The sequence below is a fragment of the Cellulomonas sp. Leaf334 genome (genome assembly GCF_001424195.1).
Taxonomy (GTDB): Bacteria; Actinomycetota; Actinomycetes; order Actinomycetales; family Cellulomonadaceae; genus Cellulomonas.
Map to the genome: position 1 here is coordinate 1,478,788 of NZ_LMOO01000001.1, position 112,229 is coordinate 1,591,016.

The window sequence follows — 112,229 nt, forward strand, 5'->3', positions numbered from 1 at the left end:
CGACGGCCTGGGCGACGTTCGCGTGGGTGTTCGTGCTGGGTACGGCCACGGGCACGCTCTGCGGGGTCGCCTTCTCCTCGGTCCCCCGCTCCGGCAGGTCCGCGAGCGCGGTCGTGACGCCGATCGTCCTGGTGCTGCAGTTCATCTCCGGGGTGTTCTTCGTGTTCAACGACCTGCCCACGTGGATGCAGCAGGTGGCGTCGGTGTTCCCGCTGAAGTGGATGGCGCAGGGCATGCGGTCGGTCTTCCTGCCGCCGAGCGCGGAGTCGTGGGAGGTCAGCGGGTCGTGGCAGCACGGGGCGACCGCCGTCGTCCTGCTCGTGTGGGCGGTCGCCGCCCTCGTCGTCGGGGTCCGCACGTTCCGCTGGCAGCGTCGCGACGACGGTTGAGCCGAGCCCTTGATCCTGACGCCGCGTGAGGTCCTAGCGTCGGTCGCATGACAGGACATCGGGTGGGCGAGCTGGCGACCGCGACCGGGCTGACGGTGCGGACGCTGCACTACTACGAGCAGATCGGGTTGCTGACCCCGTCGGGCCGCAGTCCCGCAGGGCACCGGATCTACGACGCGGCCGACGAGGCACGGTTGTACCGCGTCAGCCTCCTGCGCCGGCTGGGCATGGACCTCGCCGAGGTCCGGCGCGTGCTCGACGACCCCGCGTGGGACCTCACGTCGGCCCTGGAGGCCCACCTGGTCGCGCTCGACGCGCGCCTCGACGCGACGGCCCGGCTGCGGTCGAGGGTCGCCGGTGCGCTGGCTGCGGGCGGCGCGGACCTGCTCGCGGTCGTCGAGGAGCTGACGCTGCTCGACCCGCCCGCGCAGCGACGGATCGTCCTGCTCGTCTACGCCGACATCGGCGCGGCGCACGCGTGGCTGGTCGAGCGGTTCGGGCTGCTGCCGGGCGAGCTCGTGCGGGACGGCGACGGTCGCGCGGTGCACGGCGAGGTGCACGCCGGCGACGGCGTGATCTGGTTGCACCCGGAGCAGGAGTCGTACCGGCTGGCCTCGCCCCGCACGGTCGGCGCGACCACCTCCTCGATCGCGGTGCTGGTGGACGACGTCGACGCGCACCACGAGCGGTCGGTCGCGGCCGGCGTCGACGTCCGCCAGCAGCCGGTGGACCAGGACTACGGGTACCGGGTGTACAGCGCGTACGACCTGGAGGGGCACCTGTGGTCGTTCCTGCGGTCGCTGGACTGAGAGCACCTGCGCATCGTCGTGCGCGACGGACATACTTGCGTCCATGTCCCGCAGCGCCAGCGCCGGTCGCCGCGCCGACCTCACCGGCGCGACGACGGGTGCCATCCCCGCCTACCAGCGCACGCTGGCGCACCTGACGGTCCGCGCCCGGTTGCTGACCGCCGTGGTGGTGCTCTCGGCCCTGACGGTGATGATCGCCGGCGGGACGGCGTTCGCGCTGCAGGCGGCGGAGACCGACGAGCGCATCGACAACTCCCTGTCCCGGACCGTCGCCGCGCTGCGCGTCGTCGAGGCCAATGCGAACCCGGAGACCGGCCAGCCGTTCACCAGCGTGGCCGAGGTGCTCATCGAAGGCATCCGCTCCCGCGTGCCCGGCAAGAACGAGGGCGTCGTGACCCTGCTCGACGGCAAGCTCCACAAGCAGCCCGCTCCCGAGACGAGGTCGGTGCGGCTGGCGGAGGATCCCGAGCTCGTCGCCGTCCTCGCTGCTCTCCCCCCCGACGGCCCGGCGGTGCCGCGGACGGTCACCACGTCCCTGACGCAGTACCGCCTGATCGCCGTCCCGGTCCTGATGAACGGCGACCCCAGCGCCGGGTTGTTCGTCGGCGCGTTCGACCGGTCGGCCGAGATGTCGGGGCTGCGCAGCACGTTCCTGACCTACACCGCGGTCGGGCTCGCCGCCCTGGCGGCCATCTCCGTCGTGGCGTGGTTCGTCGTCGGCCGCCTCCTGCGACCGATCCGGCTCCTGCGGGACACCACGCGCCGCATCACGGAGTCCGACCTCTCGGAGCGCATCACCGTGACGGGCAAGGACGACCTGTCCAACCTGGCCCGCACGGTGAACGCGATGCTCGACCGCCTGGAGCGCGCGTTCGGGTCGCAGCGTGAGCTCCTCGACGACGTCGGGCACGAGCTGCGCACTCCCCTGACGATCGTGCGCGGGCACCTCGAGCTGGTCGACGCGGACGACCCCGACGACGTCCGCGCGACGCAGGCGCTCGCGCTGGACGAGCTGGACCGCATGCAGCGGCTCGTGGACGACCTCATGACGCTCGCGACGGCGGACCGGCCGGACTTCGTGCGGCTCGGCCCCACCGACGTCGGCCGTCTGACGGACGACGTGCACGACAAGGCACGAGGCCTCGGTGACCGCCGGTGGGTGGTCGCCTCACGGGCGGACGTGGTCGTGCTGCTCGATGCCCAGCGGATCACCCAGGCGTGGCTCCAGCTCCTCGCGAACGCGCACCGCTACTCGGCGCCGGGCTCCACGGTGCGGCTCGGCAGCGAGCTTTCGGGCGACCGGCTGCTGCTCTGGGTGCGCGACGAGGGACCCGGCGTGCCACCCGAGGAGACCGACCGGATCTTCGAGCGGTTCCACCGCGGGCAGGCCGACCGGATCTCGCACGGTGCCGGGCTGGGGCTGCCGATCGTCGCCGCCATCGCACACGCCCACCACGGACGTGTGTTCGTGGAGCATCCACCGGCTAACGTCGGCTCCGGCGTGGTCTTCGTGCTTGACCTGCCGGCCGTCGACCTCGTGGACGGACGACCCCAACCTGTCACGGAGCTGGTGGAGTACATATGACGCACATCCTCATCGCGGAGGACGAGGAACGCATCGCCGCGTTCGTCGCCAAGGGCCTGCGTGCCTCCGGCTTCGAGACGAGCGCGGTGACCTCCGGCGAAGAGGCGCTGACCCGCGTGCAGTCCGGCGACGTCGACCTGCTCATCCTGGACCTCGGGCTCGTCGACATCGACGGCTTCGAGGTCCTGCGCCGGCTGCGCGCCGCCGGCGAGACCGTCCCCGTGATCGTGCTGACGGCCCGGTCGTCGGTCACGGACACCGTCACGGGCCTGGAGTCCGGGGCCGACGACTACATGGCCAAGCCGTTCCGCTTCGAGGAGCTGCTGGCCCGGGTCCGGCTGCGGCTGCGGGCGCAGGGCGTGTCACCGGGCGAGGCGACGGTGCTCAAGCACGGCGCCCTCCAGCTGGACCTGCGGACGCGCCGGATGAAGGTCGGCAACCAGGAGGTCGACCTGTCGGCCCGGGAGTTCGCGCTGGCGGAGACCTTCCTGCGTCACCCCGGCGACGTCCTGACGCGCGAGCGTCTGCTGTCGGAGGTGTGGGGCTTCGACTTCGACCCGGGCTCGAACGTCGTCGACGTGTACGTCCGGTACCTGCGCCGGAAGGTGGGCGCCGAGCACTTCGACACCGTCCGGGGCGTCGGCTACCGGTTGATCGACGCGACCACCACCACGAGCACGGCTGGGGTGTGACCCGAGATCTGAGCCTCCTGCCGAAGGCTCACCTCCACCTGCACTTCACGGGCTCGATGCGGGTCTCGACGCTGGCCGACCTGGCGGCGACGCACGGCATCCGGCTCCCGGCCGCCCTGCTCGACGCCGACCCGCTGCACGTGCCGGCCGACGAGCGCGGCTGGTTCCGGTTCCAGCGCCTCTATGACGCGGCGCGGGCGTGCGTGCGCAGCGAGGCGGACATGCGGCGGATCGTCGCGGAGGCGGCGCAGGACGACGCCGCGGAGGGGTCGGGCCGCCTCGAGATCCAGGTGGACCCGACGTCCTACGCCCCGTTCGTCGGCGGCATCACGCCCGCCCTGGAGATCGTGCTGGACGCGGCCCGGCAGGCGTCGGTGGACACGGGGGTGGACGTCGGCGTGATCGTCGCGGCGTCCCGGATGCGGCACCCGCTGGAGGCGCGCACGCTCGCCCGGCTGGCCGCGCACCACGCGGGCGACGGTCCGGGGCAGGTCGTCGGCTTCGGGCTGTCCAACGACGAGCGGCGGGGCGAGACGTCGGAGTTCGCGCCGGCGTTCGCGATCGCCCGGGCGGCGGGGCTGGCGTCCGTGCCGCACGGTGGCGAGCTGCTGGGACCCGCGCACGTCGAGGACGTGGTCGGGAACCTGCGCCCGGACCGGCTGGGGCACGGGGTGCGCTCGGCGGAGGATCCCCGGGTGCTCGAGCGGGTGGTCGACGAGGGTGTGGCGCTGGAGGTGTGCCCCGCGTCGAACGTGTCCCTCGGGGTGTACGCGTCGACGGACGACGTCCCGCTGCGCGCGCTCGTGGCAGCCGGGGCGACCGTGGCGCTCGGGGCCGACGACCCGTTGCTGTTCCACTCGCGCCTGGTGGACCAGTACGTGATCGCCCGTGACGTGCACGGGTTCGCCGACGAGGAGCTCGCGGAGCTCGCACGCGCGTCGGTCCGGGCCAGCCGCGCGGCGGACGACGTGCGGGCGCGGCTGCTCGCGGGGATCGACGCCTGGCTGGCCGCTTGACCGGCGGCCGATCCTGAGTCATTGTGTCAATACATTGACTGATTGATACAAAGGAGCGTCGATGTCCGGCTTGGTCCTCCTCGTGCTCGTGGCGATCGCCGCCACGATCGGCATGGCCCTGCGGCCGACCCGCACGGTCGGCCCCGTCAGTCCGTCCGTCGCGTGGCTGACGGCCGCGCGGCACGCCGGTCGCGTCACCGCGAGCGCCTGGACGGCTCTCGTGGCGGCTCCCACGCTGGTCCTCGTCGCCGTCGTCCCGGAGCTGTCCGGCCTGGCGGTCGGCCTCTCCATGGGACTGCTCCCGGCGACCGGCGGCGCGGCGTTCCTGGCTGTGCACGCCGTCGGGGAGCTCACCTGGCCGCGGCCGACCGGCGTCGTCCGCCGAGCCGCGCTGGCCCGGCGCGGGCTCCGGGAGATCACACCGACCGGCCTGGGCGTCCTCGTCCTCGGCTGGTCGGTGGCACTCCTCACGCTCCTGGCCCTGTGCGCGGCGGTGGCGACCGATGACGGGCGCGCCCTGCCGTGGCGCCACGGTCCGGACGTGACGAGCGCGGCGGGCCCCTTCCCCGGCTCGTTCTACGGGCGCTGGCTCGTCCTCGCCGTCGCGGTCCTGCTGGTCGGCTGCGTCGCCGTCCTGCTCCTGGTGGCGCGTCGCCCCGCGGTGAGCGACACGTCCGCCGGCGACGACACCGCCCTGCGCCGCCTCTCGGCACGACGGGTCCTCGGTGGCGCGCAGCTGGTCCTCGGCTGGACGCTCGCGGGCTGCCTCGGTGTCGCGAGCCGGGCGCTGCGCGGCACCCAGGGGGGCGCGGTCGACGGTGTGGCGCTCGGCGACCCGACCGTCGTGGCCGTCGCCGACGCGGGGGTGGTCATCGCGATCGTGGTGGCCCTGACGGCGGCGGTCGTCGCCGGTCGGTCCGCCGCCCGTCCACAGGGCGAGGGCTCACCCGGGCAGCCGGTCGTCGAGGCTGCGGCGCAGGAGCACGCGTCATGACCGCGGCGCTGGAGGTCGACCTCACGTCCGGGGTCCCTGCGTTCGAGCAGATCCGCGCGCAGGTCGTCGCGCACGTCGCGGCCGGTCGTCTGGTCGCCGGGGACCGGCTGCCGACCATCCGCGCCCTCGCCACGGACCTGGGGCTGGCCGCGGGCACGGTCGCGCGGGCGTTCCGGGAGCTGGAGGCCGACGGTGTCGTCGAGACCCGCCGCCGCGCGGGCACGGTCATCGCCGAAGGTGCGTCGGTGCCGACGGACCTCGCGCGCCGTGCCGCCGAGACGTACGTGTCGGCGGTGCGGGCCGCCGGGCTGACCGACGACGAGGCGCTCGTGCTGGTGCACGGCGCCCTGCTCGGGCGTCAGAGCGTGACGCCCACCAGCACGGGCTCGGGCTTGAGCTCCACGCCGAAGGTCGACCGGACGCCGTCGCGGACCTGACGTGCGAGGGCGAGCAGGTCCTCGGACTTCGCTCCCCCGCGGTTCGTCAGCGCGAGGGTGTGCTTCGTCGACAGGCTCGCCGGACCGGGGGCACCGAAGCCGCGGGAGAACCCGGACCGCTCGATGAGCCAGGCGGCGCTGGTCTTGACGCGTCCGTCGTCGGCCGGGAACCGCGGCGCGTCGTCCGGCAGCGCAGCAGCGGCGTCGGCGCCGAGGAACGGGTTGGTGAAGAACGATCCCGCGCTCCACGTGTCGTGGTCGGCCGCGTCGAGCACCATGCCCTTGCGGCCGCGCAGGGCCAGCACGGTGTCGCGGACGTCGGCCAGCGGGGCCCGCTCGCCGACCTCGACCCCGAGCGTGCGGGCGAGCTCCGCGTAGGCGATCGGTCGGGACAGCGTGCCGGGGCGCAGCTGGAACGTCACGTCGAGGACCACGTAGCGGGGGGTCGGCGACCAGGGGGCCTGCGGGTCGGCCGGGTCGGCGCCGCGCATCGAGCGCTTGAGCAGGGAGGTGCGGTACCCGAACGCCAGGGTGACCAGCGGGAGCGTGCGGACCTTGCCGCGGCCGCGGTCCCAGACCCGGACGGTCGCGATGCTCTGCGACACCTCCTGCCCGTACGCACCCACGTTCTGCACCGGTGTCGCGCCCGTGGAACCCGGGATGCCGGACAGCGCCTCGATCCCGGTCAGCTCCTGCTCGACCGCGTACCGGACCACGTCGTCCCAGGGCGTCCCGGCGGGGACGGTCAGCGTGGCACCGGCGCACGCGGATGCGTCGGGCACCTCGATGCCGCTGCGCACGTCGCGCACGACGACCCCGTCGAAGCCCGCGTCGGCGACCAGGAGGTTCGACCCGCCGCCGAGCACCAGCAGCGGCTCGCCATCGGCATCGGCTGCGCGGACCGCGTCGACCAGCCCGGCCTCGGTCGTCGTCTCCACGTACCGTCGCGGCGCCCCGCCGACCCGCAGCGTCGTGAGCTCCGCGAGGGTGGACGAGGGGGTGGTCCGGGCCGGCCAGGTGATCGTCGGGGGGACGGTCGCCGGCGAGCAGTCGGCCGCGCTCAGCTCTGTCTGCACGCGCCCAGGCTAACCCTGGGCCGTCTTCTTCAGCGGCGCGGCGGCGTTGACGACGAGCAGACCGAGCACGATCGGGACGATGATCACGAGCAGGGCGTGCCGGTAGCCGACGTGCTGGGCGAGCAGGCCGAGCAGCGGCGGGCCGGCGAGGAACGCGCTGTAGCCGATGGTGGAGACCACGCTCACGCGGGCTGCGGCGCGCAGCGGGTCGTCGGCGGCGGCGCTCATGCCGACGGGGAACCCGAGGGCGGCACCGGCACCCCAGGCCACGATGCCGACCACGGCGAGCCACAGCGGGCCCGCGAGGCCGAAGACCAGCAGGCCCACGAGCGACAGTGCCGCGCACAGGCGCAGGACCGTCACGCGGCCGTACCGGTCGAGCAGGGTGGTGCCGAACCAGCGCATGGCGGTCATCGCCGTGACGAAGACGGCGAACGCGACCGCACCCACGGCGTCCTGCACGTCGAAGCCGTCGACGACCGCGAGGCTGACCCAGTCGTTCGCGGAGCCCTCGGTCAGCGCGGCGGCGAGGACGACCAGGCCGATGAGCAGCGTGCGCGGCTCCAGCCAGGCGGCGAGCGCGCCCCTGGCGCCCTTCCTGCTGTGCTGTGTGGTGCCTTCGTCCCCTTGCTGCACCTCGGGCTCGTCGACGATCGGGAGGAAGGCGCGCACCGCGAACGCGACCCCGACGACCGACAGGACCACGGCGACGGGGACGTGCACGACGACCGGCACGTGCAGGGCGGCGGCGATCGCGGCGATCCCGGCGGCGGCCACCGTGCCGAACGAGAACCCGGCGTGGTAGCGCGGCATCACGGTGCGGCCGACGTGCTGCTCCACGACGGCACCCTCGACGTTCATCGACGCGTCCCAGACGCCCGTGCCCACACCGAACATGACGAGACCGAACCCGACGACGAGGACCTCGCCGAGCGCGACGCCGACCGAGGCCACGATCAGGCCGCTCGCGTTCAGGCACGCGAACGCCAGGACCGTGCGCCGGGCACCGAGCCGCTCGACCACCATCCCGGACAGCGGCAGCGCGACGAGCGACCCGACGGAGCCGACCAGCAGGAGCAGCCCCATCTGCGCGGGCGAGAAGTCCAGACCGTCGCGGATGGCGGGCAGCCGGGCGGCCCAGGTGGCGAAGTTGAACCCGTTGAGGAAGAAGACCGCGAACACGGCGATCGACGCCCGTTCGACGGACCGCGAGACGCGTCCGGGCGCGCTCGTGGTCAGCTCGTCGTCGTGTCCCGCTGGCGTCGTCATCGGCCCTCCGGTGCTCATGATGTCGTCCGTCTCGTGGTCAGGGCACGCGCACGGGATCGGCGGCGCCGGAGGGAACGGGTGCGGGCAGTGACGTGGTCGGCGTGCCGGGCCTCGATCGCGGCGTACGGGTCGGGGTCGGCGTCGGCGAGGTGGGTGAGCGGCTCGTCGTCGTCATGACGCTCGGGCGCATCCTCGATCGACGCCCGCTCGGGCGCGACCCGGCCCGCCAGCAGGACGCTCGCGACCATGGCCACCACGATGAGCACCAGGGCGTGCCGGGCGCCCGTCGACGCGGCGGCGATCCCGAGCAGCGGCGGTGCCGCGACGGAGGCCACCGACGCGAAGGACGACACGACCGCCACGCGGCCGGCGGCGCGCATCGGGTCGTCCGACGCCGCCGCGATGCCCACCGGCACCGCGAGGGCTGCGCCGAACCCCCACAGCACGATGCCGACACCGGCGAGCGCGAACGTCGGCGCGAACCCGAACAGCAGCAGCCCCACGATCGACACCGTCCCCGAGACGCGGAGCACGTCCACGCGGCCGAACCGGTCGATCAGGCGCGTACCGAGAAGCCGGACGAGGGTCATCGCGCCGACGAACACCCCGAGCATGGCGCCGCCGACCGCTTCGGTCTGGTCGAACCCGTCGACGACCGCGAGCGACAGCCAGTCGTTGGCGGACCCCTCGGACAGGGCGGCGGCCATGACGACGACGCCGATCAGGAGCGTGCGTGGCTCGCGCCAGGAGTCCAGGGCGGTGGCGATGCGGCGACGACGTCCGACCGTGACGGCGCCGGGAAGTGCGCGGCTCGGCGTCCGCGGGCGGTCGCCCACCGAGTCCGGCAGGACGAGGCCTCGCAGCGATGCGAGGCGCCAGACGACGGCGAGCAGCGCGACGACGGTGAACTGCACCGCGACCGAGATGCCGAGGTGCGACGCCGTCGCGCCGAGCGCCGAGCCGGCCACGGCCCCGATGGAGAACGCCGCGTGGAACTGCGGGATGACGGTGCGGCCCATCGCGCGCTCGACGCGGGCGGACTCGACGTTGAGCGGCACGTTGCCGAGCGCGACCGCGACGCCGTTGAGGAAGATGCCGACGCCGAGCAGGGCGACCGAGCCGACGGTCGGGCCGACGCCCATGAGGACGAGCGCCGCGGCGAGCACGCCGGTCGACGCGACGATCCCGACCCGGCTGCCGAAGCGCTGCACGAGGACACCGGACACCGTGACGGTGAGCAGGGCGCCCACCGAGCCGACGAGGAGCAGCAGGCCGAGCTCGGACGTGGACAGGTCCAGCAGGTCGCGGACCGTGGGGATCCGCGCCAGCCAGCTGGAGAACGTGATCCCCGTGAGGGCGAAGAGGCCCATGAGGAGCCAGCGGGCTCGACTCACGGCAGGGGCGGGGTGGCGCACGGGCTCGCTCCATCGTTCTGGCTTCCGTATCGAATCGATTCGATCGTGCGCCGTCGGGTCATGTCGAATCGATTTGAGGGACGGCTTCATTCTGCGGGTACGCTGGCCGCTGCGTCAAACCTGTGCGCGCTGCCCGCGCGTCGCGTCCCCCGCGGTCCCGCGACGCCGAACCGGAGGTCCGACCCTGTCTCCGCAACGCCCCACCCTGGCCGACGTCGCCGCCGCCGCGCACGTCTCGGTGTCGACCGCCTCGCTCGCCTTCTCCGGCGCCGGGCCGATCGCGGCCGCGACCCGTCAGCGGGTGCTGGACGCCGCAGCCGCGCTCGACTACTCCGGTCCCAACCCCCTCGGGCGCCAGCTGCGCCGCGGGCGGTCCGGGATCGTCGGCGTCGTCGTCGGGGACTCGCTGCGCCGGTCGTTCCGCGACCCTGTCGCGATCCAGGTGCTCGACGGCCTCGTCAGCACCCTCGGTCCGCTCGACCTGGGCGTCCTGCTGATCCCCGGCTCGAGCGACCCGAGCGGTCCTGCGGTCGACCCGCTCCTCGAGACCGCCGCCATGGACGTCGCCGTCATCATGTGGGGCGGCACCACCGACGACCCGATGCTCGGTGCGCTGCGTCGGCGCGGGACACCGACCGTGCTCGTCGAGGGGCAGCACGCCCCGGACGTGGCCTCCGTCGGCATCGACGACCGCGGCGGGATGCGTCAGGCCACCGAGCACCTGCTGGAGCTCGGGCACACCCGGATCGCCACGGTGACGCTCCCGTTCGACCGCTGCCGCGGCGAGGGCCTCGTCTCGCCGGACGAGATGGACCACCTCTCCTGGGAGATCACCCGCCGACGCCTGGCCGGCGTGACAGACGCCGGCGTGACGCCCGTGGCGATCTGGGCCACCCCGGCGTCGCTGGTCGAGCACGGCCGCAGCGCGGGGGTGGCGCTGCTGACCGGCGCCGACCGCCCCACCGCCATCGCCTGCCAGTCCGACCTGCTCGCCTCCGGCGTCGTGCTCGCGGCGCGCGAGCTCGGCCTCCGGGTGCCCGAGGACGTCTCCGTCAGCGGGTTCGACGGCCTGGACCTGCCATGGCTCGCCCCCGACGTGCTCACCACGGTGGTGCAGCCCCTCGCCGAGAAGGGCGCCGCCGTCGGGCACGCCGTCGAGGACTTCCTGTCCGGGGCAGGGCCGTCGACACGCGAGCTGCCCGTGACCCTGCGGATCGGGACGACGACCGGGCCGGCGCCCGACGTCAGCTGAGGCGGACCAGCGCCTGGGCCTTGCCGAGCACGCGGACACCGTCCACGGCGACCGTGAGGTCGATGCGCGCGGTCCCGGCGTCCGGGTCGAGAGCGCCGACGACGGCGGTCACCTCGATCGTCGCCGCACCGGGGTCCGGCACGGGGACGGGGCGCGTGAAGCGCACCTGGTAGTCGAGCACCGCACCGGGGTCCCCGATCCAGTCGGCGACGACGCTCGACGCCGCACCCATCGTCCACATGCCGTGCGCGATGACGCCCGGCAGGCCGACCGAGGTGGCGACGCGGTCGTTCCAGTGGATGGGGTTGAAGTCCCCGCTCGCACCGGCGTACCGGACGAGGCGGGCGCGGTCGACGGTGATCTCGCGGCGGGCGACCTCGTCGCCGACGGTCAGGGCGTCGGTCATGACTCCTCCGGGCGCACGGCGAGCGTGGAGACGACGGTGCACACCGGCTCGCCGTCCTCGGCCGAGATCTCGGCGCGGGTCGTGATCATGGCGAGCCCGGCGCGGACGGTGATCGAGTCCACGTGCAGCACGGTCACCAGGCGGTCGCCCGCGTGGATGGGACGGTGGTGCGTGAAGCGCTCGTCGGCGTGCACGACGCGGCTGAAGTCGATCCCCGCGGCGGGGTCCTCGAACAGCTGGGCCTCTGCCCGCTGGGCCACGACGACGGCGAACGTCGGCGGCGCGATGACGTCGGGATACCCGAGCGTGCGCGCCACCGACGGCTCCGTGTGGGCCTGGTGGGAGGCGCCGACCGCGTCGGCGAACTCCTGCAGCTTCTGGCGGCCTACCTCGTAGGCAGCGGTCGGCGGGTACTGACGACCCGCGTAACCGACGTCGACCGGCATCGGTCCGAGGTCAGCGGGTCTCGCGGTGCAGGGTGTGACGGTTGTCGCGAGGGCAGAACTTCTTCATCTCGAGACGGTCGGGGTCGTTCCGACGGTTCTTCTTGGTGATGTAGTTCCGCTCCTTGCACTCCGTGCACGCGAGCGTGATCTTCGGACGGACGTCCGAGCTCTTGCTGGCCATGGTCTTGCCACCTCTCGCACCCGGTACGGGATGCATGCGATCTTGTCATTGCGCGCCGGCCGACGCGCAGGTATGTCACTGGGATGTAGCGGGAGCGGGGCTCGAACCCGCGACCTCACGATTATGAGTCGTGCGCTCTGACCAGCTGAGCTACCCCGCCTCGGGTGATGCCGGGGTGCGACCTGAGCCGCACCCCGAACACACCACAGAGCCCCGAAAGGGAATCGAACCCTTGACCTTCTCCTTACCATGGAGACGCTCTGCCGACTGAGCTATCGGGGCAGCGCGAGCAAGGTTACACGGGCTGTGGGGTGCTCGCGAAATCGGCTGCGACGAGCGATCGGGCGGCGCGTTGCCTAAACGATTCATCTCATGGTCCGCTCCGCTCCGCACGTGCCACGATCCGGCCCATGCGCCAGACCCGACGCAGCATCGTTGCTGCCCTCACGCTCTCCGCCGCCCTGCTCAGCACCGCCGCCTGCACCGGCGGCGGGGGCGAGGACGACGCCCCGGATGCCACCGCCGAGGTGACCACGCCCGCATGGCCCACCGCGATCGACCCGACCACGACGACCGAGCCGTTCTTCGTCGTCTGGACCGAGATCGTGGAGACCGGCGAAGGCGACGTCACCGCGCTCCAGCCGGCGATCGACTCGCTGTCCGCGCTGGGCTACCAGACCCTCCCCTGGGACCCGGCCTGCCAGAGCGGGACCGAGGAGAAGCTGGCCGGCCTCACGGGCTTCGCGGACCCGCTCGGCGTCGGCGTCGTCTTCGCGACCGCCCAGGACGCAGGCATGTTCGACACCCTGTACGAGGGCAGCACCGTCTCCGTGACCGAGGGCACCTACACCTGCGGCGCCTGAACCGCGCATGATGGTCGGATGGGCACCCGGGCACTGATCGTCGTCGACGTCCAGGACGACTTCTGCGAGGGCGGCGCGCTCGCCGTCAGCGGTGGGAACGCCGTCGCCCGCGCCGTGACCGGCTACCTCGCCCAGCACGCCGACCGGTACGCCGTGGTCGTCGCGACGCGGGACTGGCACGCGCCGCTCCCGGACACCAACGACGGCCACTTCGCGGTCGGCGCCGAGCCCGACTACGTCTCCACCTGGCCGGTGCACTGCGTCGCCGGCACGCCCGGCGCCCGGTACCACCCGGACCTGCGGCTTCCTGAGCGCACCGTGCACGTCCGCAAGGGGCAGGGCCGCCAGGACTACTCCGGGTTCGAGGGCGAGGTCGTCGGGGCCGGCGGCACCCCGCTCGCGGGCGTCCTGGCCGAGGCGGGGGTGACCGACGTCGACGTCGTCGGCCTGGCCACCGACCACTGCGTCGCGGCGACCGCGTCGGACGCCCGGGCGGCGGGCCTCGCGGCAACCGTCCTGCTCGACCTCACGGCCGCCGTGGCCCTGCCCACGACCCTGCACGCCGTCGCCCGGCTGTCGCAGCGGGGCGTCGCCCTGACGACGAGCGACGCGCCCGCCTGAGCACCCGTCAGCCGCGCAGCGCGAGCGCGAACGGCAGCACCGCCGACGCCCCCGCCAGCCGCACCTCACGCGCCGCGACGGTCATCGTCCAGCGGCTGTCCACCAGGTCGTCGACGAGCAGCACCGGTCCGCCCGGGAGCGCCAGGCCGGACGCGTCCAGACGTCCCCAGACGCCCGCGAGACGGAACGCGCTGTTCCCGCCCGGCCCGCCGGCGGGGCCGCCGTCGCGAGGCGTGAGGGCACCCGCGTAGGGCAGCCGGCCAATCTCCGCGAGCCCGCGGGCCAGGGAGTCGACCAGCAGCGGGTGACGCCGCGACGGCAGCGCGACGACGGCGGTCGGCCGCTCGTCCCACCCCCACTCCGCCAGCACCCGCACGCAGCCCTGGAGCATCGCGGGGCTGATCGGGGCGTCGGCCGCACCGGCTGCGAAGACGTCGCGCAGGGCGGTCCCCCAGCCCAGGTCGGTCAGCCGCGCGAGAGCCCGGCCCTCGACGGCCCGCTCCCCCTCGCCGATCTTGCCGCGCACCGGCAGGCCGAGCCGGTCGGCACCGACGGGCCACTGTGCTCGCGGTTCGATCGGCACCCCGACCCGGTCCAGCGACCGCTCCGCCGACGCTGCCGCGCCCTCGGCGATGCCCTCCGGGTACCAGGCGCCCGTGCACGAGTCGCAGCGCCCGCACGGGGCGGCCGTCTCGTCGTCGAGGCTGCGCTGCAGGAACTCCATCCGGCAGCCGTCCGTCCGCTCGTACTCGAGCATGTGCTCCTGCTCGGCCTGACGGGCCGCCGCGATGCGCGCGTACCGCTCGGCGTCGTAGGTCCACGGCTGCCCGGTGGACACCCACCCGCCCTGGACGCGACGGACGGCGCCGTCGACGTCGAGCACCTTGAGGAGCAGCTCCAGGGGCGTGCGCCGGACGTCGACGCGGGCCTCCAGCGCCGGGGTCGACAGCGGTCGTTCGGAGAGCTCGGCGATCACGCGCTGTGCCCGGTCCTCGTCGGGCATGGAGGCCGTCGCGAAGTACTGCCAGATGTCCCGGTCCTCGGGGCCGGGCAGGAGCAGCACGTCGGCGCTCGCCGTCGCGCGGCCGGCACGTCCGACCTGCTGGTAGTACGACACGGGCGACGAGGGCGCCCCGAGGTGCAGCACGAAGCCGAGGTCGGGCTTGTCGAAGCCCATGCCGAGCGCGCTCGTGGCGACCAGCGCCTTGACGGTGTTGGCCTTCAGCGCCGCCTCCGCGGCCTCGCGGTCGGCCGGGTCGGTCTGGCCCGTGTACGCGCGCACGTCGTGCCCCGCCTCGCGCAGCAGGCGCGCGGTGTCCTGCGCGGCGGCCACCGTGAGCGTGTAGATGATGCCGGAACCCGGCAGGTCCCCCAGGTGGCTGAGCAGCCACCCCAGCCGGGCGCGGGCGCTGGGCAGCCGCAGGACGCCGAGACGCAGCGACGCGCGCGCGAGCGGCCCGCGGATGGTCAGGACGCCGTCCGTGCCGCCGGTGCCCAGCTGCTCCGCGACGTCGGCCACCACCCGGCTGTTCGCCGTGGCCGTCGTCGCCAGCACCGGGACTCCCGCGGGCATCGTCGCGATGAGGTCGCGCAGGCGGCGGTAGTCCGGGCGGAAGTCGTGACCCCAGTCGCTGATGCAGTGCGCCTCGTCGACCACCAGCAGGCCGAGGCGCTGGACCAGGGCGGGTAGCTGCTCCTCCCGGAACCTGGGGTTGTTCAGCCGCTCGGGCGAGACGAGCAGCACGTCGACCTCGTCCGCGGCGAGCCGCGCCAGCAGCTCGTCCCACTCGTGGGCGTTGGTCGAGTTGATCGCCACCGCACGCACCCCGGCACGCTCCGCGGCGGCGACCTGGTCCCGCATCAGGGCGAGCAGCGGGGACACCAGCACCGTCGGACCGGCTCCCCGCTCCCGGAGCAGCATCGTCGCGACGAAGTACACCGCCGACTTCCCCCACCCGGTGCGCTGCACGACGAGCGCGCGTCGGTGGTCGTCGACGAGCGTCTCGATCGCCTCGAACTGACCGTCGTGGAAGTCGGCGTCGGGGTTGCCGACGAGGCGTCGCAGGACGGCAAGAGCCGACGCACGGGTGGTACTGCGGGTGGTCTGCTGCACGCGCCCACCCTGCCAGCCCTCGCCCACACCAACGACACGACCCCGGACCGCAGGGTCCGGGGTCGTGGTCACAACGTGGCGGGTGAGGGATTCGAACCCCCGTAGGCGTTGCCAGCTGATTTACAGTCAGCCCCCTTTGGCCACTCGGGTAACCCGCCGGGGATGCCCGCCGAACGAGCCGACGCCTCAGGGGCGAACGCGCGTGCAGCGTGCGGGTGGAAGGATAGCAACACCCGGGCGGTGCTAGCGAAACGCCCCAGCGACCAGTCCCACGGAACCGTGGGCAGCAGGAGGAGAGCCATGGCGAGCGAAGCCTCGTTCGACGTCGTCAGCAAGGTCGACCGCCAGGAGGTGGACAACGCGCTCAACCAGGCCGGCAAGGAGATCGCCCAGCGGTACGACTTCAAGGGCGTGGGCGCGTCGATCGCGTGGAGCGGCGAGAAGATCCTGATGATCGCCAACTCGTCCGAGCGCGTGCTCGCGGTCCTCGACGTGTTCCAGACCAAGCTGATCCGCCGCGGCATCTCGCTGAAGTCGCTGGACACCGGCGGTGACGACGGCCCCGAGCCGAAGCCGTCCGGCAAGGAGTACCGCCTCGAGGCCCTCATCAAGGAGGGCCTGAGCAGCGAGACCGCCAAGAAGGTGGCCAAGATCATCCGCGACGAGGGGCCCAAGGGCATCAAGACGCAGATCCAGGGCGACGAGCTGCGCGTGACCGGCAAGAGCCGCGACGACCTGCAGACGGTCATCGCGCTGCTCAAGGGCGCCGACGTCGACGCCGACCTGCAGTTCACCAACTACCGCTGAGCCGTCCGGCGACTCAGTAGCGCGAGATGCCGTCCTGCGGGCCCGCCTGGGCCTGCAGGCGGGCGATGCGGTCGGCCATGGGCGGGTGCGTCGAGAAGAGGCGGGCCAGGCCGGCGCCGCGGAACGGGTTCGCGATCATCAGGTGCGACACGTCCACCAGCTCGCGGTCCTGCGGGAGCGGACGCGCCCTGGTGCCCTGCTCGAGCTTGCGCAGCGCGGACGCCAGCGCGAGCGGGTCGCCGGTCAGCCGGGCGCCGTCCTCGTCGGCGTCGAACTCGCGCGTGCGGGTGATCGCGAGCTGGATCATCATCGCGGCCAGCGGCGCGAGGATGGCCAGCAGCAGGCCGGCGATGGGGTTGCCGCCGCGGTCACGGTCGCTGCCGCCCCCGAAGAAGAGCGCGAACTGCGCGAGCGACGTGATCACGCCGGCGACCGCAGCGGCCACCGAGGACGTGAGGATGTCCCGGTTGTAGACGTGCATGAGCTCGTGGCCGAGGACACCGCGCAGCTCGCGCTCGTCGAGGATCTGCAGGATGCCCTCGGTGCAGCAGACCGCGGCGTTCTTCGGGTTGCGGCCCGTCGCGAAGGCGTTGGGTGCGACCGTCGGCGAGACGTAGAGCCGCGGCATGGGCTGGCGCGCGGCGGTGGAGAGCTCGCGCACGATGCGGTACATCGCCGGCTGCTCGATCTCGCTGACCGGGCGGGCCTTCATCGCGCGGATCGCGATCTTGTCGGAGTTCCAGTAGCTGTACGCCGTCGCGACGAGGCCGATCGCCGTGAACAGCAGCAGGAACCTCGGGCTACCGCGGCCGAGCAACCAGCCGATGCCGAGCAGGACGGCCCACATCACGCCGAACAGCGCTGCCGTCTTCAAGCCGTTGTAGTGCCGGTGACCCATGGGTGCTCTCTCTCGTGACTCCTGTGCACCGGTGGAACGCTCGCGGTCGCGCACCGGTTCCCTCGTATCCTGACCCCCACGCCACCCCGAGACCCCGGAGCACGCCGTGCGCAGAGCCCGCTGGACCACCCTCGCCGCCCTTGCCGCCCTCGCCCTCGCCGCCTGCGCACCGACCGACGACGCCGGCACGTCCGACGACGCGACGGACGGCTCGCTGCCCACCGTCACGGACGGCGTCCTGACGATCGCCACCTCCGACCCCGCCTACGAGCCCTGGGTGGTCGACAGCGACCCGACGAACGGGGAGGGCTTCGAGTCCGCCGTGGCGTACGCGGTGGCCGACCAGCTGGGCTTCGACAAGGACCACGTCGAGTGGACCGTCGCCAGCTTCGACCAGATCATCGCGCCGGGCGCCAAGGACTTCGACTTCGCGATCAACCAGGTGTCGATCAGCGACGAGCGCAAGGCCAACCTGGACTTCTCGTCGCCCTACTACACGACCTCGCAGGCAGTCGTCACGCTCGAGGGGTCGGCCGGTGCGGCAGCGACGACGCTCGCCGACCTGAAGGCCCTGAAGATCGGCGCGATGGTGGGCACGACGAGCCTCACCGCCGCCCAGGAGACCATCGACCCGACCACCCCGGTGTCGCCGTTCAACGACAACGACCAGGTCAAGCAGGCCCTGACCGCCGGGCTGGTCGACGCGATCGTCGTCGACCTGCCTACCGCGCTGTACATCACCGCGGCGGAGCTCGACGGCGGGATCCTGCTGGGCCAGCTGCCGGACAGCGCCGGCGGCGACCAGTTCGGGCTCGTGCTGGACAAGGGCAGCGCCCTGACCGCCGCAGTCAGCGACGCGGTCGACGCCCTGAGCGAGGACGGCACCCTCGGCGACCTCGAGGCGGAGTGGCTCACCGACGCCGCGGGTGCACCGGTCCTCCAGTGAGCTGGGTGCCCTCCGAGCGCCAGCAGGAGCGGGACGCCTACCGCCGCAGCCGCGCCCAGCGGTCGACCGCGGTGGCCGTCGTCTCGACGGTCGCGCTCGTCGCCGTCGCCGTCCTCGCGCTCACGTCCTCCCCCGGGTGGCCGCGGGTCAAGGCGTCGTTCTTCGACTGGGAGGTCGCCCAGGAGTCGTTCCCCGCGATCCTCCAGGGCCTCTGGCTGAACATCCGGGTCATGGCCGTCAGTGCGGTCCTCATCGTGATCGTCGCGATGGGCCTCGCGCTCGCCCGCACCCTGCGCGGGCCGGTGTTCTTCCCCGTCCGGGCGCTGGCCACCGGGTACGTCGACGTGTTCCGCGGCCTGCCCCTGATCCTCGTCCTCCTGCTCGTCGGGTTCGGGCTGCCGGGCCTGCGCCTGCAGGGCGTCCCGACGTCGGCCGTCGCGCTCGGCACGCTCGCGCTCGTGCTCACCTACTCCGCGTACGTCGCGGAGGTGTTCCGCGCCGGCATCGAGTCCGTGCACCCGTCCCAGGTCGCCGCCGCCCGCTCGCTCGGGCTGACCCGCGCGCAGGCGATGCGGCACGTGGTGCTCCCCCAGGCGGTCCGGCGCGTCGTCCCGCCGCTCCTGAACGACCTGGTCGCCCTGTCGAAGGACTCCGGGCTCATCTCGATCCTCGGGGCCATCGACGCCGTCCGTGCCGCCCAGATCGAGACCGCGCGCTACGCCAACTTCACGCCCTACGTCGTCGCCGGGGTGCTGTTCGTCGCGCTGACCATCCCCCTGACGCGGTTCACCGACGTGCTCGCACGACGTTCCGGCTGGGTCGGGGCCCAGAGCACGCTCGCCGGCGGCGGGGCGCTGCGATGAGCCCGGGACGCCTGAAGGACCCGAGCCTGCGGCACCCCCCGAGCCTCGGACGCCCGTTGCTGTCCGTGCGCGGGGTCCGCAAGGCGTTCGGTGACCACGTCGTGCTCGACGACCTCTCCCTCGACGTCCACGCGCACCAGGTCGTCGTGCTCATCGGTGCCTCCGGCTCGGGCAAGTCCACCCTGCTGCGGTGCATCGACCTGCTCGAGGACGTCGACGACGGCGTGATCGAGCTGGAGGGGCAGGACATCACCGACCCGCGCCTGGACGCCAACGCCGTGCGCGCCCGGATCGGCATGGTGTTCCAGGCCTACAACCTGTTCCCGCACCTGCGCGTGATCGACAACGTGACCCTCGCGCCGCGGCTGGTGCACAAGACGTCGCCCGAGCAGGCGCGGGCCGACGCGCTGGCCGTGCTGGAACGCGTCGGCCTGGCCGCCAAGGCGCAGGCCTTCCCCGACGAGCTGTCCGGCGGTCAGCAGCAACGCGTCGCGATCGCCCGCGCCCTCGTCGCCAAGCCCGCCGTCATGCTGCTCGACGAGGTGACCAGCGCGCTCGACCCCGAGCTCGTCGGCGAGGTGCTCTCGCTCCTGACCGAGCTCAAGCAGACCGGGCTGACCATGGTCGTCGCGACCCACGAGATGGGCTTCGCCCGTGAGGTCGCCGACGAGGTCTGCTTCCTGCACGAAGGTCGGGTCCACGAGCGCGGCACGCCCGCACAGGTGCTGGAGAACCCCCGCCAGGAGCGCACGCGCGAGTTCCTGCGCCGCATCACGGGCCCGTAAGCACCGACGTCCGAGGAAGTGAGCGCTGGAGCAACCACTTCCTCGGACGCACCAGTTCCGGGAACAGCAACGTCCGAGGAAGTGAGCGCCAGAGCGGCCGCTTCCTCGGACGTTGCGGGTGGTGCTAGGAGCGGCCGAGCGAGATCGACACCATCTCGTCGCGCGGGACCAGCTTCACGCGCTCGCGGCCGTGCGGCTCGCCCAGCGAGCGCTCGTAGGCGTCGAGGAGCTCCCAGCCCTGCCAGGTGATGACGTCGACGCCGCGGCCGTGCAGGAACTCGGTGACGGCCTCGGGGTCACGGTCGGTGGCGGTGTAGAACGCCTCGCCGCCCGCGGCCACGTCCTCGCCGAGGTGCCGGATGGTCTCCGACGCGTCCGACTTGGTGTGGCCGATGAGGCCGACGGGACCGCGCTTGATCCAGCCGGTCGCGTAGACGCCCGGCAGCTGGTCGCCGTCGACGTCGACCACGCGGCCCTCGCGGTTCGGGATCACGCCCGCCACGTCGTCGAACGGGATGTCCACCAGCGGCGAGCCGAAGTAGCCGACCGCGCGGTAGACGGCCTGCACGGGCCAGTCGTGCGTCTGGCCGGTGCCCGTGACGTTGCCGTCGCCGTTCAGCGCGGTGCGCTCCGTGCGGACGCCGACGACGCGCCCGTCCTCGCCGAGGATCTCGACCGGCTTGTGCAGGAAGTGCAGGTGGATGCGTCGGCTCGCGGTGTTCTCCTCCGGCTCCTTCAGCGTCCAGTCCGTGAGGGTCTTGACGACCTGCTTGGTCTGGTTGGACGAGTGGATGGCCGCCATCGACCCCTCGTCGAAGTCGAAGTCCTCCGGGTAGACGATGACGTCGACGTCCGGGACGTGACCCAGCTCGCGCAGCTCCAGCGGGGAGAACTTGACCTGGGCGGGGCCGCGGCGCGCGAACAGGTGCACGTCGGTGACCGGCGACGCCTTGAGGAGGTCGTACACGTTGGCGGGGACCTCGGTGGGCAGCAGGTCGTCGGCGTGCTTGGCCAGGATGCGGGCCACGTCGAGCGCGACGTTGCCGGCGCCGAGGACGGCGACGTGCTGGGCGTCCAGCGGCCACGTGCGCGGGACGTCCGGGTGCCCGTCGTACCAGGACACGAAGTCGGCGGCGCCGTACGAGCCCTCGAGGTCGATGCCCGGCACCGGCAGGGCGGCGTCGCGGATGGAGCCCGTCGAGAAGATGACGGCGTCGTAGAACTGGCGCAGGTCGTCCAGCTTGAGGTCCGTGCCGTAGTCGACGTTGGCCAGCAGGCGGATGTCGCCGCGCTCGAGGACCTTCTGCAGGGCCACGATGATCTGCTTGATGCGCGGGTGGTCCGGCGCGACGCCGTAACGCACGAGGCCGAACGGCGCGGGCAGGCGCTCGAAGAGGTCGATGCTGACGTCGAGGTCGGTCTTCGACAGGATGTCGGCGGCGTAGATGCCGGCCGGGCCTGCGCCGACGACGGCCACTCGCAGAGTCGGGGTGCTCACGGGACGCGGGTGCCTTCCGATCAGGGGAGCCCTGCGGGGAGGTGCGTCAGGCCGGGTGCGTGCACGACCGACGGCACCGTGCAGGACTGTGCTCAGGGCCAGTGTAGGACCGGTGGTGAGGCGACCCTTGCTTGCGCGCCAGCATCTGGACACCCGTGAGACGGCGGGAGGGGTGGCGCCGCACACCTCCACGCGCTCGACGCCACCCCCGTTCGCGGGGTCCCGGTGCCGCCCGCCCCGGTTCGGACGGCACCGTGCTCATGCAAGAACCTCCTAGCCGCGCCAGGTGTCGGTCAGGGTGAGGACCCCGCTGGCCGGCACCGTCGCGGTGCGGTTGGACCCGGTCTCCCAGGTCACCGCACCGTTCGACTCCTTGCGCACGTACTTGTACTGGACGACCGTCCCGGCGGGCAGCGTCACGCTCGTCCGCCAGACCGGGTACGTGGCCGACGAGAGCGCGATCGCGCTCGCCGGGTTCCAGCTGCCCAGCTCCGCCCGGTCACCCACGACGAAGACGTTCTGGCCCCACGACGTCGTCGCGGTGACGCCGAACGAGATCTGCGAGGCGCCCGTCGGCGTCGGTGTCGGTGTCGGTGTGGGAGTGCCCGTCCCACCCGCGAGCTGGCCGACGTGCACGGCCACCGACCCGTTGGCGGGGACCGTGAACGTCGCGGAGCCGCCCGACGCCACGGTGACCGTGGTGCCGGAGCAACCGCCGCTGGTGGTAGCCCCGCTGATCACGTCGCAGTAGCGACCGGCCGGCAGCGACGTCTGGAAGGTGCGCTGCAGGGCGGAGCCGTTGCGGTTGATCGCCACGTACCCGAGCGACCCGCGCCCGTACGCCAGCCGCCCGCCGTCGCTCCAGACGTTGGTCAGGGCCGCGGTGCCGACGGCGTTGCGGAAGCCGACCATGTGCGCGGTCTCGTTCCAGCGGTGCGCGCACGTCCAGGTGCCCTGCCCGCAGACGGCGTCGTTCACCTTGCCGTTGCCCTGCTGCGGCGCCCCGGCGTCGTGGTTGCTGAACGCGTAGCCGGAGTACACCGTCGGCCAGCCGTACGGGTAGCTGAGCGCGAACACGTTGGCCAGGCGGTAGTCGGAGCCGTTCTTGTAGCTCAGGGTCTCGCCGTTGCGCTCGGTGTCGTGGTTGTCGACGAACACCGCCGCCCTGCCCGTCGGCAGCAGCCAGGACTGGTCCTTGAGGCCGCCGAGCGAGGAGAGGTTCCCGCTCTGGAACACCGACTTGAGGTTCCGGGAGTAGTTGAACTCGTTGGAGTCGCCGGAGCCGAAGTACTCGGCGGGCTGGATCGGCTCGCCGCCGCCCGCGATCACCTCGTGCTCGATGTAGACGCTCTGGTCGGTCAGCTTGCCCCGGATGGCCTCCAGGTCACCCGCGGCGATGTGCTTGGACGCGTCGACGCGGAACCCGCGGACGCCCAGCGAGATGAGGTCGTTGAGGTAGGCCGCGATCTCCGAGCGCACGTAGTCGCTGCCCGTGTCGAGGTCCTGCAGCCCGACCAGGCGGCAGTTCTGCACCTGGTACCGGTCGTTGTAGTTGCTGATGTTGGTCTTGCAGCTGTGGAAGTCCTGCGGGCCGTAGCCGCCCTCGGGTCCGGGGTAGCGCTCCTCGGAGTACGCCGTTCCCGCCCAGCCGGTGCCCGCGCTGGTCTGACCCGACATGTGGTTGACGACGACATCGGTGATGACCGAGACACCTGCGGCGCGGCAGGTGTCGATCATCGCCTTGTACTCGGCGCGGGTGCCCAGCTTGGACGCGATCTTGTAGCTGACGGGCTGGTACGAGGTCCACCACTGGCCGGCGAGCACGACGTGCTCGTTGGGCGGGGAGGTCTGGACGTAGCCGTACCCGGCGGGTCCGAGCTGGGTGGTGCACTCCTGCGCGATCGAGTTCCACGTCCACTGGAAGAGGTTGGCGGCGGGGCGCATCGTGGCGGGCGCGGCGGTGGCGGTCTGCGCGGTCGTGAGTCCGGCGGCGGTCAGGCCCGCCAGGGACAGGACCGCGGCGAGCAGGGCGCCGAGCGCGGCTCGGCGGGGGTGGGTGGCTGGGGTCGTCACGTGGTGCACTCCTCGAGGTGGGGCCGACGACGTCGTCGGGCCGCTCGCGGTCGTCGCATCGTCGCGACGACCGGCCTGCATCCGCACGACGCGCACCGGGAGGGTGCCGGCACGCGGCAACGCGGTGGGGCCGGCGGGCCGACCCCGGGAGGAGGTGTGCCGACCGCCGGGATCCCCGGCGGAGGGCGCGCTGCACGAGCGCTCCAGGAGGGTGTAACAGACCCTGAAACGCCGGTGAAAGTTGCTGCAACCGGACACTAGGGGAGGTGTCACGCGTCGTCAACCGGGAACCTTAGGCTCGTCGGGTGCCCGACTCCCCCACCGCCGCCCGCCCGGTCTCCGCACCCCTGGACCCGCTCGGCCTCGCGACGGGCGTCGGCGCCTACGTCCTGTGGGGCGTGCTCCCGCTGTACTTCCCGCTGCTGCAGCCGGCCGGTGCGGTCGAGATCATCGCGCACCGCGTCGTCTGGTCGCTGCTGTTCTGCCTCGTCCTGCTCGCCGCCACACGGACCTGGGGCGCGTTCGTCACCGCACTGCGCAACCGCCGCACGCTCGGGGTCCTGGCGGTCGCCGCGGTGCTCCTGGCGGTCAACTGGCTCGTCTTCGTGTTCGGCATCCTCACCGACCGCGTCGTCGACGCCGCCCTCGGTTACTACATCAACCCGCTCGTCACCGTCACGCTCGCCGTGGTCGTGCTGCGCGAGCGGCTGCGCCCCGTGCAGTGGGTGGCCCTCGGCTTCGGTGCCGCCGCCGTCGTCGTCATCACCGCCGGCTACGGGCAGCTGCCCTGGATCGCGCTGGTGCTCGCGCTCACCTTCGGGTTCTACGGGCTCATCAAGAACCGTGTCGGTCGCACCGTCGGGGCCGTGCCCGGGCTCGCCGTCGAGACCCTCGTCCTCGCCCCCGTCGCACTCGGGTACCTGGTCTGGATGAGCCTCGTCGGTCAGGGGACGTTCGAGACGGAGGGCGCCGCGCACGCGCTGATCCTCGCGTCGTCGGGCGTGGTGACCGCCATCCCGCTGCTGCTCTTCAACTCCGCCGCGCGGCGGCTGCCCCTGTCCATGCTCGGGCTGCTCCAGTACATCGCCCCCACGCTCCAGCTGCTCATCGGCGTCCTGGTGCTGCACGAGCAGATGCCCGCCGCGCGCTGGTGGGGCTTCGCGCTGGTGTGGACCGCGCTGGGCATCCTCACCGTCGACGGCATCCGCACCAGCAGGGCGCAGCGGCTCAGCCGGCGCGCGTCCGCGGTCAGCGAGCGCTGAGCGTCGCGTCCAGGACGATCGCCGTCACGTTGTCGTGCCCGCCCGCGGCGAGCGCGGCCGCGACCAGGCGGTCCGCCGCCGCCTGCGCCTCGTCCTCGGCGCGCAGCTCGGCCTGGATGCGCGCGTCCGACAGCTCGTCCGTCAGCCCGTCCGAGCACACCAGCATGCGGTCCCCCGGGCTCACCGGGAGGAGCCACACATCCGGCTCCACGTCCGACGCACCACCGCCGAGCACCCGCGTCACCACGTTCCGGCGCGGGTGGTGCTGCGCGTCCGCGGCCCGGACCAGGCCACGCTCGACCAGCTCCGCGACCTCCGAGTGGTCCCGCGTCACCTGCTCCAGCACACCGCCCGCCATCCGGTAGGTCCGCGAGTCGCCCACGTTCAGCACCAGCCAGCACGGCGTCTCGCCGTGCGTCGTCACGACGACGCCCGTCACCGTGGTGCCCGGCCGGCGACCGGTGAGCGACGGGAGGTCCCGGACCGCGGCGTGCGCCGCCCGGACGTACGACCGGACGTCCGTCGGCGTCGGGGTCCCCGCACCCAGCCCTCGCAGGGAGTCGATGGCCGTCCGGCTGGCCACCTCGCCCGCCTCGTGGCCGCCCATGCCGTCCGCGACGAGGTAGACGCCGTCGGAGACGGAGACGCTGTCCTCGTTGCGCGTGCGCTGGGCACGCTCCGTCGCGACGCCGACACGGAGGCTCACGCGGGAGTCGGTCATCGCGTGGGGCTCCGGTGCGTCATCGGCGTCCTTCGGGTGCATCAGGCGTGGGCCGCCCGACGTGAGTCGACGGTCAGCATAGCCACTCCGGACGGCCGCACGTCGTGGTGCGAGTACCGCGTGACCTGCGGTACGACCAGGTGTGCCGACGGTCAGGCGGCGCGGTCCACGAGGGCGTCGGCGAACGAGACGAGCGCGTCCTTGACCGGCCCCGCGGGGAGCGGGTCGAGCTCGCGAACCGCCGCCTGGGCGAGCGCCACAGCCCGTGCGCGCGTGTCCGCCACCACGGGGTGCACCCGCAGCGCGGCGACCGCGGCGGCCAGGTCGTCGTCGCCCGACAGGTCCCCGTCGAGCAGGGCGACCAGCCGGCGGTCCTCGTCGGACGCACCTTCCTGCGCGGCACGGGCCCGCAGCAGGAGGGCCGGCATCGTCGGCACGCGCTCCCGCAGGTCGGTGCCGGGGGTCTTGCCCGTCACGTCGCCGTCCGAGGTGAGGTCGATGACGTCGTCGGCCAGCTGGAACGCGACGCCGATCTTCTCCCCGAACCCCGTCACGGTGGCGACGACGTCGGGCCGGCAGCCCGCGAACATCGCGCCGAACCGGGCCGACGTCGCGATGAGCGACGCCGTCTTGTCGGCGAGCACCTGCAGGTAGTGGGCCACCCGGTCGTCCTCGGGGCGGGGGCCGACCGTCTCGTGCAGCTGGCCCAGGCACAGCCGCTCGAAGGTGGCCGCCTGGATCCGGACCGCGTCCGGCCCGAGGCCCGCGACCGTCGCCGACGCCCGCGCGAACAGCAGGTCACCGGTGAGGATCGCGACGGAGTTGCCCCAGACCTCGTGCGCCGCGGGCGCCCCACGGCGCAGCGGCGCGGAGTCCATGACGTCGTCGTGGTACAGCGTGGCCAGGTGGGTCAGCTCGACGACGACCGCGGCGTCGACGACCTCGCGACGAGACCCGTCGCCCAGCTCGGCGGCGAGCAGGGTCAGCAGCGGGCGCAGCCGCTTGCCGCCCGCGTTGACCAGGTGCCGCGACGCGTCGTCGGCCAGCGGGTCCACGTTGGTCACGGCGTCGCGCAGACGCTCCTCGACCAGCGCGAGCCGCGCGGCCAGCCGGTCGGCCAGGTCTGGGTCGGCCAGCGGGAAGGCCGTCGACGAAGTCACGGCTAGAACCTATCCCGGCGCAGCGATCCCGCCGGACAGGACGACGTCACGGCGTCACAGCGTCATGCCAGGAACGTCGCCACCGAGGCGATGAGGTCGAGCACCGGGGACGGGAACACCCCGAGCACGATCGTCACGAGCGCGCACACGGCGATCGCGACGACGGCGAACCCCTCGGTCCCGACCACCGTCGTCGACACGGTCGAGCGCGCCTGCACGACCGGTTCCGCCTCCACGGCGACCGTCGAGTCCCCGCCGAGGGCGAAACCCTCCGCGGACGGGGCCAGGGACGACGGTGCCGCGCCCTCGTCCTGGGCGCCGGCGGGCTCCGTGAAGAACATCAGCACGATGATCCGCACGTAGAAGAACACCGCCACGGACGAGGCCAGGACACCGATGAGCGCCAGCGGCCACGCGCCACCCTCGACCGCGGCCGAGAACACGGAGAACTTCCCAGCGAAGCCCGCGGTCAGCGGGATGCCCGCGAACGAGAGCAGGAACAGCCCGAAGGTCAGGGCGAGCAGCGGGTTCGTCCGGCCGAGACCGGCCCACTGCGACAGGTGCGTCGCCTCTCCCAGGATGGGGCTGTCCGCACCTCCCGCGCGCTCCCGCACCAGCCACACGATGCCGAACGCGCCCACCGTCGCTGCCCCGTAGACGAGCAGGTAGAACAGCACCGCGACGATGCCGGCCTCGTTCAGCGCGATGATGCCGGTCAGGATGAATCCGGCGTGCGCGATCGAGGAGTACCCCAGGACACGCTTCATGTCCGTCTGGACCAGCGCCGCGACCGTGCCGACGACCATCGTCAGGATGGCGACGGTCCACAGCAGGACACCGAGGTCCCACGCGAGCCCGGGCAGCATCGTGTAGACGATCCGGAGCAGCGCCCCGAACGCCGCCGCCTTCGTGCACGCCGCCATGAACCCGGTGATCGGGGTCGGGGCGCCCTGGTAGACGTCGGGGGTCCACGTGTGGAAGGGCACCGCGCCGACCTTGAACAGCAGGCCGGACAGGATCAGCACCGAGCCGACCAGCAGCAGGCTGTCCAGGCCGCCCGGGACCTGCGTGGCCTCCGAGATCTCCGAGAACCGCAGCGACCCCGAGTAGCCGTAGACCAGGGCGATCCCGAAGAGCAGCAGTGCCGAGGAGAACGCGCCGAGCAGGAAGTACTTCATCGACGCCTCCTGCGAGAGCAGGCGACGGCGGCGGGCCATGCCCGTGAGCAGGTAGAGCGGCAGGGAGAGCACCTCGAGCGCGACGAAGAGCGTCAGCAGGTCACCCGTGGCGGGGAAGATCAGCATGCCGCCCGTGGCGAAGAGCACCAGCGGGTAGATCTCCGTCTGCTGCACCCCCTTGCGGCGTGCGAGCTCCTCGTAGTCGGAGCCCGGCACGGCGGCGGCGTTGGGCGCGAACGCGTCCTCCCCCGTCTCCGTGCGGTCCGCGATGATCAGCAGCGAGACCAGCGCGAGCAGCGCGATGGTGGCCTGCAGGACGAGCGTGGGCCCGTCGACCAGCAGGGAACCGCCGAGCACGACGGTGCCGCCGGTCTCCTCGACCCCGCTCCACAGCGCGGCGACCGCGATGACGGCGCCGGCGAGCGCGGCGACGGCGAGGGTCAGCTGCACGGTCCGGCGGGCCCGGGCGGGCACGAACGCCTCGACGAGCACCCCGACGACGGCGGCGAGCAGCACGATGACGACCGGGCTCAGCGCGGCCCAGTCGACCGTCGGTGCGACGAACTCGGTCATCAGTCGCTCCCTTCCTCAGTGGCTGCGGTGGCGGGCACGTCCTGGACTCCGACCTGCTCGAGCGTGACGCTCGCGGGCGGGCGGACCAGGTCGAGCGCGGGACCGGGGACGAACCCGAAGACGACCATCAGGGCGAGCAGCGGCGCGACGACCCACCGCTCCCGCGTCCCCGCGTCGACCATGCCGGCCAGCTCGGGGCGCTCGGGACCGGTGAACATGCGCTGGTACGTCCAGAGCACGTAGATCGCCGCGAGGACCACGCCCAGGCTCGAGACGACCGCGGCGGCCGGATGACGGGCGAACGTTCCGACGATCACAAGGAACTCGCTGATGAACGTGGACAGGCCGGGCAGGGACAGCGCCGACAGGCCCGCGACCAGGAACGTCCCCGCGAGCACGGGCACGATCTTCTGCAGCCCGCCGAAGTCGGCGATCTGCTGCGACCCGCGCCGGGCGATCAGGAACCCGGCGATCAGGAACAGCGCGGCCGTGGAGAGCCCGTGGTTGACCATGTAGAACGACGAGCCCGCGACCGACGTCGACGTGAACGCGAAGATGCCCAGCACGATGAACCCGAAGTGCGACACCGACGTGTAGGCGATGAGCCGCATCAGGTCCTTCTGGCCGATCGCGAGCAGCGCCCCGTAGAGGATCGAGATCACGGCGAGCACGATGACCACCGGCGCCGCCCAGCGGGACGCGTTAGGGAACAGCGGCAGGCAGAGCGTGAGCATCCCGAACGTGCCGACCTTGTCCAGCACGCCGACCAGCAGCGTCGACGTCCCCGCGGGCGCCTGCTGTGCCGCGTCCGGGAGCCACGTGTGCACCGGGAACATCGGCGCCTTGATCGCGAAGGCCAGGAAGAACGCGCAGAACATGAGCTTCTCGGCGGTCGGGTCCAGCGTCAGGCCCGTGAGGTTCTCCGTGAGGAAGCCCTGCGGTCCGCCCGGCCCCTGCAGGTACAGGGCGATCACGGCGACCAGCATGATCAGGCCGCCGGTCAGCGAGTAGAGCAGGAACTTCACGGCCGCGTAGCGACGCTGGGCGCCGCCGAACAGGCCGATCATGAAGTACACCGGGATGAGCATCGCCTCGAACAGGACGTAGAAGAAGAACACGTCCCGGGCCGCGAACACGGCCACGATGAACGCCTCGAGGAGCAGCACGAGCGCGAGGTACCGGCGCAGCTGGTCGGTGGCCACGGTGAGGCTGCCCTGCTCACGCCAGGCGGCCAGCACCACCAGCGGCACGATCAGCACGGACATGAGCACGAGGATCAGGCCGACACCGTCGACACCGACTGCGTAGGACACCCCGAACGCGGGGATCCAGCCGTGCACCTCGAGGAGCTGGACGGAACCGGCCTCGGCGACGTCGAACGCCGCGAGCGCGGCGATGCCGAGCAGCAGCTCGAGCAGCGAGACGCCGAGCGCGACGGCTCGGGCGCGTCCGGCAGGGACCACCCACAGCACCGCCGCGCCCAGCAGGGGCAGGACGATGAGGGCGGTCAGCCAGGGGAAGGAGGACGACATCGCTCAGGTGCTCCTTCAGCTCTGCACGAGCAGGACGACGACGATGAGGACGACCAGCCCGAGCAGCATCGAGGCGGCGTAGGACCGGACGAACCCGGTCTGCAGACGCCGTACCCAGCCGCCCAGCAGGACCGTGGACAACCCGACTCCGGTGACGGTGCCGTCGATCACGGTCCGGTCGGCGTACACGAGCGAGCGCGTGAGCGCCTGACCGGGCTCCACCAGGGCGATGTCGTTGACCGAGTCCTGGTAGAGGTCCACGCGGGCGGCCCGGGTGAGCGCGGTGCCCACCGGCGGCACGACGGGGACCTGCGAGACCGCGTACCGGCGCCAGGCGATGACCACACCGAGCAGCACGAGCGCGAGCGTGAGGACCGTCAGCACCCAGATGGGCAGCACCGGCTCATGATGCTCGGAGTGCCCGAGCACCGGCTCCAGCCACTCCACGAACCGGCCTCCCGAGTTGAGGAAGAAGCCGAGCCCGACCGAGCCGACGGCCAGGACGATCATCGGCCACGTCATGAGCTTCGGGGACTCGTGGGGGTGCTGCGCCGAGCCGTCGCGCTTGGTGGACCAGCGGCGCTCCCCCTCGAAGGTCATGAAGAACAGGCGCGACATGTAGAACGCCGTGATCCCGGCGGCCAGCATCGTGATGCTGCCGAACACCCAGGCCCGCCACGGCGCCCCGTCGACCGGGACGAACGCGGCCTCGATGATCTTGTCCTTGCTGAAGAACCCGGAGAACGGCGGGATGCCGATGATGGCCAGCCAGCCGGCCATGAACGTCAGCCACGTGATCGTCATGTACCGCGCGAGCCCGCCGAACCGGCGCATGTTCACCTGGTCGTCCATGCCGTGCATGACCGACCCTGCACCGAGGAACATGCCGGCCTTGAAGAAGCCGTGCGTGATCAGGTGGAAGATCGCGAACGCGTACCCGACCGGTCCCAGGCCTGCGGCCAGGATCATGTAGCCGATCTGCGACATCGTCGAGGCGGCCAGCGCCTTCTTGATGTCGTCCTTGGCGCAACCGACGATCGCCCCGAACAGCAGGGTGATCGCACCGACGATGACGACGACGAGCTGGGCCGTCGGTGCCGCGTCGAACAGCGGCGCGGACCGCACGATCAGGTAGACGCCGGCGGTGACCATGGTGGCGGCGTGGATGAGCGCGGAGACCGGGGTCGGACCCGCCATCGCGTCGCCGAGCCAGGACTGCAGCGGGAACTGCGCCGACTTGCCGCACGCGGCCAGCAGGAGCATGAGCCCGATCGCGGTGAGCGTCCCCTCGCTGGCGCTGCCGTCCGCACCGCTGAGCACGGTGCCGAAGTCCACGGCACCGAAGGTCGCGAACATGATCCCGAGGGCGATGATCAGGCCGAGGTCACCGATGCGGTTGGCGACGAACGCCTTCTTCGCGGCGACCGCGTACTCGGTGTTGTAGTTCCAGAACCCGATGAGCAGGTACGACGCCAGACCGACACCCTCCCAGCCGACGAACAGCAGCAGGTAGCTGTCGGCCAGCACGAGGATGAGCATCGCCGCGACGAACAGGTTCAGGTACGCGAAGAACCGCCGCCGGTCGACGTCGTGGTCCATGTACGCCACGGCGTAGACGTGGATGAGCGTGCCGACGAACGTCACCAGCAGGACGAACGTCATCGACAGCGGGTCGAGCCGCATGCCGGCGTCCAGCTGGAACGCGCCTGCGTCGATCCAGGTGCCGAGCGACACGTCGATGACACGCGACTCCGCAGACCGCTGGAGCATCGCGACGAACACGATCGCGGCCACCACGAACGAGGCGGCCGACGCGAGCACGCCGAGCCAGTGTCCCCACTTGTCCGAGCGCCGGCCGGCCAGCAGCAGCACCGCGGCGCTGAGCAGGGGCAGTCCGACCAGCAGCGGCGCGACGAGCAGGACACCGGCGCGCACGGTCTCAGAGGCAGGGGAAAAGCTGTCTGTGTACATGCCGGACGGCAGGCTCGCAGCCAGAGTTGTCAGGGTGTGCACGTCGCCGCCCTCAGCTCTTCAACAGGTTGATGTCGTCGACCGAGGCCGAGCGCCGGGTGCGGAAGATCGCCACGATGATCGCGAGCCCGACGACGACCTCGGCGGCGGCGACGACCATCACGAAGAACGCGAGCACCTGACCCGTCAGGTCGCCGTGGATCCGGGCGAACGTCACGAGCATGAGGTTCGTGGCGTTGAGCATGAGCTCGACGCCCATGAACACGATGATCGCGTTCCTGCGCAGCAGGACGGTCGTCGCGCCGATCGAGAAGAGGATCGTCGAGAGGACCAGGTAGTGGGTGAGGCTCACGTGGCGTCCTCCTGTCCGACGACGCCGGTGGCGCCGGTCGACGGGCCGTCCTGGCCGGTGTCGCTCACCGCGGCACCCAGCTCGGGGGCGTTCACCGCGGCACCCTCGGGCGCGGCCTGGGGCGGCGGGTTGCCGCGCACCTGGGACACGCCGGCGAGGACCCGCTCGGTCCGCGCCGCGAACTCCTCCGCGTCGGCCTCCTGCCCGCGCACGCGCAGCACGCGCGGGACGGACGCCTCGAGCGGCTGCCCGTCCGGCCCGAGGGCGGGGACGTCCATGGCGTTGTGCCGCGCGTACACACCCGGTGCCGGCAGCGGCGTCAGGGTCGCACCGGCGGCGACGCGGGCGTCGGCCCGCTCCTTCTGGCCGACCCGCGGCGTGAGCCGCTGCCGGTGCGTCAGGACCAGCGCCCCGAGCGCCGCGGTGACGAGCAGGGCGCCGACGACCTCGAACGCGAACACGTACTGGCCGAAGATGATGTGCGCGACCCCGGTCGGGTTGTTGTCCACCGCCTCGCCGCTCAGCCCGTACGGCTTGCCGTAGGTCGCGCGGCCGACGACGCCGACGAGCACCGCCCCGAGACCGATCCCCGCCAGCAGGCCGATCCAGCGCTGCCCGCGGATGGTCTCCACCAGGGAGTCCGAGCTGTCGACGCCGACGAGCATGAGGACGAACAGGAAGAGCATCATCACCGCGCCGGTGTAGACGACCACCTGGACGACCCCGAGGAACACCGCGTCCTGCGCGACGTAGAGGAACGCCAGCGAGATCATCACCACGATCACGGCGAGCGCGGCGTGCACGGCCTTCTTGACGAACAGCAGCCCCAGCGCGGAGAGCACCATGATCGGCCCGAGCGTCCAGAACAGCACCGCCTCGGCGGTGGTCGTCTCCCCCGTCTCGAGCAGGGTGGTGGCGAGCCCGCTCATCGGGTGCCCTGCTTCGTCGCCCCAGCAACCGTCGCCGCCATCACGGCCGCCGTCGGACCGGGCACGTTGGCCGCGTCCAGACCGGCGCCGCCGGGCAGCGTCGGGTCGTCGGGCCGGTGCTCCGTGACCCACGCGACCTGCGCGGGGGTGGAGCCCGTGACCTCGCCCCGGTAGTAGTCGGTGTCCGTCGTGCCCTCGACCATCGGGTGCGGTGCCTGGAGCATCCCGCTGCGCAGCGGGGCGAGCAGGTCCTCCTTCTCCCAGATCATCCCGGCGCGCGTCGGACCGGCCAGCTCGTACTCGTTGGTCATCGTCAGCGCGCGGGTCGGGCACGCCTCGATGCACAGGCCGCAGAAGATGCAGCGCAGGTAGTTGATCTGGTAGACGCTGCCGTACCGCTCCCCCGGCGAGCGCTGGTTGTCGGGGGTGTTGTCGGCGCCCTCGACGTAGATCGCGTCCGCGGGGCACGCCCAGGCGCACAGCTCGCAGCCGATGCACTTCTCCAGGCCGTCCGCGTACCGGTTGAGCTGGTGGCGCCCGTGGTACCGGGGCTTGGCCGGCACCTTCTCCGACGGGTACTGCTCGGTCACGGTCGGTCGGAACATGTTCGACAGCGTGACGCCGAACCCGCCGACGGGAGCGAGGAAGTCGGAGACGGCGCCGCGCGGCTCGATGAGCGACGTGTAGCCCTCGGGCTCGGCCGCGGCGACCTCGCCGGCGGGCTTGCGCGGTGCGACCGCCTTGCCCTTCGCCGGCGGGGCAGCCTTGCGCGCGGGCGCGGGCTTGCGCGCGGGCGCGGGCTTGCGTGCGGGCACGCCCTTGCCGGACGGGTCGGGCTTGCGCTGGTCAGCCACCGTGCACCTCCTGGGTGACCTGGGGGGTCGTCGTGGTCTGAGTGTCGGTAGCAGCGTCCGCGGCCTCTCTCGCGCGCTGCTTGCGTGGTGACGGCGGGAGCACCTGCCCGGGCAGCGGAGGCACGGGGTAGCCACCGGCGTACGGGTCGTACACCTGCGGACCGGGCGGTCGCTTCGGCGCGGGCGGCTGCTTCTTCTCCGGGATCAGGAACGAGATCACGAGCCCGACGACCACGATGCCGGCGAGGACGAACAGCACCGTGCGCAGCTCCAGACCGGAGAACTGCCGCACGCCCTGGACCACGCCGACCGCGACCACCCAGATGAGCGCGGCCGGGATGAGCACCTTCCAGCCGATCTTCATGAACTGGTCGTACCGGAACCTCAGGACGGACCCGCGGATCCACACGAAGACGAACATGAGCGCCCAGAGCTTGGCCAGGAACCACAGGACCGGCCACCAGCCCTCGTTGAACATGCCGTCGTTGATCGCGGAGATCGGCCACGGGGCACGCCACCCGCCGAGGAACAGCGTGGTGGCGACGGCCGAGACGTTGAGCATGTTGATGTACTCGGCGAGGAAGAACCACGCGAACTTCATCGAGGAGTACTCGGTCATGTACCCCGACACCAGCTCGCCCTCGGCCTCAGGGAGGTCGAACGGCAGGCGGTTGGTCTCCCCGACCATCGAGATGATGTAGATGACGAACGCCGGCAGCAGCGGCAGGAACCACCACACCGCGGTCTGCGACGTGACGATCTGCGACGTCGACATCGAGCCGGCCAGGATGAAGACGCTCACCAGGGACAGGCCCATCGCCAGCTCGTAGGAGATGACCTGGGCGGTCGAGCGCACGGCCCCGAGCAGCGGGTACGTGGACCCGGAGGACCAGCCGCCGAGCACGATCCCGTACACGCCCACGGATGCGCAGGCGAGGATGTAGAGGACCGCGACCGGGAAGTCGGTGAGCTGGATCGGGGTGTTCACCCCGAACATGCTGACGTTCGGACCGAACGGGATGACCGCGAACGTGAGCAGCGAGCAGAACACCGCGATCATCGGCGCGACGATGTAGACCAGCTTGTCCGCGGCCTTGACCGTCATGTCCTCCTTGACCAGGAGCTTCATGGCGTCGGCGAGCGACTGGAGCAGGCCGAAGGGGCCGTGCACGTTCGGGCCGGGCCGCACCTGCATGCGGGCGACGACCTTGCGCTCGAACCAGATGGCGATGAGCACGCTCGTCAGCAGGAACACGACGATGGCGACGGCCTTGATCAGCCAGATCCACCACGTGTCGTTGCTGAAGTCGGCCGTCACCGGCGCGACCGCCTCGCTGAGGATCCTCATGCGCGGGCCTCCAGGTCTCGCGGACCGGCCGCGAGGCGCACGACGGCGCCTGCGTCGGCGTGCAGCGCGTCGCGGACACCCGCACCCGCGGCGTTCGTCGGCAGCCAGACCACGTGGTCCGGCATCTCGGTGAGCACGGCGGGCAGCGTGAGCGTTCCCGCGTCGGTCGACACGGTCAGGGAGCCGCCGTCCTGCACCCCGACCGCCGCGGCCGTGCCGGCGGAGATGCGCGCGACGGGTCGCTTGGCCGTCCCGGCGAGGAACTGTTCCCCGGACTGCAGCCGGCCTGCGTCGAGCAGCTGGTGCCAGGTAGCCAGCACGGCCGACCCCGGGGGCACCGCGGGCGGCTCGGCCGCCGTCACGTCGGGCGCACCGACGCGGGCGCCGTCCCAGCCGCCCAGCTGGTCGAGCTCGGCGTGCACGGCGGCGAGCGACTGCAGCCCCAGCTCCACCCCGAGGGCGTCGGCCAGGCGGTCGAGCACGCGGTGGTCGGCCATCGCGTGCGAGGTCAGTGCCTGCGGGAAGGGGCGAGGACGACCCTCCCAGGTCACGAAGGTGCCGGACTTCTCGGTGGGCGGCGCGACCGGGAGGACGACGTCCGCGCGGTCGGTCACCTCCGAGTGCCGGACCTCGAGCGAGACGACGAACGGGACCCGGTCGAGCGCCTCGCGGGCGATGGCCGGGTCGGGCAGGTCCGCGAGCTCGAGGCCGCCGACGACGAGCGCGCCGAGCTGACCCGCACGCGCGGCGGCGAGGATCTGCGCGGTGGCGCGCCCCGGCTCCGCCGGCAGGTGCTCCACCCCCCAGGTGACCGCCAGGTCGACCCGGGCCGCGGAGTCCGCCACCGGACGACCGCCCGGGAGCAGCGAGGGCAGCAGGCCGGCCTCGACCGCGGAACGCTCGCCCACCCGGCGCGGGACCCAGGCGAGCCGGGCCCCGGTGCGCTGCGCGAGCCGGACAGCGGCGGAGAAGCCGCCGGGCACACCTGCCAGGCGCTCACCGACCAGTACGATCGCGCCCGCGGAACCGAGCAGCTCGGCCGTCTCCCGCAGGGACGGGTCGGTGCCGATGCCGTCGAGGATCTCCGCCTCGGTCCCGGGCGCCGCCGGCAGCAGCGTGCCCGACAGCCGCTCGAGGCCACGGCTGGCCAGCGGGGCGACGGACAGCACCCGCAGCTTGCGGGAGATGACCGAGTCGCGCAGGCGCAGGAACGCGATCCCCGCCTCCTCCTCCGCCTCGAGGCCGACGAGCAGCACCGCAGGTGCACGGTCGAGGTCCGCGAACGTGACCTCCAGCGTGCGGCCGGCGACGTGGTGGCCGAGGAACGTCTCCTCCTCCTCCGAGTGGGGGCGGGCCCGGCCGTCGACGTCGTTGGTGCCGAGTGCGACCCGGGCGAACTTCCCGTACGCGTAGGCGTCCTCCAGCGTGAGGCGACCACCGGGCAGCATGGCGACACCCGACGCGGTCTCGCGGGGGTCGGTCGGCTGCTGCGCGGCCTGCAGACCGGCCGCGGCGACGTCGAGCGCCTCGACCCAGCTGGCCGGCTCGAGCTCGCCGTCGGCGTTGCGGACCAGCGGCGTCGTGATGCGGTCCGGCGCGGACTGCCACGTGAACGCGAAGCGGTCCTTGTCGGTGATCCACTCCTGGTTGACCGTCGGGTCCTCGCCCGCCAGCCGGCGCAGGACGACGCCGCGGCGGTGGTCGATGCGGATGGCCGACCCCTGCGAGTCGTGCTCGGCGATGCCGGGTGTGGAGACCAGGTCGAAGGGCCGCGACCGGAACCGGTATGCGGCGCTGGTCAGCGCTCCGACCGGGCAGATCTGCACGGTGTTGCCGGAGAAGTACGACGCGAACGGACGACCGGAGGTGTCCTCGGCGGCGGCACCCAGCGGCGCCTCGCCGACGAAGCCGAGCACGGACGTGTCGAACGTGCCGATCTGCTGGTTCGCTCCGCGCTTCTGCAGGTCGATGAACACGTCGCCCGCGATCTCCTCGGAGAACCGCGTGCAGCGCTGGCACAGGATGCAGCGCTCCCGGTCGAGCAGGATCTGCGTCGAGATCGCGATCGGCTTGGGGAACGTGCGCTTGACGTCGACGAACCGCGTGCTGGCGCGGCCGTTGCTCATCGCCTGGTTCTGCAGGGGGCACTCGCCGCCCTTGTCGCAGACCGGGCAGTCGAGCGGGTGGTTGATGAGCAGCAGCTCCATGACGCCGTGCTGGGCCTTGTCGGCCTCCGCCGACGTGTGCTGCGTCTTGACCTGCATGCCCGGCGTGGCCTCGAGGGTGCAGCTGGCCTGGGGCTTGGGCATCTTGGCCAGGGCGCCGTCGCGACCCGGTGCCCAGACCTCGACCAGGCACTGGCGGCAGGCACCCGCCGGGGCGAGCAGGGGGTGGTCGCAGAAGCGCGGGATCTGGATGCCGAGCTGCTCCGCGGCGCGGATGACCAGGGTGCCCTTGGGCACCGCGGTCTCGATGCCGTCGACGGTGAACGTGACCGTCTCGCCCGCAGGCTCGACGGCGGCGACCGGGGCGGCGGGGACCAGGGAGGTCGTCGGCCCGGAGGACAGGATCGTCATGCGTGCACCCCAGCGAGCTCGTGCTTCGGCGTGTAGGAGAACAGCGAGCTCTGCTCCGGCGGGAACAGCACGTCCGCCGGGGTGTGCGTCCCCGCCACGAACTCGTCGCGGAAATACTGCACGGCCGAGGTGATCGGGCTGGTGGCGCCGTCACCGAGTGCGCAGAACGCCTTCCCGAGGATGTTGTCGCACAGGTCGAGCAGCAGGTCGATGTCCGCGAGCGTGCCCTGCCCGGCCTCGATCCGCTGCAGCACCTGCGTCAGCCAGTACGTGCCCTCGCGGCACGGGGTGCACTTGCCGCAGGACTCGTGCTTGTAGAACTCGGTCCACCGCGTCACCGCGCGCACCACCGAGGTGGTCTCGTCGAAGATCTGCAGCGCACGCGTCCCGAGCATCGACCCCGCCTCGCCGACCGACTCGTAGTCGAGCGGGACGTCGAGGTGCTCGGCCGTGAAGATCGGTGTCGACGAGCCGCCGGGCGTCCAGAACTTCAGCTCGTGGCCCTCCCGGATGCCGCCGGCCATCTCCAGCAGCTCGCGCAGCGTGATGCCCAGGGGCGCCTCGTACTGTCCCGGCCGCGTCACGTGACCGGACAGGGAGAACAGCCCGTGCCCCGTCGACTTCTCGGTGCCCATCGACCGGAACCAGTCGGAGCCGCCGAGCACGATGCCCGGCACAGACGCGATGGACTCGACGTTGTTCACCACGGTCGGCCGCGCGTACAGCCCGGCGACGGCGGGGAACGGCGGCTTGAGCCGCGGCTGGCCGCGCAGGCCCTCCAGCGAGTCCAGCAGCGCCGTCTCCTCGCCGCAGATGTAGGCGCCCGCACCGGCGTGCAGCGTGATCTCCAGGTCGAAGCCGGAGCCCAGGATGTCGGTCCCGAGGTAGCCCGCCGCGCGCGCCTCCTCGATCGACTTCAGCAGGCGGCGGTAGACGTGCAGGACCTCGCCGCGCACGTAGAGGAACGCGTGGTGGCAGCCGATCGCGTAGCTCGTGATGATCATGCCCTCGATCAGGTGCTGCGGGCTGGCCATCATGAGCGGGATGTCCTTGCAGGTCCCCGGCTCGGACTCGTCGGCGTTGACGACGAGGTAGCGCGGTCCGCCGTCGGGCGCGGGCAGGAAGCCCCACTTCATGCCCGTCGGGAAGCCCGCTCCCCCGCGGCCGCGCAGGCCCGAGTCCTTGACCATGGTGACGACGTCGGCGGCCTGCATGCCCAGGGCACGACGCAGGCCGCGGTAGCCGCCCGCCTGCTCGTACGTCGCCAGCGACCAGGAGCGTTCGGCATCCCACGTGTCCGTGAGGACGGGGGTGAGGGTCGTCGCCATCACGACTCCTTCGCGTCGTCGGTGGACTGCTTCTTCTTCTCCGCCGCGGGCGAGACGTCGGCCGGCGTGGTGGCCGGCCGCTCGGCGCTCGACTGCTCGCCACCGACCTTCGGCGCCGTGGCGCCCGCACCGGCCGAGACCGTCGCGTCGGGGAAGTCCGGTGCGGTCCAGCCCTCGGCCCGGGCCAGCTCGACGCCACGCAGCGTCGGCACCCCGGCACCGGCACCCTCGTCGGCCCGCCCGTCGTCGAAGCCTGCGAGCACGCGGGACATCTCCTTGAACGAGCAGACGCTGTCCGCGCCGCGCGTCGGGACGACAGGCTTCCCCGCGGTCAGGTCGTCGGCGAGCTGCCGGGCGCTGTCGGGCGTCTGGTTGTCGAAGAACTCCCAGTTGACCATCACGACCGGTGCGTAGTCGCAGGCCGCGTTGCACTCGACGCGCTCCAGGGTGATGACCCCGTCGTCGGTGGTCTCGTCGTGCCCCACGCCCAGGTGGTCCGAGAGGTCCTCCCAGATGGCGTCGCCGCCCATGATCGCGCAGAGCGTGTTGGTGCAGACGCCGACGGTGTACGTGCCGTTCGGGTGGCGCTTGTACTGCGTGTAGAACGTCGCGACCGCGGACACCTCAGCGGTGGACAGGCCCAGGTGGGCCGCGCAGAACGCGATCCCGCGCGGGCTGACGTAGCCGTCCTCGGACTGCACCAGGTGCAGCATCGGCAGGAGGGCCGAGCGCGCCTGCGGGTAGCGGGCGACGATCACGTCGGAGTCCGCGGTCAGGCGCGCGTGCGTCTCGGCGTCGTACGACGTGCTGTGTCTTTGGCCGGCGATCCGGCCAGTCTCGACGCTCATCGGTCCACCCCTCCCAGCACCGGGTCGAGGGACGCGACGGCGACGACGACGTCGGCCACCTGCCCGCCCTCGCACATGATCGACGTGGCCTGCAGGTTGTTGAACGACGGGTCCCGGAAGTGCGCGCGGTACGGCCGCGTCCCGCCGTCGGACACGAGATGCACGCCCAGCTCGCCGCGGGGGTGCTCGACCGTCTGGAACACCTGACCGGCCGGCACGCGGAAGCCCTCGGTGACCAGCTTGAAGTGGTGGATCAGGGCCTCCATCGAGGTGCCCATGATCTCCCGGATGTGGTCGAGGGAGTTGCCCATGCCGTCCGAGCCGATGGCCATCTGCGCAGGCCAGGCCACCTTCTTGTCCTCGACCATGACCGGGCCGGGGCCCATCTTCTGGAGGCGGTCCAGGGTCTGCTCGACGATCCGCATCGACTGGTAGCACTCCTCGACGCGGAGCACGAGGCGCCCCCACGAGTCCGCGGTCTGCGCGACGGGGACCTCGAAGTCGTACGTCTCGTAGCCGCAGTACGGGTTGGCCTTGCGCACGTCGTACGGCAGGCCGGCCGACCGGAGCACCGGTCCCGTGACGCCCAGCGCCATGCAGCCGGACAGACCCAGGTAGCCGACGTCCTTGAGGCGCAGGTGCAGGATCGGGTTGGCCATCATGAGGTCTTCGAGCTGCTTGAAGTAGTGCCGGACGAGCACCAGCGACTCGCGGATGGTGTCGATCGCACCCGGTGGGATGTCCTGCGCCACACCGCCCGGCCGGATGTAGGCGTGGTTCATGCGCAGGCCGGAGATCAGCTCGAAGATCTTGAGGATCTCCTCGCGGGCGGTGAAGCCCACGGTCATGATCGTCGTCGCGCCCAGCTCGTTGCCGCCGGTGGCCAGGCAGACGAGGTGCGAGGTGATCCGGTTGAGCTCCATCATCAGCACCCGGATGACGGTCGCACGCTCGGGGACGTCGTCCGTGATGCCCAGCAGCTTCTCGACCGCGAGGCAGTACGCGGCCTCCTGGAACAGCGGCGCCACGTAGTCCATGCGCGTGCAGAACGTCACGCCCTGGGTCCAGGTGCGGAACTCCATGTTCTTCTCGATGCCGGTGTGCAGGTAGCCGATGCCCGCGCGGGCCTCGGTCACCGTCTCGCCGTCGATCTCGAGCATGAGGCGGAGCACACCGTGGGTCGACGGGTGCTGCGGGCCCATGTTGACGACGATCCGCTCCTCGCCGAGGCGGGCGGCCTCCTCGGCGATGTCGGACCAGTCGCCGCCGGACGCCTCGAAGGACGGGACACCCTCGGTGTCCGCGTCCACGACGCGCGGCGTGGCGCGGGGGGTCTGGGTGGTCATCGGTACGACCTCCGCTGGTCCGGGGGCGGGATGGTGGCGCCCTTGTACTCGACCGGGATGCCGCCGAGCGGGTAGTCCTTGCGCTGCGGGTGGCCCGGCCAGTCGTCGGGCATCTCGATACGCGCCAGTGCGGGGTGACCGTCGAAGATCATCCCGAAGAAGTCGTACGTCTCGCGCTCGTGCCAGTCGTTGGTCGGGTAGACCGAGACCGTCGACGGCAGATGGGGGTCGGCGTCGGGGACCGCGACCTCGAGCCGCAGGCGGCGCGAGTGGGTCACCGAGACCAGGTGGTACACGGCGTGCAGCTCACGGCCGGCGTCGTGCGGGTAGTGCACGCCCGAGACGCCGAGGCTGAGCTCGAACCGCAGGTCCTGGTCGTCCCGGAGCACCTGCGCGACCTCGACGAGGTGCTCGCGCGCGACGTGCAGCGTGAGCTCCTCGCGGTCGACGACGACGGACTCGACGGCCGCCGCGTAGGTGGTCCCGGACTCGTCGAGGACCTCCGTGAGGATGTCCACGGCCTCGTCGAACCAGCCGCCGTACGGTCGCTCGCTCGGACCCGGCAGCGCGATCGCGGTGACCAGCCCGCCGTACCCGGAGGTGTCCCCCGAGCCGCTGGCGCCGAACATGCCGCGCCGGACGTCGACGACCTCGATCTGCGCGCGCCCCTCGGCCGGGACGTTCTGCGATCCCGCCTCGAGCGCGGCCTGGGTGGTGGGCTGCGCGGCCGTCGTGGCGTCGCCCGGCTTCGCTGCCGCGGCGGCGTCGGCCTTCTCGTCCGTCACTTCAGCAGCCCCGTCATCTGCGACGTCGGCGTCGCGGCCAGTGCGGCAGCCTCCGCCGCCGCGGCCGCGGCCGCGCGGTTGGCGCCCAGCGGCTCGTTCTGGATCTGCTCGTGCAGCGCGAGGATCGCGTTGATCAGCATCTCGGGACGCGGCGGGCAGCCGGGCAGGTAGATGTCGACCGGCACGATGTGGTCGACGCCCTGCACGATCGCGTAGTTGTTGAACATGCCGCCGGAGCTGGCGCAGACGCCCATGGACAGGACCCACTTGGGCTCGGACATCTGGTCGTAGACCTGACGCACGACCGGCGCCATCTTCTGGCTCACGCGGCCCGCGACGATCATGAGGTCCGCCTGGCGCGGCGACGCGCGGAACACCTCCATGCCGAACCGGGAGAGGTCGTACCGGGGGGCGCCCGCGGCCATCATCTCGATGGCGCAGCAGGCCAGGCCGAACGTCACGGGCCACAGCGACCCCTTGCGGAAGTAGCCGACGATGTCCTCGACCGTCGTCAGCAGGAACCCCGAGGGTGCCTCTTCGATGCCCATCTCAAACCTCCTGCGGAAGGGCCGGCGTCAGTCCCACTCGAACCCGCCGCGCTTCCACTCGTAGACGAACGGGACGGTGATGAGCACCAGGAACGCGATCATCGCCACGAGACCGAACAGGGCCAGCTCCGTGAAGCTGACGGCCCACGGGTAGAGGAACACCACCTCGATGTCGAAGATGATGAAGGTCATCGCGACCAGGTAGTACTTGATCGGGAACCGGCCGCCGCCGATGGCGTGCGGCGTGGGCTCGATGCCGCACTCGTACGCCTCGAGCTTGGCGCGGTTGTACCGCTTGGGTCCCAGGATCACGCTCGAGCCGACACCGCCGAGGGCGAGGACGGCGGCGATGCCCATGAGGAAGAGCAGCGGGACGTACGGGTTGTCCATCGCGCGTCACTCCACTTCGTTGTGGTCGGGGGTCATGCTGCGGGGGCGATCCGGGCCAGGCCGGCGATGACCCGGTCGACCAGGTCACCGCCCTTCGGCTCGTAGCAGTCGGACAGGAGCTTGAGGACGAACTTCATCACGAGCGGCCGGGGCAGCCCGTAGCGCGTGCACACCCGCATGACCTCGGGGTGCTCGATGAGCCGCACGAACACCCGGCCGAGCGTGTAGTACCCGCCCAGGTCGTCCTTCATGCGGCGCTCGTAGGTGCCGAACGCCCGCTCGCGGCCGGCCGCGGTCCCGCGCGCGAGCCCCTGGGCGATCGCGTCGGCGGCGACGCGTCCCGCCTGCAGCCCGTACGCGATGCCCTCACCGTTGAACGGGCTGATCATGCCGGCGGAGTCGCCCGCGAGCAGGAGGCCGTTGCCGTAGAGCGGGCCGCGGTTGAAGCCCATCGGCAGCGCGGCACCCTTGACGGGCCCCACCTGGTTGTCGGGGGTGAACTCCCACTCGGCGGGCACGTGGCGCATCCAGGTGGCGAACAGCTTCTTGTAGTCGACCTTCGTCGGCGCCGCCGTCGAGGCCACCGAGCCGAGCCCGACGTTCGCGGTCCCGTCGCCCAGGGAGAAGATCCAGCCGTACCCGGGCATCAGGTTGCCGTCGTCGTCGCGGAGCTCGAGGTGGCTCTCCATCCACGGGTCGTCGTGCCGCGGGGTCTGGAAGTAGGTGCGGACCGCGACGCCCATGGGGCGGTCCATCCGCTTCTCCAGACCCATCCCCGTGGCGAGCCGGGCGGAGACCCCGTCGGCCGCGATGACGACGGGTGCGCGGTACGTGGCGACGTCCCCGTCGACCTTGGCCTGGACACCCACCACGCGGCCCGAGCGCTCGTCGCGCACCGGTCCCGTCACGGTGGTGCGTTCCTGCAGCTTGGCGCCCGCGGCCCGTGCGTGGTCCGCGAGCGTGTGGTCCAGCGACATCCGCGACCTCGCCAGCCCGTACGACGGGTAGCTGGACAGCTCGGGCCAGGCGAGCTCAAGGCGGTGACCGCCCCCGATCACCCGCAGACCGACGTTGCGGATCCAGCCGTCCTGCTCCCGGATGGGGAGCCCCATGCGCACCAGCTCGGCGACCGCGCGTGGCGTCAGGCCGTCCCCGCAGACCTTGTCCCGGGGGAACTCCGACTTCTCCAGGAGCAGCACGTCCAGGCCCGCGGAGGCGCAGTGGAACGCGGCGGCAGACCCAGCCGGGCCTGCGCCGACGACGATGACATCCGCGTCATCGTGCGTAGCTCCCACCACCACTGACCCCACTTGTGACGTTGTTCACGTACTGCTCCCGGCGAGTGTAACCAGCGCCACATGGGCTGTCTGCGAAGGCATTCCTAACCTCGGGGCAGCGTGTCCGGGACGTGGCGTGATCACCCGGACGACGGCACGACGGAACCGCCACGAGGAGACGGTCGCCACCCATTGTTCACCCGCACGGCGCAGCCGGACAGTTGTCCGGACGACACGTGTCGGAGCGTCAGTCCTCGCCGCGACGAACGCGGCGGCGTGACACGAGGAGCAGCACGCCGACTCCGGCCGTGACCAGGCTCACGACGAGGGTTCCAGCGACATCCTGACCGGTGCGCGCCAGCCCCCCGTGCGGGCTCGCGCCGGAGGCGGTCGGGCTGGACGTGGTCACGGGCGCGGGGCCGGCACTCGGGCTGGCGGAGGTTCCCGCCGTAGGCCCGGGGGCGGCCCCGGTCTGCACGAGCAGCACCCCGTCGAGCACCGCGGCCGCACTCAGCTGGCTGGTGCTCTGCGACGCGGCGGAGAACGAGACGACGAGAGGGATCCGGACGGCGGCCCCGGGGACGAGCACCGGCCCGTCCCATCGCGCGCCACCGCTCACCGGGTCGCCGTCGATCGACAACGCCAGGTCACCGGCGAACGTCCCCGGCGTCACCCCGAGGTCGTCGGCCACGTCGATCCGTACCTGCGCCGCGTCGGTGCTCGCGTTGCGCACCCAGAGCGCCGACGCGACGACGTCACCCGGGACGACGAGCTCGGGCGTCGGGAAGAGCGGACCGGTGAGCGTGCTCGACCAGGTCGTGCCGTCGTCAGAGAGCTCGAGCTCCCCCGCAGCCGCCGCCTGTCCGGCGGGCACGACGATCGCCAGCGCGACGAGGAGCGCGAGCGGCACTCCTCGCAGCCATCGACGCGAGGTGGTCACGACGACGCCTGTGCCGTCTCGGCGAGCTCGGTCGAGGACTCGGTCGGCTCGGCCTCGGCGTCCGGCTCGTCGGCTCCGGTCGCGGCTCGTCGTCGGAGCCGCTCGCGCGCACCACCCACGACGAGGACCAGGCCATAGGTCATCAACGCTCCCGCGACGACCTTCAGGAGCCAGCCCGGCCGGTTGATACCGACCCAGGTGTTCACGTAGCCGAGGTAGGGCACCGCGTAGGCGACCGTGCCGCGCACCTGGACGGCCCGCACCGGCTCGTCGTCCATGGTGTTCGCGTCGCCCCGGGTGATCAGGGACCGCTCGCCGGTGGAGTCCCACCCCAGGCCGATCACGCGGTGCGTCACCACGTCCGGCTCGTTGCTGCGCAGCTGGTAGGTGACGACGTCGCCGATCGCGATGTCGTCGACGGGCGTGGGTCTGCTGACGACGAGGGTCCCCGGCGGCATCGACGGCTGCATGCTTCCGGTCAGCACCGTGAACGGCGTGGCCTTCATGGCCAGGGGCACCACGATCATGACGAGCGCCACCCCGGCGATGCACACGAGCGCGAGGCTGGACAGGGTGCCGCTGACCCACCGCCGCAGCCGGCCGGCTCCCGGGCCGGTCATGCGCACTCCAGGTAGTAGAGGAACAGCCAGTTGCGGTCCACGCCGACGGTGTTCGAGACTGCCGACGTCCAGGTGGTCCCGGGGAGCACCACCCGTGTCTGGACGGCCAGCGTCGTCGTCCCGTCCTGCGTGATCGCGCCGGGCGCGATGGTCCGCACCGTCGTCGTGTCCGCGGCGCTGACCTCGGTGGTGGCCCCGCCGGCGCCCACCGCGACGACCACGTACTGCCGGGTCGCCCCCGCCGGCAACGTCTGGACCGGTGCCGTCCAGGACAGCCGGATGTTGAGCAGCCCGCTCTCCGTGCAGCCGAGACCCGTCGGAGGCAGCAGCTGGACCGCCGACGCGCTCCCGTTCAGGGAGCCACTGATCGCCCACCACGCCCACGCGGCGCCGCCGCCGCCCAGGACGAGGAGTGCGGCGGCCGCCACGGCGACCGTGGTGCGGGTCCAGAACGCGGCCGCGCGCGTGGCCCGGTCGCGTGGGAGCGGCGACGGAGGCGTGCGCCGTGTGCGATGCATCGCTCTCCCTCCTCGACCGACGTTCTCGTGGACTCGCATTGATCGACTCAGCTCGTCGACTGGTTCCTGCCGCTGATCACGACCGTGAACCCGGACGACGTGCCCTGAGCGGCGCTCGGGGCACCTGCTCCGAGGGTCGCGTGGACGCAGATGTCGACCGTGGTGCCGTTGGGCTGGACCGCGCTCCAGGCGCCGGCGGGGATCGCCGTCGCCGTGCAGGCGCCGCCGGAGAAGGTCGTGTAGGTCACCGTGAGCCCCGAGAGCGAGGCAGTCCCGGTCGCCGACGCCACGAGGTACTGCCAGCGGCCGTGCCCCGTGTGGGCAACCCGAGCGACCCCGGTACGGGTCTCACCCGGCCACATGGCGGTGGTCGGCACCGGCGTGACCCAGCTGACCGCGACCGCGAAGTTCCCCGACCTGACGTTCGGCGTCGCCGCCATCGCCGCGGACCTCGACCATGCGGCGTAGGCCGTCGCGCTCCCGCTGAGCAGGAGCGCGACGACCACGACGGCGACGAGCCGGGTACGCATCGACATGACAGGCCTTCAGGAGAGAAGGGGGATCAGGGGAAGGCGATCTGCTTGACGACGATGTTCGCGCCCGACAGGTTGAAGGACTGCCCGATGGTCGTGTTGTCGACGGCGGTCCCGAACGGGAACGTCACGACGGACTTGACGGTGACGTCGAACGTGACCGCGGTGGAGACGTTCGGCGTGATCGCGAGGACCGTGCCGGTCGGGCCCGCGGCCGACGTGAGCGTCGTCGGGGTCGTGACGGTCGCGCCGGTGATGGTGGTGACGGGCGTCCCGAGAGCGGCCAGCATCGCGGCGTTGCCGCCGACGGCGGGGGCGAGGTCGAGGGCGATCTCCGCCTTGAGGTGGTCGCCGCGAGCGGTGACCGTGAAGACCTGCGTGCGGGTCACGACGTCACCGGGGACGATGCGCGAGTTCGCGACGTCGAAGGCCGTCGTGGTGGTGCCCCAGGTCCAGGCCGCGGTCGTCGCGCCCACCTTGGGGACGATCGAGAGCGTGCCGGACTGGATGCCCGTCGTGCTGTCGACGGTCGTACCGACCTGCCAGTACGCCAGCGTGCCGGCGCCGCCCAGCAGCAGTGCCACTCCCGCGCCGATCGCGATGGCGCCCTTCGTCGTCTTGCGCATGATGATGCCTCCCGTAGCCGTGTACCGGCTGCACCACCGGCTCTGGGTCACTCGGGAGGTGGACACACGTCCATGAGCGGTACAGAACTGTCTTCATCCGCTTTCACGCGGTCATACGGGGGTTACCACCCCCCGCAGAACCGAAACGCCACAGCATCCGCGACATCACGGACACGTGTCACCCCTGGGGGCGGGCGCCTCGGTGCAGGGCGACGATCCCGCCGGACAGGTTCCGGTACGCCACGTGCTCCCAGCCGGCGTGCTTGATGCGCAGACCCAGCGCGTGCTGGTCCGGCCACTCGCGGATCGACTCCGCCAGGTACACGTACGCCTCCGGCTCCTTGGACACCGCACGGGCCACCGGAGGCAGGGCACGCATCAGGTAGTTCTGGTAGACGGTCCGGAAGGGCGCGAACGTGGGCCGGGAGAACTCGCAGACCACCAGCCGGCCGCCGGGCTTCGTCACCCGCAGCAGCTCGTCGAGGGCGGCGTCGACGTCGTTCACGTTGCGCAGGCCGAACGACATCGTCACCGCGTCGAACGACGCGTCGGCGAACGGCAGGTGCAGGGCGTCGCCCGCGACGAACGCGAGGTCCGGCCGACGGCGCTTGCCGACGTCGAGCATGCCGACCGACAGGTCGCACGCGACCACCCGCACGCCCGCGTCCGCCATGGGCTCGGCCGAGGTCCCCGTGCCGGCCGCCAGGTCCAGCACCGTCTCACCGGGCTGCGCGTCGAGCGCCTTGAGCGTCGCCCGGCGCCACGCACGGTCCTGACCGAGCGAGATGACGTCGTTCGTCCGGTCGTACCGGTGGGCCACCGCGTCGAACATGGCGGCGACGTCCTGAGGGTCCTTGTCGAGGGAGGCGCGGGACATGTGTCCATCGTCGCAGGTCCAGAGCGCCTCTTCGACAGGGCGGACCCCGCGGCGAGGCCTACGCTGGAAGCGATGAGCACGCAGCCCTCGTCCTCCGCGGACGTCGTCCCCCAGCCGCTCCTCGTCCGGACGGTCGCCCTCGACGACCTGGGCGACGCCGGCGCAGCGGATCCGCACGACCTCCTCGACCTCCTGCCGACGGAGCGTCCGCTCGCCTGGGTGCGGCGCGGCGACGGCCTCGTGGCGTGGGGCGAGACCCTGCGCGTCGAGGTCGGCGGTGCCGACCGGTTCGCCGACGCCGAGCGGGCCTGGCAGGACGTCCTCGCCCGCGCGATCGTCCGCGACGAGGTCCAGGTGCCCGGCACCGGCCCGGTGGCGTTCGGCTCGTTCGCGTTCGACGACCGGTCGGCCGCCGGCGGCGTGATCGTCGTCCCGAAGGTCGTCGTGGGCCGCCGTGGCGGTCGCACGTGGCTGACGACGATCACCACGGGCGCCCGGCTGCACCCCGCACCCGCGCTGTCGGACGTCGTCGGCCCCCGCGTGCCGCCCCTCGACCCCGGCGCGGTCGTCTACGCCGACGGCGCCGTCAGCGCCGACGGCTGGCGCGACGTCGTCGCCCGCGGCATCGCCGCCATCAAGGCGGGCGACGTCGAGAAGGTGGTCCTCGCCCGCGACGTGCACGCGCGCGCCGAGCACCCCGTCGACGTGCGGTGGGCCCTGGAGCGGCTCGCGGCGGAGTACCCGTCGTGCTGGACGTTCAGCGTCGACGGCATGGTGGGCGCGACGCCCGAGCTGCTCGTCCGGTCCGAGAAGGGTCTGGTCACGTCACGCGTGCTCGCGGGGACCATCCGGCGCACCGGCGACGACGCGGCGGACCTGGCCCGCGCGGCGATCCTCGCGCACTCGTCGAAAGACCTCGAGGAGCACGAGTACGCCGTGACGTCCGTGGCGCACGCCCTGGAGCCGTTCTGCTCGTCGACCAACGTGCCCGACGTCCCGTTCGTGCTGCACCTGCCCAACGTGCTGCACCTCGCGTCCGACGTCACCGGGGTGCTCGCCGCGCCCGGCGGCGACGCCCGGCACCCGTCGTCGCTCGCGCTCGCGGCGGCCCTCCACCCGACTGCAGCCGTCTGCGGCACCCCGACGGTCGCGGCGCGCGAGCTCATCCGCAGCATCGAGGGCATGGACCGGGCCCGGTACGCGGGGCCCGTCGGCTGGTTCGGGGCCGACGGCGACGGCGAGTGGGGCATCGCCCTGCGGTCCGCGGCGATCGACCCCGACGACCCGCGACGGGTCCGGCTGTTCGCCGGCTGCGGCGTCGTCGCCGCGTCCGACCCGCCCGCCGAGCTCGCGGAGTCCGAGGCCAAGCTGGTCCCCATGCGGTACGCACTCGGCCGGGACACCAGCCGCGGCTGACGTCCCGGCCGAGGGCCGTGTCCCGGGCCGGAGGGGTGGCAACCGGGACGGCGTGCGGTCCGGGTAGGACCACAGGTGCCGACGGCCGCGGGCCCGTGGGGGGACTCGCCCGGCGGCCGCCGGCTGTCAGGGAGGGTCAGCCCTGGCCACCCTGCTGCTGGAACCACTCCCACAGCTGCTCGGGGCTGAGCCCGTCGGGGATGCCGGAGCCGCCCTGCTGCTCGTCCGGAGCCTGCTGGCCCGGCTCCTGCTGCGGCTGCTCCTGCTGGACGTTCTCGGGGCGCACCGCGAGCGTGACGTCGACCTCGATGGTCTTGCCGTCGCGGACCACCGTCAGGGTGCTGTCCGCGCCGGACGCGAGCGCCCGCACGTACGCGGTGAGGGACTCGGCACCGCCGACGGCCTTGCCGTCGATCGCGACGATCGTGTCCTCGACCTGCAGCTCGGCCTTCGCGGCCGGCGACCCCTCGGAGACGGACTCCACGACCGCGCCGCGGCGCGTGACGCCGTCGGCGGTCGCCGTGCCGTCGGACAGGCCCACCCCGAGGAACGCGTGCTCCGCGGTGCCGTCCTCGACCAGCTGGGCGGCGATGTTCTTCACCAGGTCGACGGGGATGGCGAAGCCGAGACCGATCGAGCCGGACTCGCTGGACAGCGTGGCGATCGACGAGTTGATGCCGATGACCTTGCCGCTCGCGTCGAACAGCGGACCGCCGGAGTTGCCGGGGTTGACGGCCGCGTCGATCTGGATCGCGTTCGTGACGGTGCCCTCGCCGCCGCCGTCGCCCGCCGTCGAGACGGGGCGGTCGATCGCGGAGACGATGCCCGTCGTGACCGTGTTGGCCAGGCCGAGCGGGTTGCCGACGGCCATGACCGGCTGGCCGACGATCACCTTGGACGAGTCGCCCAGGGCCGACGCCTTGAGGTCGTCCGGGACGTCCTTGAGCTTGATGACGGCGAGGTCGGTCGTCGGGTCGAGACCGACGATGGAGGCCTCGAACAGGCGCCCGTCCGTCAGGGTGACCTGCACGTCGCCGTCCGCGCCGGCGACGACGTGGTTGTTGGTGACGATGTGGCCCTCGTCGTCGATGATGACGCCGGAGCCCTGCGCACCACCGCCGTTGCCGTCGCTGACCTGGATGGCCACGACCGACTGCTGGACCGCCTTCGCGACGGCCTCCCAGTCCGGGTCGTCCGACGTCGAGCCGGCGACCGGCACGGCGTCGTTGCTCGACTGGCCGATCGAGGCGAGCGACGCGGGCCGGTCGCCGGAGGCGGCGTCGTCGGACAGCGCGTGCGTGAGACCGGCGGTGGCGACGGCGGCGACGATCGCCGCAGCGGCTGCGGCGCCTGTCACGGGGAGCCAGAGGTTGCGCTTGCGCTGCGTCGGGACGTTCCCCGGGGGCACCGGGCCAGGCACGGCTGCGGACTGGCCCGCGTACGCGGCGACCGGCTGCTGCACGGGGACCGGCTGGTGGGCGGCGGCACGCTGGGCGGCCTCCCACTGGGCGCGGCGCACGGCCTCGAACTGGTCCACGTGCACGGGCTGCTGCGCGGCGGCAGCGCGCTGGGCGGCCTCGTACGCGGCGCGCTGGTCCGCCGGGGCGGCCGGGTGCGGCGGCGTGAAGGGGTTGGTCGGGTGCGGCTGCGCCGGGGCGGCCGGCAGCGGCTGGGTCGCGTGGACCGGCAGCGGCTGCGTCGCGCCCACGGGCGGCAGCGGCTGGGTGGTGAACGTCTGGGGGTTCTGGTCGGCAGCGTTGCTCGCGCCGTTCTCAGGGGTGGTCGTCATCGGTGTGCCCTCCTTGGTCGAGGTACATCACACCGGGCAGGGCTGGAGAGAGCCTTCGCAGAACCTGGGAATTCGCTGCGAGTTTCGAGTGGACGTCAGGTGGCCAGCGCGGCCTCGACCGCGGAGGCGACCTCGGCCGTGAGCCGCTCGCCCAGGGCTCGGCGCCCGAGGCGGTCGACCCGGACCTCCACGACGCTGAGGCCCGGGCCCGGTGCGGCGAGCGCGGGGAGCAGACCGTCGACGTCGCTGACGCGCGTGTGCCGGACGCCGTAGCCCGCGCAGAGCGCAGCGAGGTCCGCACCGTGCGGGGTACCGAAGACCCGCTCGAACACGTCGGCCCGGTCCGGCTCCCCCGGCTCGAGGGTCGCGAAGATCGACCCGCCGTCGTCGTTCGCCACGATCAGCTGCAGGTGCACCGGAGCCTCGAGCGGACCCCGGAGCAGACCGCCGACGTCGTGCAGGAACGTCAGGTCCCCGAGCAGGGCCCGGACGCGACGCTCCGGCATCCCGAGCGCGGCGCCCACGGCCGTGGAGACCGTGCCGTCGATGCCCGCGAGACCGCGGTTGGCCAGGACGACCGGCGGGGTGTCCCACCGTGCGACCAGGTCCAGGTCCCGCACCGGGTTCGAGGAGCCGACCACCAGCGCGTCGCCCGCACCGGTCACCTGGGCGACCACGCGCGCGAGCGCCGGACCGGTAACCCGGGTCCCGCTGCGTGACCGTCGGCCTGCGTCGAGCCCGTCGAGCACCTCGTCGATCGCGGCTCCCGCGGCCGCGTCGGCCGTCCGCCACGCGTCCAGCCACCCGGCCGGTGCGGGCATCCTGCCCTGCCGCATGCGGGCGGGCGGGTCGAGCAGGACGTCGGTCGCGTTCCGCGCGGCGTCGGGCCAGTCCCGGCCGCGCGGGGCGATCACGACGACCTCGACGTCCTGCCGGGCGAGGAGGTGCTGCACCGGTCGGGACAGGGTGGGGCGGCCGAGCACGACGACCCGGCGGACCGCTCCCCCGAGCCGCGGGTGCTCCAGCAGGAGCCGGTAGGCCGCGATCGCGTGCGTGCCACCGCGGGCGCCGGACGACGGTTCCGCGAGCAACGGCCACCCGTTGACCTCGGCCAGCCGGCGCGCGGCCGGGCCGGCCCCGTCCCCGGCGATCAGCACGGTCGCCACTCCCCCGCGCCGCGCCGGTGCCGAGGGGTCGACGGTCGGCAGGGCGCCCGTGGTGGCCGTCGGTGCGACGTGCCGGGTCTGCACGAGAGTGAGACCGGCGGTCGACGGTTCCGGCCACGGTGCGCCCCCCGGGACGAGCGGCTCCCGGAACGCGAGGTCGAGGTGCACCGGCCCGGGGTCGCCGGTCCGTGCGCCCGTCGCGGCCGCGACCGCGCGCGAGACGGTGCGACGCATGCCGCGGGCCTCGTCGGGCAGCCCGACGGGGGCGGGGAGGTCGACCGTCAGCCGCACCGCGCCGGCGAAGATGCCGACCTGGTCGGTGGTCTGGTTGGCGCCCGTGCCGCGCAGCTCGTGGGGCCGGTCCGCGGTGAGCAGGATCAGTGGCAGCCCGCTGTGGTGCGCCTCCAGGACGGCGGGGTGCAGGTTGGCGACGGCGGTGCCCGACGTGGTGACCACCGCGACCGGTCGCGGTGGGTGCCGCTCGTCCCCCGCGCCGTGGGCGGAGGCACGTGTGAGGCCGACCGCGAGGAACGCGGCCGACCGCTCGTCCACCCGCACGTGCAGGCGCAGACGCGGCGCCCCGGCCGGGCGCTCCTGGTCGGGACGGGCCGCGTCCGCGAGCGCGTAGGCCAGCGGTGCGCTGCGGGAGCCGGGGGCGAGCACGACGTCCTCGACCCCCAGGGCGGCGAGCGCCTGCACCAGCACCCGGGCCGCCGTCGTCGCCGGGTCGGGATCGAGGGGCGACGGCATCACGCCCGCCATCATGCCCGAGCCTCGACCGCGGCGAGCCGGGCGACCCACCGGGCGGTGAGCTCGTCGGACGCGCGGGTGGCGGCCAGCAGGTCGGGGTCGGGTTCGGGTCGGCGGACGTCGAGCGCCCCGTCGACGGGCCGGAACGGGTCGGTGACCAGGTCGCCCTCGAACAGCTGCGCGGTGGCCAGACCGCACGCGTAGTGCAGCTCGGGGAGCGCGGCAGCGAGCGCGATCCCGGCTGCGAGCCCCACGGACGACTCGAGGGCCGACGAGACGACCACCGGCAGCCCGATGCGCTCCGCGAGCTCCAGGCACGCGCGCACCCCACCGAGGGGCTGGACCTTGAGCACGACGACGTCCGCGGCGTGCGCGCGCGCGACGGCGAGCGGGTCGTCGGCGCGGCGGATCGACTCGTCGGCCGCGATCGGCACGTGCGTGCGTCGCCGCAGGGCCGCGAGGTCGTCGACGCCGGGGACCGGCTGCTCCGCGTACTCGAGGCCTCCGGCGGCACGGTCGAGCGCGGCCAGCCGGGCCACGGCGACCTCGACGTCCCACGCGGCGTTGGCGTCGACCCTGATCGCGCCGGCGGGTCCGAGCGCGTCACGGACGGCCTCCAGGCGGGCGATCTCGTCGGCGAGCGTCTGGCCCGGCTCCGCCACCTTGACCTTGGCCGTCCGGCAGCCACCGGACTCGCGCACGATCCGGTGGGCGGTCTCGGCACCGACGGCGGGGACGGTGACGTTGACCGGGATCCGCGTCCGCACCGGTGCCGGCCAGCCCGTGTCGGCGGCTTCTCGCGCGGCGTGCCACCACGCCACCGACTCGACGGCGCCGTAGTCCCAGAACGGGCTGAACTCCCCCCACCCGGCGGCGCCGCGCACGAGCAGCCCGTCACGGACGGTGAGCCCGCGGAACCTCGTCCGGAGCGGCAGCGACCAGACGTGCAGGTCAGCGGGGTTGTGCGGCACGTCGTCAGCGTACGGCGGACTCAGGGACCCCACGCGTCGACGAGCAGGGAGCACGCGGTCGCACGCACCGGCCGCTGCTCGGTCAGGGCCGTCACGACCGCACCGTCGACGACCGCGGTGGTGACCGCCGCCGAGGTGGGCGACCCGACGCGCCCGACCAGCTCGCCCAGCACGGCGTCGACGACCTCGCGTCCGGCGGCGAACGCGGCGGCGAGCGCCGCGTGCCGACCGGCTCCGAGCAGGTGCTCGTAGTGGCTGCGCACCTGTGCGTCGTCCCCGGCGGGCAGCACGGCGTCGACCAGCACCTGCGCCGCCGTGGCGGGGTCCTGCTGCACGGTCACCGCGGGCGCCGCCGCGAGGGCCGAGCGCGCATGGGCGGCCCACTCGTCGGCGAGTGTGCGCCCCGCGGCCGCGGCGAGGTCGTCGAGCGACGCGAAGTAGTACGTCGTCGCCGAGAGCGACGCCCCGGCCTCGGCGGCGACCCGGCGGTGCGTGAGGGCACCGGGCCCGTCGCGCAGGGTGATCGCGGCGGCGGCGCGGGCCAGGTCGTCGCGCCGCTGCGCACCCTTGGTGCGGACGCCGCGCTCTCCGCTCAATGAGCGCTCGACGACAGGTTCAGCCCGACGACGCCGGCGATGATCAGGAGGAGCGACACGATCTTCAGCACGGAGACGGGCTCGTGGAACACGAAGATCGCGAGCACGGCCGTGACGGCCGCCCCGATGCCGACCCACACGCCGTACGCGACGCCGACCGGCAGCGTCTTCAGCGCCCAGGCCAGCCCGCCCATGGACGCGACGAGCAGGACGACGAACAGGACGCTGGGCCAGAGCTTGGTGAAGCCGTCGGACGCCTTGAGGCTGAGGGCCCAGCCGGCCTCGAGCACGCCGGACAGGACGAGGACGATCCAGGCCATCGTGGTGCACCACTCTTCCGTCCGTGCGCGCCGGGTGGCAGTCCCCGCCGTCCCGCGCACGTTCTAGTACGACCGTACCATAGTCGTCGACCGCTTAGGCTGCGGCCGTGACCTCAGAGCTGCCGGCCTCCGTCTCCGACACGTTCGACCCCACGCGCTGGCGTACGGTCGACGGCTTCGAGGACCTCACGGACCTGACGTACCACCGGGGGTTCGCCCGTCCCGACCAGGAGCAGGAGGCCGGCGGGGCCGTCGCCCGCGACCTGCCCGTCGTCCGGGTCGCGTTCGACCGTCCCGAGGTGCGCAACGCGTTCCGCCCGCACACCGTCGACGAGCTGTACCGGGTGCTCGACCACGCGCGCACCACCTCCGACGTCGGCACGGTCCTGCTCACCGGCAACGGTCCCAGCCCCAAGGACGGCGTCTGGGCGTTCTGCTCCGGGGGCGACCAGCGCATCCGCGGCCGGTCCGGCTACCAGTACGCCTCGGGGGACACGGCGCAGGACGTCGACCCCGCGCGCGCGGGCCGCCTGCACATCCTGGAGGTGCAGCGGCTCATCCGGACGATGCCCAAGGTCGTCGTCGCGCTGGTGAACGGCTGGGCGGCAGGCGGCGGCCACTCGCTGCACGTCGTCGCCGACCTCAGCATCGCCAGCCGCGAGCACGCCCGCTTCATGCAGACCGACGCCAACGTGGGCTCGTTCGACGGCGGGTACGGCTCCGCGCTCCTGGCGCGGCAGGTAGGTCAGAAGCGGGCCCGCGAGATCTTCTTCCTCGCCCGCGAGTACTCCGCGGAGCAGGCGCTCGCGTGGGGCGCCGTCAACGACGTGGTGGACCACGCGCAGATCGAGGACGCGGGCCTCGAGTACGCACGGATCATCGCGACCAAGTCACCGCAGGCCGTCCGGATGCTCAAGTTCGCGTTCAACCTGGCGGACGACGGCCTGGCCGGGCAGCAGGTGTTCGCCGGGGAGGCGACGCGGCTGGCGTACATGACCGACGAGGCCGTCGAAGGCCGGGACGCGTTCCTGCAGCGCCGGGAGCCCGACTGGTCCGGCTTCCCGTACGCGTACTAGCTGCCGGACAGGGCCCAGCCGGCGAGGTCGACGACCGAGCCGAGGACGCCGGCCGCGCCGACGAGCAGCGCGACGAGCACGACGGCGGAGGCCACGACGGCACCGAGGGACCGGACGTCGTGCTCGGCAGGGGTGGGGCGGTGGTGGGTGAGAGCTGTCATGCGTCCAGCGTGACGCGCGCACCGCCGCACGGCATCGACCCGGGGGCCCGTCCACGTCCCCACCGGGGGTGGCCAACCGGCCCGCGGAGATCATCCCGTGGGCGGACAACCGATCGGGTCACCCGATCGTGAGGGACCCCGTCCCGGCCGGCACCAGCTCGACCCACGTGTTCCCCGGCGCCAGGTCCGCAGGCTTCCCGTCCGCCGTGAAGAGGCGCAACGGTGCCGCGTCGGAGTCCTTCTGCCAGCGCACCGGCACCGTCCTGCCGCCCGTCGCGACGACCCCGTCCCCCGACCCGACGAGCGTGTACGTGGGCACGGGCGCCCCGCCCTGGGCGCCGAAGGCCGTGTTCGGGTGGTCGGCGGTGATCGAGACGACGTTGACCGCGGACAGTCGCGCGCCGCTGCGGGCCGTCGCGGGCGCGGCCCCCTCGGACCGCAGCCACGTGCCGCTGGCGGCGTCCCACGACCAGGTCGGGCTGGACGCCGGGGAGAGCCGGAACGCGAGCGTGCCCGCCGGTGTCCCGCCGAGCGCGGCGGCGGACCGGTCGGCGCTGCGGGCGAACGTGAACTGCTCTCCCGGAGACGCCTGGTGGTCGGCGTCGGCCAGTCCCCAGAACGTCGCCGGGGTGCCGTACACGTTGTGCGGCGCGGCGCGGTCCCTGGTCCGGTACATCCCCGGCGCGCCCGCGTCGTGGCTGATCATCTGGACCCCGCTGGCGGCGACGAGGGCGAGGATGCCCGGCTGCCCGCCCGAGAACGCGAGGAGCCCGTGCATGGGCGCCAGGATCACCGGGTCCATCGGCCGCACCGAGCGGATGGGCCCGACCTCCGCCGGCACCTGCGAGTGGAACACCGCGATGAATCGGGACACGTCGAACTCGACGATGGTCTCCCAGACGACGTCCGCCTGGTCCAGGCCGGTCTGCGGGCGAGCCACGGCGGTGTTCTCGATCTTCACCGCGAGCGACGGTCGCACGGCCGGCTCACCCGCGACGCCCGTCAGCGGCCAGGTCGGCGGGATGACGGGCACGGGTGCGGGGGCCTTGTCCGGAGCGATCGTCGGTCCCTGCGTCACCGGGGCCGGCGGTTCCTGCTGCTCGGTCGGCGGCGCGCTGCAGCCCCCGACGGCCAGGGCCACGGTCGCGAGCAGCGCGGTGACCGCACCTCGCACCGGTCGTCGTGTCGTCGTCATCGCGTTCCCCCGTCGTTCCCCTGCACCGGACCAGGCTGCCACGCCACCGTCTCAGCTGATCGCAACCGAGCCCGAGTCGGTCGGCACCAGCTCCACCCAGGTGGTCCCGGGGGCGAGCGTGAGCACCGAGCCGTCGGCCGCCGTGAGCGTCAGCACCGCGTCGGCCGCCGCCTTCGACCACGTGCCCGTCACCGTCTTGCCGCCGCTCGACACGGTCGCGTCCCCCGAGCCCTCCAGCACCGTCTCGGGGACCGGGTTGCCGGCGGGGTCCTTGGTGCCGGAGTCGACCAGACGCACCTTCAGCGTCACCACGTTGGTCGCGGCGATCCGGGCGCCGGACCGCAGCATCGCGGGTGCGGTCCCCTCCGCGCGGAGCCACGTCCCCGTGCCGGCGTCCCAGGTCCACGTCGGCCGGGAGTAGCCGGAGAGGCGGACGGCCACGGTCGACGACGGACCGCCCGCGACGACCGCACTGGCCTTCTCCGGGGTCTTCGCGACGACGAACTGCGTGGGCGGCACGGCGGAGTGGTTGGCGTCGGCCTGGTCCCAGAACGTCTGGGGAGTGCCGTACACGTTGTGCGGGGCGGGCCCGACACCCTTCTTGCGGTAGAAGCCGTCGGCACCGGCGTCCATGCTGATGATCTGCAGGCCCGCGTTCTTCAGCGCCTGCACGAACGGCTGCTGTCCACCCGAGAACGCGATCAGGCCGTGCAGGGGCGCCGCGATCGCGGGGTCCATCGGGCGGACCGACCGGATCGGACCGACCTCGGCGGGGACCTGCGACTGGTACACCGCGACGAACCGGCTGATGCCGCCCTCGACGACCTGCTCCCACACGACGTCCGCCTGGTCCAGGCCGGTCTGCGGGCGAGCCTCGCTCGAGTTCTCGACCTTGATCGCGAGCGCGGGACGCGCGGCGACCTCCGTCGCGACGACGCCGGTGAGCGGCCAGCGGGGAGGCACCACCGGTGCGGGCGGGGCGACCTTCGCGGCCTCGATCACGGGCGCCTCGGTCACCGGCGGTACGGGAGCCTGGTCGGTCGGTGAGCCGCTGCACGCACCGAGGACGAGGGCGGCACCGGTCGCCAGGGCGACGACCGCGAGGGCTCGCCGACGGGCGGACGGGACGGTCAGGACTGGCGACACGGTGCTCCTTCGGGTATGGACCGCGCGACACTCTACGGCGTGCAGGTGTGCGGCCCGGGCGGCCACGCGCCGGGACGGACCTACGCTGAGCGGGTGATCCGACCCCTGCGCGACGTCCCCGCGCGGCCGGACCTGCTCCTCCCGGCGCTCGCGGCGGCCCTCTCGGGCACCGGCCCCGCGGTCGCACCCGGCTCGGCCGAGGGGACCGTGGGCGACGACGTCGCCGTGGTGGTCCGGACCTCGGGGTCCACGGGCGAGCCTCGCGACGTCCTGCTGTCGGCCACAGCCCTGCGCGCGTCCGCCTCGGCGACGCACGACCGGCTCGCCGGCCCCGGCCACTGGTTGCTCGCGCTGCCCACGGACCACGTCGCGGGCGTCCAGGTGCTCGTGCGGTCGGTGCTGGCGGGCACCACGCCCACCACGACGAGCTCCCCCTTCCGGGCGGCGGCGTTCGTCGCGGCGGTCGACGCGATGCCCACCGACGGGCCGCGGTACACCTCCCTGGTCCCAACGCAGCTCGTCCGGCTCCTCGACGACGCCGCGGCGACGACCGGGCTGCGGTCCTTCGACGCCGTCCTGCTGGGCGGCGCCGCGGCCGCTCCGGACCTGCTGGCCCGCGCCCGGGCGGCCGGCGTCGCGGTCGTCACGACCTACGGCATGACCGAGACCTGCGGCGGGTGCGTCTACGACGGGCGTCCTCTGGCCGGGGTGTCCGTCCGCCTCGACGACGACGGTCGGATCCTGCTGTCCGGCCCGGTCCTGGCCGACGGCTACCTCGGCCGTCCGGACCTCGACGCCGAGGCGTTCGTGCAGGTGGACGGGGTTCGGCACCTGCGCACCTCGGACCTCGGGGCGTGGTCCGACGGGTCGCTCGTGGTGCTCGGACGCGCCGACGACGTCCTGGTGACCGGGGGCGTGAAGGTGGCGCCCGCCCGGGTCGAGGCGGTCGTCGCGAGCCTGCCGGGGGTGGCCGAGGCGTGCGTGGTCGGTGTCCCCGACGACGAGTGGGGTCAGGCCGTCGTCGCGGTCGTCGTCGCCCGCACCGGCGCCCGACCGCCCACGCTGCAGGAGGTCCGCGCCGCGGTCTCCGAGCACCTCGGTGCCACGCACGCCCCGCGCCACCTCGTGGTCACGGACTCGCTCCCGGTGCGCGGCCCGGGCAAGATCGACCGTCGGGCCGCCACGCTGCTCGCCACCCGCCAGCTCGAGAGGAACGCCACGTGACGACTGCCAGCGACTGGGTGCAGGGTGCACGACCGCGGACGCTGCCGGCGGCCGCAGCCCCCGTGCTCGTCGGCACCGGGGCAGCCGCCCACCTCGGCGAGGCCCACCTCGGGCGTGCCGCGCTCGCGCTCGGTGTCGCGCTCGCTCTCCAGGTGGGTGTCAACTACGCGAACGACTACTCCGACGGCATCCGCGGCACCGACGTGGACCGCGTCGGCCCGCTGCGCCTGACCGCGTCGGGCACCGCCAGCCCGGGCACCGTGAAGGCGGCGGCGTTCGCGGCGTTCGGCGTCGCGGCCCTGCTCGGCCTGGCCCTGGTCGCCGCGACCGGCCAGTGGTGGCTGCTCGCCGTCGGTGCCGTCGCGATCGTCGCCGCATGGGGGTACACCGGAGGCAAGCGGCCGTACGGCTACCGCGGCCTCGGCGAGGTCGGCGTGTTCGTGTTCTTCGGGCTGGTCGCCGTGCTCGGCACCACCTACACGCAGGCCGACGAGCTCTCCTGGCCCGCCTGGGTCGGCGCCGTCTGCGTCGGCATGCTCGCGTGCGCGCTGCTCATGGCCAACAACCTGCGGGACGTGCCCACCGACGCCCTCGTCGGCAAGCGGACCCTCGCCGTGCGGCTGGGCGAACGGTGGTCGCGTCGCGCCTACGCGGTGCTCGTCGTCGGTCCCGTGCTGCTCGGCGGGATCGGCTGCGCCTTCGCGTCGCCGTGGACGTTGATCGTCCTGCTGCTCCTGGCGCCGGCTGTCGTCCTGGCCGGCACGGTGCTGCTCGGCGCGCGCGGGAGGGCCCTGGTCCCGGTCCTCGCGGGGACCGGGCTGCTGGAGCTCGCGTTCGGCGTGCTGCTCGGCCTCGGGCTGGCCCTCTAGGAGTCGCGCGCCGCCTCGTCGGCCGCATCCTCGACGTCGGCGTCCTCCTGCGCGCGCTTGCCCAGCACCGTCCGGTCACCGGCAGCACGACGGCGCTCCGCCCGTTCGGCCAGCTGCCGCGCGGCGGCGTCCCGCGGACCGGCGAGCAGGACGTAGGACAGCCCCCACGCGAGGAAGGCCGCGGCGATGACGACGAGCCACGAGCGCAGGCCCGCCCACCAGAGCAGGCCGAGGCAGGCCCCGAAGAGCGCGAGGCGCAGGACCGAGTAGACGACGAAAGGCACGGTCCCAGGGTAGGCGCTGGGACCTCACCGCCCGTCCCGGGCGTCTAGTCTGACGAGGTGAGGAACCTGGCCGTCCTGCTGATCATCGGACTGATCGTCTACTGCGTGATCGACGTGATCCGCAGCAGCACCGACGAGCGCCTCGGGGTGCACCCGATCTTCTGGGTCGCGCTGATCCTCCTCGTGCCGCTCCTCGGGTCGCTCGTCTGGCTGGCCGTGCGCTGGTCCCGCAGGACGGCCGCCGGACCGGACCCGTCGACACGGAACCGCCGCGCCACAGGCCCCGACGACGACCCCGACTTCCTGTCGAGGCTCGACGACGACCGCCGACGGGCCGACCCGGGCGCGTCGGACGACGCCCCACCGGCAGCCTGAGCGGTCCGTCCGGCGACGAGCACGCCCTGAGTGGCGCATCCGCCTCCGCCCGCGTGCACCATGGCGTGGTCGGCCGACGCCTGCAGGCCGGCCGCCGGGTGCGTCAGACGCCTCCGTAGGAGTGCTTCCCCGGGACGACGATGTTGACGACCGTGAAGTTCGCGAGGACGACGCCGTAGCCGACGAACACGAAGTACGACGCCCGACGGCCGTTCCAGCCGCGCGTGGTGCGCGCGTGCAGGTAGGCCGCGTAGACCACCCACGCGACGAACGTGCCGACCTCCTTGGGGTCCCAGCCCCAGTACCGCCCCCACGCGTGCTCGGCCCAGATGGCGCCCCCGATGAGGGTCAGCGTCCACAGCACGAACGCGACCGCGTTCAGCCGGAAGGACAGCGCCTCGAGCTCGCGGGAACCGGGCACCTGCTCGAGCCACCCGAACCGCGGGCCGCCGACCCAGCGACGGAACCGGTCGGACCGGGGGGGTGCGGCTGAACCGACCGTGACCGCGGGTGCGTCGACCGACGCGAGGGCCTCCTCGCGGAAGCTGCGCAGGACCTGGAGCACGGAGGTGGCGAACGCGACCGTGAAGATGCCGGTCGCGGTGATGGCGACGCCCACGTGGAGGATCAGCCAGTAGCTCTGCAGGGCGGGCTGCACCTGGTCGGCCTGGATGTAGAACGCGTTGAGCGCGAGGACGAGGGCGAGCACGGAGATGCCCATGACGACGACGCCCACGAACGCGATGACGCGCCGGCGCTGCACGATCGTCAGGACGAGGACGGCCACGAACACCCCGACGAGCGTGAACTCGTACATGTTCGCGGTCGGCCACCGACCGGCGGCGATGCCGCGCAGCACGATCCCGGCGAAGAGGAGCACCAGACCGAGCAGGGTGGTCGACCGGGCGATCCCCTCGGCGCGGACCGACCGTCCGGGTGCGCTCTGCGCCTCGGAGCCGGCGACGGCGGTCGCGGGGCGCCCTCCGACGAGTGCTGCCTGCGGGACGCGCTTCTGGGACCGGTCGGCGATGCGCGCGAGGTCCACGCTGTAGGCGATCAGCGCGATGGTGAACGCGGTCGCGGCGCCCCAGACGAGCAGTGTGCTCAGGTCACCGGTGGTCATGGTGTGGCCTCTCCTGAGGTCGGGTCGCGGGGGGCGACCGGGGGTCTGTCGGTCGTGCGGGCGAGCGTCTGGGCGAGCACCCGGTCGAGCTCGGGCTGGAGGCCGACGTCGTCGCCGCGCGCCAGTCCGGCGGCGGTGACCACTGTACGACCGTCCTCCGGTGCGAGACGGAGCCAGAGGCGGCGCCGGGGTGCGAAGAGCGAGGTGGAGAGCCCGGCGAACGCGAGCAGCGCGAACACGAGCACGAAGGGCAGCGCGGGGTCGTGCCGCAGGTCGAGCGCGACGTAGCGGGGCAGGTCGTTGAAGGTCAGCGTGCCCCTCCCGTCGGGCAGGTCGACGGTCTCGCCGGGCTTCACGACGAGCGTGACGGGCTTGTCGTCGTCCTCCATGAGCTGCGTCATCCGCGCCTCGTCGAGCTCGTACACGTTCTGCGGGACGCCGGTGTCGAGGCCGAGGTTGCCCTCCCAGACCGCGAGGACGAGCGCCGGGTCGTCGGGCTGCGGGTTGACGGAGGCGTACGCGGGCCCGAAGGCCGTCTCGCGGACGTCGACGGTGGGCAGCAGGTAGCCGACGAGGCCGATCTGCTCCTGGTCGCCGGACACGTCGGGGACCTTGACGACGCCGCGCGAGGTGTAGACCTCGTCCTGCGGCAGGAACGGCGTGGGACCGGAGAACGCGACCTCGCCGGAGGCGTCGCGCACGGTGATGTCGGGGGCGTACCCGTTGCCCTGGAGGTAGACCTTGGCGCCGCCCGCGTCGAGGGGGTGGTTGACCTTGATGGTCTCCTCGACGGGTTCCTCGCCGGGGTTGGTCAGGGTGACGTGCGCGGTGAAGTCGCGGGACTGGAGCGTCACCGGGTCGAAGCGGGACTCGAACTCGTCGAGCCGCAGCGTGAACGGCACCAGGCTCGACGGCGTGAACGCCGTGCCCTGCTCGAAGGTGTCGTAGTCGACCTGCGCGTTCGCGAACCCGCGGCCCTGCACGACGATCGCCTGCCCCCGGTAGTGCAGCACCTGGCCGGTGGCCACGGAGACGAGCAGGCCGACGAGGGCGAGGTGGAACACGAGGTTGCCGGTCTCGCGCAGGTAGCCGCGCTCCGCGGACACCGCGACCGTGCCGTCGCCCTCGTCGCGGGTGTCGACACGGTAGGTCGGGACGAACGGGAGCCAGCGCCAGCCGCCGCGCAGCACGGCCACCGCGTCGTCGGCGACCTGCGCCGGCGGAGCGTCCGCGCGACCTGAGCCCTGCGCGGGGAACCGCGCGAACCGGCGGGGTGCACGCGGCGGTCGGCCGCGGACGCCCGCGAGGTGCACCTTGGTGCGCGGCAGGATGCAGCCGACCAGCGAGACGAACAGCAGGAGGTAGATCGCCGAGAACCAGACCGACGAGTACACGTCGAAGAACCCGAGCCGGTCCAGCCAGGGGCCGGTCGTGGGGTGGTCGGTGAGGTACTCCGCGACCGCGGTGGTGTCCTGGGCGCGCTGCGGCCAGACCGTCCCGGGCACGGCGGCGGCGGCCAGCAGCATGAGCAGCAGCAGGGCGACGCGCATGCTGGTGAGCTGTCGCCAGGCCCAGCGGAGCCAGCCGACGAGGCCGAGCGTGGGCAGCGTCGGAGGTGCGGCAGGAGCCTCGGTGGGCTCCATGAAGACGTCGGAGAGGCCCTCGGGCCGGTGCACGCTCATACGACCGGCACGAACAGGTCGCCGCCGACGAGGACACCCTGCAGCCAGGAGGACCAGGTCCCCCACACGCCCGTGACCAGGGCGATCCCGAGGATCACGAGCATCGCGCCGCCGAACCGCATGATCGCGAGCCGGTGCCGGCGCAGGAAGCCGAGCGCACCCGCGCTGCGGTCCACGAAGAGCGCGACCAGCAGGAACGGCAGCCCGAGCCCGAGGCAGAACGCGACGGCGAGCAGCGCGCCGCGGCCGGCCGAGCCGCCGTCGAGGGAGAGCGTGAGGATCGCCGCGAGCGTCGGGCCGATGCACGGCACCCAGCCGAGCCCGAAGGTCACGCCGAGCAGCGGGGCGCCCCACAGCCCGGCGCGCGGGGCGAGGTGGACGCGCTTCTCGTTCTGCAGGAACGGGATCAGGCCCAGGAATCCGAGGCCGAGCACGATGACGACGACCCCGAGGATCCGCGTGATCGGGTCCTGGTACTCGACCAGCAGCCCGCCCAGGGAGCCGGCGAGGACGGCCAGCGCGACGAACACAGCCGTGAACCCGGCGACGAAGAGCGCGACGCCGAGCAGCACGCGGCTGCGTGCCGGTGCGGTGCGGACGAGCGTGTCGCCCTCCGAGAACACGGTCTGTGCTGACCCGGTCATCCCGCCGAGGTACCCGACGTACGCGGGGACCAGCGGCAGCACGCACGGCGACGCGAACGACACGAGCCCCGCGATCAGCGCCACCGGGATCGCCAGGAGCAGCGACCCGGAGATGACGGTCTGGCCGAAGGCGTCACCCGCGTCGAGCAGCATCACGATGCCGGCTGCTCGGCCAACAGGTCGTCGACGATCGACCGCAGGGTCGACGGGTCGGCGATGCCGAGGATGCGTCCGGCGACCATCCCGGAGCGGTCGAGCACGACCGTCGTCGGCACCGCGTTCACGGGCACGGTGCCCTGGAGCGCCGCGATCGCGGCGCCGTCGGTGTCCGCGATGCTCGGGTACGGGACCTCGAACTGTCGCTCGAACGCCTGCGCGGTGCCGGCGTCGTCCTGCCGGTTGATGCCCAGCACCTTGACCCCGTCGGGGGCGTAGTCGGTGGACAGGGCCACGAGGTCGGCAGCCTCGGCGCGGCACGGCGGGCACTCGGCGTACCAGGTGTTGAGCACGACGACGTCGCCACGCCAGTCGGCGACGTCCTGTGCGGCGCCCGCGAAGTCGGTGCCGGCCAGGTCGAGAGGTCCGGTGCGGTCGGCCACCTTCCAGAGCGTCGTGCTGCCGTCGCCGGACTGGTAGTTCTGCCCGGCCACGTCGTCCGGTGTCGTCGACGCGCTGTCGGGCGTGCAGCCGGTCAGCAGCAGGGCGGCGAGCGCGGCCACCGCGAGAAGACGTCCGCGCACGTCAGGCCCCCGCGACGGTCGACGCGCCGGGCAGGAGGACCGCGGCGGGCTCGCTGTACCCGACCCCGACGAGGGTGTCGCCCTCGTAGCGCAGGCTGGTCAGCGACGCGACCGAGCACTGCCGCTTGCGGGGGTCGTGCCACAGGTGCCGGTTCTCGAGCGCGAGTCGCGTGACCCAGACGGGCAGCTGGTGGCTGACCAGCACGGCCTCGTGCCCGCGGGCGACCTCGCGCGCGGACTCGACGGCCGCCAGCATGCGGTCGACCTGCTCCTTGTACGGCTCGCCCCAGGACGGCCGGAACGGGTTGCGCAGGTACGGCCAGTGCTCGGGGTGGCGCAGCGAGCCGTCACCGACGCCGAACGTCTTGCCCTCGAAGTGGTTGCCGGCCTCGATGATCCGCTCGTCGGTGCGGATGTCGAGGTCGAACGCCGCCGCGATGGGTCCGGCCGTCTCCTGCGCGCGCTGCAGCGGGGACGCGATGACCGCGACGACGTCGCGACGGGCACTGGCTCCCGACCCGGCCAGATGGTCCGCGACCATGTGCGCCATGGCCAGGCCACGCTCCGAGAGCCGGTAGCCGGGCAGTCGTCCGTAGAGCACGCCGTCGGGGTTGTGCACCTCGCCGTGCCGCATCAGGTGGATCGTGGTCGCGACCATGGGCTCAGTCTCGCAAACACTCCTGTGCGTCACGGACACGGGACGGTGTCACTCGACGTGACACGCGCCACCCGTCAGGTGCAGCCGGACGGTCTCCATCGCGTCGCCGAGCGCGGCGAACTGCTCGGGCGTGAGCACGTCGACCAGGTGGTCCCGCACGGACTGCACGTGGCTCGGGGCGGCGGCCACGAGGACCTGCCAGCCCTTCTCGGTCATGGTGCAGTTCACGCCGCGGGCGTCCTCGACGCAGGGCAGGCGCGAGACGAGGCCCTGCTCCTCCATGCGCCGGATGGTGTGCGTGAGCCGGCTGCGGGAGTGCGCGAGGTTGTCGGCGAGCTGCGCCATCCGCAGCGTGCGGTCGGGCGTCTCGGAGAGCCGGACGAGCACCTCGTACTCGTGCGTGGACAGGCCGGTCTGCTGCTCCAGCTCGTGCTCGAGCGCGGCGAACAGCCGGGCGGCGCCGCCGCGGAACGAGCGCCAGTGGGTCTGCTGCTCGGCGGTCAGCCACTGCACCTCGGTGGATGTGTCACTGGTCACAAGCGGGCCTCCGTCCGGCGTCGCGGGGTTGCGGGTCTGGTGCGAGTGTAGTACAACTTTGAACTAACAGTTTGGTTGACAGTTCAACAACCACGGAGGACCCCATGAGCACCGCCACCGCCACCCTTCCCACCGGCCTCACCACGGGCACCTGGGCCGTCGACGCCTCGCACACCGAGGCCGCGTTCACCGTCCGCCACGCCGGCATCTCCAAGGTCCGCGGCGCCGTCGCGGTCACCGAGGGCACGGTCACGGTCGGCGACGACCTGGCGAGCACGTCGGTCTCCGTCACGCTCGACCCGGCCACCGTCAGCACCGGCGACGCCAACCGCGACGGCCACCTCAAGAGCGGCGACTTCTTCGACGTCGAGAAGTTCGGCCAGTGGACGTTCGTCTCCACCGAGGTCCGCGAGGCGGGCACGAGCTACGTCATCGCCGGCGACCTGACCATCCACGGCGTCACGCAGCCCGTCGAGCTCGAGACCGAGTTCAACGGCACCGCGGTCGACCCGTTCGGCAACACCCGCGCCGGGTTCGAGGCCACCGTCACGATCTCCCGCAAGGACTTCGGCCTCACCTGGAACGCGGCCCTCGAGGCCGGCGGCGTCCTGGTGTCCGACAAGGTCGTCATCGCGCTCGACGTGTCGACCATCAAGGCCTGACACCGCGCTCTGCACTCCGAAGGCCGGGTCCGTCACGGACCCGGCCTTCGTCATGCTCACGCGCCGGTGCCGGTACGCCGGCGGTCGTGGAACGCGAGGATCTGCAGCTCGGAGGCCACGTCGACCGCCCGCAGGTCCACGTGCGGCGGCACCCGCAGCGCACGCGGCGCGAACGTGAGGATGCCGACGACGCCCGCCGCGACCAGCTCGTCGCACACGTCCTGCGCGACGGCCGCGGGCGTGGCGATGATGCCGATGGTGGCGTCGGACCCGCTGACCACGTCGTGGACCGCGGACGGCGGCTGCACCACCATGCCCGCCACGGTCGTCCCCACCACCGCGGGGTCGGCGTCGACCAGGCCGACGACCGCGAACCCCCGCTCGGCGAACACCGAGTAGCTGGCCAGTGCGTGCCCGAGGTTGCCGATGCCGACGATGACGACCCGCCGCTGCGTCGTCAGCCCCAGCACGACCGAGATCTGCTCCGAGAGGTGCAGGACGTCGTACCCCACCCCGCGCCGTCCGTAGGAGCCCAGGAACGACAGGTCCTTGCGCAGCTGGGCGGGCGTGACGCCCGCGCCGGCCGCCAGCTCCTCCGACGACGTGGTGACGACCCCGTCGGCGGTCAGGCCGTGCAGGACGCGCAGGTAGCCCGGCAGCCGGGCGACGGTGGCGGTGGGCACGTCGCGCGCGCCGGACCGCCCGGTCGCACCCGGCTCCGTCGCCCTGGTGTGCGCCCGGGGACCCCTCCGCTGCGTGTCCACATCGACCCCCGCGACGCCCCAAGACACCCGGTCGCCCGGGCCCTGCCCGTCAGGCTAGGGGGCGAGGACGTGCCGAGGTAAGGGTTCGACGCAGACGCGCCGCGTCGATCCGCCAGTAGCCCTGCTGCACACCGTCGACCTCGACCACCGGCACCAGCTCGCCGAGCTCGGCGACGAGGTCCCGGCCGTCGGCGGTGCCCGCGTCGATGTCGACCTCGTGCCACGCGTCCCCGGTCTCGGCGCACACCGTCCGCACCACCTCCCGCGCCTCGTCGCACAGATGGCAGCCGGCCCGGCCGTAGAGCACCACACGCGTCATGGGCTCAACTTTCGCACGTGAGCCTCATGTGGCCCCGTCCCACGAGGGGCGCTGCCCGTCGTTACAGTGACCGGGTGCGTCAGGTGCCCGGGAACCCCAGCGCCCCCGCTCCCGTGCTGCGGGACCCGGGGTCCGGCCCGGACGGTCCCGGGGTCGGTGCGTTCTTCGACGTCGACAACACGATCATCCGTGGCGCCAGCTCGTTCCACCTGGCCGTGGGCCTGTACCGGCGCGGGTTCTTCCGCAAGCGCGACCTGGTCCAGTTCGGGCTCCACCAGCTCCGGTACCTGACGTTCGGCGAGAACAAGAACCAGATCGACGAGGTCCGCAGCCGGGCGCTGTCGATCATGAAGGGTCACTCGGTGGCCGAGGTGACCGCGATCGCGGAGGACGTCTACGACGAGGTCCTCTGCCTGCGGATCTACCCCGGCACACAGCGGCTCCTCGACCAGCACATCGCCGCGGGGCACTCCGTCTGGCTGGTCACCGCGACGCCCGTGGAGATCGGGTCGCTGATCGCCCGGCGCCTCGGCGCGACCGGCTCGCTGGGCACGATCGCGGAGCACGAGGACGGCTTCTACACCGGCCGGCTGGTGGGCGACATGCTGCACGGCCAGGCCAAGGCCGACGCCGTGCGCGCGATTGCCGAGCAGGAGGGCATCGACCTGACGACGTCGTACGCGTACGGGGACTCCACCAACGACGTCGCGATCCTGTCCGAGGTCGGCTTCCCCTGCGCGATCAACCCCGACCGCCGCCTGCGCCGCTACGCCGCCACGGTCGGCTGGCCCGTGCGCGAGTTCCGCAACCGTCGGCGCAACGCCCGCCGCGGCACCACCGTGGCCAGCCTGGCGGGCCTCGCGTGGGCCGGCGGGCTCGTCGCGCGCGCCCTCCTGCGCTCCTGGCGAGGTCCCGGCGGCGGCGAGGACGTCCTGTGACGGTCCGCGCCGCCGAGCACGGGGAGCTCCACGCGCTCGCCCGCCTCGCGGCCCTGACGTTCCCGCTGGCCTGCCCGCCCGGCTCGACCGCGCAGGACCAGCAGTCCTTCATCGAGGCGGTGCTGTCGCCGCAGCGGTTCGCGGAGTACCTCGACGACCCCTCTCGCGACGTCCTCGTCGCCGGGGACGGCGAGCTCGTCGGCTACACGATGCTCGTCGCCGGGGAGCCCGCCGACGAGGACGTGCAGGCGGCACTCCACCTGCGCCCCACCATCGAGCTGTCCAAGTGCTACGTGCACCCCGACCACCACGGCGCCGGGATCGCGAACGCGCTCATGACCGCGTCGCTGGACGTCGCCCGCGGGCGCGGCGCACACGGGATGTGGCTCGGCGTGAACCAGCAGAACGCGCGCGCGCAGGCGTTCTACGTGCGGTCCGGCTTCGCCATCGTGGGCACCAAGCACTTCACCGTCGGCACCCGCGTCGAGGACGACTACGTGCTCGAACGGCCCCTCTAGCCCTGCTCCTGCTCGGCACGCGTCGTCGCCACCGGCCAGCCCTCGTCGTCCCACGCCAGCTCACGGATCTCGAGGCGGAAGTCGCCGCCGGCGGCCGCGTCGTAGTAGTGGAACGCGAGATGCCCCTGCGAGACGGACTGCCCGCCGGGTCCGACCATGTCCCCGGTCGTGGCCAGCAGCTGCTCGCCACCGTCCAGCGTCATCTCCTTGCCGGAGCGGTCGACGTACGGACCGGTGACGTCCTGGGAGCGCCCGACGGCCATGTTGTACGTCGAGTCGCTGCCCTTGCAGCAGGAGTCGCGCGAGACGAACAGGTAGTACCACCCGTCGCGCAGCACCAGGTAGGGCGCCTCGATCGCGTTCGGTGATCCCGTGCGGCTGGCGATGGTCGTCGGCTCGGCCCCGTCGACCGGCATGCCGGACGGCCAGGCCAGCTCGACCAGCTGGATGCCGCCCCAGAACGAGCCGAACGCCATCCACGGCGTGCCGTCCGCGTCGGTGATCACGCCGGGGTCGATCGCGTTGTAGTTCGTCTCCCCCGGCTCGGACCGGAGCACCTCGCCCTGGTCCACCCACGCGTAGTCGGGGTCGTCCGGGTCGAGCGTGGTGTTCGTCGTCAGGCCGATGGCCGACCGGTTGGAGCCGAACGTGGACGCCGAGTAGTACAGGTAGAACGTGCCGTCGTGCTCGATCACCTCGGGCGCCCAGAAGTTCGACACACCGGGGACTGCCTCGTACGCCCACTCCGGGCGGGTCTTCGCGTCCCAGACGGTGCCGACGAGCTCCCACGTGAGGCCCTCGTCGGTGGACCGCCGGATCTGCGGGGAGCCGAGGCCCTTGCGGACGTCACCCGTGGAGAACACGTACCAGGGCTCCCCCTCGGCACCCACGACGAGGGCGGGGTCGTGGGTGTGGATGTCCCCGGTGAGGGACAGCGCCGTCGCGGCGGGTGGTTCCGGCGCACAGGCCGCGGTGCCGACCACCAGGGCGAGGGCGACCGCACCCGCCGCGACGACGCGGCGCACGGCGGTCAGACCCCCAGCCGGACGACGTTCCAGGACACCGGCGGCACCTGGACGGACACGCGGCCGTCGCGGACCGTCGCGGTCGCGTTGGGCCGCGGGACGACAGAGGTGTCGTCGTCGGCCGTCGCGGACCAGGTGTGGTCCGGGTTGGCCAGCGTGGTCGCCTCGACGACGCGCAGGCCCGGCAGCGAGCGGGCGTCGACCTCGAGCGTGACCGTCTCGGTCAGGGACCGGTTGACCGCGAACAGGGCGACGTCGCCCGTCTCGGCGTCGCGGGTGGCGACGGCGTCGACGAGCGCGGCGTCGCCGTACTTCGCCGTCTCGTAGGTCGGCGCCTCGACGGCGACCTGGAGGACGTCACCCTTCGCGTACCGGGACGCCTGCGCGAACGGGTGGAAGATCGTCTGCTTCCAGGACCGACCACCGGGCTCGGTCATGATCGGCGCGATCACGTTGACCAGCTGCGCCAGCGACGCGGAGTGCACGCGGTCGGTGTGCCGCAGCAGCGAGATGAGCAGGTTCCCGACGACGACGGCGTCGGCGACGTTGTACCTGTCCTCCAGCAGCACGGGCGCGACGGGCCAGTCGTGCCCGGTGGGCGGCTTGGACTCGGCGCGGTGCTGGTACCAGACGTTCCACTCGTCGAACGAGATGTGGATCCGCTTGTCGAGCTTCTTGTGCGCGCGCACGGCGTCCGCGGTCGCGCTCACGGACTCGACGAAGTGGTCCATGTCCACGGCGGAGGCCAGGAACGAGCCGAGGTCGCCGTCCTCCTCCCAGTAGTACGCGTGGGCGGAGATGAGGTCGACCTGCTCGTACGCCTCCGTGAGCACGATCCGCTCCCACTCGCCGAACGTCGGGATGGCGACGCCCGACGAGCCGCACGCGACGAGCTCGAGATCCGGGTCGACCATCCGCATCGCGCGCCCGGTCTCGGCGGCGAGCCGGCCGTACTCGTAGGCGGTCTTGTGGCCGATCTGCCACGGACCGTCCATCTCGTTGCCCAGGCACCACATGCGGATGTCGTACGGGTCCTCGGCGCCGTTGGCGCGGCGCTGGTCCGAGAGGCGCGTGCCGCCGCGGACGTTGCAGTACTCGAGCAGGTCGACGGCCTCCTGCACGCCGCGCGTGCCCAGGTTCACGGCCATCATCGGCTCGACCTCGGCCAGCCTCGCCCAGCGCATGAACTCCTCGACGCCGACCGTGTTGGGGTCGGTGGAGTGCCACGCGAGGTCCAGCCGGGCGGGACGCTGGTCGCGCGGGCCGACGCCGTCCTCCCACCGGTAGCCGGAGACGAAGTTGCCGCCGGGGTAGCGCACCGTGCTGACGCCCAGCTCGCGGGTCAGCTCGAGCACGTCCTTGCGGAACCCGTCGGCGTCGGCAGTGGGGTGCTCGGGGTCGTGGATGCCGGTGTAGACGCAGCGGCCGAGGTGCTCGACGAACGAGCCGAACGTGCGCCGGCGGACCGGACCGACCCGGAAGGCCGGGTCGAGGGTGAGTCGGACGGGGATCATGAGGTCTCCTGGTTCGGTCGGGTGTCGAGTGCGGTCCAGCGCACCCCGTGGGACGGGACGTCGAGGACGAGCGCCCCCTCCGGCTCCCACGCGGTCGGGTGCAGGTCGGGCGTGGTCCCGGGGTCCCACAGGTCGCGGGCGGTCCAGGTGTCCGCGGCGGCGACGTGGCCGACGAGGGACGCGAGCGGTACCGACACCGTCCGCGACGAGGGTCCGGTCCAGAAGGCGGCGACGTAGGTCGTCGCCCCCTCGACCGCTGTCCAGACGATGAGCTCGCCGTCGTCGAGGGGCTCGCGGACGAGCTCGCGCCCGTCCGTCGCGTGCTTCAGCACGTGCCCGACGGCCGGGTTGGCCAGCAGGTCGAGCGTCGCGGGGTCGCTGGTCGGCAGGTCTCCCCCGACCATCAGCGGCGAGCGGGCCATCACCCAGAGCGTGAGGATCGTGCGCTGCTCGTCGGGGGTGAGCCGGCTGTGCCGGTCGTCGCCGCGCTCGGCGCGCAGACCGATCCGGCCGAGCGGCAGCATGTCGGCGTCGGCCCAGCCGCCGGGGCGCTGGAACGGCGCCCACCGCGCGAGCCGCGCGAACTGGGCGTGCACGTCGTCCCAGCGGTCCCACAGGTCGTCGGAGATGCGCCACATCTGGGCGTGCTCGCGCAGGTGGTCGACGTGTGCCGTGGACAGGTGGGTGCCGGGCGAGAGGGACAGGACGATGTCCCGGCCCGAGCGCTCGATCGCCCGCGCCCACGCCTCGACCGCGTCCGGGTGGTAGGGCGCGAGCATGTCGTCGACCTTGAGGAAGTCGACGCCCCAGCCCGCGAGCTGCGCGACCAGGCCGTCGAGGTAGGCCTGCGCGGCGGGGTGGTCGTGGTCGAGCCCGTAGTTGTCCTCGTTCCACGGGCAGACCGAGGTGGTGTCGGCGGCGTCGCGCGCGGTCCAGGCGGTGCCCTCGACGGGGAGGTCCGCGTCGAGGGCGATCCGCGGGATGCCGCGCATCAGGTGGACGCCGAACCGCAGGCCGAGGGCGTGCACGGCGTCGGCGAGCGGTCCGAAGCCGCGCCCGCCGGCGGCCGACGGGAACCGGTTCTCGGTGGGGAGCTGGCGTCCGAACGCGTCGAGGACGAGCGTCGAGCCGTCGTTGTAGCCGTGCGCGCGGGCCGCGGGGTCGTACCAGTCGATGTCGACGACGACGGTGTCCCAGCCGTGCGGCAGGAGGCGCTCGGCCAGCACCGCCGCGTTGGCGAGGACCTCGTCCTGCGTCACCGTGGTCCCGAAGCTGTCCCAGCTGTTCCACCCCATGGGCGGTGTCTGCGCGTGGCGCGACATCCGAAGGCCCCCTTGCCCGTCGTCTTCTACATCGTTGTAGACGCATCATGCATGGCCGTTCCCATGCCGTCAACCGACCGTTACACGTTCGTGGCTTGACCCGGCGCCGGTTCTCGTGCCATGTTCTACATCGTTGTAGATCAACGTTGTAGATGCAGCGTTCGATCAAGCGAATGAGGTCAACGACGACCCTGACGGACCAGCCCCACACCGGGTCCCGACGCGACCGTGACCTCGCACATCCTTGGGATCTGGGAGGCAGGACGATGAAGAGGAACAGGCTCATCGCAGGCGCCGTGTGCGCCGCGGTCGCCGGTGCGCTCACGCTGACGGCGTGCAGCGACGGCGGCGACGGCGGAAGCGACAGCGGCGAGAAGGAGATCACGTTCATGTTCCGGGGCGGCCCGGACGAGAAGGCCGCCTACGAGGCCGCCATCAAGAAGTACACCGAGGACACCGGCGTCAAGGTGAAGGTCATCGTGACCGACGCCGACCAGTACGCCACCAAGCTCCAGGCGGCCGTGGCCGGCAACAACGTGCCCGACGTGTTCTACATCGAGCAGGCAACCCTCCAGTCGTACGTGAGCTCGGGCGTCCTGCTGGACATCACCGAGCAGGTCGACGCCAGCGGAATCGACCTGGACAACATCTGGCAGTACGGCGTCGACTCCTACCGCTTCGACGGCGAGCTCCAGGGCACCCCGGACGGCAAGCTCTACGGCCTGCCCAAGGACGTCGGCCCGTTCTCGTTCGGCTACAACAAGACCATGCTCGAGGCCGCGGGCATCCCGCTGCCCGACAAGGACACCCCGCTCACGTGGGACGAGTTCGTCGACATCAGCAAGCAGCTCACCGTGGACAACAACGGCGACGGCGCCGCCGACCAGTGGGGCACCGGGCTCAACGTCCAGTGGAACCTGCAGTCGCTGGTCTGGAGCAACGGCGGCGACTGGACCAACGAGGACCGCACCGAGGTCACCGTGGACACCCCCGAGTTCGCCGATGCCCTGCAGAAGTTCGCGGACCTGACGAACGTCGACAAGGTCACGCCGTCCGCCTCGGACGCCGCGACGCTCGACACCTACCAGCGGTGGATGGCCGGCGAGATCGGCTTCTTCCCCGTCGGCCCGTGGGACGTCTCGGTCTACAACGAGCTCGACTTCGAGTACGACCTGATCCCCTGGCCCACCGTCGGTGACGGCGGCACGGCCACCTGGCTCGGCTCGCTCGGCATCGGCGTCTCCGCGACGTCGAAGCACCCGGACGACGCGGTCAAGCTCGTCACGTACCTGAGCGGCGACGCCGACGCCCAGCAGACGCTCGTCGACGCCAACATCCAGATCCCGAACCTCATCGACATGGCTGAGGCCTGGGCCGCGGAGGAGGGCGCCGAGCCCGCGAACCGCCAGGAGTTCCTGGACATCGCGCAGGACTACGGACGGGCGATGCCCGCGGCCTTCACCTACGGCGCCGAGTGGTACGACGAGCTCTGGACCAACATCCAGCCCGTGATCGACGGTGAGCAGACCGCCGCCGACTACCTCGCGGAGGTCCAGCCGAAGATGCAGAACCTCCTCGACGAGTCGAACGCCAACGCCGAGCAGGCCGCGGCCGGCAACTAGTCGGCAAGTAGTCGGCAAGTAGTCGGCACGTAGCACCACCTCCTCCCTGTCCCCGCCGCCCGGGCACGCCCCCGGGCGGCGGGGCCCCTGGAAAGGTTTCCGAGATGACCGCGACCGTCGAGTCGACCACCACTGGGCTCACGTCCGAGCAACGCGCGAAGCACGCCAACCGGCGCCTGCACCGCACGGAGCACCGCTGGGCCCTCGCGTTCGTCGCCGCCCCGATCATCGGCTTCCTGCTGTTCACGCTGTACCCGATCGGCTTCGCGGTGTACGCGTCGCTGACCAGCTGGAACGGCCTGGGTCCCATGACCTTCGTCGGGCTCGACAACTACGTGACGCTGTTCGGCGACGAGTACTTCCGCATCTCGCTGTACAACACGTTCTTCTACATGATCGGCATCCCGATCGGCCTGGCGCTCTCGCTGCTGCTGGCCCTCGCGCTGAACCGCAAGATCCCCGGCCGCACGGCGTTCCGCACCATCTACTACGTGCCGGTGATCTCGTCGCTGGCCGCCATCGCGATCGTGTGGCAGTTCGCCTACAACGGTGACTTCGGCCTGATCAACCAGGTGCTCGCCTGGTTCGGGATCGAGGGCCCCGACTGGCTGCAGGACACCGCCACGGTCAAGCCCGCGATCATCATCATGGCCATCTGGAAGGGCCTCGGGTACTCGATGCTGCTGTACCTGGCGGCGATCCAGGGCGTCCCGGCGTCGCTGCACGAGGCGGCCGCGCTGGACGGCGCGAACGCCTTCCAGCGGCTGCGGAACATCACCCTGCCCATGGTCCGGCCGGTGACCTTCTTCCTGGTCGTCACCAACATCATCGCCGGGTCCCAGATCTTCACCGAGATCAACATCATGACCCCGGCCGGCGGCCCCGAGTTCAGCTCCGCCTCGATCGTCTGGTACATCGTCCGCAAGGCGTTCAAGTACCAGCAGATGGGGTACGCGACGGCGATGTCGATCGTCCTCGGGATCCTCGTCTTCGTCATCACCTTCATCCAGTTCCGCCTCAACCGGCGCAACAGCTTCAGCATCGACTGAGGAAGAAACCGGAGACGCAGCCACCATGGCCACGACCTTGATGAAGCCCCCCACCCCGGCGCTGAAGGACAAGCCCCGCACGGGCGCCCAGCGCGAGAACCGCCTCGGCAACGCCGCCCTGTTCCTCCTGCTCGCGGTCGGCTCGGTCGCGATGCTGGCGCCGCTGCTCTGGATGCTCACGACCGCCCTGAAGACCAAGGTGCAGGTCTTCGCCCTGCCCCCGGTCTGGATCCCGGACCCGCCGCAGTGGGACACGTTCGTGCGGATGTGGACCGAGGCCCCGATCCTGTCCGGCTTCAAGAACAGCCTCATCGTCGCCCTCAGCGTGACGATCATCGGGACGTTCACGTCCGCGCTCGCCGCGTTCGCGCTGGCCAAGCTGCGGCTGCCCTACAAGAACGCGATCTTCCTCGTCCTGCTGTCGGGCCTGATGGTGCCGTACCCGACGATCATGATCCCGCAGTTCGTGATGTTCTCCCGGCTGCACTGGGTGGACACCCTGCTGCCGCTGATCGTCCCCCTGCTGTTCGGGAACATCATCATGATCTTCTTCCTGCGGCAGTACCTGTCGACCGTCCCCGACTCCATGATCGAGGCCGCGAAGATCGACGGCGCGTCCTACCTGCAGATCTTCCGCGTGATGATCCTGCCGATGATCCGCCCGGCCATCGCCGCCCAGTTCATCCTCTGGTTCATGTACATCTGGAACGACTACCTGGCGCCGATCCTGTACCTGAACACCCCCGAGAAGCAGACGCTCCAGGTGGTCATCGCCAACCTCAACGTGGAGTTCGCGACGCAGCGCGACTACCCGCTGATCATGGCCGCGTCGTTCGTCGCGCTGCTGCCGATCCTGGTCGTGTTCCTCATCTTCCAGCGGCAGATCATCGAGTCCGTCGCGCTCACGGGCTCGAAGGGCTGAGCGCAGATGCTCCCCGACACCGCCCTGTGGGGCGGCCGGCACGCGCACGACCCCACCGCGGTCCGCGACGACGACGGCACGTACTGGCTGTTCTCCACCGACGCGTGGTCGGACGGCCCCGTGCGCGCCGGCGTGCAGATCCGGCGCTCGAAGGACCTGGTCACCTGGGAGTTCCACGGATGGGCGCTCGACGGCGTACCGGCCGACGGTGCGGCGTGGTCCGGTGCCGCCGGTCTGTGGGCGCCCGACGTGGTGCGGGTCGGCGACGAGTGGCGCATGTACTGGTCGGCGTCGACGTTCGGCTCCCGCACCTCCGCGATCGGCCTGGCCGTGGCACCGCACCCGACCGGGCCGTGGGAGGACCGCGGGCTCGTCGTGACCAGCCTGCACGAGGTCGACGGACCCAACGCGATCGACGCGAACGCCGTGGTCGACGCCGACGGCCGCCACTGGATGGTCTACGGGTCGTTCTTCGGCGGCATCCACGCGATCGAGCTCGACCCGACGACCGGGCTGGCCGTCGGCGAGGCGCCGGGGATCCTGCTGGCGCGACGGCCGCGGAGCGTCGAGGGGGCGGTCGAGGGCGCGTTCGTCCTGCCCCGTCCCGACGGCGGCTACGCGCTGGTCCTGTCCTACGACTCGCTCTTCTCGACGTACCACCTGCGCGTCGGGGTCTCGGCACAGCTGACCGGCCCGTACGCCGACCGGGCGGGCCGCGACCTCACCGACCTCACCGGCGACCCGACCCGCGTCGGCACCCTCATGCTGGCGGGGCACACGCTCGACGGCGGCCGTGCGTGGCTGGCCCCGGGGCACGCCTCCGTGCTCACCGACGGCGACCGCCAGCTGCTGGTCCACCACGTCCGCGACGCCGCCGACCCCACGCAGCACGAGGTCCAGGTACGTCGGCTGGTCTGGACGGCCGACGGCTGGCCCGTCGTGTCGCCGCAGCCGTGGGCGGGCGACGCCGAGCCCGATGACGCCCCGCCCACCGACCCCGCCGCGCTGGCAGGGACGTGGGAGGTCGTCACGTTCGAGCAGGCCACCGCCGGCTACGTGACCGCGTCGCGGACTGTCGAGATCGGCGAGGACGTCCTGGCCGTGACGCAGCCGCACGGCGACGGCCGGTTCTCGTGGCCCGGCCTCGACCTCGTGGTCTTCGGGTCCGTCGACGCCGTCCGTGGCCGGCGCACGCTCTCGTTCGCGGGGCTCGACGCCGACGGGAACGCGACGCTGGGCACCCGGGTGGTCGGGCCGTGACCGCGTCCACGACCGACGACCTGGCCGCCGGCGGCTGGGCCGGGCGGGTCATGGTCTTCCTGCGCGTCGGGACCCAGCTCGTCGCCGTCAACGCGCTCGTGGCGCTCGGCACGCTCGCCGGCGCCGTCGTGCTGGGCGCCTACCCCGCGCTGTCGGCGGGCGGCGGGCTCCTGGCCCGCCTCGCGGCCGGCACCCCGTCCGAGCACCTCTGGCGCGAGTTCTGGTCCGCGTACCGGGCGGGGTTCCGTCGGCTCAACCTGCTCGGCGCACCCCTCACCGTCGGCTTCCTGCTCCTGACCCTCGACGCGTCCGTGCTCGCGGCCGCGTCCCCGGGTCCGGTGAAGGCCGCACTGACGGTCGGCGTCGTGGCCCTGGCCACCTACCTGGTCCTCACGCTCGCCACCCTGCTGCCCGTCGCGCGACGCTACGACGACGTCCCCGCGGCACGCACGTGGCGGTTCGTGGCCGTGGCGCCGCTGCTCTCCCCCGTCACGAGCCTCGCCGTCCTGGCGGTACTCGTGGTCCTGGCGGTGACGTTCACCTACGTCGCCGTGCTGGTGCCCCTCGTCGGGCTGAGTCTGCCTCTGCTGGCCAGCGGCTGGCTGGTCGACCAGCGGCTGACCACGGTCGACGCCCGCGCGGCGTAGACCTCGGCGGCACGCTTCAGCCCGCGGTCCCCTGCTCCCCCAGCGTCGACTCCCGGCCGACGATCTCGAAGTCGGTGATGACCTGGACGAAGGGCCTGCCGGGCTCGACCTCCTCGATGCGCGCGAGCAGCAGGTCCACCGCGGTCGTCGCGATCTGCTCCCGGCCGGGGGCCACGGTCGTCAAGGTCGGTGAGGAGTAGGCGGTCTCCTCGATGTCGTCGAAGCCGATCACGGCGATCTGCCCGGGGACGTCGATCCGCCGCGCGTGCAGCACGTGCAGGGCGCCCAGCGCGAGGGCGTCGTTCAGGCCGAACACGGCGTCGATCTCGACGCCCGAGTCCAGCAGCCGCTCCATCGTCTCGGCGCCGGTCGCGCGGTGCCACAGGCCCGCCTCACCGATGAGCGCGGGGTCCACGGTCAGGCCGGCCTCCTCGAGAGCCTGCCGGTAGCCCTGCACGCGCAGCGCGGCGGAGCCCACCGTCTCCCCCTCGTGCGCGCCGATCACCGCGATGCGACGGCGGCCCAGGTCGAGCAGGTGCTGCGTCGCGGCGCGAGCGGCCTCCACGTTGTTCATCGTGACGTGGTCGGCGGGACCGCCGAAGATGCGCTCACCGAGCAGCACCATCGGGAAGTCGACGTGCAGCGCCTCGGCGTCCTGCGGCCCGAGCTCGAGCGGCGAGAAGATCAGCCCGTCCGTGAGGTGCCGACGCTGGCCGGAGAGCACGTCGAGCTCACGCTCGCGCACCGAGCCGGTCTGCTCGATGAGGACGGTCAGACCACGGGCCTCGGCCGCGCGGATGACCGAGTCGGCGAGCTCCGCGAAGTACGGGAGCGACAGCTCCGGCACTGCGAGCCCGATGATCCCGGTCCGGCCGCGGCGCAGGTTCCGCGCCGAGATGTTCACCTGGTACCCGAGGTCGGCGATGGCCGCCTCGACCCGTTCCTTGGTGGCGGGCCGGATGTACTGGTACCCGTTGACCACGTTGGAGACGGTCTTGATCGAGACCCCCGCCCGCGCGGCGACCTCGTGCATCGTCACCGCGGAACCCCGCTTGGCCGTGCTCATCTCTGTCTCCCTGGTACGCGCCCCTGCCGAGGGACAGAGTCCCAGACCACGGCAACTCTACATCGTTGTAGAAGGCGCGCGCCGGAAACACGACGGGCCCGGCAGCTGCCGGGCCCGTTCGTCGGAGCAGGCGACCTGACGGCCGCCGTGGCTCACTTCTTGTTGCGACGCTGGTGACGCGTCTTGCGCAGCAGCTTGCGGTGCTTCTTCTTGGCCATCCGCTTGCGGCGCTTCTTGATGACGGAGCCCATGGGGTCCTCACTTCGCTTCCGATGGAGGCCCGGCGACGGGCCGTTCTGGTGGTCGATCGACGCGTAGAAGAGATCGAGTGCTACCGAGTCGACCACGCACGAACAAAGTCCGAGGCTCTACCTTACGCGATCACGAGGGCATCCAGCGACGGCGGCCGGTCTCAGGACGTTCTGCGCTCGTGGCCGTGGGCCTGCTCCCGCGCCTCCACCGCCGGCGACGTCGCCAGGTAGTGGTCCAGCGCGTCCTGCGGGACGCGGAACGAGCGGCCGACGCGGACCCCGGGCAGCTCGCCCGAGTGCAGCAGGCGGTACACGGTCATCTTGGAGACGCGCATGACCTCGGCAACCTCGAGCACCGTCAGGAATCGCGTGCGCCCCGGCTGGTCGCGCTGCTCGCTCATGTCGTCGTCCGTTCCGCCCGACGCGCGGCGGGCCCGCGCACCCACCCTGCGGGTGCCGGACCAGCGTAGTGGCGCGTGGGACTGGTGGGATAGAGGTGACCGGTGGGACGTCCCTCGTCCGGCCCAGCGCGTCCGGGACGCCGAACCCGACATCGGTGCCGTTCCTGCCGGCCGTCTCGACACCCGAGTCGGGTTCGGCCGGCGCGCGGCGTACCGAGAGGGTCAGTCGTGGTCCGGGTCCAGGCCGAGGGACGGGAACACCGCGGCACGGGTCGCGCGGATCGACCGGTCCACGTCGTCGCCCGGGTCGTAGCCGCCCGACCACGGGCTGAACCGCGCGTCGCGACCGTCGGTCATCACGTCCGGGCCCAGCCGCCCGTACCGCTCACGCACCAGGTCACGCCACGCGTCGGGCACCGGCGTCGCCGGGTCCACCGGGTGGTGCGTCGCGATGCCGAGCAGGTGCGTCCACGACCGCGGCACCACGTCGACGACGGCGTAGCCGCCCCCGCCGAGCGCCACCCACCGACCGTCGGCGACCTCGTGCGCCAGCTCGTGCAGCAGGTGCGCGGCACGGACCTGACCGTCGATGCTCACCCGCAGGTGCGTCAGGGGGTCCAGCAGGTGCGTGTCGCAGCCGTGCTGCGTGACCAGCACGTCCGGGGCGAACGCGCGCACCACGGCGGGCACGACGGCGTCCAGCGCCCGCAGCCAGCCGGCGTCGCCCGTGCCCGACGGGAGAGCGACGTTGACCGCGGTCCCCTCGGCGCCCGGCCCCCCGGTCTCCCGGGCGTGACCGGTTCCCGGGAACAGCGCCTGACCGGTCTCGTGCACCGAGACCGTGAGCACCCGTGGGTCGTCCCAGAAGACCGCCTGCACCCCGTCGCCGTGGTGGGCGTCGACGTCGACGTAGGCCACCCGCTCGGCGCCCGCGGCCAGGAGCGCGCGGATGGCGACCGCCGCGTCGTTGTAGACGCAGAACCCCGAGGCCGACCCCGGCATCGCGTGGTGCAGCCCGCCGGTCACGTTGACGGCGTGCAGCGCGCGCCCCTCCCACACCGCGAGCGCCGAGTCCACGGACCCCTGCACCACCCGGGCCGACGCCTCGTGCATGTCCGGGAACACCGGGTCGTCGGAGGTGCCCAGGCCGCGCGCCGCGTCCGGGGTGCCGTCCGTGGAGGCGGCGTGCACGGCGGCCACGTACGCGGGCTCGTGGACGGTGTGCAGGAGGGCGTCCGAGGCCATCTGCGCGCCCACGAGCTCGACGTCGTCGCCCGCCAGCAGCCCGAGCTCCTCGGCCAGCCGGATGGTCAGGTCCAGCCGCTCCGACGTCATGGGGTGCCCGTGGCCGAAGTCGTACGCGAGCATCTCGCGCGACCAGACCACGCGCACAGGTGCCGGCGACGTCATGGGCTCACCGTCGCACCCGGGGCGTGCCGCTGTCGATCCGAGAGCCCTGCGCCTGTCGGGTCGAACGACACGCCCGAGGCGTGCCAGAGTTGCCCCGACCGGCGAGCGCCGGCCGGCGGCGGGAGGTGTGATGGCGCGCGGTGGACCGGGCGTGGCGTGGCGAGCACGCGAGCTCGTCGACCGCTCCGCACGGCAGTCCCCCGCCCGCCTGGCCCTCGGGGTGTTCGGGCTGGTCATCGCCCTGGTCACCCTCGGCCTGTCGGCCCCGTGGGCCACCGCGAGCGGGCAGCGCGCGCCGTTCGTCGACGCCCTGTTCACCGCCGCCTCCGCCAGCACCGTCACAGGGCTGGTCGTCGTCCCCACCGGCGAGTACTGGTCCGCCTGGGGCCTGGTCGTCATCCTCATCGCCATCCAGATCGGCGGACTCGGCGTCATGACGCTGGCGTCGCTGCTCGGCATGGCGGTGTCCCGACGGATCGGCCTGACGCAGCGGCTGCTCGTGTCGTCGGAGACGAAGGAGACGCGGCTGGGTGAGGTCGGGTCGCTGATCCGGACCGTCGTCGTCACGTCGGTCGCGCTCGAGCTCATCATCGCGATCGTGCTGTTCCCGCGGTTCCTCATGTACGACGAGAACCTGGGCTCGGCGGCCTGGCACGCGGGCTTCTACGCCATCTCCGCGTTCAACAACGCGGGCTTCGTACCGACGCCCTACGGGCTCGAGCCGTTCGTGTCCGACTGGTGGGTGCTGATGCCCATCATCATCGGCGTCTTCATCGGCTCGCTCGGGTTCCCCGTGATCCTCAACGTGGCCCGGCACCTGCGCGAGCCGCGACGCTGGAGCCTGCACTCCAAGCTCACCGTGACCACCAGCCTCGCGCTCGTCGTGGCGGGGTCGGTCCTCGTGGCGGCGTTCGAGTGGACCAACCCGGGCACGTTCAAGCCGCTCGGGGCCAGCGCCACCGCGCTCGCCTCCCTGTTCGCCGGGGTCATGCCCCGCTCCGGTGGCTTCTCGACCGTCGACGTCGGCGCGATGCACGAGGGCACCTGGCTGCTCATGGACGCCCTGATGTTCGTCGGTGGCGGCTCGGCGTCGACCGCGGGCGGCATCAAGGTGACGACGCTCGCCGTCATGCTGCTCGCGATCATCGCGGAGGGCCGAGGCGACAAGGACGTCGAGGCGTACGGTCGACGGATCCCGCGCGAGGCGCTCCAGGTCGCGATCGCCGTCTCGCTCGTCTCCGCGACGCTCGTGCTCGTCTCGTCGCTGCTGCTCCTGGCCATGACCGGGCTCACCCTGGACCGGGTGCTGTTCGAGGTCATCTCGGCGTTCGCCACCTGCGGCCTGTCCACGGGGATCACCCCCGGGCTGCCCGACGGCGCCAAGTACGTGCTCACCGTGCTCATGTTCATCGGCCGGACCGGCACGATGACGCTTGCGGCCGCGCTCGCGCTGCGCAACCGTCGTCGGGTGATCCGGCTACCGGAAGAGAGGCCGATCATTGGCTGACAGGTTTGGCGACTCCCTCAAAGGGACGCAGAACGCACCGCGCACGCCCAAGAAGGACTCCGGCGTGCTCGTCATCGGGCTCGGCCGGTTCGGGTCCGCCATCGCCGCGACCCTGGACCGCCTCGGGCAGGACGTGCTCGCCGTCGAGCGCAACCCCGAGCTGGTCGCCCAGTGGGCCGGCCGCATCGCGCTCGTCGAGGCCGACGCCGCCAACCCGGAGGCCCTCGAGCAGCTCGGTGCGCGCGAGTTCCCCGTCGCCGTCGTCGGCGTGGGGTCCTACCTCGAGGCGTCCGTGCTGATCACCGGCAACCTGGTGGACATCGGCATCCCGCAGATCTGGTCCAAGGCCATCAGCAACGAGCACGCGCGCATCCTGCAGCGCATCGGGGCGCACCACGTGGTGCTCCCCGAGGCCGACGCCGGCGCGCGCGTCGCCCACCTGGTGTCCGGCAAGCTCCTCGACTACATCGAGGTCGAGGACGGGTTCACCATCGTCAAGATGCGCCCGCCGAAGGAGACGCAGGGCTTCACGCTCGCGCAGTCCAAGGTGCGCGAGCGCTACGGCGTGACGGTGATCGGTGTGAAGAGCCCCGGCATCGACTTCGTCTACGCGACGCCGGAGACGCGCCTGTCGACCAACGACCTGATCATCGTCTCGGGCCACGCGGACCTGCTGGAACGCTTCGCGGCCCGCCCCTGACCCCCCGCCGGTAACGCGGCGCTCCTCCGTCCGAACTCGTCGGTCCCGGCCGAGCTCGTCTGGTGCAACGGACGAGTTCGGCGCGGACGGACGAGTTCGGACGGAGGAGCGCGGACGGACGCGACCGGGTCAGCGGCGGCGGATGACCAGGAGGCGCTGCAGGACCACGAAGATCAGCAGCAGGGCGCCGATGAAGATCTTGGTCCACCACGAGCTCAGGGTGCCCTCGAAGGTGATGATCGTCTGGATCAGTCCCAGCACCAGCACGCCGAGCACCGAGCCCAGGACGAAACCGCTGCCGCCGGTCAGCAGGGTGCCGCCGATGACGACCGCGGCGATCGCGTCGAGCTCCATGCCGACACCCGTCAGCGCGTAGCCGGACCGCGAGAAGATCGCGAACAGCAGGCCACCGAGCCCCGCACAGGTGCCGCTGATCACGTAGACCAGCACCTTGGTCCGGGCGACGGGCAGACCCATGAGCTTCGCCGACTGCTCGCTGCCGCCGATCGCGTAGACGGTCCGGCCGAACCGCGTGTAGTGCAGGGTCACGAACGCGATCGCCACGACGGCCAGCGCGATGACGCCGCTCGGGGTGATGACCAGACCGTCGTCGGTGCCCCAGCGGGTGCGGGCGAGCGCGACGATCGTCGGGTCGGTGATCGGGATGGACTCGGGCGCCACGATGTAGCAGAGGCCCCGCGCGAGGAACATCGCGGCGAGGGTCGCGATGAAGGGTTGTATCTCGAACACGTGCACCATCACCCCGACCACGAGGCCGATGACCGTGCCGACGAGGATGACCAGCGGGATCGCGACCGCGGCGCCGTAGCCGTGCGTGAACATCCACGCCGCGACGCAGCCGGACAACGCGACGACCGCGCCGACGGACAGGTCGATGCCCCCGGTGAGGATCACGAACGTCATGCCGACGGCGATCACCACGAGGAACGAGTTGTTGATGAGCACGTTCGCGATGACGCGGCCGGTGAGGAAGTTCTCGTACCGGGAGCCGCCGATGGCCAGCATGGCGATCAGGACGACCACCGTGCCGAGGACGGGCAGGTAGCGCTCGTCGATGCGGAACTTGCGGACGCGTGAGCCCAGGGAGGGCGGCGCGTCGGCGGGGCGGGTCAGCTGGTCCGTTGCCATCAGGCCGGCACCTCCACGGGAGCAGGGGCGGTGGCACGGCGTCTCGCACGCAGCTTGTGCCGGACGACCGGCGACTGGAGCAGGCAGACCAGGATGACGACGAGCGCCTTGAACAGCGACACCGCGTTGGCGGGGATGCCGAGGATGGTCACCGAGAACGTCAGCGTGGTGATCACGAGGACCCCCACCAGCGTCCCGACGAGCGAGAACTTGCCGCCGGCCAGCGACGTGCCGCCGATGACCACGGCGAGGATGGCGTCGAGCTCGATGAACAGCCCGGCGTTGTTGGCGTCGGCCGCCATGATGTCCGAGCTGCGGATGAACCCGGCGACGCACGCGAAGAACGCGCACAGGATGTAGACGGTCCAGATGATCGTCCGGGCGCGCACCCCCGCCAGCCGCGAGGCGACGGGGTTGATGCCGACCGACTCGATGAGCACCCCGAGCGCCGTGCGACGCGTGATGAGCGCCATGGCGACGAAGAAGAACCCGGCGATCAGCGCCGCGACGGGCAACCCGAGCCAGTAGCCGGTCGCGATCGTCTTGTAGGGGGCGCTGTTGACCGTGGTGATCTGGCCGCCGGTGATGAGCATGGCGATGCCCCGCCCGGCGGTCATGATCACGAGCGTCGCGATGATCGGTTGGATCCCGACCACCGCCACGAGGAACCCGTTGAACACCCCGATCAGCAGGCAGACCAGCACGGCGCTGCCGATCGCGGAGAGCACGACCGCGAGCGACTCGGGGTTGTCGGACGCTGCGATCTGGGACAGCGCGACCGCCCCGGCGATCGCCATCACGGCACCGACGGACAGGTCGATGCCGCGCGTCGCGATGACGAGCGTCATGCCGAGGGCCACCAGCAGCAGCACGCTGGAGCGCCGCACGATGTCGATGGGCCCGCCGTAGAGGTGCCCGTCCCGCACGGTGATGTCCAGGAAGGTGTTCGACTTCAGCACGCAGGCCAGCAGCAGCACGGCCAGCGCGACCACGGGCCAGAACAGCCGGTGCCGGACGACGGCGCCGGCGGAGGTGGTGACCGAGCTCATGACTGCCCTCCGCTCGCGATGAGGTGGACGACGTCGTCGGTGGTGACGTCGTCGGAGTTGACGATCTCGGCGACCTTGCGGCGGTCGCGCAGCACCGCGATGCGGTGGGAGAGGCGCAGGACCTCCTCCAGCTCGGCGGAGATGAACACGACCGCCATGCCCTGCTCGGCCAGGTCGGCGACGAGCTTCTGGATCTCGGCCTTGGCGCCGACGTCGATCCCGCGGGTGGGCTCGTCGAGCAGCAGGAGCTTGGGCGCGGTGGCGAGCCAGCGCGCGAGCAGCACCTTCTGCTGGTTGCCGCCCGACAGGTTGCCGGCGATGGCCTCGGGGTTGGCCGGGCGGATGCCGAGCGCCTCGATGTAGCGGTTCACGACCTCGTCGGACTTCCGGCGCGAGATCCGGCGCAGCCAGCCGCGGTCGGCCTGCAGCCCGAGCACGATGTTCTCGCGCACCGTCAGGTCCCCGACGATGCCCTCGGTCTTGCGGCTCTCCGAGGAGTAGACGATGCCGCGCGCGAGGGCGCTGCGCGGGGTGCGCATCTTCGTCGCGACGCCGTCAACCCGGATCTCGCCGGAGTCCGCGTGGTCCGCGCCGTACAGCAGGCGCGCGAGCTCCGTGCGGCCGGAGCCCAGCAGACCCGCGAGCCCGACGACCTCGCCGGCGTACACGTCGAGGTCGAACGGCTCGATGGTGCCCTTGCGCCCGAGGCCGATGGCCTGCACGTACGGCTGGGTGTCGCCGCGCTCGGCGACGGACCGCTTCGGGGCCTCCTCGAGCTCCTCGAGCACGGCGAGCGCGCGGCCGATCATCTTCTGCACGAGCTCGACCCGGTCCAGCTCGGCCGTCCGGTACTCCCCGACGAGCGTGCCGTTGCGCAGGACCGTCATGCGGTCGCTGATCTCGTACACCTGGTCGAGGAAGTGGGAGACGAACAGGATGGCGACGCCGCGGTCGCGCAGGGCACGCACGACGTCGAACAGGCGGGCGACCTCGTCGGCGTCGAGGCTGGACGTCGGCTCGTCGAGGATGAGCACGCGGGCGTCCACGACCATGGCGCGCGAGATCGCGACGAGCTGCTGCACGGCCAGCGAGTGCGACGACAACGACGACTTCGGGTCGATGTCGAGGTTCATGGTCCGCAGGTGCTCGCTGGCCGCGCTGCGGGTGCGCCGCCAGTCGACCACGCCGGCCCGGCGCACCTCGTGGCCGAGCATGATGTTCTCCGCCACCGACAGGTTGTCGCAGAGGTTGACCTCTTGGTAGACGGTGCTGATCCCGGCGGCCTGGGCCTGCGCGGGACCGGCGAACGTGCGCTCCTCGCCGTCGACGACGATCGACCCGGAGTCGATCGTGTACACGCCGGTGAGGGCCTTGATGAGGGTGGACTTCCCCGCGCCGTTCTCGCCCATGAGGGCGTGCACCTCGCCGGGGAACAGCCGGAAGTCGACGCCGTCCAGCGCCTTGACCCCGGGGAACGTGATGGAGATCCCCGTCATCGAGACGATCGGGGTGGTGGTGTCGGTCATCGTCGACCTTTCGTCCGAGCCGGTCTCACGGTACCGGCAGGGCGGTGCCGCCCGGGGGGATGCGGAGGTCCCCCCGGGCGGCTTGTGACGGGTCAGCGGGTCGGGTCAGTACTGGCGGTCGGCCAGGACTGCCTTGGCGCCTTCCTGGTCGAACGCCTCGTCCTTGGTGACGATGCGCGGGTCGACCGTGCCGCCGTCCTCGAGGGTCTTGATGATGTCGGCGAGGTCCGGGCCCAGCAGCGGGTTGCACTCGACGATGTAGCTGATCTTGCCCTCGGCGAGAGCGGTCATGCCGTCCTTGACGCCGTCGATCGTGACGACCTTGATGTCCTGGCCGGGCACCTTGCCGGCCGCCTCGATCGCCTCGATGGCGCCCAGGCCCATGTCGTCGTTGTGCGCGTACACGACGTCGATGTCGGGGTACGCCTGGAGGAAGCCCTCCATGACCGTCTTGCCCTCGGCGCGCGTGAAGTTGCCGGTCTCCGACGCGATCACCGAGATGTTGTCGTTGCCGGCGATGGCGTCCTCGAACCCGGTCTTGCGGTCGATCGCGGGTGCAGAGCCCGTGGTGCCCTGCAGCTCGACGACGTTGATGGGCTCGGTGCCGAGGTTCTCGGAGACCCAGTCACCGATGCGCTTGCCCTCCTCGACGAAGTCCGAACCGATGAACGTCACGTAGAGCGACGTGTCCTCGCTGTCGACCGCGCGGTCGGTGAGGATGACCGGGATGCCGGCGTCCTTCGCCTCCTCGAGCACGCTGTCCCAGCCGGACTCGACCACCGGCGAGAACGCGATGTAGTCGACGCCCTGCGCGATGTACGACCGGATCGCCTGGATCTGGTTCTCCTGCTTCTGCTGCGCGTCCGAGAAGCTCAGGTCGAACCCGGCCTCCTCCGTGAGCGCGTCCTGGATCGACTTGGTGTTGGCGGCACGCCAGCCGCTCTCGGCGCCGACCTGGCTGAAGCCGACCGAGATCGCTCCCCCGTCGCCGCCGTCGCCGCCTGCGGTCTCCCCGTCACCGGAGTCGCCGCTGCTGCACGCCGCGAGCCCGAGTGCGAGCACCGCGATGCCTGCCGCGATCGACCGAGTCCTGAACATCTTGCTGACCATCTGCTTCTCCTCCTCGAGAAACGCACTGGCACGCGGTCCGACCCACGCCGGTCGGTCCGCGGTCGCGCAGCCCGGGGCACCGGGAGCACGAGCCCCGCTGGACCGAGGTCCAGCGGGTGGTTCGCCTGCATGTTAGCGCTCACATTCTCGTCGGCGGCGGCGTTCGAAGGTTGCATTCCGGTCACGCTTCGGGCGCCTCGGCCGCGGCTCCGGCCGCACGCACGACCCCGGAGCACACCTGCGGCTCAGCAGACCCGCTGGTCACAGGCGTCACACGGGCGGCTGGATCCTTTCACCGGCACCCGTCGGAGCCCGCAGCACCTTCGCCGTCTCACGGGGTGCGGCGGCGGAGCGTCGCGGCGCCGACCACCAGGGCACCGACGATGAAGCCGCCGATGACCGCGACGTCGCCGCGCACGTCGACCCACGAACCGCCCGCCGCCAGGAGCTGCATCGCGTCCAGGGCGTAGGTGAGCGGCAGGACGCGGGAGATCCATTCCAGGACGGTCGGCATCTCGTCGCGGGGCATGAGCAGGCCGCACGTGATCAGCTGCGGGAACAGGACCAGCGGCATGAGCTGCACCGCCTGGAACTCCGTCCGTGCGAGGGCCGACGCACCCAGGCCCAGCGCACACCCGAGCACGGCGTCGAGCACCGCGACGAGGACCACGAGCCCGATCGGCCCGGCGACGTCCATCCCGCACACCCACACGGCGAACCCGACGATCACGAGCGCCTGGACGGTCGCCAGGACGGCGAACGCCAACGCGTAGCCGACGACGACGTCGCCGCGGCCGATCGGCAGCGTCATCAGCCGCTCCAGCGTGCCGGACGTGCGCTCCCGCAGGGTCGCGACGCTGGTGACCAGGAACATCACCATCATCGGGAACAGCCCGACCAGGAGGGGACCGAACTGGTCCAGCACCGGCGTCCCGTCGAACATCCACGCGATCAGGCCGATCAGCACGCACGGCAGCAGGACGACGAGCGCGATGGTGCGCTTGTCGTGCCGCAGCTGCGTGAGGACGCGGTGCGCGGTCGCCGCGGTGAGGCCGGCCGAGATCGTGCGCGACGGGACGTCCCGCACGGCTGTCGCTGTCGTGGCGCTCATGCCACCGCTCCTCTCCCGGTGACGCCGTCGCCCGAGCCCCCGCCGGCGGTCGCTGCGTGCCGTCCCGCGGTGGCGTCGCCGGCGGCGGCCTCGTCGACGAGGGCCAGGAACGCCGCCTCGGCGTCGGTCGTGCCGGTGCGGGCGAGCAGGTCGGCCAGGGTGCCGTCCGCCAGCACCCCTCCCCCGCGCAGCAGCACGAGACGGTCGCAGCGCGCGGCCTCGTCCATGACGTGGCTGGAGACCAGGAGGCTGACCCCGGACCGGCTCAGGCGGTGGAACAGCTCCCACAGGTCGCGGCGCAGCACGGGGTCGAGGCCGACGGTCGGCTCGTCGAGCACCAGCAGGTCGGGGCGCCCCAGCAGCGCGATCGCCAGCGACACCCGCGAGCGCTCCCCGCCGGACAGCGTCCCGATGGACTGGCCCGCGTGCCCGAGCAGGTCGACGTCGACGAGCGCCCGGTGGATCGCCGCCGCGTCGACGCCGAGGATCGCCGCCGCGTACCGCAGGTTCTCCGTGACCGTCAGGTCGGAGTACACGCTGGGCGCCTGGGTGACGTAGCCGATCCGGCGCCGCAGCGCCGCGGCCCCCGCGGGCAGGCCGAGGACGGTGACCGTGCCGCCGTCGACGACCTGTGCCCCGACGATGGCGCGCAGCAGCGTCGTCTTGCCGCTGCCGCTCGGGCCGAGCAGCCCCACCACCTGCCCGACCGGCACGGCCAGGTCCAGCGACGGGAGGACGGGGACGCCGCCCCGGACGACCCGGAGCCCGGCGATCTCGATCGCATTATTCCCCATACGGGGAATTCTGCTCCTCCCGAGGGCCACGACGCAAGCACCCGCCTACTGCGTGGACTCCACGATCACCGCACGCAACCGGTCGACGGCCCCCCGGTCCCCGGCGACCGTGAGGCCGTCCTCGCCACCGCGGCCCCAGAGCCACAGCTCCAGGTCCCACGCCGGCCCTGCGACGGTGGCGGTGACGTCCTGGTCCTCGCCCTCCCAGGGCGCCTCGCCGACGAGCTCCGCGCACTCCTCGTCGTACTCCTTGCCGGTCGTCGGGGACGTGCCGTGGAACCGGCCCAACGCCATCACCCACTCGCGGTCGGCGTCGGTGGCGCGCAACCGGACCCGCTGACCGTCGGGCGTGAACGACGCCCACGGCGGGAGCCCGCTCACCATCACGCCGAGCATCTCGTCGACCCCGTCGGCCGCGAGCGCCGTCCCGGGATCGGTGACCGGCTGCCCCGCGGTCTGCTCGGCGTCGACCCGGTGCACGAGCGCCTCGTGCGCCTGGCGGCGCAGCACCCAGCCGACGGTCCCGCCCGTGGCCGACCAGGACCAGCACGGCTCGTCCGGGTCGTGCGCGGCGAGCGCACCCAGCAACGCCTGCGTGCGCGTGCGCAGGAACGGGACCAGCTCGTCGTCGGGTCGGCGCACCGTGTCCTGCGCGTCGTCGGGGCCGGCCGGGGCGTTCCCGACGATCTGCGACCAGAAGTCCTGCACCTCACCGAGGTGGTACGCCAGGTCGGCGGCGTCCCAGTCCGCGCACGACGGCACCTGCGCCGTCAGCGACGCCTCCGCGAGGGCGTCGGCCGTCCGCGCCGACTCCTGGGCGATCACACCTGCGTAGTCCATGCGCCGCACGCTACCGAGCAGGACCGACGCGGACCTCCCGACGTGCCGGGCACCGACCGCCGCGGCTACGGTGACGGGTGCTCACCGAGACCCTCCGCCGGCACGGCCCGGCCCTCGCGCTCGCCGCCCTGCTCGGCACGTCCGGCGTGCTGCACCTGCGGCGGCCCGGCATCTTCCGGCCGCTCGTCCCGCGCGTCCTCGGCGACCCCGACCCGTGGGTGCTGGGCAGCGGGGTCGCGGAGCTCGCGTGCGCGGCGGCGCTGGTCCTGCCACCGACGCGACCGCTCGGCGGCTGGGCATCGGCCGCCCTCCTCGTGGGGGTGTTCCCGGGGAACGTGACGATGGCCGTCCGGTCCCGCCCGGACGCGCGCGGCTGGGCGGGGAAGCCGGCGGTGGCGTGGGCGCGCCTGCCGCTGCAGGTCCCGCTGGTCGCCTGGGCCGTCGCGGTCGCCCGCCGCGCCGGCTGACGACCGCCGGCTACGGCGTCCCGAGCGGCCCGGTCAGGTAGCGGTCGAGCGTGGGCCCGACGAGGGCGACGACGTCCTCGACGGGCATCGACGCGAGCGGTTCCAGCCGCAGGACGTGCCGGGCCAGCAGGACCCCCGCGACCTGCGACGCGACGAGCGACACCCGCAGCTGCTGGTCCGGCGGCGGAAGCAGCTGGGCGACCCGGGCGAAGACCTGCCGGCCCACGTACCCCGACAGCGCCTCGGCCTGCACCTCCCCCGACGTCATGCCGGCGAACGCCACCCGCAGCGCGACGCCCCCGTCCTGCCCCCAGATCCCGAGCACCGTGGTGAGCAGCCGCTCCCCGAGCCCGTCGACCCCCCCGGCGGCCAGCCGTGCGACGAGGACCGCCGGGTCGACCCCGTTCGGCACGATCCCGGCGGCGAACAGGTCGGACTTGTTCCGGAAGTAGTGCCGGACCAGGCCGGGATCCACGTCGGCACGACGCGCCACCGACCGGATGCTCGCACCGTCGAAGCCCCGCTCCGCGAACTCGTCGCGGGCGGCCGCCAGGATGGCGCCTCGGGTGTCCTCACCGGCAGGGCGACGACCTCGCCTGCGGGCGCCGCCGGCAGCAGGCCCGACGGCGTCGTCGTCGGTGCCGGCGTCGGTGGACATGCGCACAGCGTACGGAGCGGGCTCAGGACTCCGGGGGTGCTGTGCGCTGCGTCGGGACCTCCGTGAGCGTGGACGGCCCACGGTCGGTCGGCCAGTGGAACGTCCGGGCAGCGACGGGTGACGCGGCGACGGCGACGACCGCTATCGCGACGGCAGCGGCCGCCCCGGCGAGCTCGAGGGCGATGGCAGCCATGCCGCCACTGATGATGACGGTCTGGACGGATCGACGAAGGAACGGGTGCACGGCGGACTCCCTGGAACGGGTGTGGGGGCGCCCTGGTCGGGCGCGAGGCGTGTCGCGCAGGCGCGCGAGGCGCCCGGTCACGCTGGGGAGTCGAGGATCTCGATCTGGGGTGCGGTGGCAGGTCCCGCGCACGGTCCGGCGCGCGAGCTGAGCACGCGCAGCTGCGGTGGCCCGACCTCGGCAGGCACGGCACCGACCGTGCCGCGCCCGCCCGACGGGGTCCCGGCGCTCGGCACCGACAGACCCGCCGTCGGGCCGCTCACCGGGCGCGGGTGGTCCGAGGCTCCGCCACGGAGGTGCTCCGCGGTGGGTGGGAGGACGACGGGAAGCCGGTCGTCCGGACGAGGTGCGCCGTCGTGCGGCGTCCGTGGCTGCCACGGCGAGGACGGTCGGACGGTCGGGACGACCGGTGCGGCGACGGTCGGGCAGGGCAGTGCCGTCGGGACCGCGACCCCGACCGCGACGACGGGAGTGTCGGTGGCGTCGACCGACGCGCCACGACCCCCGGGCTCCCGAGGAGAGAGGGCGGGGCGCCGCTCGTCCAGCACCTTCGCGAGCGCGTGCGTCAGGGAGGCCGGGACGCCCGAGCCCGTCTCGACCACCGGCACGAGCGCCTCGGTCACCGGCACGACGGCGACGGTCACGGTGACGGTCACGGTGACGACCGCCTCGGGTGCGGCCGTCTCCACCTCCGGCACGACGGCGTCGGTCACGGTGACGACCGCCTCGGTCTCCGGCACGACCGTCTCGGTCACCGGCACGTCCGTCTCGGTCCCGGGTGCGGTCTCGGGTGCGACGGTCTCGGGTGCGACGGTCTCGGGTGCGACGGTCTCCGGCACCCGGGCGAGGGACGGCGCGACCGGCGCGATCACCGGCGCGATCACCGGGGCGATCACCGGGGCGACCGTCTCCGCGAACGGCGCGGGCGTCTCCGCAGCGAGCTCGCCGTCGGCCACCGGACCGAGCGCGGCCGCCGTCTCCTCGTCGGGGTCACCCGTGGACGGCACCGCGTGCGCGGAAGGCGCCGACCACAGCGACGTGAGCACCGCGACCAGCAGCCCGAGGCCGACGACGAGCACAAGGCGCAGCAGCCATCTCGGCCCCGCCACCCCCTGCACGGTCATCGCTGCACTCCCCCGAGTCGTCCGTGTCATGACGGTATGCACACAAGTCGAGGACGGCAATCACCGCGCCCGGCTCCACCCGTTCGGAGGAACCGTCCGACCGGTCAGAAGCCCTGTGCGAGCCGGAAGTACACCTGGTTCCAGCGGACCTGGTCGCGGAAGCCGCGGCGCGTGGTCGCCTCGTCGATCACGAGCAGCTCGGTGCGGGCGATCTCGGCGAAGTCCTCGAACGCCTCGACGCCCACGGCCGTCGTGAGCACCGTGTGGTGCGCTCCCCCGGCGGTCAGCCACGCCTCGGCGGACGTGCGGAAGTCCGGGCGGGGCTCCCACACGGCGCGCGCGACGGGCAGGTGCGGCAGGTCGGCGGTGGGCGGGACGACGTCGACGACGTTCGCGGTGAGCCGGAACCGGTCGCGCATGTCGGCCAGCGAGACGACCACACCGACACCGGGGTCGGCGCTGAACACCAGGCGGACCGGGTCCTCCTTGCCGCCGATGCCCAGCGGGTGGATCTCCAGGGCCGGCTTCGACGTCGTCAGGGTGGGGCAGATCTCCAGCATGTGGGCGCCGAGGATCCGCTCCGAGCCGGGCGTCAGGTCATAGGTGTAGTCCTCCATGAGCGAGGCACCACCCGGCAGCCCGAGCCCCATGACCTTGGCGGCGCGGACGAGGATCGCGGTCTTCCAGTCGCCCTCGGCACCGAACCCGTACCCGTCGGCCATGAGGCGCTGCACGGCGAGCCCGGGCAGCTGGCGCAGGTCACCGAGATCCTCGAAGTTCGTCGTGAACGCCTTGGCCCCCAGTGACTCGAGCAGGGTGCGGAGCGCGATCTCCTGGCGTGCTCCGTAGCGCAGGGAGTCGTGCCGGTCGCCGTCCTTGCGCAGCTCGGGGACGACGTCGTACAGCTCCTCGTACTCGGCGACCAGTGCGTCGACGTCGGCGTCGGCCACCGACTCGACGGCTGCCACCAGGTCGTTGACGCCCCACGTGTTCACCGAGACGCCGAACCGCAGCTCGGCCTCCGTCTTGTCACCCTCGGTCACCGCGACGTTGCGCATGTTGTCGCCGAAGCGCGCGAGCTTCAGCTCGTGCGTCGCGGCCCAGCCGGCGCACGCCCGCACCCAGACGTCGATCGACGCCGTGACGGCCGGGTTGGACACGTGGCCCGCGACCGTCTTGCGCGCGGCGCCGAGGCGCGTGGCGATGTACCCGAACTCGCGGTCGCCGTGCGCGGCCTGGTTGAGGTTCATGAAGTCGAAGTCGATGGAGTCCCACGGCAGCTCGACGTTCGCCTGCGTGTGCAGGTGCAGCAGCGGCGTGCGCAGCGCGTCGAGGCCGGCGATCCACATCTTGGCCGGGGAGAACGTGTGCATCCACGCGATCACGCCGATGACGGAGTCGTCCGCGTTGGCCTCCAGCGCGGCGCGGCGGATCGCGTCGGAGTCGGTGAGCACCGGCTTCCAGACGACGTTCGCGGGCAGGACGTCCTGCAGCACGGCGGCGATCTCCTGCGACTGCGTCGCGACCTGGCGCAGGGTCTCCTCGCCGTACAGGCCCTGGCTCCCGGTGAGGAACCAGATCTCGCGGTCGGCGTACGGCTTCATCGGGTCTCCTGGTCGTTGGACGACTGTCCGTAGACGGTCTGGTAGCGGGCGTAGAGGGAGTCGATGTCGGACTGCGCGATGGGCACGGTGTCGCCCAGCTGCCGGGCGATGTGCACCGTGCGGGCGACCTCCTCGACCATCACGGCGGCCTTCACGGCGGCCTTGGCGTCCTTGCCGATGGTGAACGGGCCGTGGTTGCGCATGAGGACCGCCGGGCTGCGGGAGTCCTTCAGGGTCTCGACGATGCCGCGGCCGATGGAGTCGTCGCCGATGAGCGCGAACGGGCCGATCGGCACGTCGCCGCCGAACTCGTCGGCCATCATCGTCAGCACGCACGGCACGGGCTCGCCGCGGGCGGCCCAGGCCGTCGCGTAGGTCGAGTGGGTGTGCACGACGCCGCCGACGTGCGGCAGGTGCTGGTACACGTACGCGTGCGCCGCCGTGTCGCTCGACGGTGCGCGGGTGCCGTCGACGAGGTTCCCGTCGAGGTCGCAGACGACCATGGCCTCGGGCGTGAGCTCGTCGTAGGTGACCCCGGACGGCTTGATGACGAGGAGGTCGTCGGGGCCGGGCTCCGCTCCCACCACCACACGCTGCGACACGTTGCCGGCGGTCCACACGACGAGGCCCCAGCGCGGCAGCTCGGCGTGCAGGGCCGCGACGACGGTGCGCGTGCGCTCGATCTCGTCGAGCACGGTCTGCGGGTAGGTGGTCACAGTGCCTCCACCGCGGCCTGCTCGATGGCCAGCCCAGCGCTGTAACGCTCCAGGTAGGTGTCGAAGCCACGGACGTCGTCGGGGTCCGGCTCGACCGTCGTCGCGACAGCACCACCGAACACGCGATCCTCCAGGTAACCGGCCAGGTCCTGCTCGGGGGCCGCACCCAGGTACGCCGCGAGCACCGCGATCCCCCAGGCTCCACCCTCGCCCGCCGTGCTGCCGACGGTCACCGGCGCGCCGACCGCCGCCGCGAGCAGCCGCTGCGCGACACCCTCGGTCCGGAACAGGCCGCCGTGCGCGAACATCGCGTCGAGCTCCACACCCTCGCCGCGCAGGACCCGCATGCCGAGGCTGAGCGTGCCGAACGCGCTGTACACCTGGGTGCGCATGAAGTTGGCCAGGGTGAGGCGGCTGTCGGGGGTCCGCACGACGAGCGGTCGACCTTCGTCGAGTCCCGTGATCGGCTCCCCCGACAGGTAGTTGTAGGCCAGCAGCCCGCCGCCGTCGGCGTCTCCCCGCAGCGCCTCCCGCAGCAGCACGCCGAAGACGTCGTCGGCGCTCGCGGTGGCCCCGAGCGCCGCGGCGAACTGGCCGAACACCTCGGCCCACGCCCCGAGCTCGCTGGCGCCGTTGTTGCAGTGCACCATCGCGACCAGGTCTCCCGACGGCGTGGTCACGAGGTCGAGCTCGTGGTGCACGCTGGTCAGCGCCTTCTCCAGGACGACCATCGCGAAGATGCTGGTGCCGACGCTGACGTTGCCCGTGCGCGGTGCGACGGCGTTCGTCGCGACCATCCCCGTCCCGGCGTCGCCCTCGGGCGGGCACAGGGGGATGCCGGCCTGGAGCGTGCCCGTGGGGTCGAGCAGCGCGGCGCCGGCCTCGGTCAGGCTGCCGGCGTCCTGTCCGGCGAGGAGGATCTCGGGCAGCAGCGGCGCGACGTCGAGACCGGGGTACGCGGCGAGCACGCGCTCGTCGTACGCGTGCACCGCGGTGTCGATCGGGAACAGGCCCGACGCGTCGCCGATGCCCAGCACCTTGCGCCCGGTCAGCTTCCAGTGCACGTAGCCCGCGAGCGTGGTGACGAACGTGATGTCGGGGACGTGCGGCTCCGCGTCGAGCTCCGCCTGGCGCAGGTGGGCGATCGACCAGCGCAGCGGGATGTTGTGGCCGAACAGGTCGGTCAGCTCGGCCGCGGCCGCGCCCGTGGTGGTGTTGCGCCAGGTGCGGAACGGGACGAGCAGCTCGTCGGCCGCGTCGAACGCGAGGTAGCCGTGCATCATCGCGGAGACGCCGATGGCGCCGACCGTCGTCGGCCGCACCCCGTGCTGCGCCTCGGCGTCGGCGAGCAGCGCGGCGACGGCGGCCTGCAGGCCGGACCAGACGGCGTCCAGCGAGTACGTCCAGACGCGGTCGACGAACTGGTTCTCCCAGTCGTGGCTGCCGCTCGCCAGCGGAGCGTGCCCCGGGCCGATCAGGACGGCCTTGATCCGGGTGGAGCCGAGCTCGATGCCGATCGTCGTCCGACCGGCGGCGATAGCCTCCCGGGGGTCGGCGCCGTGGGGGTCGACCGTCATCACGCGGGCTCCGCTCCGTCCGTCACGGACCGCGGCGGACGCCGGCGGCCGAGACACATGTTAGCGCTAACATCTGCCGTTCGGTCCACCCTCGCCGGGCTCGTCTCACTGCTCACCCGTGCGACGGCCGGCCCAGTCCGGTGACCGTGGTGAGCAGGAAGGTCGAGTCCTCCACCGCGTGCACCGAGTGCCGCTCGTGCGTCAGCACCCAGAGATGCCCGGCGCTCGCCTCGACCTCGCCGTCGGCCGAGTCGACGCGCACACGACCCTGGATGACCTGCAGCGTCGCCGCGTTCGGCGAGTTGTGCTCCCCCAGGCTCGACCCGGCCGTCAGGGCGATCACCGACTGACGCAGCTCGCCGTCGTGCGCCACCACCCCGGCCGACCGGCCGTGAGGGTCCGCCCGCGCGGCGTCGAGGTGCCGGTCGGCGAGCTCGGCGATGTCGATCATCGGACCTCCAGGTGCGTCGGTGTGACCCGAGCCTAGGACCCTCGTGTCCGGCTCAGCACCGCCTCGACCAGCGCGGGGTCCACCGTCGCCGTCAGCCGGGCGAGCGCCTCGGCCGTCCTCGCGTCGGCCGGGTAGAACGACTCGATCACCAGCTCGGCCACCGTGATGTCGAGCGGCGTGCCGAACGTCGCGACCGTCGTGAGGAACGTGAGCTGCTCCCCGCCGACGTCGAGCCCCATCGGGATCGCCACCCCGTCGCTCGCGTCCGCCACCATCTCGCCGCCGGGATACGCGCTGAGCTCGTCGAGCAGCGCGGCGAGACCCCGGTCCCCCGTCGCCATGACCTGCCGCCGGACCCGGTCGAGAGCGTGCGCACGCCACTCGGCCAGGTTCGCGATGTGGGGCGCCATGCCGCGGGGGTGCATCGCGACCCGCAGCACGTTCACGGGCGGCTCCAGGAGGACCGGGTCCACGTCGCCGAGCAGCACGGCGACGGCGGCGTTGGCCTCGACCAGGTTCCAGGACCGGTCGACGACGAGCGCCGGGTTGGGGCCGTGCCCGTCGAGGACGACGCGCAGCGCGGCACGGACCGCGGACATCGACGGGTCGTCCAGCGGGGTGCCGCGGTACTCGGGCGCGAAGCCCGCCGCGACCAGCAGGTGGTTGCGCTCACGCAGCGGCACGTCCAGGTGCGAGCTCAACCGCAGCACCAGGTCGCGGCTCGGGCTCGATCGGCCCGTCTCGACGTAGCTGAGGTGCCGCGTCGAGACTCCCGTCTGCGACGAGAGCTCGAGCTGGCTGAGGCGTCGGCGCTCCCGCCACTGGCGCAGCAGCACCCCGGGTCCTGTGGTCATGGTGCCGACGAGTCTCGCAGGGATCGCGCCTCGGCCACCGCGAACCCGGCGACGACCACGGCCTGCCCGATCACGTAGACGACCCCGAACGGCGTCGCCGGGACCGTCGCGACCAGGACCGCGCTGGCGAGCACCCACGCCCAGTTGGCGACGACGAGCGCGCCGACCGCCCGGCGGTGCAGCGGCCGTGCGCGGCTCGTCCACCCGAGGGCGACGACGTAGCCGAGGAGCAGGAGGGCGACCACCCGGAGCACCGACGGGGGCAGGCCCGTGAGCCGGGCGTACAGGTCCGTGGCCGCGAGCAGTCCGACCGCGGCGGCGAGACCGACGAGCGCGTCGGCCACCAGGACGCGGCGCAGGGTCCGCTCGCTCGTCGGCGGAGCGGTCAGGGACGTGGACGTGGTCATGGTGGTCCTCCGGAGGTCGGTGACGGGTGTCGCACCAGAACCGTCGCGTCCGGGAGGTCATCGTGTCGATGACCTGCGAGGTCATGGCTGTGGGGAGGCTGAGAGGCGTGGGCGCCGTCCGCGGCCGCTCGCTACGTTCGACGGGCACGAGGCCGACGACGAGGGGCAGCGCCATGAGGCTCGCAGACACCGAGTACACCTCCCGACCCTGGCGGATCCACGAGCTCGCGCCGGACTTCGAGCTCGAGGACGTCTGGGAGCTCCCGACGCCGGGCGGTCCCGACGACCTCGACCACCTCGTCCGGTCCTTCGCGCACGGCGACGGCTCCGCCGTCCGCGGCGGGATCGTGGGGTTCCTCTTCGCCGCGCGCTGGAGGCTCGGGGCGATCGTCGGCTGGGACGCTCCCGGCACGGGTGTCGGCACCCGGGTGCCGTCGCTGCGCGAGCGCCTGCCGAGCGACCTGGCCGACGGCCCCCGCGGACCCGACAGCACCGCGGTGCCGTTCACGTCCGTGTACCAGACGCACGACGAGTGGGTCTCCGAGCTGGCCAACGGGACCGTGCACGCGCTCATGCACGTCGGGTGGGTCGCCGACGGTGACGGCGGCTACCGAGCGCAGATGGCGGCCCTGGTTCGACCGAACGGCCGGGCCGGACGCCTGTACATGGCCCTCATCGCGCCGATCCGACGCACGGTCGTGTACCCGCGGATGTTCCGCGCGATCGGCCGGACGTGGCAGGCGTCCGACCGGAGCTAGACGCGCCGCACCGAGCTCGCGCGGACCACGAGCTCGGCGGGGATCTGCTGACGCGCGACGTCCTCCCCGGCGAACGCCGCCTGCAGGGAGCCGACCGCGAGCCGGCCGAGGGCACCGAAGTCCTGCCGGACGGTCGTCAGCGGCGGCGTGTAGTGCGCGGCGCCGACCTCGTCGTCGAAACCCACGACCGCGACGTCGTCGGGCACCCGCACCCCCTGCTCCCAGAACGCGTGCAGGAGGCCGAGGGCCAGCTGGTCGTTGGCCGCGAAGATCGCCGCCGGCAAGCCCTCGCGGACCATGCGCAGCCCCAGCTCGTAGCCGTCGGCGGCGTCCCACCCGGCCTCGATGTGCTCGGGTGCGCCCGGCCCGGAGACCTCCCGCCAGCCCGCGAGCCGGTCCTGGGCGTCGAACCAGTCCTGCGGACCGGCGACGTGCACCACGTCCGGGAACCCCTGGTCGAGCAGGTGCTGCGTGGCGAGCCGGGCGCCGTGGCGCTGGTCGACGCCGACGGCGTGCAGGTGCGGGACCGGCGGGACGTCGGACGCCGACGAGATGAGCACGACCGGCACCGGGGACGCGATCGCGGCGATGGCCTGGGCGACCTCCGTCGTCGGCGCGATGATCGCGATCCCGTCGACGCCCTGCCCGAGGAAGTGCTCCAGCGCCGTGTGCATGCTGTCGCCGTCGAACTGCCGGATGGTCGCGACGGACACGAACCAGCCGACCACGCGCGCGGCCTCCTCGAGCCCCACGAGCGTGCTCGTCGGTCCGTACAGCGCGGTCGCCGGGGTCACGACGCCGAGCGTCCCGGACCGGCGGGTGACCAGGGTGCGGGCGGCGCTGTTGCGCCGGTAGCCCAGCTGGAGGATGGCCTCGGTGACACGCTCGCGAGTCTCGGGGCGGACGCTCGGGTGGTCGTTGAGCACGCGGGAGACGGTCTGGTGGGAGACGCCCGCGAGCGCGGCGACGTCACTCATGGCGGGGGGACGCGCAGCGCTGTTCATCAGTACTGCTGACCGAGCTCGCGCGAGCGGTCCCGCGCTGCCTCCGCGGCGGCGACGACACCCGCGCGCACGCCGTGGGCGTCGAGCACCTGGACCGCCGCGACGGTGGTGCCGCCCGGCGACGACACCCGTTCCCGCAGGACCGCCGGATGGTCCCCCGACTCGGCGGCGAGCGCGGCCGACCCCTCGACCGTGGCCACCGCGAGCCTCGTCGCGAGGTCCCGGCTGAGCCCGAGCAGGACGCCCGCCTCCGCCATCGCGTCGATCAGGTAGAACGCGTACGCGGGACCGGACCCGGAGATCGCGGTGACCGCGTCGAGGTCCTTCTCCTCCACCCGGACCACGAGCCCGGTGGCGGCGAGCATGGTCTCGACGAGCACCAGGTGCCCCTCGGTCGCGTGCGTGCCCGCCGCGATCGCACTCGCGCCCTTGCCGACGACGGCCGGGGTGTTCGGCATGACGCGGACGACGGGCTGCCCGGTGGGCAGCCGCTTCTCGTAGCTGGAGATCGGGAGGCCGGCGGCCACGCTCACCACGAGCTCGCCGCCGCGCAGGGCCCCCGCCACCTCGTCGAGCACGGAGGCGACGACGTTCGGCTTGACCGCGAGGAGCACGACGTCGGCGCGGGCGGCCGCCTCGGCGTTCGACGCCCCGGTGCGGACGCCGTACCGGCCGGCCAGCTCGTCGGCGCGCGGGACGTGCCGCTCGGTGACCTCGACCTGCTCCGGCGCCCAGCCTGCCGTCAGCAGCGCGCTGAGCAGGGTCTCCCCCATGACGCCGCCGCCCAGCACCGCGACCTGCGGCCTGCCGCCGGTGGGCTCGTCGGTCATCGTGGTCCTCCCCGTCCGTGCCGCCGGGAGGCGACGCCGCGAGCCTACCGACGCGAGGCGGGCACCGGGGTGAGCGCTCACACGGGCGCGCCCGCCGCCGACCGTCAGCCGTCGCTGCGCCGGGTGAACCCGGCCGGCGGACCCCCGCCAAGGTCACCGTTCATCACGAAGCCCTCCGGTGGTCCCGGCATCTCGGTCTGGTCACCGCCCAGGCCCGACAGGCCCGTGGTCGTCGACGTGCTGGACTCGATCGGCTCGTCCAGGTCCGCGAGGACGACCTCGTCGCCGACGGTCAGGCCGTCCGTGATCTCCGTGCGCTCCGTGCCGACCGCGCCGCGGGTGACGGCGACCTCCGTCGGGGTGCCGTCCTCGAGCACCTCGACGGTGGCCGTCGTCCCGTCGACGTGGACCGCCGACGTGGGCACGGTGAGCACCTCGTCGGCGCCGGCGACCGTGATCCGCACCTGGGCCGAGGCACCGTCGTAGAGCTGCTCGTCCGTGGGGTCGACCGCGAGCTCGACCGTGTAGGCGGGGTCCGCGGTGGTGGACGTGTCGAGGATGCCGATGCCGGCGACCGTGGCCGTGAGCGACGTGTCCGTGCTCGGCGTGGTCACCTGCGCCGGCTGGCCGACCGACACGATGTCGATCGCCGTCAGGGGGACGCTGGTGGTGACCGTGTACCCGTCCGGGCCGAGAACCGTGACGACCGCGGTGGTCGACGAGGCCGTGACCGCGTCGCCGGGTGCCAGCGAGACCCCCGCCACCCTCCCGGCGATCGGGCTGGTCAGCGTCGCGAACGGGAGGCGGCTCTGCGCGAGCGTGACGTTCGCTGCGGCCAGGTCGATCGCGGCCTGGTCGGCCACGATCGTCGCCGCGGTGACCGTCGTGGTGTTGGTCGACGGGCTGTCGGTCGACGGGGTGCTGGTGGACGGGGTGCTGGTCGACGGGGTGCTGGTCGACGGGGCGTTGGTCGACGGGGTGCTGGTGGACGGGGTGTTCGTCGTCGGGCTCGACGACGACTGCGCGACCGCCTGCTGCAGCGCCTGCACCGCCTCGTCGAGCGCGGTGGCCAGCGTCATGAGCGCCTGCTGCTCGGCATCCGTGGCGGTCTGGGCGTCAAGCGCGCCCGTCAGCGCGGCCTGGCAGTCGGCGAGCGCCTGCTCGACGGCGGAGGGGTCGGGGCCCGGCTCGTCGGCGACGGGTGCGTCGGTCGCATCCGTCGTGTCGGTCGCGGGTGGCTCGATGGCCGTCGGCTCGGGATCGGGCGTCTCGACGTCGCCGCCGACCACCGCGAGGAACGCCGCGCACGTCGCCTGCGACGCCGTGACGCTCTCGCTGCTGGCGGTCAGGGTGTCCGCGGTGAGCTGGTACTGGTCGAGGAGCGCTTGCTGCGCCGCGCGCACCCCGGCCGCCGCCCGCTCGACCGCAGGGTCCGTCGGGTCGTCCGGGCGGTCCGCCGCAGGGTCGGCCGCAGGGTCGTCCGCGGGCTCGTCGGTGTCGGCGGACGTCGAGGGTGCCGCCGACGGGGGGGTCGAGGACGAGGACGGTGTCGAGCTCGGCGCCGTCTGCGCGTCCAGGTCGTCGCTGAGCTGCTGCTGGGCGGCGGCGAGGTCGGCCTGCGCCCGCTCGACCGCGTCCTGCAGCGCCTCGGCGTCGAGGGTCGCCAGCACGTCACCGGCGGCGACCACCTGCCCGACGGTGACCCCCACGGTCGCGACGGTGCCGTCGACGGAGAACGCCGCGTCGCGACGGCTGGCCGACGCGATGGTCCCCACGGTGTCGATGACCTGCTCGACGCTCGCCCGTTCGGCCGTGGCCGTGCGGTACCGGCCTTCGTCGGAACCGCCGACCGCCAGCGCGACCCCGCCACCGGCGGCCACGAGGACCACCGCCCCGGCGGTGCCGAGGGCGACGATGCGGCGCCGTCGGGTCCGCTGACGACGAGCGACGGACGGGCTCGCTGCGTGCTCAGGCATCGGTTCCGCCCTGCGTCGCGTCCTGCGTGTCCTCCTGCGGGACGCTGTCCTGACCGCCACCGGGACCGCCGGGACCGCCCGGGCCGCCGCCGTCACCGAAGCGCTGGACCATCCCGCCGGCGCACTCGCCGTCGGTCGGCGCGGACACGGTGATGCTCGTCGCGGTCACCTTGCCGCTGTCGTCGGCCTCGCCGCGCGCGCTGGCGCACTGGCCGACGACGACCGCGGAGGCGTCGGCCGCCACGGTCGTCGTGTACGTGGTCGCGTCGGTCACGGTGACCGTGCGGGTCGACGTCTCGTCGTCGGGACCGGTGGTCTCGACCGTCAGCGTGCTGCCGTCGACCGCGCTGACCGTACCGATGGCACCGCCGCTGAACGACCGCACGGCACCGCCGGGAGGCAGGTCCGTCGGTGCGCCGTCGGGCCGCTCCCCCTCCGGCATCGTCGGCAGGTCGGTCGGCGCCCCGTCGGGCCGTTCACCTCCGAGGGCCGGCCCGCCGCCGAAGCCACCGGCACAGGTGCCGTCGTCGGTCGGCCGGGTGATCCGGATGCTCGTCGCCTCGACCGGGGCGGTCGTGTCGGTGGCGTCGGTGTCCGTGGTCGCCGTCGACACCGCGACGACGCACGACCCGACCGTCACGTCGGCGAGCATGCCGTCGACGGTCGCGGAGAACTCGGTGGCGTCGGTCCAGGTCACCGCGGTCTGCGAGTCCGCCGACCGGACCTGCAGCACGGTGCCGGTGACGGACGCGATCTCTCCGGACGCGCCGCCACCACCGCCCGGGCCGGAACGCTGCGGGCCCCCGTCGCCCTGGGTGGCGGACGTCGGCGCGTCGGAGGCGGCGTCGGTCGCGGCGTCGGCAGCCGAGCAGCCGGCCAGGACGAGGACGGAGACGGCGGCGAGCGCGGGAAGCAGTCGCACGGACATGAGGAGCACTCCTTGCTGAGAGGGGGTTATTCCGCGCGCAGCGCGTCGATGGGGGCCAGGCGCGCGGCGCGCGTGGCGGGGTAGACGCCGAACACCAGGCCGATGCCGACGGCGACCACGACGGACCCGGCGACGGCTGCGCCGGAGACGACGACGGACGTGTCGAGCAGCCCGGGCAGGACCTGCGCCACGACGATCCCGAGCGCGGCGCCGAGCACCCCGCCCGCGAGGCCGAGCACCGCCGCCTCGACCAGGAACTGCCGGCGGATGGCCCACGGCGGGGCGCCGAGCGCCTTGCGCAGACCGATCTCGCGGGTCCGCTCGGTGACCGAGACGAGCATGATGTTCATGACCCCGATCCCGCCGACGAGCAGTGACAGGGCCGCGATACCGGTGAGCAGGACGGTCAGGGTCTTGTAGACGGCGGTCGCGGTGGACACCAGGGCGTCCTGGCTGTTGATCGTGAAGTCGGCGGCGTCGGCGTCGGTGATGCCATGCAGGTTGAGCAGCAGGGCCTGTGCCTCCTGGTAGGCGGCGGTGAGCTGGTCCGCCGACGCGGCCTGCACGTAGATCGTCGAGACGGCGTTGCGGTCCTGGCCGCCGACGAGCGTGTCCGCCGCGGTCGACATCGGGATGACCGCGAGGTCGTCGAGATCGCTCTCGCCCGATGCGCCCTCGGCCTCCAGGACGCCGACGACGCGCAGGTCGGTGCCGCCGATGGTCACGGTCTGGCCCACCACACGGGTGGACCCGAACAGCTCCTCGGCCGTCGACGGCCCGAGCACCACGACCGCCGCGCGGGACGCCTCATCCTCGGCGGTGAAGAACTCCCCGGTCGCGAGCGTGCGGCCGCGGACGTCGAGCCAGTCCGTGCTGGTGCCGACGACGCTCGTCGTCCAGTTGGTGTCGTTGGCCTCCAGCGACGCGGACGACGTCTTCTCGGCGGCAACCTTGCCGATGTCCGGCGCGTTCACCGAGGAGTCGAGCGCCTCGGCGTCGGCGATGGTCAGCGTGGTGCGTGAGCCGAACCCCCCGCGGACGCCTTCGGCGCTGGTGCTGCTGCCGGGCCGGACGATGAGCAGGTCGCTGCCCAGCGCGCTGATCTGGGCGCTGACATCCTTCTGCGTGCCCAGCCCGAGGCCGACCGTGAGGATCACGGCCGCGATGCCGATGAGGATGCCGAGCACCGTGAGGATCGATCGCATCGCGTGCGAGGTCACCGCCGACCAGCCGGTGCGCAGGGTCTCGGTCCAGGTCATCGGGCACCGTCCGACACGATGAGGCCGTCGTGCACCCGCACGATGCGGTCCGCGCGGGCGGCGACGTCGGCCTCGTGCGTGATGAGGACGATCGTGCGGCCCTGCGCGTGCAGCTCGTCGAAGAGGTCCAGCACGTCCCTGGTCGACGTGGAGTCGAGGTTGCCGGTCGGCTCGTCGGCCAGGAGGAGGGCGGGCTCGCCGACGAGGGCGCGCGCGACCGCGACCCGCTGCTGCTGGCCGCCGGACAGCTCGCCCGGCCGGTTGTCGAGCCGGTCGGCCAGGCCCACCCGGTCGAGCGCGGCCACCGCACGGTCGCGGCGGACGGCGCCCGGGACACGCCCGTAGACCAGCGGGAGCTCGACGTTGCGCCACGCCGACAGCGACGGCAGCAGGTGGAACTGCTGGAACACGAACCCGATGCGGCGGTTCCGGATGTCGGCGAGGTCGATCTCGTCGAGCTCCCCGACGTCCTCGCCGGCCAGGTGGTACGTGCCGCGCGTGACGGTGTCCAGGCAGCCGAGGATGTTCATCAGCGTCGACTTGCCCGAGCCGGAGGGGCCCATGACCGCGACGTACTCGCCGGGCTCGATCCGCAGGTCGACGCCGCGCAGGGCCTCGAACTCGATGCTGCCGGACGTGTACGTCTTGCCGACGCCGACGAGGTCGATGACGGCGCCGGTGCGCTGCTCGACGCGCGGCAGCGTGAGCTCAGCCATCCGCCGGACCGCCCTGCTGGTTCTGCGGGCCGCCACCGGGTCCGCCCTCGAAGACCATCCCGCCCTCGGGCAGCTGCGGGCCCTGCCGACCGGAGCCGCCGGTGCCGGGCGTGAAGACCGCGAGCACCACCTCGTCGCCCTCGACCAGCCCGTCGGTGATCTCCGTGACGTTCCCGGACGTCTCCCCGGTCGTCACGGGGACGTCGACGAGCTCACCGTCGGCTCCCGTCTGCTGCACGGTCGTCGTGCCGTCCTCGGCCGTCGTGACCGCGAGGCTGGGCACGGTCAGCACGTCGGTGCGACGCTCGTAGACCAGCTCGACCTCGGCGGCGACGCCGTCGTGCAGGCCGTCCTGGTCGCCGGTGATCGCGACGGTCACGGGGTAGGCCACGACGCCGGTGTCACCGGTGGACAGCAGCCCGATCTCGCTGATCGTGCCGAAGACCGGCGCGGTCGCCCCGTCGAGCGTGACCTCCGCCTGGTCGCCGGCCTCGATCAGAGCGACGTCCGCGTCGGAGACGGTGACCTCGACCTGCCAGGCGTCGGTGCCGACGACGGTGAACTGCGCCTCGGTGTCCGTCGTGGGCCCGTCACCGCTGCCCACCGCGTCGCCCGCCTCGAGGTTCACCGCGGTGAGCAGCCCGGCGACGGGTGCCGTCAGGGTGGCGTCGTCCATCGCGGCCTGCGCGGTGTCCACCCCCGACTGTGCGACGTCGACCTGCGCCTGCGCGGCGGCGACCTGCGCGGTGCCGGACGCGTCGGCCAGCTTCGCCCGGGCGTCGGCGAGCGTGGCCTTCGCCTGGAGCAGGTCCGCGGTCAGCTGGAGGGTGTCGACGGTGGCCAGCGTCTGCCCGGCCGCGACCGTCTGCCCGACCGCGACGGGCACGGCGGTGACCGTCCCGCTGACCTCGAAGCTCACGTCCTGCTGCACCGACGGGGTCAGCGTGCCGCTGCCGCCGACCGACTTCTGCAGGGTCGTCAGGCTCGCCGCCACGGTCCGCGTGATCGGCTCCGTCGACGCCGCCGACGCGTCCCTGATCCCGAACCACCAGATGCCCGCGGCGACGAGCGCGACGAGGACGACGGCGGTGACCGTCCTCGTCAGCGGCGTCGTCCGCCTCCACACGTGCTGCATGTCCGTCCCTCACGTCGACCGGCCTTCTGACCTGGGCCGAACGTAGGGACGGCGGCTGGGGCGCTCGTAGCGCTGACCTGTGCTTGACCTGTGAGTCGTCGGACGGCGTTGCGTCGGCGAACGAGCCCTGGGTACTGCCGGACTGGACTTCTACGGCACTCATCGCTTGTTCGACCCGCTCGGCGACCGACCCGGCTGCGGCGTCCGGACTCAAAACGATTCGGATCTGTCCGGTATGGGCTTTCTTTGGTAACTTGACTAACTCTGTACCGCCTCGTCCGCGACCGACAGCATCGTCAGGTCTCTGCGGATCGAGACCACCCAGGAGGTTCAATGAAGAACCGTCATCTCGCGCGTGCTCTGACTGCGGGGATCACCGCGGCAGCGCTCAGCGGGCTCGTGGCACTGCCCGCCCAGGCGGCCGAGACCGTCACCATCGTCGACCCGGACGCCAGCGCGGCGACCCGGTCGCTGTTCTCCTACCTCGACGACGTCCGCGGCGACGGCATCCTGTTCGGCCACCAGCACACGACGTCGTACGGCCTGACGTTCACCGGCGCCGACGGCATCAAGTCCGACGTCAAGAACCTCACCGGCGACCACCCCGCGCTCTTCGGCTGGGACACGCTGATCCTGCAGGGCGACGAGGCCCCCGGCTCGGCGAGCAACACCACCGAGCAGAACATCGCAGCGCTCGACGACCACATCGCGAAGGCGCACGCCCTCGGCGGCATCAACACCCTGTCCGCGCACATCGAGAACTTCGTGACCGGCGGCAGCTTCTACGACACCACCGGTGACACGCTGCGCGCGGTCCTGCCGGGCGGCCCCGAGAACGCCGAGCTCAACGCGTACCTCGACAACATCGCGGCAGCAGCCGACGGCGCCCGCGACGCCGAGGGCGACCTCATCCCGATCATCTTCCGGCCGTGGCACGAGAACGCGGGCTCCTGGTTCTGGTGGGGTGCCGCGTTCGGCTCCCCCGGCGAGTACAAGGAGCTCTTCCGCTACACGGTCGAGTACCTGCGCGACGTGAAGGGCGTGTCCAACTTCCTGTACGCGTTCGGTCCGGGCAGCGGCTTCGGCGGCAACGCGGACACGTACCTGCGGACCTACCCCGGCGACGAGTTCGTGGACGTGTTCGGCCTCGACGCGTACGACAACACCGGCTCGGCCGCGTTCCTCGACGGCCTGGTCAAGGACCTCGGCATGATCGCGGACCTCGCTGACGCCAAGGGCAAGGTCTCCGCGTTCACCGAGTTCGGCGTGACCAACGGCGTCGGCACCTCCGGCTCCAGCCCCGAGCAGTGGTTCACGAAGGTGCTGAACGCCATCAAGGCCGACCCGAAGGCGAGCCGCAACGCGTACATGCAGACGTGGGCCAACTTCGACGCCGGCCAGCACTACGTGCCCGTGACCGGGGACGCCCTGCTGCCCGACTTCCTGGACTACGCGGCCGACCCGTACACGCTGTTCGCGAGCGAGGTCACCGGCGCGTTCGACCGTGCCGTGGACACCACGCCCGCCGGACCGGTGCTCCACATCGCGTCTCCGGCCGACAGCGCCCGGGTCGCCACGTCCCCGACGACGATCCGCGCGACCGTCCAGAACGTCGACGCCGACCGCGTCTACGCCACGGTCGGGAGCACCGAGATCGAGCTCGCCGCCGGTGACGGCCTCTGGTGGTCGGCCCCGTGGGACATCCCCGCGGAGCAGCTGGACAACAGCACGCAGACGCTGACGGTGCACGTCGTCGCCGACGGGGTCGAGGTGCTCACCGAGAGCTCGTCCGTGGTCCTCGGCCCGCGACCGACCTTCGGCCCCGGCATCGTCGACGACTACGAGGGCTACGGCGACGACACCGCGCTGCGCGCCGAGTACGTCTCCTACGGCGCCAACACGCTCTCGCTCGACACGAGCGGGGAGTCCAAGGCGCTGCGGATGGACTACGACTTCGCGACCCAGACGTACACCGGGTTCGGGAAGCAGATCAGCGGCGACTGGTCCGACTTCAACGAGCTCGCGCTCTGGGTGAAGCCCGACGGCTCGGGCAACAAGATGGTGCTCCAGCTCGTCGCGGGCGGCGTCTCCTACGAGGCGTACCCGTCGCTGGCGGGCACCGAGGCCGGCGTCGTCACGTTCCCGTTCGTCGACTGGCGGCCGGCTCCGTGGGACACCGCGAACGCCAACCGCCGCATCAGCGACGCCGACCTGAAGGCGATCTCGCAGTTCAACATCTACGTCAACGCCGCCGACGACGGCACCGGCGACCCGTCGGGCAGCATCGTGGTCGACAACATCGCCGCCCTGCCGGGTGTCGAGCCGCCGCCGGTGTTCTCCGACGTCCTGCCGGGGTCGCCGAACTTCGAGAGCATCATCTGGCTGCACGACCAGGGTCTCGACGACGGCTACAAGGACGGCACGTTCAGGCCGACCAGACCGCAGACCCGCGAGGCCACGGCGTCGCTGCTCTACCGCTACTCGGAGGCCACCTTCGTCCCCACGGCGAAGAAGCCGACGTTCCACGACGTGCCCAAGAAGCACGCGTTCTTCAAGGAGATCGAGTGGCTGGCGAGCGAGAAGCTCGTCGACACGACGATCCCGCTGTTCCTGCCGAAGGGTCCGCTCGACCGCTCGTCCGCGGCCGAGGTCCTCTGGCGGCTCGCGGGGTCGCCCGAGCCGGCGGCGCCGGAGGCGTTCACGGACGTCCCGTCGTGGCACCCGTTCGGCACGGCCATCGCGTGGGCGACGGAGACCGGCATCATCGTGCCGACCTCCGCGACGAAGTACGGCGTGC

The 112,229-nt window shown here is 72.5% G+C and carries 113 protein-coding genes and 3 tRNA genes (2 of these 116 only partly in view); 33 read left to right on the plus strand and 83 right to left on the minus strand.

The window, feature by feature from the left end:
* From ASF78_RS06635 to ASF78_RS06665, 7 genes are all read left to right on the plus strand, one after another.
* A protein-coding gene (locus ASF78_RS06635) for an ABC transporter permease (RefSeq protein ID WP_056585890.1) crosses the window boundary here: on the plus strand, positions 1 to 389 show its 3' portion. 448 nt of this gene lie to the left of the window's left edge; only the last 389 of its 837 coding nucleotides appear in the window; the start codon falls outside the window, past its left edge; the stop codon is at positions 387 to 389.
* 47 nt (positions 390 to 436) lie between these two features.
* Entirely contained in the window at positions 437 to 1,198 is a 762-nt protein-coding gene (locus tag ASF78_RS06640) for a MerR family transcriptional regulator (RefSeq protein WP_056585893.1), read from the plus strand.
* A gap of 43 nt (positions 1,199 to 1,241) precedes the next feature.
* Positions 1,242 to 2,783, plus strand: a complete 1,542-nt coding sequence (locus ASF78_RS06645; RefSeq protein ID WP_082494824.1) for a HAMP domain-containing sensor histidine kinase — start codon at positions 1,242 to 1,244, stop codon at positions 2,781 to 2,783.
* Positions 2,780 to 3,475 carry a response regulator transcription factor gene (locus tag ASF78_RS06650; RefSeq protein WP_056585895.1) on the plus strand — a complete coding sequence of 232 codons (696 nt, stop codon included), beginning with the start codon at positions 2,780 to 2,782 and terminating at the stop codon, positions 3,473 to 3,475. The genes ASF78_RS06645 and ASF78_RS06650 overlap by 4 nt, the downstream gene beginning before the upstream one ends.
* Positions 3,472 to 4,491 carry an adenosine deaminase gene (locus tag ASF78_RS06655; RefSeq protein ID WP_082494825.1) on the plus strand — a complete coding sequence of 340 codons (1,020 nt, stop codon included), beginning with the start codon at positions 3,472 to 3,474 and terminating at the stop codon, positions 4,489 to 4,491. Before ASF78_RS06650 ends, ASF78_RS06655 begins: the two co-directional genes overlap by 4 nt.
* A gap of 61 nt (positions 4,492 to 4,552) precedes the next feature.
* A complete protein-coding gene (locus ASF78_RS06660; RefSeq protein ID WP_056585897.1) occupies positions 4,553 to 5,485 on the plus strand; it encodes a hypothetical protein in 933 nt (310 codons plus the stop codon).
* Positions 5,482 to 5,922: a GntR family transcriptional regulator gene (locus tag ASF78_RS06665; RefSeq protein WP_056585898.1), complete on the plus strand. Its 441-nt coding sequence runs from the start codon at positions 5,482 to 5,484 to the stop codon at positions 5,920 to 5,922. Before ASF78_RS06660 ends, ASF78_RS06665 begins: the two co-directional genes overlap by 4 nt.
* On the opposite strand, the gene ASF78_RS06670 is transcribed toward ASF78_RS06665, so the two are convergent.
* From ASF78_RS06670 to ASF78_RS06680, 3 genes are all read right to left on the minus strand, one after another.
* Entirely contained in the window at positions 5,844 to 6,944 is a 1,101-nt protein-coding gene (locus ASF78_RS06670) for a UDP-N-acetylmuramate dehydrogenase (RefSeq protein WP_056588267.1), read from the minus strand. The genes ASF78_RS06665 and ASF78_RS06670 overlap by 79 nt on opposite strands.
* A gap of 63 nt (positions 6,945 to 7,007) precedes the next feature.
* Positions 7,008 to 8,267, minus strand: coding sequence for an MFS transporter (locus ASF78_RS06675; protein WP_056588268.1), 1,260 nt, complete (start codon positions 8,265 to 8,267; stop codon positions 7,008 to 7,010).
* A 14-nt stretch (positions 8,268 to 8,281) separates the two neighbouring features.
* Positions 8,282 to 9,751 carry an MFS transporter gene (locus tag ASF78_RS06680; RefSeq protein ID WP_369816316.1) on the minus strand — a complete coding sequence of 490 codons (1,470 nt, stop codon included), beginning with the start codon at positions 9,749 to 9,751 and terminating at the stop codon, positions 8,282 to 8,284.
* Positions 9,752 to 9,866: 115 nt separating this feature from the next.
* Here ASF78_RS06680 and ASF78_RS06685 point away from each other — a divergent pair, with 115 nt between their 5' ends.
* A complete protein-coding gene (locus tag ASF78_RS06685) occupies positions 9,867 to 10,934 on the plus strand; it encodes a LacI family DNA-binding transcriptional regulator (RefSeq protein WP_056588271.1) in 1,068 nt (355 codons plus the stop codon).
* Here ASF78_RS06685 and ASF78_RS06690 read toward each other — a convergent pair.
* From ASF78_RS06690 to ASF78_RS06710, 5 genes are all read right to left on the minus strand, one after another.
* Positions 10,927 to 11,340, minus strand: coding sequence for a MaoC family dehydratase (locus ASF78_RS06690; protein ID WP_056585900.1), 414 nt, complete (start codon positions 11,338 to 11,340; stop codon positions 10,927 to 10,929). The genes ASF78_RS06685 and ASF78_RS06690 overlap by 8 nt on opposite strands.
* Positions 11,337 to 11,786: a MaoC family dehydratase N-terminal domain-containing protein gene (locus ASF78_RS06695; protein WP_056585909.1), complete on the minus strand. Its 450-nt coding sequence runs from the start codon at positions 11,784 to 11,786 to the stop codon at positions 11,337 to 11,339. The genes ASF78_RS06690 and ASF78_RS06695 overlap by 4 nt, the downstream gene beginning before the upstream one ends.
* 10 nt (positions 11,787 to 11,796) lie before the next feature.
* The gene (gene rpmG, locus ASF78_RS06700; protein ID WP_029290226.1) at positions 11,797 to 11,967 is read right to left on the minus strand and encodes a 50S ribosomal protein L33; all 171 of its coding nucleotides are present in this window, start codon (positions 11,965 to 11,967) and stop codon (positions 11,797 to 11,799) included.
* 86 nt (positions 11,968 to 12,053) lie between these two features.
* A tRNA-Met gene (locus ASF78_RS06705) sits at positions 12,054 to 12,127 on the minus strand.
* A gap of 49 nt (positions 12,128 to 12,176) precedes the next feature.
* Positions 12,177 to 12,249, minus strand: a tRNA-Thr gene (locus ASF78_RS06710).
* Positions 12,250 to 12,377: 128 nt separating this feature from the next.
* Between ASF78_RS06710 and ASF78_RS06715 the strand changes: the two genes are divergently transcribed.
* Both ASF78_RS06715 and ASF78_RS06720 read left to right on the plus strand, forming a co-directional pair.
* Positions 12,378 to 12,830, plus strand: a complete 453-nt coding sequence (locus tag ASF78_RS06715; RefSeq protein WP_056585911.1) for a hypothetical protein — start codon at positions 12,378 to 12,380, stop codon at positions 12,828 to 12,830.
* An 18-nt stretch (positions 12,831 to 12,848) separates the two neighbouring features.
* On the plus strand, positions 12,849 to 13,451 hold the full coding sequence (locus ASF78_RS06720) for an isochorismatase family protein (protein WP_056585913.1): 603 nt from the start codon (positions 12,849 to 12,851) through the stop codon (positions 13,449 to 13,451).
* A 7-nt stretch (positions 13,452 to 13,458) separates the two neighbouring features.
* Here ASF78_RS06720 and ASF78_RS06725 read toward each other — a convergent pair whose 3' ends face one another.
* On the minus strand, positions 13,459 to 15,564 hold the full coding sequence (locus ASF78_RS06725) for a RecQ family ATP-dependent DNA helicase (RefSeq protein ID WP_056588274.1): 2,106 nt from the start codon (positions 15,562 to 15,564) through the stop codon (positions 13,459 to 13,461).
* Positions 15,565 to 15,640: 76 nt separating this feature from the next.
* Positions 15,641 to 15,722, minus strand: a tRNA-Tyr gene (locus ASF78_RS06730).
* A 142-nt stretch (positions 15,723 to 15,864) separates the two neighbouring features.
* Between ASF78_RS06730 and ASF78_RS06735 the strand changes: the two genes are divergently transcribed.
* A complete protein-coding gene (locus ASF78_RS06735) occupies positions 15,865 to 16,371 on the plus strand; it encodes a YajQ family cyclic di-GMP-binding protein (RefSeq protein WP_056585914.1) in 507 nt (168 codons plus the stop codon).
* Positions 16,372 to 16,384: 13 nt separating this feature from the next.
* Here the strand turns inward: ASF78_RS06735 and htpX are convergent, their stop codons facing one another.
* Complete coding sequence (gene htpX, locus ASF78_RS06740) at positions 16,385 to 17,269, minus strand: zinc metalloprotease HtpX (protein ID WP_056585915.1); 885 nt, start codon at positions 17,267 to 17,269, stop codon at positions 16,385 to 16,387.
* 106 nt (positions 17,270 to 17,375) lie between these two features.
* On the opposite strand from htpX, the gene ASF78_RS06745 reads away from it, so the two are divergent.
* From ASF78_RS06745 to ASF78_RS06755, 3 genes are read left to right on the plus strand one after another with little or no spacing between them, the layout of a single operon-like run.
* Positions 17,376 to 18,215 carry an ABC transporter substrate-binding protein gene (locus ASF78_RS06745; RefSeq protein ID WP_056585917.1) on the plus strand — a complete coding sequence of 280 codons (840 nt, stop codon included), beginning with the start codon at positions 17,376 to 17,378 and terminating at the stop codon, positions 18,213 to 18,215.
* The gene (locus tag ASF78_RS06750) at positions 18,212 to 19,078 is read left to right on the plus strand and encodes an amino acid ABC transporter permease (RefSeq protein WP_369816306.1); all 867 of its coding nucleotides are present in this window, start codon (positions 18,212 to 18,214) and stop codon (positions 19,076 to 19,078) included. Before ASF78_RS06745 ends, ASF78_RS06750 begins: the two co-directional genes overlap by 4 nt.
* Positions 19,075 to 19,863 (plus strand): amino acid ABC transporter ATP-binding protein, encoded by a 789-nt coding sequence (locus ASF78_RS06755; protein WP_056585921.1) that lies wholly within the window; start codon positions 19,075 to 19,077, stop codon positions 19,861 to 19,863. The genes ASF78_RS06750 and ASF78_RS06755 overlap by 4 nt, the downstream gene beginning before the upstream one ends.
* 124 nt (positions 19,864 to 19,987) lie before the next feature.
* Here the strand turns inward: ASF78_RS06755 and ASF78_RS06760 are convergent, their stop codons facing one another.
* Entirely contained in the window at positions 19,988 to 21,361 is a 1,374-nt protein-coding gene (locus ASF78_RS06760; protein ID WP_056585924.1) for an FAD-dependent oxidoreductase, read from the minus strand.
* 273 nt (positions 21,362 to 21,634) lie between these two features.
* A complete protein-coding gene (locus ASF78_RS06765; protein WP_056588277.1) occupies positions 21,635 to 23,434 on the minus strand; it encodes a carbohydrate-binding module family 20 domain-containing protein in 1,800 nt (599 codons plus the stop codon).
* 305 nt (positions 23,435 to 23,739) lie between these two features.
* Here ASF78_RS06765 and rarD point away from each other — a divergent pair, with 305 nt between their 5' ends.
* Positions 23,740 to 24,696, plus strand: a complete 957-nt coding sequence (gene rarD / locus ASF78_RS06770) for an EamA family transporter RarD (RefSeq protein WP_056585926.1) — start codon at positions 23,740 to 23,742, stop codon at positions 24,694 to 24,696.
* On the opposite strand, the gene ASF78_RS06775 is transcribed toward rarD, so the two are convergent.
* From ASF78_RS06775 to ASF78_RS06885, 23 genes are all read right to left on the minus strand, one after another.
* A complete protein-coding gene (locus ASF78_RS06775) occupies positions 24,683 to 25,402 on the minus strand; it encodes a PP2C family serine/threonine-protein phosphatase (RefSeq protein ID WP_235518421.1) in 720 nt (239 codons plus the stop codon). The two genes, rarD and ASF78_RS06775, sit on opposite strands and share 14 nt — an antisense overlap.
* A 167-nt stretch (positions 25,403 to 25,569) precedes the next feature.
* Positions 25,570 to 26,577 (minus strand): polyprenyl synthetase family protein, encoded by a 1,008-nt coding sequence (locus tag ASF78_RS06780; protein WP_056585927.1) that lies wholly within the window; start codon positions 26,575 to 26,577, stop codon positions 25,570 to 25,572.
* Positions 26,578 to 26,639: 62 nt separating this feature from the next.
* Entirely contained in the window at positions 26,640 to 28,328 is a 1,689-nt protein-coding gene (gene nuoN / locus ASF78_RS06785; protein WP_056585933.1) for an NADH-quinone oxidoreductase subunit NuoN, read from the minus strand.
* The gene (locus ASF78_RS06790; RefSeq protein WP_056585935.1) at positions 28,328 to 29,860 is read right to left on the minus strand and encodes an NADH-quinone oxidoreductase subunit M; all 1,533 of its coding nucleotides are present in this window, start codon (positions 29,858 to 29,860) and stop codon (positions 28,328 to 28,330) included. The genes nuoN and ASF78_RS06790 overlap by 1 nt, the downstream gene beginning before the upstream one ends.
* Positions 29,861 to 29,875: 15 nt before the next feature.
* The gene (gene nuoL, locus ASF78_RS06795; protein ID WP_056585937.1) at positions 29,876 to 31,831 is read right to left on the minus strand and encodes an NADH-quinone oxidoreductase subunit L; all 1,956 of its coding nucleotides are present in this window, start codon (positions 31,829 to 31,831) and stop codon (positions 29,876 to 29,878) included.
* Positions 31,832 to 31,883: 52 nt separating this feature from the next.
* Positions 31,884 to 32,183 carry an NADH-quinone oxidoreductase subunit NuoK gene (nuoK, locus tag ASF78_RS06800; protein ID WP_055912062.1) on the minus strand — a complete coding sequence of 100 codons (300 nt, stop codon included), beginning with the start codon at positions 32,181 to 32,183 and terminating at the stop codon, positions 31,884 to 31,886.
* A complete protein-coding gene (locus ASF78_RS06805; protein ID WP_056585939.1) occupies positions 32,180 to 33,112 on the minus strand; it encodes an NADH-quinone oxidoreductase subunit J in 933 nt (310 codons plus the stop codon). Before ASF78_RS06805 ends, nuoK begins: the two co-directional genes overlap by 4 nt.
* A complete protein-coding gene (gene nuoI, locus ASF78_RS06810) occupies positions 33,109 to 33,966 on the minus strand; it encodes an NADH-quinone oxidoreductase subunit NuoI (RefSeq protein WP_056585940.1) in 858 nt (285 codons plus the stop codon). The genes ASF78_RS06805 and nuoI overlap by 4 nt, the downstream gene beginning before the upstream one ends.
* Positions 33,959 to 35,314 carry an NADH-quinone oxidoreductase subunit NuoH gene (gene nuoH / locus ASF78_RS06815; RefSeq protein WP_056585941.1) on the minus strand — a complete coding sequence of 452 codons (1,356 nt, stop codon included), beginning with the start codon at positions 35,312 to 35,314 and terminating at the stop codon, positions 33,959 to 33,961. Before nuoH ends, nuoI begins: the two co-directional genes overlap by 8 nt.
* Positions 35,311 to 37,890 carry an NADH-quinone oxidoreductase subunit G gene (locus ASF78_RS06820; RefSeq protein ID WP_056585942.1) on the minus strand — a complete coding sequence of 860 codons (2,580 nt, stop codon included), beginning with the start codon at positions 37,888 to 37,890 and terminating at the stop codon, positions 35,311 to 35,313. Before ASF78_RS06820 ends, nuoH begins: the two co-directional genes overlap by 4 nt.
* Entirely contained in the window at positions 37,887 to 39,218 is a 1,332-nt protein-coding gene (gene nuoF / locus ASF78_RS06825; protein ID WP_056585943.1) for an NADH-quinone oxidoreductase subunit NuoF, read from the minus strand. Before nuoF ends, ASF78_RS06820 begins: the two co-directional genes overlap by 4 nt.
* A complete protein-coding gene (gene nuoE, locus ASF78_RS06830; protein ID WP_056585948.1) occupies positions 39,218 to 40,066 on the minus strand; it encodes an NADH-quinone oxidoreductase subunit NuoE in 849 nt (282 codons plus the stop codon). The genes nuoF and nuoE overlap by 1 nt, the downstream gene beginning before the upstream one ends.
* Positions 40,063 to 41,412 (minus strand): NADH-quinone oxidoreductase subunit D, encoded by a 1,350-nt coding sequence (locus ASF78_RS06835; RefSeq protein ID WP_056585951.1) that lies wholly within the window; start codon positions 41,410 to 41,412, stop codon positions 40,063 to 40,065. Before ASF78_RS06835 ends, nuoE begins: the two co-directional genes overlap by 4 nt.
* On the minus strand, positions 41,409 to 42,197 hold the full coding sequence (locus ASF78_RS06840; RefSeq protein ID WP_056585954.1) for an NADH-quinone oxidoreductase subunit C: 789 nt from the start codon (positions 42,195 to 42,197) through the stop codon (positions 41,409 to 41,411). Before ASF78_RS06840 ends, ASF78_RS06835 begins: the two co-directional genes overlap by 4 nt.
* Positions 42,194 to 42,745, minus strand: coding sequence for an NADH-quinone oxidoreductase subunit B family protein (locus ASF78_RS06845; RefSeq protein ID WP_056585957.1), 552 nt, complete (start codon positions 42,743 to 42,745; stop codon positions 42,194 to 42,196). Before ASF78_RS06845 ends, ASF78_RS06840 begins: the two co-directional genes overlap by 4 nt.
* 27 nt (positions 42,746 to 42,772) lie before the next feature.
* Entirely contained in the window at positions 42,773 to 43,135 is a 363-nt protein-coding gene (locus ASF78_RS06850) for an NADH-quinone oxidoreductase subunit A (protein WP_056585958.1), read from the minus strand.
* 32 nt (positions 43,136 to 43,167) lie between these two features.
* Entirely contained in the window at positions 43,168 to 44,433 is a 1,266-nt protein-coding gene (locus tag ASF78_RS06855) for a geranylgeranyl reductase family protein (protein WP_056588285.1), read from the minus strand.
* Positions 44,434 to 44,659: 226 nt separating this feature from the next.
* Positions 44,660 to 45,352, minus strand: coding sequence for a hypothetical protein (locus ASF78_RS06860; protein WP_156374057.1), 693 nt, complete (start codon positions 45,350 to 45,352; stop codon positions 44,660 to 44,662).
* Entirely contained in the window at positions 45,349 to 45,972 is a 624-nt protein-coding gene (locus tag ASF78_RS06865; RefSeq protein WP_200940522.1) for a signal peptidase I, read from the minus strand. Before ASF78_RS06865 ends, ASF78_RS06860 begins: the two co-directional genes overlap by 4 nt.
* Complete coding sequence (locus ASF78_RS06870) at positions 45,969 to 46,490, minus strand: hypothetical protein (protein WP_056585973.1); 522 nt, start codon at positions 46,488 to 46,490, stop codon at positions 45,969 to 45,971. Before ASF78_RS06870 ends, ASF78_RS06865 begins: the two co-directional genes overlap by 4 nt.
* A 47-nt stretch (positions 46,491 to 46,537) precedes the next feature.
* A complete protein-coding gene (locus ASF78_RS06875; protein WP_056585976.1) occupies positions 46,538 to 47,026 on the minus strand; it encodes a hypothetical protein in 489 nt (162 codons plus the stop codon).
* Between the two features lie 26 nt (positions 47,027 to 47,052).
* On the minus strand, positions 47,053 to 47,649 hold the full coding sequence (locus ASF78_RS06880) for an alternate-type signal peptide domain-containing protein (RefSeq protein WP_056585979.1): 597 nt from the start codon (positions 47,647 to 47,649) through the stop codon (positions 47,053 to 47,055).
* 178 nt (positions 47,650 to 47,827) lie between these two features.
* Positions 47,828 to 48,526 carry a demethylmenaquinone methyltransferase gene (locus ASF78_RS06885; RefSeq protein WP_056585982.1) on the minus strand — a complete coding sequence of 233 codons (699 nt, stop codon included), beginning with the start codon at positions 48,524 to 48,526 and terminating at the stop codon, positions 47,828 to 47,830.
* A gap of 72 nt (positions 48,527 to 48,598) precedes the next feature.
* On the opposite strand from ASF78_RS06885, the gene ASF78_RS06890 reads away from it, so the two are divergent.
* Complete coding sequence (locus ASF78_RS06890) at positions 48,599 to 49,942, plus strand: isochorismate synthase MenF (RefSeq protein WP_056585985.1); 1,344 nt, start codon at positions 48,599 to 48,601, stop codon at positions 49,940 to 49,942.
* A 136-nt stretch (positions 49,943 to 50,078) separates the two neighbouring features.
* On the opposite strand, the gene ASF78_RS06895 is transcribed toward ASF78_RS06890, so the two are convergent.
* From ASF78_RS06895 to ASF78_RS06915, 5 genes are all read right to left on the minus strand, one after another.
* Positions 50,079 to 51,731, minus strand: a complete 1,653-nt coding sequence (locus ASF78_RS06895) for a S1C family serine protease (RefSeq protein WP_056585988.1) — start codon at positions 51,729 to 51,731, stop codon at positions 50,079 to 50,081.
* Between the two features lie 95 nt (positions 51,732 to 51,826).
* Positions 51,827 to 53,662, minus strand: a complete 1,836-nt coding sequence (menD, locus tag ASF78_RS06900) for a 2-succinyl-5-enolpyruvyl-6-hydroxy-3-cyclohexene-1-carboxylic-acid synthase (RefSeq protein ID WP_056588288.1) — start codon at positions 53,660 to 53,662, stop codon at positions 51,827 to 51,829.
* Positions 53,659 to 54,618, minus strand: a complete 960-nt coding sequence (locus tag ASF78_RS06905) for an o-succinylbenzoate synthase (RefSeq protein ID WP_056588291.1) — start codon at positions 54,616 to 54,618, stop codon at positions 53,659 to 53,661. The genes menD and ASF78_RS06905 overlap by 4 nt, the downstream gene beginning before the upstream one ends.
* Positions 54,619 to 54,638: 20 nt before the next feature.
* Entirely contained in the window at positions 54,639 to 55,214 is a 576-nt protein-coding gene (locus ASF78_RS06910; protein ID WP_056585999.1) for a TetR/AcrR family transcriptional regulator, read from the minus strand.
* The gene (locus tag ASF78_RS06915) at positions 55,211 to 55,534 is read right to left on the minus strand and encodes a multidrug efflux SMR transporter (protein ID WP_056586002.1); all 324 of its coding nucleotides are present in this window, start codon (positions 55,532 to 55,534) and stop codon (positions 55,211 to 55,213) included. The genes ASF78_RS06910 and ASF78_RS06915 overlap by 4 nt, the downstream gene beginning before the upstream one ends.
* A 107-nt stretch (positions 55,535 to 55,641) precedes the next feature.
* Here ASF78_RS06915 and ASF78_RS06920 point away from each other — a divergent pair, with 107 nt between their 5' ends.
* Positions 55,642 to 56,610 (plus strand): 1,4-dihydroxy-2-naphthoyl-CoA synthase, encoded by a 969-nt coding sequence (locus tag ASF78_RS06920; protein WP_056586008.1) that lies wholly within the window; start codon positions 55,642 to 55,644, stop codon positions 56,608 to 56,610.
* Here ASF78_RS06920 and ASF78_RS22720 read toward each other — a convergent pair.
* From ASF78_RS22720 to ASF78_RS06930, 3 genes are all read right to left on the minus strand, one after another.
* A complete protein-coding gene (locus tag ASF78_RS22720) occupies positions 56,607 to 56,771 on the minus strand; it encodes a hypothetical protein (RefSeq protein ID WP_200940523.1) in 165 nt (54 codons plus the stop codon). The two genes, ASF78_RS06920 and ASF78_RS22720, sit on opposite strands and share 4 nt — an antisense overlap.
* A 118-nt stretch (positions 56,772 to 56,889) precedes the next feature.
* Positions 56,890 to 57,966: a DUF3048 domain-containing protein gene (locus ASF78_RS06925; RefSeq protein WP_056586011.1), complete on the minus strand. Its 1,077-nt coding sequence runs from the start codon at positions 57,964 to 57,966 to the stop codon at positions 56,890 to 56,892.
* A gap of 51 nt (positions 57,967 to 58,017) precedes the next feature.
* A complete protein-coding gene (locus tag ASF78_RS06930) occupies positions 58,018 to 59,112 on the minus strand; it encodes a DUF3048 domain-containing protein (RefSeq protein ID WP_082494828.1) in 1,095 nt (364 codons plus the stop codon).
* A 93-nt stretch (positions 59,113 to 59,205) separates the two neighbouring features.
* On the opposite strand from ASF78_RS06930, the gene menE reads away from it, so the two are divergent.
* Positions 59,206 to 60,336, plus strand: a complete 1,131-nt coding sequence (gene menE, locus ASF78_RS06935) for an o-succinylbenzoate--CoA ligase (protein WP_235518423.1) — start codon at positions 59,206 to 59,208, stop codon at positions 60,334 to 60,336.
* Complete coding sequence (locus ASF78_RS06940) at positions 60,333 to 61,205, plus strand: 1,4-dihydroxy-2-naphthoate polyprenyltransferase (RefSeq protein ID WP_056586013.1); 873 nt, start codon at positions 60,333 to 60,335, stop codon at positions 61,203 to 61,205. The genes menE and ASF78_RS06940 overlap by 4 nt, the downstream gene beginning before the upstream one ends.
* On the opposite strand, the gene ASF78_RS06945 is transcribed toward ASF78_RS06940, so the two are convergent.
* Positions 61,202 to 61,489: a DUF4229 domain-containing protein gene (locus tag ASF78_RS06945; RefSeq protein WP_056586021.1), complete on the minus strand. Its 288-nt coding sequence runs from the start codon at positions 61,487 to 61,489 to the stop codon at positions 61,202 to 61,204. The genes ASF78_RS06940 and ASF78_RS06945 overlap by 4 nt on opposite strands.
* A gap of 57 nt (positions 61,490 to 61,546) precedes the next feature.
* Between ASF78_RS06945 and ASF78_RS06950 the strand changes: the two genes are divergently transcribed.
* Complete coding sequence (locus tag ASF78_RS06950; RefSeq protein WP_056586023.1) at positions 61,547 to 61,864, plus strand: PLD nuclease N-terminal domain-containing protein; 318 nt, start codon at positions 61,547 to 61,549, stop codon at positions 61,862 to 61,864.
* A gap of 103 nt (positions 61,865 to 61,967) precedes the next feature.
* Here the strand turns inward: ASF78_RS06950 and ccsB are convergent, their stop codons facing one another.
* From ccsB to ASF78_RS06980, 6 genes are read right to left on the minus strand one after another with little or no spacing between them, the layout of a single operon-like run.
* On the minus strand, positions 61,968 to 62,987 hold the full coding sequence (ccsB, locus tag ASF78_RS06955; protein ID WP_056586025.1) for a c-type cytochrome biogenesis protein CcsB: 1,020 nt from the start codon (positions 62,985 to 62,987) through the stop codon (positions 61,968 to 61,970).
* A complete protein-coding gene (locus ASF78_RS06960) occupies positions 62,984 to 64,669 on the minus strand; it encodes a cytochrome c biogenesis protein ResB (protein ID WP_082494830.1) in 1,686 nt (561 codons plus the stop codon). The genes ccsB and ASF78_RS06960 overlap by 4 nt, the downstream gene beginning before the upstream one ends.
* Complete coding sequence (locus ASF78_RS06965) at positions 64,666 to 65,466, minus strand: cytochrome c biogenesis CcdA family protein (RefSeq protein WP_056586031.1); 801 nt, start codon at positions 65,464 to 65,466, stop codon at positions 64,666 to 64,668. Before ASF78_RS06965 ends, ASF78_RS06960 begins: the two co-directional genes overlap by 4 nt.
* The gene (locus ASF78_RS06970; RefSeq protein WP_056586035.1) at positions 65,466 to 66,053 is read right to left on the minus strand and encodes a TlpA disulfide reductase family protein; all 588 of its coding nucleotides are present in this window, start codon (positions 66,051 to 66,053) and stop codon (positions 65,466 to 65,468) included. Before ASF78_RS06970 ends, ASF78_RS06965 begins: the two co-directional genes overlap by 1 nt.
* 1 nt (position 66,054) lies before the next feature.
* On the minus strand, positions 66,055 to 66,711 hold the full coding sequence (locus ASF78_RS06975) for a histidine phosphatase family protein (RefSeq protein ID WP_056586037.1): 657 nt from the start codon (positions 66,709 to 66,711) through the stop codon (positions 66,055 to 66,057).
* Between the two features lie 48 nt (positions 66,712 to 66,759).
* Entirely contained in the window at positions 66,760 to 67,248 is a 489-nt protein-coding gene (locus tag ASF78_RS06980) for a MarR family winged helix-turn-helix transcriptional regulator (protein WP_056586038.1), read from the minus strand.
* A gap of 104 nt (positions 67,249 to 67,352) precedes the next feature.
* Here ASF78_RS06980 and ASF78_RS22725 point away from each other — a divergent pair, with 104 nt between their 5' ends.
* The gene (locus ASF78_RS22725) at positions 67,353 to 67,910 is read left to right on the plus strand and encodes a YceI family protein (protein ID WP_056586040.1); all 558 of its coding nucleotides are present in this window, start codon (positions 67,353 to 67,355) and stop codon (positions 67,908 to 67,910) included.
* A gap of 56 nt (positions 67,911 to 67,966) precedes the next feature.
* On the opposite strand, the gene ASF78_RS22730 is transcribed toward ASF78_RS22725, so the two are convergent.
* The gene (locus tag ASF78_RS22730; RefSeq protein WP_235518426.1) at positions 67,967 to 68,593 is read right to left on the minus strand and encodes a redox-sensing transcriptional repressor Rex; all 627 of its coding nucleotides are present in this window, start codon (positions 68,591 to 68,593) and stop codon (positions 67,967 to 67,969) included.
* A gap of 130 nt (positions 68,594 to 68,723) precedes the next feature.
* Entirely contained in the window at positions 68,724 to 68,993 is a 270-nt protein-coding gene (locus ASF78_RS06995) for a glutaredoxin family protein (RefSeq protein WP_056586047.1), read from the minus strand.
* Positions 68,994 to 69,076: 83 nt separating this feature from the next.
* Here ASF78_RS06995 and ASF78_RS07000 point away from each other — a divergent pair, with 83 nt between their 5' ends.
* Both ASF78_RS07000 and ASF78_RS07005 read left to right on the plus strand, forming a co-directional pair.
* A complete protein-coding gene (locus ASF78_RS07000) occupies positions 69,077 to 69,931 on the plus strand; it encodes an HAD family hydrolase (RefSeq protein ID WP_369816317.1) in 855 nt (284 codons plus the stop codon).
* Positions 69,928 to 70,449: an N-acetyltransferase gene (locus ASF78_RS07005; protein ID WP_056586050.1), complete on the plus strand. Its 522-nt coding sequence runs from the start codon at positions 69,928 to 69,930 to the stop codon at positions 70,447 to 70,449. Before ASF78_RS07000 ends, ASF78_RS07005 begins: the two co-directional genes overlap by 4 nt.
* Here the strand turns inward: ASF78_RS07005 and ASF78_RS07010 are convergent.
* From ASF78_RS07010 to ASF78_RS07020, 3 genes are read right to left on the minus strand one after another with little or no spacing between them, the layout of a single operon-like run.
* Positions 70,446 to 71,474, minus strand: coding sequence for an arabinan endo-1,5-alpha-L-arabinosidase (locus tag ASF78_RS07010; RefSeq protein WP_235518428.1), 1,029 nt, complete (start codon positions 71,472 to 71,474; stop codon positions 70,446 to 70,448). The genes ASF78_RS07005 and ASF78_RS07010 overlap by 4 nt on opposite strands.
* Before the next feature lie 5 nt (positions 71,475 to 71,479).
* Positions 71,480 to 72,988, minus strand: coding sequence for an alpha-N-arabinofuranosidase (locus tag ASF78_RS07015; protein WP_056586066.1), 1,509 nt, complete (start codon positions 72,986 to 72,988; stop codon positions 71,480 to 71,482).
* Positions 72,985 to 74,283, minus strand: coding sequence for an alpha-galactosidase (locus ASF78_RS07020; RefSeq protein WP_056588302.1), 1,299 nt, complete (start codon positions 74,281 to 74,283; stop codon positions 72,985 to 72,987). Before ASF78_RS07020 ends, ASF78_RS07015 begins: the two co-directional genes overlap by 4 nt.
* A 293-nt stretch (positions 74,284 to 74,576) precedes the next feature.
* On the opposite strand from ASF78_RS07020, the gene ASF78_RS07025 reads away from it, so the two are divergent.
* The 5 genes from ASF78_RS07025 (at position 74,577) to ASF78_RS07045 (ending at position 79,810) form a co-directional block, all read left to right on the plus strand.
* Positions 74,577 to 75,932 (plus strand): sugar ABC transporter substrate-binding protein, encoded by a 1,356-nt coding sequence (locus ASF78_RS07025; RefSeq protein WP_056586069.1) that lies wholly within the window; start codon positions 74,577 to 74,579, stop codon positions 75,930 to 75,932.
* Positions 75,933 to 76,036: 104 nt separating this feature from the next.
* A complete protein-coding gene (locus ASF78_RS07030) occupies positions 76,037 to 76,981 on the plus strand; it encodes a carbohydrate ABC transporter permease (protein WP_056586073.1) in 945 nt (314 codons plus the stop codon).
* A gap of 25 nt (positions 76,982 to 77,006) precedes the next feature.
* Positions 77,007 to 77,903 carry a carbohydrate ABC transporter permease gene (locus ASF78_RS07035; RefSeq protein ID WP_200940524.1) on the plus strand — a complete coding sequence of 299 codons (897 nt, stop codon included), beginning with the start codon at positions 77,007 to 77,009 and terminating at the stop codon, positions 77,901 to 77,903.
* A gap of 6 nt (positions 77,904 to 77,909) precedes the next feature.
* Entirely contained in the window at positions 77,910 to 79,163 is a 1,254-nt protein-coding gene (locus ASF78_RS07040; protein ID WP_056586080.1) for an arabinan endo-1,5-alpha-L-arabinosidase, read from the plus strand.
* Positions 79,160 to 79,810: a YesL family protein gene (locus ASF78_RS07045; RefSeq protein WP_056586082.1), complete on the plus strand. Its 651-nt coding sequence runs from the start codon at positions 79,160 to 79,162 to the stop codon at positions 79,808 to 79,810. The genes ASF78_RS07040 and ASF78_RS07045 overlap by 4 nt, the downstream gene beginning before the upstream one ends.
* 16 nt (positions 79,811 to 79,826) lie before the next feature.
* Here the strand turns inward: ASF78_RS07045 and ASF78_RS07050 are convergent, their stop codons facing one another.
* From ASF78_RS07050 to ASF78_RS07060, 4 genes are all read right to left on the minus strand, one after another.
* Entirely contained in the window at positions 79,827 to 80,876 is a 1,050-nt protein-coding gene (locus tag ASF78_RS07050) for a LacI family DNA-binding transcriptional regulator (RefSeq protein WP_235518429.1), read from the minus strand.
* Positions 80,877 to 81,028: 152 nt separating this feature from the next.
* A complete protein-coding gene (locus ASF78_RS21870; RefSeq protein ID WP_003792170.1) occupies positions 81,029 to 81,127 on the minus strand; it encodes a 30S ribosomal protein bS22 in 99 nt (32 codons plus the stop codon).
* Between the two features lie 161 nt (positions 81,128 to 81,288).
* Positions 81,289 to 81,528 (minus strand): helix-turn-helix domain-containing protein, encoded by a 240-nt coding sequence (locus ASF78_RS07055; RefSeq protein ID WP_056586083.1) that lies wholly within the window; start codon positions 81,526 to 81,528, stop codon positions 81,289 to 81,291.
* Positions 81,529 to 81,750: 222 nt separating this feature from the next.
* Positions 81,751 to 82,938, minus strand: a complete 1,188-nt coding sequence (locus ASF78_RS07060) for an acetoin utilization protein AcuC (protein WP_056586084.1) — start codon at positions 82,936 to 82,938, stop codon at positions 81,751 to 81,753.
* Positions 82,939 to 83,068: 130 nt separating this feature from the next.
* Here ASF78_RS07060 and ASF78_RS07065 point away from each other — a divergent pair, with 130 nt between their 5' ends.
* Both ASF78_RS07065 and ASF78_RS07070 read left to right on the plus strand, forming a co-directional pair.
* Positions 83,069 to 84,445 carry a TrkH family potassium uptake protein gene (locus ASF78_RS07065; protein WP_056586085.1) on the plus strand — a complete coding sequence of 459 codons (1,377 nt, stop codon included), beginning with the start codon at positions 83,069 to 83,071 and terminating at the stop codon, positions 84,443 to 84,445.
* Positions 84,438 to 85,145: a TrkA family potassium uptake protein gene (locus ASF78_RS07070; RefSeq protein WP_056586086.1), complete on the plus strand. Its 708-nt coding sequence runs from the start codon at positions 84,438 to 84,440 to the stop codon at positions 85,143 to 85,145. Before ASF78_RS07065 ends, ASF78_RS07070 begins: the two co-directional genes overlap by 8 nt.
* A 129-nt stretch (positions 85,146 to 85,274) precedes the next feature.
* On the opposite strand, the gene yjfF is transcribed toward ASF78_RS07070, so the two are convergent.
* The 7 genes from yjfF to ASF78_RS07105 all read right to left on the minus strand — a co-directional run bounded on the left by yjfF (position 85,275) and on the right by ASF78_RS07105 (position 92,724).
* Positions 85,275 to 86,294 carry a galactofuranose ABC transporter, permease protein YjfF gene (yjfF, locus tag ASF78_RS07075; RefSeq protein WP_082494833.1) on the minus strand — a complete coding sequence of 340 codons (1,020 nt, stop codon included), beginning with the start codon at positions 86,292 to 86,294 and terminating at the stop codon, positions 85,275 to 85,277.
* Positions 86,294 to 87,343, minus strand: coding sequence for an ABC transporter permease (locus ASF78_RS07080; protein ID WP_056586087.1), 1,050 nt, complete (start codon positions 87,341 to 87,343; stop codon positions 86,294 to 86,296). Before ASF78_RS07080 ends, yjfF begins: the two co-directional genes overlap by 1 nt.
* Positions 87,340 to 88,869: a sugar ABC transporter ATP-binding protein gene (locus ASF78_RS07085; protein ID WP_056586088.1), complete on the minus strand. Its 1,530-nt coding sequence runs from the start codon at positions 88,867 to 88,869 to the stop codon at positions 87,340 to 87,342. Before ASF78_RS07085 ends, ASF78_RS07080 begins: the two co-directional genes overlap by 4 nt.
* 105 nt (positions 88,870 to 88,974) lie before the next feature.
* A complete protein-coding gene (locus ASF78_RS07090; protein ID WP_056588310.1) occupies positions 88,975 to 89,967 on the minus strand; it encodes an ABC transporter substrate-binding protein in 993 nt (330 codons plus the stop codon).
* Positions 89,968 to 90,310: 343 nt separating this feature from the next.
* Positions 90,311 to 91,090, minus strand: a complete 780-nt coding sequence (locus ASF78_RS07095) for an ABC transporter permease (protein ID WP_082494835.1) — start codon at positions 91,088 to 91,090, stop codon at positions 90,311 to 90,313.
* Positions 91,087 to 91,884 (minus strand): ABC transporter ATP-binding protein, encoded by a 798-nt coding sequence (locus ASF78_RS07100; protein ID WP_056586089.1) that lies wholly within the window; start codon positions 91,882 to 91,884, stop codon positions 91,087 to 91,089. Before ASF78_RS07100 ends, ASF78_RS07095 begins: the two co-directional genes overlap by 4 nt.
* A gap of 45 nt (positions 91,885 to 91,929) precedes the next feature.
* Entirely contained in the window at positions 91,930 to 92,724 is a 795-nt protein-coding gene (locus tag ASF78_RS07105) for a maleylpyruvate isomerase family mycothiol-dependent enzyme (protein WP_056586092.1), read from the minus strand.
* A 77-nt stretch (positions 92,725 to 92,801) separates the two neighbouring features.
* On the opposite strand from ASF78_RS07105, the gene ASF78_RS07110 reads away from it, so the two are divergent.
* A complete protein-coding gene (locus ASF78_RS07110; protein ID WP_056586095.1) occupies positions 92,802 to 93,191 on the plus strand; it encodes a DoxX family protein in 390 nt (129 codons plus the stop codon).
* Between the two features lie 10 nt (positions 93,192 to 93,201).
* On the opposite strand, the gene ASF78_RS07115 is transcribed toward ASF78_RS07110, so the two are convergent.
* From ASF78_RS07115 to ASF78_RS07150, 9 genes are all read right to left on the minus strand, one after another.
* Positions 93,202 to 93,849 (minus strand): TetR family transcriptional regulator, encoded by a 648-nt coding sequence (locus tag ASF78_RS07115; RefSeq protein WP_056586097.1) that lies wholly within the window; start codon positions 93,847 to 93,849, stop codon positions 93,202 to 93,204.
* Positions 93,850 to 93,871: 22 nt separating this feature from the next.
* Positions 93,872 to 94,093 carry a hypothetical protein gene (locus ASF78_RS22285; protein ID WP_156374058.1) on the minus strand — a complete coding sequence of 74 codons (222 nt, stop codon included), beginning with the start codon at positions 94,091 to 94,093 and terminating at the stop codon, positions 93,872 to 93,874.
* Between the two features lie 77 nt (positions 94,094 to 94,170).
* Positions 94,171 to 95,217, minus strand: a complete 1,047-nt coding sequence (locus ASF78_RS07120; RefSeq protein ID WP_056586100.1) for a hypothetical protein — start codon at positions 95,215 to 95,217, stop codon at positions 94,171 to 94,173.
* A 104-nt stretch (positions 95,218 to 95,321) separates the two neighbouring features.
* Entirely contained in the window at positions 95,322 to 96,821 is a 1,500-nt protein-coding gene (araA, locus tag ASF78_RS07125; protein WP_056586105.1) for an L-arabinose isomerase, read from the minus strand.
* Positions 96,818 to 97,537, minus strand: coding sequence for an L-ribulose-5-phosphate 4-epimerase (locus ASF78_RS07130; RefSeq protein WP_056586110.1), 720 nt, complete (start codon positions 97,535 to 97,537; stop codon positions 96,818 to 96,820). Before ASF78_RS07130 ends, araA begins: the two co-directional genes overlap by 4 nt.
* Positions 97,534 to 99,114, minus strand: a complete 1,581-nt coding sequence (locus tag ASF78_RS07135) for a xylulokinase (protein ID WP_056586113.1) — start codon at positions 99,112 to 99,114, stop codon at positions 97,534 to 97,536. Before ASF78_RS07135 ends, ASF78_RS07130 begins: the two co-directional genes overlap by 4 nt.
* A 112-nt stretch (positions 99,115 to 99,226) precedes the next feature.
* Complete coding sequence (locus ASF78_RS07140) at positions 99,227 to 99,565, minus strand: hypothetical protein (protein WP_056586115.1); 339 nt, start codon at positions 99,563 to 99,565, stop codon at positions 99,227 to 99,229.
* Between the two features lie 32 nt (positions 99,566 to 99,597).
* The gene (locus ASF78_RS07145) at positions 99,598 to 100,419 is read right to left on the minus strand and encodes a helix-turn-helix transcriptional regulator (RefSeq protein WP_056586118.1); all 822 of its coding nucleotides are present in this window, start codon (positions 100,417 to 100,419) and stop codon (positions 99,598 to 99,600) included.
* Positions 100,416 to 100,826 (minus strand): hypothetical protein, encoded by a 411-nt coding sequence (locus ASF78_RS07150; protein WP_056586121.1) that lies wholly within the window; start codon positions 100,824 to 100,826, stop codon positions 100,416 to 100,418. The genes ASF78_RS07145 and ASF78_RS07150 overlap by 4 nt, the downstream gene beginning before the upstream one ends.
* A 173-nt stretch (positions 100,827 to 100,999) precedes the next feature.
* Between ASF78_RS07150 and ASF78_RS07155 the strand changes: the two genes are divergently transcribed.
* The gene (locus ASF78_RS07155; RefSeq protein WP_056586123.1) at positions 101,000 to 101,584 is read left to right on the plus strand and encodes a DUF2867 domain-containing protein; all 585 of its coding nucleotides are present in this window, start codon (positions 101,000 to 101,002) and stop codon (positions 101,582 to 101,584) included.
* Here the strand turns inward: ASF78_RS07155 and ASF78_RS07160 are convergent.
* From ASF78_RS07160 to ASF78_RS07190, 7 genes are all read right to left on the minus strand, one after another.
* The gene (locus tag ASF78_RS07160) at positions 101,581 to 102,561 is read right to left on the minus strand and encodes a LacI family DNA-binding transcriptional regulator (protein WP_056586126.1); all 981 of its coding nucleotides are present in this window, start codon (positions 102,559 to 102,561) and stop codon (positions 101,581 to 101,583) included. The two genes, ASF78_RS07155 and ASF78_RS07160, sit on opposite strands and share 4 nt — an antisense overlap.
* 26 nt (positions 102,562 to 102,587) lie before the next feature.
* Positions 102,588 to 103,418: a pyrroline-5-carboxylate reductase gene (gene proC / locus ASF78_RS07165; protein ID WP_056586128.1), complete on the minus strand. Its 831-nt coding sequence runs from the start codon at positions 103,416 to 103,418 to the stop codon at positions 102,588 to 102,590.
* A 104-nt stretch (positions 103,419 to 103,522) separates the two neighbouring features.
* A complete protein-coding gene (locus tag ASF78_RS07170; protein ID WP_056586132.1) occupies positions 103,523 to 105,394 on the minus strand; it encodes an efflux RND transporter periplasmic adaptor subunit in 1,872 nt (623 codons plus the stop codon).
* A complete protein-coding gene (locus tag ASF78_RS07175; protein ID WP_056586135.1) occupies positions 105,387 to 106,322 on the minus strand; it encodes a hypothetical protein in 936 nt (311 codons plus the stop codon). Before ASF78_RS07175 ends, ASF78_RS07170 begins: the two co-directional genes overlap by 8 nt.
* 26 nt (positions 106,323 to 106,348) lie before the next feature.
* On the minus strand, positions 106,349 to 107,581 hold the full coding sequence (locus tag ASF78_RS07180; RefSeq protein ID WP_056586138.1) for an ABC transporter permease: 1,233 nt from the start codon (positions 107,579 to 107,581) through the stop codon (positions 106,349 to 106,351).
* Entirely contained in the window at positions 107,578 to 108,297 is a 720-nt protein-coding gene (locus tag ASF78_RS07185) for an ABC transporter ATP-binding protein (RefSeq protein WP_056586141.1), read from the minus strand. Before ASF78_RS07185 ends, ASF78_RS07180 begins: the two co-directional genes overlap by 4 nt.
* Entirely contained in the window at positions 108,290 to 109,432 is a 1,143-nt protein-coding gene (locus ASF78_RS07190) for an efflux RND transporter periplasmic adaptor subunit (protein WP_056586143.1), read from the minus strand. Before ASF78_RS07190 ends, ASF78_RS07185 begins: the two co-directional genes overlap by 8 nt.
* Positions 109,433 to 109,765: 333 nt before the next feature.
* Here ASF78_RS07190 and ASF78_RS07195 point away from each other — a divergent pair, with 333 nt between their 5' ends.
* Positions 109,766 to 112,229: the 5' portion of a glycosyl hydrolase gene (locus ASF78_RS07195; protein ID WP_056586146.1), read on the plus strand. 476 nt of this gene lie beyond the right edge of the window; the window shows 2,464 of its 2,940 coding nt (coding positions 1–2,464); it begins with the start codon at positions 109,766 to 109,768; the stop codon falls past the right edge of the window.

Coding starts and splice junctions, on each gene's coding strand:
- ASF78_RS06665 (WP_056585898.1), top strand. CDS start 5,482: ATGACCGCGGCGCTGGAGGTCGACCTCACGTCCGGGGTCCCTGCGTTC.
- ASF78_RS07160 (WP_056586126.1), bottom strand. CDS start 102,561: ATGAGTGACGTCGCCGCGCTCGCGGGCGTCTCCCACCAGACCGTCTCC.
- ASF78_RS07055 (WP_056586083.1), bottom strand. CDS start 81,528: ATGAGCGAGCAGCGCGACCAGCCGGGGCGCACGCGATTCCTGACGGTG.
- ASF78_RS07145 (WP_056586118.1), bottom strand. CDS start 100,419: ATGACCACAGGACCCGGGGTGCTGCTGCGCCAGTGGCGGGAGCGCCGA.
- ASF78_RS06720 (WP_056585913.1), top strand. CDS start 12,849: ATGGGCACCCGGGCACTGATCGTCGTCGACGTCCAGGACGACTTCTGC.
- ASF78_RS06660 (WP_056585897.1), top strand. CDS start 4,553: ATGTCCGGCTTGGTCCTCCTCGTGCTCGTGGCGATCGCCGCCACGATC.
- proC (WP_056586128.1), bottom strand. CDS start 103,418: ATGACCGACGAGCCCACCGGCGGCAGGCCGCAGGTCGCGGTGCTGGGC.
- ASF78_RS06755 (WP_056585921.1), top strand. CDS start 19,075: ATGAGCCCGGGACGCCTGAAGGACCCGAGCCTGCGGCACCCCCCGAGC.
- ASF78_RS06960 (WP_082494830.1), bottom strand. CDS start 64,669: ATGAGCGTGCACCGGCCCGAGGGCCTCTCCGACGTCTTCATGGAGCCC.
- ASF78_RS06695 (WP_056585909.1), bottom strand. CDS start 11,786: ATGCCGGTCGACGTCGGTTACGCGGGTCGTCAGTACCCGCCGACCGCT.
- ASF78_RS07150 (WP_056586121.1), bottom strand. CDS start 100,826: ATGACCACGTCCACGTCCCTGACCGCTCCGCCGACGAGCGAGCGGACC.
- ASF78_RS06965 (WP_056586031.1), bottom strand. CDS start 65,466: ATGCTGCTCGACGCGGGTGACGCCTTCGGCCAGACCGTCATCTCCGGG.
- ASF78_RS06715 (WP_056585911.1), top strand. CDS start 12,378: ATGCGCCAGACCCGACGCAGCATCGTTGCTGCCCTCACGCTCTCCGCC.
- ASF78_RS06735 (WP_056585914.1), top strand. CDS start 15,865: ATGGCGAGCGAAGCCTCGTTCGACGTCGTCAGCAAGGTCGACCGCCAG.
- ccsB (WP_056586025.1), bottom strand. CDS start 62,987: ATGACCACCGGTGACCTGAGCACACTGCTCGTCTGGGGCGCCGCGACC.
- ASF78_RS06650 (WP_056585895.1), top strand. CDS start 2,780: ATGACGCACATCCTCATCGCGGAGGACGAGGAACGCATCGCCGCGTTC.
- nuoH (WP_056585941.1), bottom strand. CDS start 35,314: ATGAGGATCCTCAGCGAGGCGGTCGCGCCGGTGACGGCCGACTTCAGC.
- ASF78_RS07120 (WP_056586100.1), bottom strand. CDS start 95,217: ATGACCGTGCAGGGGGTGGCGGGGCCGAGATGGCTGCTGCGCCTTGTG.
- ASF78_RS07030 (WP_056586073.1), top strand. CDS start 76,037: ATGACCGCGACCGTCGAGTCGACCACCACTGGGCTCACGTCCGAGCAA.
- nuoL (WP_056585937.1), bottom strand. CDS start 31,831: ATGTACACAGACAGCTTTTCCCCTGCCTCTGAGACCGTGCGCGCCGGT.
- yjfF (WP_082494833.1), bottom strand. CDS start 86,294: ATGGCAACGGACCAGCTGACCCGCCCCGCCGACGCGCCGCCCTCCCTG.
- ASF78_RS06890 (WP_056585985.1), top strand. CDS start 48,599: ATGAGCACGCAGCCCTCGTCCTCCGCGGACGTCGTCCCCCAGCCGCTC.
- ASF78_RS06925 (WP_056586011.1), bottom strand. CDS start 57,966: ATGACGACGACACGACGACCGGTGCGAGGTGCGGTCACCGCGCTGCTC.
- araA (WP_056586105.1), bottom strand. CDS start 96,821: ATGAAGCCGTACGCCGACCGCGAGATCTGGTTCCTCACCGGGAGCCAG.
- nuoN (WP_056585933.1), bottom strand. CDS start 28,328: ATGACCGAGTTCGTCGCACCGACGGTCGACTGGGCCGCGCTGAGCCCG.
- nuoF (WP_056585943.1), bottom strand. CDS start 39,218: ATGGCGACGACCCTCACCCCCGTCCTCACGGACACGTGGGATGCCGAA.
- ASF78_RS06845 (WP_056585957.1), bottom strand. CDS start 42,745: ATGGGCATCGAAGAGGCACCCTCGGGGTTCCTGCTGACGACGGTCGAG.
- ASF78_RS07100 (WP_056586089.1), bottom strand. CDS start 91,884: ATGGGGAATAATGCGATCGAGATCGCCGGGCTCCGGGTCGTCCGGGGC.
- ASF78_RS07095 (WP_082494835.1), bottom strand. CDS start 91,090: ATGAGCGCCACGACAGCGACAGCCGTGCGGGACGTCCCGTCGCGCACG.
- ASF78_RS21870 (WP_003792170.1), bottom strand. CDS start 81,127: ATGGGCTCCGTCATCAAGAAGCGCCGCAAGCGGATGGCCAAGAAGAAG.
- ASF78_RS07060 (WP_056586084.1), bottom strand. CDS start 82,938: ATGACGTCGCCGGCACCTGTGCGCGTGGTCTGGTCGCGCGAGATGCTC.
- ASF78_RS07090 (WP_056588310.1), bottom strand. CDS start 89,967: ATGTTCAGGACTCGGTCGATCGCGGCAGGCATCGCGGTGCTCGCACTC.
- ASF78_RS06975 (WP_056586037.1), bottom strand. CDS start 66,711: ATGGTCGCGACCACGATCCACCTGATGCGGCACGGCGAGGTGCACAAC.
- ASF78_RS07080 (WP_056586087.1), bottom strand. CDS start 87,343: ATGAGCTCGGTCACCACCTCCGCCGGCGCCGTCGTCCGGCACCGGCTG.
- ASF78_RS07135 (WP_056586113.1), bottom strand. CDS start 99,114: ATGACGGTCGACCCCCACGGCGCCGACCCCCGGGAGGCTATCGCCGCC.
- ASF78_RS07185 (WP_056586141.1), bottom strand. CDS start 108,297: ATGGCTGAGCTCACGCTGCCGCGCGTCGAGCAGCGCACCGGCGCCGTC.
- ASF78_RS06675 (WP_056588268.1), bottom strand. CDS start 8,267: ATGACGACGCCAGCGGGACACGACGACGAGCTGACCACGAGCGCGCCC.
- ASF78_RS07035 (WP_200940524.1), top strand. CDS start 77,007: ATGGCCACGACCTTGATGAAGCCCCCCACCCCGGCGCTGAAGGACAAG.
- ASF78_RS06790 (WP_056585935.1), bottom strand. CDS start 29,860: ATGTCGTCCTCCTTCCCCTGGCTGACCGCCCTCATCGTCCTGCCCCTG.
- ASF78_RS07170 (WP_056586132.1), bottom strand. CDS start 105,394: ATGCCTGAGCACGCAGCGAGCCCGTCCGTCGCTCGTCGTCAGCGGACC.
- ASF78_RS06915 (WP_056586002.1), bottom strand. CDS start 55,534: ATGGCCTGGATCGTCCTCGTCCTGTCCGGCGTGCTCGAGGCCGGCTGG.
- ASF78_RS07040 (WP_056586080.1), top strand. CDS start 77,910: ATGCTCCCCGACACCGCCCTGTGGGGCGGCCGGCACGCGCACGACCCC.
- ASF78_RS22725 (WP_056586040.1), top strand. CDS start 67,353: ATGAGCACCGCCACCGCCACCCTTCCCACCGGCCTCACCACGGGCACC.
- ASF78_RS07015 (WP_056586066.1), bottom strand. CDS start 72,988: ATGATCCCCGTCCGACTCACCCTCGACCCGGCCTTCCGGGTCGGTCCG.
- ASF78_RS07050 (WP_235518429.1), bottom strand. CDS start 80,876: ATGAGCACGGCCAAGCGGGGTTCCGCGGTGACGATGCACGAGGTCGCC.
- rpmG (WP_029290226.1), bottom strand. CDS start 11,967: ATGGCCAGCAAGAGCTCGGACGTCCGTCCGAAGATCACGCTCGCGTGC.
- ASF78_RS07190 (WP_056586143.1), bottom strand. CDS start 109,432: ATGCAGCACGTGTGGAGGCGGACGACGCCGCTGACGAGGACGGTCACC.
- ASF78_RS06820 (WP_056585942.1), bottom strand. CDS start 37,890: ATGACGATCCTGTCCTCCGGGCCGACGACCTCCCTGGTCCCCGCCGCC.
- ASF78_RS07085 (WP_056586088.1), bottom strand. CDS start 88,869: ATGACCGACACCACCACCCCGATCGTCTCGATGACGGGGATCTCCATC.
- ASF78_RS07140 (WP_056586115.1), bottom strand. CDS start 99,565: ATGATCGACATCGCCGAGCTCGCCGACCGGCACCTCGACGCCGCGCGG.
- ASF78_RS06880 (WP_056585979.1), bottom strand. CDS start 47,649: ATGCGCAAGACGACGAAGGGCGCCATCGCGATCGGCGCGGGAGTGGCA.
- ASF78_RS06805 (WP_056585939.1), bottom strand. CDS start 33,112: ATGAGCGGGCTCGCCACCACCCTGCTCGAGACGGGGGAGACGACCACC.
- ASF78_RS06835 (WP_056585951.1), bottom strand. CDS start 41,412: ATGACCACCCAGACCCCCCGCGCCACGCCGCGCGTCGTGGACGCGGAC.
- ASF78_RS06865 (WP_200940522.1), bottom strand. CDS start 45,972: ATGACCGGCCCGGGAGCCGGCCGGCTGCGGCGGTGGGTCAGCGGCACC.
- ASF78_RS06850 (WP_056585958.1), bottom strand. CDS start 43,135: ATGGACAACCCGTACGTCCCGCTGCTCTTCCTCATGGGCATCGCCGCC.
- ASF78_RS06690 (WP_056585900.1), bottom strand. CDS start 11,340: ATGACCGACGCCCTGACCGTCGGCGACGAGGTCGCCCGCCGCGAGATC.
- ASF78_RS07020 (WP_056588302.1), bottom strand. CDS start 74,283: ATGGGGTGGAACAGCTGGGACAGCTTCGGGACCACGGTGACGCAGGAC.
- ASF78_RS07115 (WP_056586097.1), bottom strand. CDS start 93,849: ATGTCCACCGACGCCGGCACCGACGACGACGCCGTCGGGCCTGCTGCC.
- htpX (WP_056585915.1), bottom strand. CDS start 17,269: ATGGGTCACCGGCACTACAACGGCTTGAAGACGGCAGCGCTGTTCGGC.
- ASF78_RS06645 (WP_082494824.1), top strand. CDS start 1,242: ATGTCCCGCAGCGCCAGCGCCGGTCGCCGCGCCGACCTCACCGGCGCG.
- ASF78_RS07155 (WP_056586123.1), top strand. CDS start 101,000: ATGAGGCTCGCAGACACCGAGTACACCTCCCGACCCTGGCGGATCCAC.
- ASF78_RS06870 (WP_056585973.1), bottom strand. CDS start 46,490: ATGCATCGCACACGGCGCACGCCTCCGTCGCCGCTCCCACGCGACCGG.
- ASF78_RS22720 (WP_200940523.1), bottom strand. CDS start 56,771: ATGACAGCTCTCACCCACCACCGCCCCACCCCTGCCGAGCACGACGTC.
- ASF78_RS07065 (WP_056586085.1), top strand. CDS start 83,069: ATGGCGCGCGGTGGACCGGGCGTGGCGTGGCGAGCACGCGAGCTCGTC.
- ASF78_RS06640 (WP_056585893.1), top strand. CDS start 437: ATGACAGGACATCGGGTGGGCGAGCTGGCGACCGCGACCGGGCTGACG.
- ASF78_RS07025 (WP_056586069.1), top strand. CDS start 74,577: ATGAAGAGGAACAGGCTCATCGCAGGCGCCGTGTGCGCCGCGGTCGCC.
- ASF78_RS07105 (WP_056586092.1), bottom strand. CDS start 92,724: ATGGACTACGCAGGTGTGATCGCCCAGGAGTCGGCGCGGACGGCCGAC.
- nuoE (WP_056585948.1), bottom strand. CDS start 40,066: ATGAGCGTCGAGACTGGCCGGATCGCCGGCCAAAGACACAGCACGTCG.
- ASF78_RS07180 (WP_056586138.1), bottom strand. CDS start 107,581: ATGACCTGGACCGAGACCCTGCGCACCGGCTGGTCGGCGGTGACCTCG.
- ASF78_RS06895 (WP_056585988.1), bottom strand. CDS start 51,731: ATGACGACCACCCCTGAGAACGGCGCGAGCAACGCTGCCGACCAGAAC.
- ASF78_RS07175 (WP_056586135.1), bottom strand. CDS start 106,322: ATGTCCGTGCGACTGCTTCCCGCGCTCGCCGCCGTCTCCGTCCTCGTC.
- ASF78_RS06885 (WP_056585982.1), bottom strand. CDS start 48,526: ATGTCCCGCGCCTCCCTCGACAAGGACCCTCAGGACGTCGCCGCCATG.
- ASF78_RS06875 (WP_056585976.1), bottom strand. CDS start 47,026: ATGTCGATGCGTACCCGGCTCGTCGCCGTCGTGGTCGTCGCGCTCCTG.
- ASF78_RS06995 (WP_056586047.1), bottom strand. CDS start 68,993: ATGACGCGTGTGGTGCTCTACGGCCGGGCCGGCTGCCATCTGTGCGAC.
- menD (WP_056588288.1), bottom strand. CDS start 53,662: ATGATGGCGGGCGTGATGCCGTCGCCCCTCGATCCCGACCCGGCGACG.